The sequence below is a fragment of the Pseudomaricurvus sp. HS19 genome (genome assembly GCF_009857815.1).
GTDB lineage: Bacteria > Pseudomonadota > Gammaproteobacteria > Pseudomonadales > Cellvibrionaceae > Pseudomaricurvus.
Window position 1 is genome coordinate 1 of the sequence record NZ_WVVW01000003.1, and the last position, 113,537, is coordinate 113,537.

Sequence of the window (113,537 nt, forward strand, 5' to 3'; positions counted from 1 at the left end):
GCTGGTGACCTGTCGGGACCGGACCCACGGCAGATATGGGTAAATCCGGCTTGAGGTGTGCCACAGATGGATTGCTTCGTGGCTTAAGGCCCCTGCTTTTGGCGCGGCGCTCCTCGCAATGACGGGTTAGTGAGGGGGTAATGCTCCTCCTCGCCATGACGACTTGTCACGGGACAAAACCCCCACCCGTCGTCGCGAGCGCAGCGCGGCGACCCATGTCCGGCACATTACCGGCCACCTGTCGGAGTCGGGGCCACTCCCTTTTCTGATGGCAAAAAAAAAACGAAAGCCGGAGCTTTCGTCTTTTTATCCGATCCGTATCAGTGGCGGATCAGTTTACCGCATCCTTCAGCGCCTTGCCGGGCTTGAAGGCTACCGAGGTGCTGGCGGCAATCTGGATGGTTTCACCGGTTTTCGGGCTGCGGCCGGTGCGGGCAGAGCGGTGGCGCTGGGTAAAGGAGCCAAAGCCCACCAGGTTAACGCTGTCATTGTTGCCCAGGGCGGAGGTGATTTGGTCGAAGATGGCAGAGACCACTTCGCCGGCCTTTTCCTTGGTGAGATCCGCAGTATCGGCTACCGCGTCAATGAGATCGCTTTTATGCATAGTAACGTCCTTTCAACGTGTTTTTGTTATTATCGTCCCGCATTAAACCAATTGCCTTTACAGCGGTAAAGCCCCCTTGCGGGTTTGCCGCTGGTGGTGAGGCCAGCAGGCGACTGCAATTTCCGTTACAGACAACCGCAATACACCCACCGGACGACCGCTATTCGCCATGCCCACCACGTCAATCCCCGTTGATCTCGCTGCCGGACAGGCTCGCTGGTGCAGTGCCCGCACCCTGCACCTGAATCACACCGGCCCGCTCGCCTCCTGGCTGCAGCACCCCGGCTCGTTGACAGCGCGGCTGGTGGCCTGGAGCGGTGGAGCCTTTGATGTGCAGCTGTGCAGCCTGCGCTGGGGCCGGGCGCAGGCCGATGAAGCGCGGGCGCTGGGTATCGATCCGCGGGCGCGGGTACTGATCCGCGAGGTGATCCTGCGGGGGCACGGCCAGCCCTGGGTGTGGGCGCGCAGCATCCTGCCCTGGCGCTCACTGCAGGGCCCCATGCGCTGTCTCAGCAAACTGGATAACCAGCCCCTGGGTGGCTGGCTGTTCCGCCAGCCGGGCTTGGAGCGCGGGCCGTTGCAGGTGGCCCGTTTCAATACCCCCGGGGGGGAGTCGCCCGTTCTGTGGGGCAGGCGCTCGGTATTTCGCGCTTATCACAAACCGGTGTTGGTGGCTGAGGTGTTTTTACCAGAGTTTGTCGCCACTCTCAGGTAAACTGCCTGCCGTTTGTCCAACCCATCCAGCTCAACCCGGGAGACCCCAGTGACTCGCCATGACATCTGGCCAATCGTGAAAGAACGCCTGCCCCACTATATGCGGCTGACGCGCTTTGACCGTCCCATCGGTGCCCTGCTGCTGCTGTGGCCGACCCTGTGGGCACTGTGGCTGGCGGCTGAGGGGATTCCCGATATCGGGGTGCTGGTGATCTTTGTGCTGGGGGTGTTCTGCATGCGTGCCGCCGGCTGTGTCATCAATGACTTTGCCGATCGCAACTTCGACCGGCACGTGAAGCGCACTGCCCACCGCCCCCTTACCGCTGGCCATGTGTCGGTCCGGGAAGCCTGGGCACTGTTTATCGGCCTCTGCCTGGTCAGTTTTGTGCTGGTGCTGTTCACCAACCACCTGACTGTGTTGCTGTCACTGGGAGCACTGGTACTGGCCTCGTTCTACCCGTTTATGAAGCGCTACACCCACCTGCCACAACTGGTGCTGGGGGCCGCTTTCTCCTGGAGTATCCCCATGGCCTTCGCTGCCCAGACCGGCGAGGTACCCGCGCAAGCCTGGCTGCTGTATGTGGCCGCCGTGACCTGGACTGTGGTTTACGACACCTTCTATGCCATGGTGGATCGCGACGATGACCTCAAGATCGGCATCAAATCCACGGCGGTATTGTTTGCCGATATGGACCGGGTGATTACCGGCAGCCTGCAGGTCATGGTGATCCTGGCGCTGCTGCTGGTGGGCCAGCGCTACGAGCTGGGGGGCTTTTTCTACCTGGGACTGCTGGTGGCGGCGCTGCTGTTTGCCTACCAGCAATACCTGATCCGTGAGCGTCAGCGCGACCCCTGTTTCAAGGCATTTTTGAACAACAACTGGGTCGGTCTGGCGATATTTGCAGGAATATTGCTGGATTACCTGGTCTGAACTGGAAATGTCACAAAACCTTCACATAATCGTTATTTAATGTGCGCATGAAAATAGCGGCGAAGATGTGACCATGGCCCAGAAAACCATACTGATAGTTGATGACGAATCCTCCATCCGCGACATGCTGCGGGTGGCACTGGAGATGGCGGAGTACGACTGTCTGGAAGCATCGGACGCCCAAACCGCCCACAGCCTGATCATCGATCGCAAGCCCGACCTGGTGCTGCTGGACTGGATGATGCCCGGCACCAGCGGCATCGAGCTGGCCCGCCGGCTGAAGCGCGACGAGGTCACCTCCCAGACCCCCATCATTATGCTCACCGCCAAGGGCGAGGAGGATAACAAGGTGCAGGGGCTGGAAGTGGGTGCCGACGACTACATCACCAAGCCTTTCTCTCCCCGCGAGCTGGTGGCACGCCTGAAGGCGGTGCTGCGGCGAACCGATACCCTGGTGGACTCCGGCCCTATCACGGTCGAGGGATTGACCCTCGATCCGGTCAGTCACCGGGTCACCATCAATGACCAGCCGGTGCAGATGGGTCCCACCGAATACCGCCTGCTGGAGTTCTTCCTCACTCACCAGGAGCGGGTCTACAGCCGCAGCCAGCTGCTGGATCACGTCTGGGGTGGCAACGTCTACGTAGAGGAGCGGACCGTGGATGTGCACATCCGTCGCCTGCGCAAGGCATTACAGCTTGATGAGCACGACCGCTTTGTTCAGACTGTGCGTGGCGCCGGGTACCGCTTCTCCACCAAGGTGGTTGAAAGGACCGACTGAGTGCCTCCCGCCGCCCTTCCGGCAGCGCTGTAATATCCAACCGGAAACAGGACGTCATGTTGAACCGAGGCTTTAGCGCCGAGCTGCGGCGCGTGGTCACCTTTACCCTGCTGTGCGTGGTAGTGGGGCTGCTTAACGGTTACCTCACCTGGACCCTGATCATCGGCGGCGCCCTCTATATGGCGTGGATGATGTGGCAGATCCACCGGCTGGACGTGTGGCTGCAGAGCTCCCGCGACCAGAACCCGCCGGACGCAAGCGGTATCTGGGGCGATGTGTTCGACAACATCCACCGCCTGCAGAAGCGTCAGCAGCGGGAGAAAGATCGCCTCAAACAGGTGGTGCGCCGCGGTCAGGAGACCACCGCCGCCCTGCGCGAGGGCATCATCCTGCTGGACCGCTACGGCAATATCGACTGGTTCAACGGCTCTGCCGTGCAGCTGCTGCAGCTGCGCTCCCAGGACCAGGGCCACCCGCTGGTCAACTTCATCCGTCACCCGGCCTTCGTGCAGTACCTGGAGCGCAAGAACTTCGAACTGCCACTGGATCTCCCCTCCCCACACTCCGAGGCTGTACGCCTGCAGTATCAGGTCACCAATTTTGGTCTGGGTGAACACCTGGTGCTGGTGCGCGATGTCACCCGGGTGCACAAGCTGGAGCAGATGCGCAAAGACTTCGTCGCCAATGTCTCCCACGAGCTACGCACGCCGCTGACGGTGATTCTCGGTTATGTGGAGACCCTGTCCATGGCACCGGACGTGCCGGAGAAGTGGCGCAAGGCACTGGATCAGGTGGAGGCGCAGGGCAAGCGCATGAGCAGCCTGCTGAGCGATTTGATTGTGCTCTCCAAGCTGGAGACCGACGACAGCAAGACCGCCCACAAGCCGGTCATGCTCAAGCCCCTGCTGCTGCAGGTCAAAAGCGACGCCGAAGTGTTCTCCGGTGAGCGCGGCCACCAGATTTCACTCACCTGCCCCGACGACCTGCAGCTGCTGGGCAGTGACAAGGAGCTGCAGAGCGTCTTTTCCAACCTGGTACTGAATGCGGTGAAATACTCCGGTGACCACACCGCCATTCACATCAATGTGAGCCAGAGTTCACTGGGGGTGAATGTGGCGGTACGGGATGAGGGCGCCGGTATCGATCCGGTGCACCTGCCACGCCTGACCGAACGTTTCTACCGGGTCGACAACAGCCGTCACAGTGGCACCGGTGGTACCGGCCTGGGACTGGCCATCGTCAAACACGCCCTGCTGCGCCACGGCGCCAAACTGGATATCGAGAGCTATCCCGGCAAGGGCAGTACCTTTACCTGTATCTTCCCCATCCAGCGGGTGGTGGCTGCTGACGCGCCGTTGGCGTACAAAAGCCGCGCCATTCAGTCGGAGAGGTAATACTCCACCGTCGACACCACCCGGATCTTCTTGATGTGCGGGTTGTTGCGGTCCCGCTGGCTGATGCTGAACTGCCCCTGGGAGGCGCGCTTGATCTTGCCCAGCTGGCTCTGGGAATCCGAGGCAAACTTCTCCGCCACCACCCGCGCATTGCGGGTGGCCTCTTCGATCATTTCCGGCTTGATGTCGTTCAGGTGGGTAAACAGGTACTCGGTCTGGCTGCCATAGTCATTGCCGGTGAGGGCAATGCCCTGCTTGCCCAGCTGTGACAGTGAGGACATGACCGAGCGTACCGCGGCGATGTTGGCGGAGTAGACCGTCACCGTCTGCAGGGCGGTGTAGCGGAATTCGGCGCGACCGCTGTCGCCGTACTGCTGGGCCGACTTGTCGGTGATCACCGGTGCGGCAAAGGAGATCTCCTCGGCACCGATGCCGCTCTGGATCAGGAAGTCGCGAATCTTGCGGGTGTTCTGCTCGATATCGTCGTACAGCGCCGTGAGGTCATTGCTGGCAACGCTGAACTGCAGCGGCCAGATAACAATGTCCGCCGGCAGCTCCCGCTCCGCCAGCCCCTTGACCGTTACGGTGCGTTCGAACTGCCGGTAGTTGACGGCGGCGTTCCCCAGCAGATAGCCGAGCGCTGCCAGACCCAGGAATATAAACAGGCCCAGCACGAAGGCGCTGTCCTGCTCTCTCTTCCGTTTTTCCATAGTCTCCTCTCCCTGTTGCTGATTTGGCGCTGTCCGCTGCGGACCTACCGATCGGGTTCTGCGTCTGGTCGCGGTGGCAGGCTGCTGAAGAAATCCCATAACTCGCTGGCAATCTCCAGCTCGTAAGAGTTGTTACCCATCAGTTTACCCATGCGCACATGGGGGGTGGGAATGGTGTGGCCACCGCCGTTGATGCGATAGAGGCGTATCTCATCGGTGCCATTACCCCAGCGGCTGATGTCCACGCTGGTGCCGTCGTCCGCCACCTTGTCCAGGTGCGTGGTGATCACCGGCTGCTCCGCAATACCGTCCCGCTGGCGCCACCAGGCGGCGGTGGCGTCGGCACTCATCACCGTGCCGCGGGAGGCGTTGCCCATAATCTCTACCAGCCCGCCCTCATAGGGATTGATACCATCGTCGGTGCCGTTAAGGATCGCCATCGACACCGCTGGACCGGCGTTGGCGACGCAGTCGTTGTTGTCCGCTATGGGCATATTGGCCGCAATAGGGGCCACGGCGCGCACCAGGTCCGGCGTTTCCAGTGCCAGCCGGTAGGTCATGTGGCCGCCATTGGAGTGGCCGGTGACAAATACCCGCTGGCGGTCGATACCGTAGTGCTGGCTGAACCAGTCCACCATATCGCGGAAAAATTGCGGGTCGTCGATGTTCTGCACATTGGCCTGGTAATCGGCGCTCTTGCGGCAGTCGTTCCAGTGGTTGTCGAAACCCTGGGGATAGACCACCAGAAAGCCCTTCTGTTCGGCCAGTCGTTCAAAGCCGTAGCCGCTCTGCAGGCGGATATGTTCCGGGTTCCCCATGGAGCCGTGCAGGGCAAACAGCAGTGCCGGTTTGGCTGCGGGCTTCGCCGGCAGATACCAGGTGAACTGCCGCGTGATACCCGAGCTGGTCAGCGATTGTTGCAGTAACTGCCCGCTGGCCGGTGCCTCGGTGCGGGCGTAGGTATAGGCGAAGCGGTAGTGGAGTGAGGCGAGAGTGACGACCACCAGGACGGCGGCCAGCAGCAACCATTTGCGCATAATGTTCCTTGATTATCGTTATGGGCCACTCCCGGACCGGAATGGCGCCGGCTACTGTAACCCATGGCCCGGCAGCGCCCCAAGTTGTCAGCAGCGTCTTGTGCAAAGCAATGTTATTTCCGGCCCCGGGCGTGGGCAGCGGCCCATTAACTGGTACTATAGGCCGTTTTTACCCGGCACGACGGGGGCAAATGCCTGCCGACACGGGTAATTCTCCAGGACACCATTTACTGACGTTTGGTTGATAGCATGATCGATACCCGCGAATTCCGCGATGCGCTGGGCCAGTTTGCCACCGGTGTGTGCGTGGTCACCGTAACCGCCCCGGATGGCACACCCATTGGCATGACCGTAAACTCCTTTGCCTCCGTATCGCTGGAGCCGCCACTGGTGCTGTGGAGTATCCAGAACAACTCCGAGTGCCGGGAAGCTTTCAGCAACAGCGACAGCTTTGTGATCAACGTGCTGGCAGAAGACCAGCAGGCGCTCTCCAACCAGTACGCCACCCGTAATGAGCACGACCTCAAAGAGGGGCAATTCACGGTAAGCGAGCGCGGCAACGCCCTGCTCAACGACGCCCTGGTCAGCTTTGAGTGCAAGGTGTGGGCGCGATACCCCGGCGGCGATCACGAGATCCTGGTGGGTGAAGTGGTGGCACAGCAGCTGAACGCCAACGATCCCCTGCTCTTCTTTGGCGGCAAGTACGGTGCGCTGGCGCAGCAGTAAGTACCCATTGAGGCCGACAGACGGTTTGTGCCGGAAACTAAAAGGGGCTCTATAGAGCCCTTTTTACTGTTGACCCCGATGCATCCGCAGACGGGAATGTAATGTTGTTTGAGTTGCGGCCCTGCACCTGGCAGTCGTCATTCCCGTGTAGGCGGGAATCCATTGGTGATGCCGGGGGTGTTCATGGGCACCAGGAAGTCATTCCCGCGCAACCGTCACTCCCTCGCAATCGTCATTCCCTCGCAATCGTCATTCCCTCGCAATCGTCATTCCCTCGCAATCGTCATTCCCTCGCAGGCGGGAATCCAGGGCGGTATCTGGTTTTATGGATCCCCGCCTGCGCGGGGCTGACAGTAGGCGCGAGGATAACGGTTGCGCGGGGATGACAGTAGGCGCGAGGATAACGGTTGCGCGGGGATGACAGTAGGCGCGAGGATAACGGTTGCGCGGGAATGACAGTATTTTGGATATCTGTTCTGCGGCAGTGAACGCCAATGCGATCAGATCACCAGAATCCCGTCCGCTTCCACCATGGCACCCTTGGGCAGCTGCTTCACACCCACGGCAGCACGGGCGGGGTAGGGCTCGCTGAAGTACTGCGCCATCACTTCGTTCACCACCGGGAAGTTGCCCAGGTCTTCCATAAAGATGTTCAGCTTGACGATCTGCCCCAGGGAGCCACCGGCGGCCTCACACACGGCGCTGAGGTTCTTGAACATCTGGTGCGCCTGGGCGGCGAAGTCGCCTTCCACCAGCTCCATGGTTTTCGGGTCCAGGGGGATCTGGCCGGAGAGGTAAACGGTGTTGTTAACCTTTACGGCCTGGGAGTAGGTGCCGATGGCGGCAGGCGCGTTGTCGGTGCTGATGATGGCTTTGTTGGTCATGGTAAATCCTTGCTGTGTTGGTTTCTGGCCGGGCGATAGCCCTGCCATCGCCCAACCTTTTAATTCTTACTGCGGGTAATGCGGATCACCGCCGACAGGGTTTTCAGGCGGCGCATGATATTGGCCAGGTGCACACGGTTGTGCACACCGAGGCAGAAGGTGATTACCGAGTTGTGGGCATCGCGCTCGTCCACTTTTACCTGCTCGATATTGCCGCCTTGCTCGGCGATGCGGGTGGCCAGGCTGGCGATGATGCCGCGCTCGGATTCCACTTCCACCCGCACATCGGCGAGGAATTCGCCGGAGACGTTGGGGGCCCAGGCCACAGCGCTGATCTTGTCCGGGTTATCCCGCAGCTCACCGATATTGCGGCAGGTATCGCGGTGCACCACCAGCCCCTTGCCGGAGCTGACGTGGCCGATGATCGGGTCACCGGGGATCGGCCGGCAGCAGCGGGCGAAGTTGATCATCATGCCGTCGGTGGAGTCGATGGTGAGCGGCGAGTAGATGCTGGCGCTGCCGGGGGTGTCCTGCTCCTCGTGCACCAGCAGTCGCGCCACCGAATGGGCGATGCGGTTGCCGAGGCCGATGTCTTCCAGCAGCAGGTCGAGGGTGGCGCAGTTGGTGGCTTTCAGAAGCTCACCAATCTGGGCGTCGGTCAGCTCCGCCAGATTCAGTTTCAGGTCCTGCAGCGCACGGCTGAGCATACGTTTGCCCAGCTCAATGGACTCGTGGTGGCGCTGGTGCTTGAGGAAGTGACGGATACCACTGCGCGCCCGGCCGGAGGTGACGAAGTTGAGCCAGTTGGGGTTGGGTTGTGCCCCTTGCGAGGTGATGATCTGCACCTTCTGGCCGCTCTGCAGTGGCTGCGACAGCGGCGCCAGGCGATCGTTGATGCGGCAGGCCACGCAGTGGTTGCCCACATCGGTGTGTACGTAATAGGCAAAATCGACGGCGGTGGCGCCCGTGGGCAGCTCCACAATCTCGCCCTTGGGCGTAAAGACATAGACCTCGTCCGGGAACAGGTCGATCTTCACGTTCTCGATAAATTCCATGGAGTCGCCGGCGCGCTGCTGCATCTCCAGCAGCCCCTGGATCCACTGCCGCGCCCGGGCGCTGGTGCCACTGGGGATGTCAGTGCCGCCATCGGACTTATAGAGCCAGTGGGCGGCAATGCCGGAGTTGGCCATCTCGTCCATCTCGCGGGTACGGATCTGCACCTCGATGGGCACGCCGTGCATGCCCACCAGTACGGTGTGCAGCGACTGGTAGCCGTTGGCCTTGGGAATGGCGATGTAGTCCTTGAACTCGCTCACCACCGGCTTGTAGAGGTTGTGCATGGCACCGAGCACCCGGTAGCAGGTGTCCACCTTGTCGACGATGATGCGAAAGGCGTAGACGTCCATGATCTCCTTGAACGACTTCTTCTTCGCCTTCATTTTCTTGTAGATGCTGAACAGGTGCTTCTCGCGGCCGATCACCAGCGCGTCGATCTCCTCCCGTTCCAGTCGCAGCTCGATGGCGTTCTGGATCTTCTCCACCAGCTCCTTGCGGTTGCCCCGCGCCGCCTTGAGGGCCACCTGCAGGCGCTCGCTGCGCAGCGGGTGCATGGCGGCAAAGCCACGGTTCTCCAGTTCCAGACGAATGTTGTTCATGCCCAGACGCTGGGCGATGGGGGCGTAGATCTCCAGCGTCTCCTTGGCGATGCGACGCTTCTTGTCAGGTCTCAGGGCACCGAGGGTGCGCATGTTGTGCAGCCGGTCCGCCAGCTTCACCAGGATCACGCGGATATCCTTGGCCATGGCCAGCGCCATCTTCTGGAAGTTTTCCGCCTGCTTCTGGGCCTGGTTTTCGAACTCAAACTGGGTCAGCTTGCTTACGCCGTCCACCAGGTCGGCCACCGAGTCGCCGAACTGCTGCGACAGTGCATCGCGGGAGATGGTGGTGTCCTCGATCACATCGTGCAGCATGGCGGCCATCAGGCTCTGGTGATCCATGTGCATGCCGGCCAGGATATTGGCCACTTCGAGAGGATGGGTTACATAGGGTTCGCCGCTGCGTCGTTTCTGCCCGCGGTGGGCCTGCTCGGCGTAGAAATAGGCGCGCTTGACGCTGTTGATCTGCTGCGGATCGAGGTATGAGGAGAGCCGGTGGCTCAGGGACTCAAGTGTTTGCATCGGCGTCCTGTGGGTGGGGCTGACGGCGCACTGGCTGGTAGCTCAGTGCGCCCGGGATCTTCGAGCCCTCGCTGCTTACAGCTCTGGGGCAGAGTCGTCGATCACCAGTTCTTCGAAGTCATCGTGCTCTTCTTTCTGGGTGAGGATGCTGGCATCCACGTAGCCCTCTTCGATCTCGCGCAGGGCGATTACGGTGGGCTTGTCGTTCTCTTCCGGCACCATGGGGGACTTGCCACCCACAGCGATCTGGCGGGCGCGCTTGCTGCTGACCAGCACCAGTTCAAAACGGTTATCTACGTGATCGAGACAGTCTTCTACAGTAATACGTGCCATGGCGGTGATGTACCTTAATCTTCAGGGCCCCGCAGCAAGGGCCTTTGTCTACAGAGTGTTCAGAATCCGGATCTGCAACGGACACCGGGGCCGGTCCAACCGGTGCCGAAAAGGGGCGCTAGTGTACGCAAATTAACCAGTCAGGACAACAGCGAGGCCAGCAGTGCCGTGTGTCGCTGCTGCTGCTGAGCCAGCGTCAGCCGCTGGCTGCGCAGGATCGACTGGAAGTCCGCCAGCGCCACATCGAAGTTGTCGTTGATAATAACATAGTGCCCCTCGACGTAGTGGGACATTTCGCTGATGGCTTCCTGCATGCGGGCATCAATGATGCTGCTGTCGTCCTGGCCGCGACCGGTCAGGCGACGCGCCAGCTCCTCTCGTGACGGAGGCATAATAAAGACGCTGATGGTTTCCGGTAGCAGGCGGCGCACTTGCTGCGCGCCCTGCCAGTCGATCTCCAGGATCACGTCGGTGCCACTGTCCAGGGTCTCGTTCACCCAGCGGGTGGAAGTGCCGTAGAGGTTGCCGAACACCTCGGCGTGCTCCAGGAAATCACTCTCACCAATCATGGTGACGAAGGTATCGCGGTCCACAAAGTGGTAGTTGACCCCATTCTCCTCGCCGGGACGCATGGCGCGGGTGGTGTGGGAGACGGACACGCGCACATTGTCGGTGTTGTCGATCAGGGCTTTTACCAGACTGGTCTTGCCGGCGCCGGAGGGGGCAGACACCGTGTAGAGGGTACCGCGTGAGCTCATCGATCAGGGGCCTTTGGGCTGGGTCGGTGGGTGGAACATCAGGGAAAGCGAGATGATAGCAGTTTTCCCCTGCTTGGCCATCCGCCCTGCCCCCTACACCCGTCATCCCCGCGTAGACGAGGACCCATGACGCCCTACTCGTTCGTCATCCCCGCGAAAGCGGGGACCCATCGTCATCGGTTGCCGTCTGCCATGTGGTGGTTTCGTCATCCCCGCGCAGGCGGGGATCCATAGCCAGACCCACCTCACCCCCGCCGCAACCACTGCCTCAACGCCGGCCAGCGATTCACCAGCATGGCCGCAAAAATCAACCCGCAGCCCAGCATCTGCAACTGGCTCATACTCTCCCCCAGCCACACCACCGCCAGAATCGCCGTCCACACCGGCTCCAGCGTCATAATAATGGCGCTGTGGCTGGGGGGCGTCAGCCCCAGGGCATGGGTCATAATCACAAACCGCAGGCAGGTAGCGATCAGCAGGCTGGCCAAAAACCAGCCCCAGATCGCCGGTGGCTGCTGCAGATCCCAGGATTCAAACCCCAGCGCGGCCGCCCCGGTAATCAACCCGGTCAGTAGCAGCTGAATAGAAGTCAGTGGCATGGCCCCGATGTGGGTAGCCGCCTTGCTGGCGACAATGAACATAAAGCCAAGGATCAGCGCCGACAGCAGAAAGCACACCTCCGCCACGCCCAGGTGAAACTCCCCATCCAGCGACAGGCAGGCCAGCCCAACCACCGCAAACGGCAGTGCCGCATAGACATAACGCCCCGGCCGGTCGCCAAACAGCAGACTCAAAAACGGCACCATCACCACACCCAGGCAACTGAGAAACGCCCCCACACCCACGTGTTTGGTCAGCTTCAGCCCCAGCACCCAGAAGATCATCGCCACCCCAAAAATGACGCCCACCAACAGCGCTGCCCGCCACTGCACCCCGGTCAGCTGCCGCAGGGCGCCGGTACAGAAGGCCGCCAGGATCAGCCCGCCGGCGGTGAAGCGCAGTGCCATAAACACCAGCGGCGGCATGCTTGCGACCGCCTCGCGGGAGAAGATCCAGCCGCCGGCGGCTAGCAGGGTGACCAATAGAAGGAGGAGGTCGGCGCGGAGTGAGGTGTTGTGATTGGTCAATGGACGCTCATTTGGGGGGTTTGGATGTCAGGAGGTTATATAAAAGTATAACGTAGAATTTCTAAAAACTTTCAAATTATTGTTGCGTATATATGAAAAATATACGTTAATAATTTTGTTTGTATATAAACTTTTAGGTGACGAGAGAAAATGGCCAGAGAAGCTGATCGGAAAAAATTCGTAGAATTGGCAGAAAAGCGTGTCGCAAAAACCTTGAAGGATATAAGGTTAATTGGCAACTTATCTAATAAAAGCAACTATTCATACACAGACCAAGATGTTAAGAAAATATATGGGGCTCTTAAGAAGGCTCTTGATGAAATGAAAGCGCGTTTTGACAGTAAAGGCGCAAATGAGGAAGACGTGTTCAAGCTGTAGTTAGTGGATCGGAGAACAGGGAAAAGTTTATGAAATGGCATTTTTCACCCCAATTGGCGGATCAGGTCGAAACCGAGGTTACTCAGCGTGACCAGTTTAATAATGATGAAGTGGACTTAGCAGAAACCATTGTACGAGAGGCGGTACAAAATAGTCTCGATGCGGCTGTAGATGACCCTATGCGGGTAAAGGTCACTTTCCGATGGATAAGTCAAAATGAAGGGCTGGATCCCGATTTCTTTAAGGAGTTGTTTGATAAACAGCTCGATCATGCAAAAGCAGCAGATCTTGATGTTGACGACTTGGATTTTGGTCATCCTGAGGCGTTAGTTATTGAGGATTATGGAACTTCAGGATTAACGGGAAGCATTTCAGATAAAGACAATAATCATTTCAGCGATTTTTGGCGAAGGCATGGGAAATCCCATAAAACCGGGAAAAGTAGGGGTAGATGGGGACTAGGTAAATTGGTGTATTCGACCACCAGCCGTGTGGGCGTGTTTTTTGGGGTGACTGTAAGAGAAGGTGATCCGGGAAACCACTTGATGGGCCAAACGGTTCTTAATTTAAGAGTGGTTGATGGTGTTCAATACCCACCCCATGCTTTCTATTCAGATTTGGAGAATGAAGATGATCTGTATAGACGAATACCTGTACCAATAAAATCCGCAGATTTCGTTAGTAAGTTTGTTAAAAACTTCTCCCTAAGACGAGATGAGTCGCCTGGGCTTTCCGTAGTTATTCCTTTCCCCAATCAAAAATTTAATGTGGATCATATGATTGGCGTTGCCATAGGCAACTACTTTTATCCACTTATAACTGGACAGCTTGTGCTCCAGTTTAATGACATGGTCATTGACGGAAGTAATGTGCGAGAGTTTGCAAAAAAATATGCATCGAATCGTTTCCATCAAATAGATTTACTATTTGATTTTGTTGAAGAAGTTTATGCTGCAGAGCAAAGTTCCCTTCTAAAACTTAAACCAAGTTGGCTAGATGATAAGCGACTTGATCAGTATGATTTCGATCCTAATGATCTTGAAAATATAAGAGATCGATTTTCCAGTGGAAAGCTAGTAGGTGTTTCTCTCCCTGTAAAGATTAAAAGAAAAAATCCAAAAGAAGATGAAGATAGCTATTTCTCTGTTTACATAAAACGACCTGAGGAACTAACTAAAGGCCTTGATTTGTACGTCAGAGGTGGGTTGACTCTCCCTGGTGAAGCTAAGTTTAGAGACAGAAGAGCATTGGGAGCAATGATTGCAGAGCATGAACCTATATGTGCATTGCTGGGTGATGCAGAGAACGCTGCACATACTCAATGGACTACCAATACTGAAAAGTTGACAAAAAATTATAGGAATACCCAGCCTACAATTACTGTAATTAAAAAATCTGTCCAACATCTTTACGACTTGCTGGCGGAAGTTACCGAAGAAAAAGATGAAGATGCTTTGCAATCGTTCTTTTGGTTCGAAGAGCCAGATGATAAAAAAAATAAACGGAAGCGAAAAAAACCCAATCCACCAAGTCCCATTCCACCAATTCCTCCTAGCAGACCGGCATATACGATTTCTCAAATCGCAGGAGGGTTTTCTATTTCCAACGGTGAAGGGCTGACCGACACCAAGCTTCCCAAAGAGCTATCTGTAGAGGTTGCTTATGAAGTGGTTAAAGGTAATGCGTTCAAAAAGTATAACCCGCTCGATTTTAAAGTCGGGAAAGGCGGGAGTATAACGCTATCAGCAACTGAGGGGGTAAAGATTATAGTAGCACGGGAAAACACCTGGACTTTCGAGATTAGTAAGATCCCATTCAAGCTGAAGGCGCTTGGGTTTGATGAGACCCGTGATCTGAAAATTAAGACTAGTTGAGGGAGATAGTAAAGTGCAAAGGACTTTTAATTATACTGGTAGACGGCGGATAGAGCAGGATGAAGCGTTATTTAGCTTCTATGGCCCGGAAGACTTTCCTTCTTTTAATGTGGAGTTCCGTCTTAAGGAAAAGGAATTTCCTGATGAAGCAAAAATTTATGTAGAGGCATACTACAAAGAAACACGGCAAAGATACGATTTCGGAACCGTTGGCAGGATCTCTCCACCTAAGGACAGAGCACTTAGTGAAATTGATCTTTCTGGATCTACCCTTTTCAGAGTTTTGATCGTTGATGAGTCAGGTAGCAATGGCCTGCTGTTGGCAAGTGGGCACTCTTTCCGTGGGGATCAAGATCCTGACGATGATCAGAGCAGAGATAGTCTTCTTGCTGTTGTGAAAAAACCGTTAGGTCAGGTTGTTTGGCGGGTTGAGTTTGAAACTGGTGGGATGCCCGAGTTATGTCTCAACAACAACATACCAAACGCAATTGATAAGATGAAGTCAGACCCTTATTTTCAGACACTAATATTGCCAGCGGCTTTAAAGCAGATACTTATGTATTTCTTATGGAACGACGATGAAGACAGTGAAGCATCAGATAAGTGGTTAGGGTTTGCAAATTATTTTGGCGGAACTAAGCCTGAAACAAAAGATCCATCCGAGATCATGATTTGGGTTGATGAAATCGTATCCGAGTTTTCGAAAAAATTTGATCTCAATGATCGTCTTGTTGCGGTTATCAAGGAGGAGGAATGAAGGTAAGGAAACTGAACGACTACGGAGTTAGTGAGTTTTCTGGATTTATCGAAAAAAGTCGATCAGGGGTCTCACAAAACATACCCTCCTACCTATTGGAAGACGAGCGTTCCTCTGACCCATTGGATGTAACCCTTAATTTGGAAAGCATTAAGTTCAATTCTCGATATGATATGGGGGTCTATTTGAACAATGTCTTATCTGGGGTTGAGGTGAGACGATTTGTCAGTGATCCAGGATTCTGGAGTTGGCTGGCGTTATTTTGGTTTGATCAATTATGCCCGGTCGGAAAGGGTAACATTCGAAGCCCTAGCAAAGAGTACAACTATATATTGAGTAAAAATTACAATCACAGGCCACGACATGCACTATACATGACATGGCAGTTAGTAGACCGTTATGGGGAAGACGCAAAGTTCTTGTTATGCAAGGACCCATCTACGAGAGGAGAGCTTACTGAGCAAATGATGGCAAGGCAGGAGTTTCTAACCTCGGAAGGTGTAATAAGATTAGCCAGTTTTCTGTACTTTGATAACTCCACAGGAATGTTTAAAAAAGGTTCTGCGGCTAGAAAAAGCCCTGGTTGCGTTAGTCGATATGTAAACTGGCTTCAGCAATTACAAATCACTTACGACCTGTTTTCAATTTCTAAAGATGACCTGGAAAAATTGCTGCCAAGTGAGTTTGATAGATTCAGAAGTGCCTGAATAAGTTTAGTTAATAATTTTAGTAGTAGTTGAATGATGTATAACAAATTAGACCATGTTGGAGTAAGTTCTTTATCTGAACTTTCCGCTAAGCTTGAAAAATATGGTTGTGACCGAATTTTAATTAAGAAACTTGTAAAAAATAACAATGATAAAAATCAAGTTTACTTCCATCACGACGCCAGCCTATTGAATTCCATTTTTGATTTGACTTTTCATAATAGGGAGCCTAGTACCAGTAAAAAGAAGAAGGGACGGATAAAGGGTCGTTCAATTACAGAAGCGATTTTCAATAGTTATAGTTGGCTCTCTGTTGATGATGAACTTCATCAAGTGCCACACTGTAAGGGAATACTTTATCTGCAGTATCCGGAAGTGCGATTGTCTGGCTTCAGCGCTGAATCCGGATTAATGCCTGAGAGTATGAGCGTTGCATTCACAAAACAATATCCTGACAAACACCGATATCTGGCGATTGGAGCGACGCCTGAAGGGGCCGCAATAGCCGTTATATTGGCAGAACCATCAGAAGATTTTCATAAGGGCTTCGACAATCTTCCATATATGGAAAATTCGAAGATATGCAAGAAATATGAAATTAAGAAGAGCGATTCATCGCAAAAACTGAAGAGGTTGCTTCAGAAACGTATTTCGGGCAGAGATATTAAAGGTTGTCGCCTAAGTACAAGTGGCGAAACGTTACCATTTACCGGGACACAGGTTCATGGGTATACGCTTGAGCATGAGCTCGGTATAGCGACTAATGCTTCAAAAGATGGAGATATTTTTGGAATTGAATTGAAATGCTTCACGTCTCCTAAGCTTACATTGTTTACACCTGAGCCTGATGGTGGATTGTATGCAAAAAACTTTCCCGAATTTATGTGTAAATATGGCTATTTAAAGAATGAAGTGTACAGGCTTTCAGGTTTACATCGGGCGGGTCAGGTTTGCGAAAAGTCCAATTTAACATTGCAAGTAGTATGTACGCACAAAAGTGATGTCGATGAACGGCTGGGTTTCTATAACCCAAAGTTACCATTGAGTCATCAGATGAAAAACCTTCAGGTTGTTCTTTGCGATGATGATGGAGAAGTGGCTGCGAGCTGGTCGATGAATCGGCTACTTAATAATTGGGGTGTTAAACATAATGAAGCGGTTTATGTGCCGGCTAGGGTTTCCGACAATCACATTCAGGCTGAAGTTGAGGCTGGCTTTACAAGAAGAGTGTGGTTTGGAGATAAGGTTCTTTGGTGTAAAAAAACCAGCTTAGAGCTGATGATTAAGGCGATCGCCTCAGGAGTTATTTTTCTGGACCCCGCGCCGAAATATGACGCGGATAATCCAAGAAATAATAAAAGAAGGTCTCAATGGAGAATCAATAATATTTATCGGGATTCAAAGTTCCTCTATCGACAAGTTGAAGAGGTTGAACTCTGAGTTATTGTTTCAATAGTCGTGGCTTAATCAGTTTTGCTACAGCCTGGAATACGGGAACGACAACGGAGTTCCCGAATTGCTTGTAAGCCTGAGTGTCTGATACTGGAATTTTGAATTCATTTTTCTTTGGCTTGCTGAATCCCATCAGGCGAGCGCATTCTTCCGGAGTTAGCCGTCGTGGTCTGTTTTCCAGATTTCTTTTATTGCTGAAGCCTTTCTTAAAATCCCAGCCCCTGTCTACGAGGATTTCAGAGCCATCTTTATAGTAGCGAGCGGACAGTGTTCTGGCTGTATCGTTAGCACCTACAAGTCCAAATCCAAATCCATTGCCTTTTTCTTTGTGTTTGATGGCGTAGTCATGCAAGTATTGCCAAAGCTTGGGGGTAAGAATATAGCGGTCGTCCACTTCGGGAGAGAGTATGTCACCAATAGTCGGCTTTTTTCTTGGGTAATATTTTTTAATGTCTTTGAGAGTAAAGTCTTGGTGAATATTCAGGTCCTTCCTGAAGCCTACTAATACGATTCGCTCTCTGTGTTGAGGAACCCAGTGTTTGGCATCGATAATTTTGGGGTCTTGGGGGCCGGCATGATCAGCATCCGCTACCCAGTATCCAAGTTCATCCAGGGTTTCCATGATTACTTTAAAGGTTTTACCTTTGTCATGGCTTTTCAGGTTTTTAACATTCTCCAGTACAAAGGCCTTTGGCCTTTTGGCTTTAATTATTCGTGCAACATCAAAAAAGAGAGTGCCTTGGGTGTTGCACTCGAAGCCATGCGCCCTGCCTAGTGCATTTTTCTTTGATACCCCAGCAATTGAGAATGGCTGGCAAGGGAAGCCGGCTAAAAGTACGTCATGGTCAGGGATGACGTTATGGATGTGCTTATACGCCTCTGCTTCGGTTACCTCAGGATTTTCGGAAAGGGTTACGTCCCGGATGTCCTCGTTGAACGTATGGTAGTCGCCATGAGAGTAGAAGTTGGCTTTGTATGTGCGGGTGGCGAACTTGTTCCACTCGCTTGTGAAAACACACAAGCCGTTCTGATCTTCAAACCCTTTGCGGATACCGCCGATACCGGCAAACAGGTCAATAAACTTGAACTCACATGTTTCAGGGGTGACTTTTTCATCCGGAAGGAGATTGTTCAGCGCAGTGTATTCGCGGTAACTTAGCCGTGGCTCAAATTTACCTTTGGCCCACCGGTTAACAGTTTCTCTGCACCAGCTTCCTGGTGAAATATTGCTCAAGAGCTCAGCCAATGCTTTTTGATCGTATATTTCGAGAAGTCTCGAGATGAGCTCGGCATCTGTCAATTCAGCAAAACCTTCTGATGTCAGCGCCAGTTGTTCATTACTCATCTTGGTTCTCCAGGTCAATTGTGTGACATAATATCACTAAATTATTCCGTGTGGGAGCCGACATGGCCGATGTTCATAACCCTGAGGTGCGGAGCAGAAATATGTCTGCAATTCGGGGCAAGAACACCAAACCTGAGTTGCATATAAGACGCCTGCTACACTCAAAGGGGTTTAGGTTTCGCCTGAATCGCAGAGATCTTCCGGGTAAGCCAGATATTGTTTTGCCTCGATACAAAGCCGCGATAATGGTTCATGGTTGCTTTTGGCATGTCCATAAGTGTGCAGCCTTCCATTGGCCTGCATCACGGACTCAGTGGTGGAAAGAAAAACTTACTTCCAATCAAAAAAGGGACCTTCAAAATTCAGCAGCCTTAGCCGCCCAAGGTTGGCGAATCGCCGTAGTTTGGGAGTGCAGCATTAAGGGCAAATATCGGCTGTCCGATGAAGAGTTAACCTCGAAGCTTACCAGCTGGCTGACTTCCGGTACGCAAAGAATAGAGCTGCGTGGCCTACAATGAAGCAAGAGGTATTCAATCACTATAGCTGTATTTATATACAGTATGGTGGGTGGTGTCCAGTACTGATTTTGTGATTAGGACAAGATCGTTTCTGGGTGCAGAGACTCTTCTGTTTCGTGAATTCTCCCTGGCAGCAAGTCTTGCTTGCTCATGCTCTCCCCACCAACGCAGGCAAAACATACTCCCCCATCTCATCTATCACCGCCTCAGCCGACCGCCGTGATGGTTTCAGGTTCAACGCAAGGTGCTGCACGCCCAGCTCACGATGGTGGTGTAGCCGATCAATCAAAGCCTTGCGGCCAATTCGCACCACGTTATAGAAACGTTGATAGGGCGCGTCCGGGTTTGGGTCCAGATCGAAGAAGGTCGAGTAGCCGTAGGCTGGTGGAGTCTCGTCGCCGGCGGCGGCTTTAAGGGACGAGACGATATCCCGGATGGCGTTGTCTTCGTCTACCGCCCATATCCAGGCATCGACGTTACGGGCGATCCATTCAATTGGCTGGCGTGCGCGTCCTACCGCCATGAGCGGCAGTCGGCCGTTTACGGGTTTGGGGTGCAGGTCCAGGTTGCCGGTCAGGGAGCCGAAGCGTTGGGTTTCCCGATGGGGAAAGCTCTGCTCGGTGAGGGTACGAATCAGCTCCACTGCCTCGCGATAGCGTTCGCCCCGGTCTTCAAACTCAATATTGAAGGCCGGGTATTCCACTGGCCGGTCGCCGGTGGAGAGGCCGAGTACAAAGCGACCGTCGGTGAGATGGTCGGCTGAAACTGCCTGTTTGGCCACCGATATCGGTTCGCGCAACGGCAGGACGATACCGGTGGTACCGAGAGTGATGGTGCTGGTGGCAGCGGCCAGATAACCCGCGTAGACGAACGGGTCGAGCATCTGTGCTGCATCGCCAAAGTTGGGATCGAAGAAAGGTACGTCCCGCAACCAGATGCTGGCGAAGCCGGCCTGCTCTGCCAGCTGTGCCATGCGTCGGTGATCCTGCAGTGTGGGGAACGGGCTGTTGGGATAGGCCTCCAGCGGCGTGATCAGGCCGATGGTGAGTTGGTTGGGCGAAAAGACGCGGCTAAAGCTTTGTGGCGTCTGGGGGGTAGCGTTCATGCGCAGTATCTCTCGGTAATGGGTTCAGCCTTCATCGGGCCAGAGCACGTCAAGTTCGGAACGGGCGATGCGCCAGTTGCCGTTCACTCGGACATAAGTGTCGAGGTAGCGCCCGACCAACAGGAATGGGTGCTGAGATTCGGCACGGTCTGTGACAAAGTCCAGCAGGTAGCAGCTGCCTTCTGCCGTATCGGGGCCGGTAAGTGTGATCTCGTGGTTGGAGATCGCGTGGAAGAAGGGGAAGTGCCGCCGGTTGCGGCTGTCGAAGCTGGCATAGGCTTCTGCCAGATTGCGCTGGATCTCGTCCAAACCGCGCATGGCGCCAACCGTGACCTTTAACTCGGCGTCAGAGGTAAAGACTTCGTGCATGCAGCTGGTCTCGCCGCTGTCCAGCAGAGAGCTGTAACGCAGGCGCAGGGAGCGAATCTCCTCGCGATCCAGCAGTGCGGTAATGCGGTCGGTTTGGGACTGGGCAAGCATGGTTTAACTCCTGCGGCCGGGTTCAGGAAAGGGAATGTTGCCGGGTTTGCCGTGAGTGACAAATCAGGTTGATCGCCATTCTATTGCCTTGCAAAATGATGATATATCGCCATTAAATCCATTCATTCCGTCCTGTGATTCCATAATGAACGAAGGCACTGACCTGTTTGCCGGCGTGACCGAGTTTGTTGAGACGGTCCGCACCGGCTCCTTTACCGCTGCCGGACAACGCCTCGGGCTGACCGGTTCTGCGGTTGGCAAGAGCGTTACCCGACTGGAGGCCCGGCTGGGGACGAAGCTGCTGCATCGCACCACTCGGCGGCTGAGCCTGACACCGGAGGGGCAGACCTATTTTGACGGTTGGGTCTCCATCATGGGGGAAGTTCAGGGGTTGGAAGATGCGGTTGTCATGGGCAGTGGTCAGATTGCCGGGCGGCTGCACCTGCAACTGCCAGCGGCGTTCGGGCGTCGGCATGTGATGCCCATACTGCTGCAGCTGACCCGGGAACATCCGCGGCTGGATCTGTCAGTCAATTTTACCGAGCACCGTGTGAACCTGATTGAGGAAGGGATTGATCTGGCTGTGCGTATCGGGGAGCTGGCCAACGAGGCAGACCTGGTGGCGAAACGGCTCGGCCGGCAGCGGCTGGTGATTTGCGCCAGTCCGGACTATCTCGCCACGCACGGCGTACCGGTCAGCCCGGCTGAACTGATGCAACACGATTGCCTGATTGGCAGTCGCGCTGCCGGCCTAGCCAGTTGGCCGCTGCGGGGCGGCAAGGGTGAAACCCTGGCGCAGTTGATCCACGTAAGGCACGAGTTCAGCGATGGTGATGTGATGGTGTCGGCGGCCCTCGCCGGGGCGGGGCTGTCGCAGCTGCCCACTTGGCTGATTCACGAGCACCTGGCCACCGGCGCGCTGGTGCCGGTGCTGGAGGAGTATGTGGGTGTGGAGATGCCGATCCACGCTGTCTGGCCCCGCTCGCGCTACCTTAAGCCCGGGCAGCGGGTATTGATCGACGCCTTGGTGGCGGACGCCGCACAGGCGACCTCGATCTATCGGGTGTGATTATTATCTTCGGCGTGATGGGAGCCGGTGGGCGGCAACAACCATATGTTGTTGATCCCGTAAGGCCCCCTGACCTGGAGTGGGCAGCCCTGAGACATGGACATGGGTAGTCCGGTTCAGGGGCTACTCGATGTTCTGCACCTGTTCCCGCATCTGCTCAATCAACACCTTCAGCTCCACCGCTGCCTGCGTGGTCTCTGACACAATCGACTTAGATGACAAGGTATTGGCTTCGCGGTTGAGTTCCTGCATCAGGAAGTCCAGTCGGCGGCCGACGGCGCCCTTCTGCTTGAGGGTGCGGCGTACTTCGGTGACGTGGGTGTCGAGGCGGTCAAGCTCTTCGTCGACGTCGCTCTTCTGGGCCAGGTAGACCATCTCCTGTTCGAGACGATCCTGGTCCAGTTCGGCCTTGATGCTGGTGAGCTTGTCCAGCAGGCGCTGGCGCTGGCTCTGCAGGATGGTGGGTAGCATGGCGCGCACCTGTACCACCTGTTCGCTGATGCCGTCGAGGCGGGTTTCGATCAGCTGTTGCAGTTCGGCACCTTCGCGGGCGCGGTGGTCGATAAGGCCGGCGAGGGCTTTTTTGAACAGCTCCAGCGCCGCTTCCAGTACCGCTTCGCGATCAATCTTGTATTCACCGATCATGCCGGGCCAACGCAGTACGTCCAGTGGGCTCACCGGTGCAGGGTTGGGCAGTTGCTGGTCGACGTGCTGCAGTGCCTGGCTCAGCTGCTGCAACAGGGATTCGTTGACGGTGAGGGTCTGGCTGCTGTCGCCGCTCAGCTGGTAGGTGAAGGAGGCTTCCACCTTGCCGCGGGAGAGCTGTTTGCGCATCTCTTCGCGCACGGCGGGCTCCAGTTCACGCACCAGTTCCGGCAGGCGCAGGTGCGGCTCCAGATAGCGGTGGTTCACGCTGCGGACTTCCCAGACCAGGGTTCCCCAGGGGTAGTTGGCTTCCTGCCGGGCGAAGCCGGTCATACTGCAGGGCATACGACACTCCTCTTTACTTGTATCTTGCTTTTATCGTGGGCCCGGCGGGCGGTTGGCTGCCCCCGGCGGGTTCGGGCATCTTAGCACAGACCCGCAGCGGTCGGACTCTGCCCGGCCATCGGGTATAATGCCGCCCCACGTTGATCCCGCGCTGTCGGGGTCAGAGACAGTTCCCACATTTGAGGTTTGCCCATGCAACGACCCAGCGGCCGTGCGCCAGACTCACTGCGCGATATACGCTTCACCCGCAATTTCACCTGTCACGCCGAGGGCTCGGTACTGGTGGAGTTCGGTAATACCAAGGTGATCTGTACCGCTTCTGTGGAAGCCGGGGTGCCGCCGTTTATGCGTGGTGAGGGTCTGGGCTGGGTGACCGCAGAGTACGGCATGCTGCCCCGCTCCACCGGCACCCGCATGAAGCGGGAAGCGTCGTCCGGCAAACAGGGCGGTCGTACCGTGGAGATCCAGCGTCTGATCGGCCGCTCCCTGCGCGCGGCCATTGATATGTCGGCCCTGGGTGAGAACACCATCAAGATCGACTGCGATGTGATCCAGGCCGACGGCGGCACCCGCACGGCGTCTATCACCGGTGCCTGTGTGGCACTGGCGGATGCGCTGGCGCACATGAAGGAGCGCGGCATGCTCAAGGGCGAGCCGCTGGAGCGGATGATCGCGTCGGTATCAGTGGGTATCTATGACGGCGAGCCGGTGCTGGACCTGGACTATCCGGAGGACTCCAGTGCCGAGACCGATATGAACATCGTTATGGGCGATGACGGCGGTATTATCGAGATTCAGGGTACGGCGGAAGGGGCGCCTTTCTCCGAGGCTGAATTTGCGGCCATGCTGGCGCTGGCGAAGAAGGGTATTGCTGAATTGCACGATCTGCAGAAGCAGGTGTTGGAAGGCTGAGCCCTGAGCTTGGCATGGATTCCCGCCTTCGCGGGAATGACGGGTTTTTTGGGAGTGATGTGGGTGGATTCCCTCCCACCCAAGAGTGCCCACTCTTGTTATTGTGTGGCAAGAGGGGGGTATGTCTGCCGGGAGTCCTGAAAAGTGCCAAACATGGATTGCTTCGTAGCTGAAAAGCGCTCCTCGCAATGACGAGCTGGTAAAAACTTCACGTCGTTGCGAGCGTAGCGTGGCAACCTATGCTCACTCCGGGCCTGCATCTGTGCCAGGCATGGATTGCTTCGTCGCTGCACTCCTCGCAATGACGGGGGATGGATGGCCCAGGCCACCCTCTCTTGCCCTTGGGCAATTCACCCTGTTGCTTCGTGGCTTAAGGCCCCTTCTTTTGGCGCTGAAGGGCGCTCCTCGCGATGACGGGGTCTTGTTGGGTGTCACGCTGCCGGGGCGCAAGGCCCCGGTTGCTTATTTCTCTTCCAGCTTGCCGTTGACGTACTCTTTAATATCATCGGTGCTCTTGGTCATTTTGACGTCAGAGCCGGTACCGAAGACGGATTTGTCGATCTCGATGTACATCTCCTTGATTTGCCCACCCAGCGAGAAAAAGCTGTACTTGGGGGCTGCATCCACCATGACGGTAAAGTCGTAGCTCTGTCCGGGTTTCAGGTTGGCGGCGGCCGGTTTGATGGAGAGAATCTTGTACTCTTTGTCGGTATCGTCGCTCACCCGGAACAGTGATTTGTCCTTGAGCTTGATTGCCAGGTCGCTCTTGTTGACCTCGGATACCACTACCTTGAAGTCCAGCTGGGTTTTGCTCTCGACGCGGTAGTTGTTGCTGTTGGGGATTTTGTTTTTCTTGGAGTGGATGGTGACATCCTGCAACGCAAAGTTCAGGTTGCTGGCCACAAAGGTGCTTTTCGCAGCGACTGGCGCGCTGATGGCTTTGGGCACTGGCGCTACCTTGTTATCCACAAACTCCCAGCTGCCATTGTCTTTCAGGCGCACGCGGGAGCCGGACTCGCTGGTGCCGAAACGATCTTTCTCCTTGTACTCCCAGGTGCCATTGTCTTTCAGCAGGATTTCGCGGCCGTCATCGCCCATGGCGGTCTGGTCAGCGGCGGCGTTGAGGACGGTTGCGGCGGCAGCGGCGGCCAGCAAGCGGGTGATGTTCAGCAGGGAAAAGCGGGGAGTAGTCATAATCATCCGGAGGTCAGGGGTTACATCAGGGGTTACAAATGCAGTGGCCAGCATCTTGCGGAATATCGCTGGTGAGGTCAATTCACAGCACGGATGCCGGTGGCTGGCGCACTGACCGTGAGCGGGATCAGAGATCGTCGAACATGCTCAGCAGGTTGCCGAGGGTCTCCTTGCCGCGGGCGCGGTTCACCTCCGGGCTGTTATCGCCAAAGCCTTCACGGTCCACATCTTCCGGCGGCAGTTCGTCGAGGAAGCGGCTGGGCGTGGTGTCCCACACTTCACCAAACTGTTTGCGCTTGGCGGCCAGGGTCATGTGCAGCACCTTCTTGGCGCGGGTGATACCCACGTAGGCGAGGCGGCGCTCCTCCTCCACGTTGTCTTCTTCGATGCTGGATCGGTGCGGCAGGATGTCCTCCTCCACGCCCACCAGGAAGACGTAGGGGAATTCCAGACCCTTGCTGGCGTGCAGGGTCATCATCTGCACCTGGTCCGGCTCCTCTTCCGCTTCCGACTGCCGTTCCAGCATGTCCCGCAGCAGCAGTTTGCTGATGGCGCTCTCGAGGCTGCCGCTGCCGTCCTCGGCGTCATCCCGTTCGATGATGGTGCGGATGGAGTCCAGCAGATACCAGACGTTCTCCAGCCGCCGCTCCGCCACCTTGGGGCTGGAGGCGTTCTGGTGCAGCCAGGATTCGTAGTCGATGTCTTCCACCATCTCCCGTACGGCGCCCACCGGGTCGCTGCCGCGGCTGTTCTCACCCACCTGCAGCAGCCAGTGGGTAAAGCGCTCGATGCGCTCCAGGCTCTGTTTGGGGATCTGGCTCTGCACGCCCAGCTCCTGGCAGGCCGCAAACAGGCTGATCTCGCGCTCGGTGGCGTAGCGCCCCAGCGCCTCCAGGGTGTTGGGACCGATCTGCCGCCGCGGTGTGTTGATGATGCGCAGGAAGGCGTTGTCGTCGTCCGGGTTCACCACCAGCCGCAGGTAGGCGAGGATGTCCTTGATCTCGGTCTTGGAGAAAAACGAGGTGCCGCCGCTGATGGTGTAGGGAATCTGGTGCTGCTGCAGCTTCATCTCCAGCAGCCGCGCCTGGTGGTTGCCGCGGTAGAGGATGGCGAAGTCGCCATAGCGGGCACGGCGGTTCTGGCGCTGGGTAAAGATCTCGGCGGCCACCCGTTCGGCTTCGGCGTCTTCGTTGGCGCAGCGGATCACCCGCAGGTTCTCCCCCAACCCCATCTCACTCCACAGCGCCTTGTCGAACTCGTGGGGGTTGTGGGCGATGAGGTGGTTGGCGCAGCGCAGGATGCGGGAGGTGGAGCGGTAGTTCTGCTCCAGCTTGATCACCTTCAGGGCGGGGAAATCCTTGCGCAGCAGCGACAGGTTCTCCGGCCGCGCGCCGCGCCAGGCGTAGATGGACTGGTCGTCATCCCCCACCACCGTGAGTGAGCCGCGGTCACCGATCAGCAGCTTTACCAGCAGGTACTGGCTGGAGTTGGTGTCCTGGTACTCGTCCACCAGCAGGTAGCGGATCTTGCTCTGCCAGCGCTTGAGGATCTCGGGGTGATCCAGGAACAGCTGCGCCGGGATCAGGATCAGGTCATCGAAGTCCACCGCGTTGTAGGCCAGCAGGGCGGCGTTGTAGGCGCGGTAGATGTGGGCAATCTTCTCCTCACCGGGGCTCTGGGCCTTGCTCAGGGCCTGGCTCGGCGACCAGAGGTCGTTCTTCCAGTTGGAAATTTGGTTCTGCACCAGGTCCAGGTGGTCGCTGTCCAGGTCGCCATCCTTCAACATCAATTCTTTCAGTAACGAACGGGCGTCTTCGGCGTCGAAGATGGAGAAGCCCGGCTTGAAGCCCAGCGCCTTGTGCTCCTTGCGGATGATGTTGAGCCCCAGGTTGTGGAAGGTGGAGACTGTCAGCCCGCGGCTGGCGCTGCCTTTCACCAGCTGCCCGACCCGCTCTTTCATCTCGCGGGCGGCCTTGTTGGTAAAGGTCAGGGCGGCAATGTGGCGCGCCAGCAGGCCGCACTCCTCAATCAGGTAGGCGATCTTGCGGGTGATCACGCTGGTCTTGCCACTGCCGGCGCCCGCCAAAACGAGGGCGGGGCCGTCAATGTAGCGTACCGCTTCACGTTGACGGGGATTGAGGTTGGTCATCGACCCTGGATCTCCGCAGAATTGTGGGGAGCGGCATTGTAGCAAGCCGAGGGGGTGGGGATGAATGGCCACGGGAGTGTGGCGGCGGATTACTTATAGCAAAAGGGCGCAAAACTGGCGGGGTAGGAATATGTTTTTATATGCGGTGAACCGAGGTTTATTTGGCAACAACGGATGCTGTAGAGTCACCTCCCTTAGCATTTTTTGTGCAAATTGCGCAGTTCTGGACCACAAGGAAAGGTGACCAGTCTCCCATTATGGATATGCCAGTTACGATATTGGTGATCTGCCGCCCCAAAGCCGAGTTCCATCTGATTGGACGGCTGCTGGCGCAGGTACACCACACAGATTACCAGGTGATCTGGCTCAACCGTCTTGATGACGGGCTTGAGGCCATGGTGCGGGGCAACTGCGACGTTGTGCTGCTGGATTATCACTGGAACAACGGTTCTGCCATGCAGGCCGTGCGCACGGCCCGCTCCCGCGGCTGCACCCTGCCCATCGTGGTGATGACCGACGATGTGGAGTCCGAAGTGGATCGCACAGCCATCGCTGCCGGCGCCTCTGACTACCTGATCAAGGGACATATCGACAGCCGGTTGCTCGAACGTACCCTGCGCTACGCCATGGAGCGCAACGCCAGCGAGAAAAAGCTGGCGCAATTGGCCCATTTCGATCCGCTGGCCAATATCCCCAATCGCATCCTCTTTCGTGACCGCTTGGAACACGCGGTGGAGCTCTCCCGCCGGGAGGGCATCCCCTTTGCCCTGCTCTACCTCGACCTGGATGGCTTCAAGGAGATCAATGACCGCTGCGGCCACGACGCCGGCGACGAGGTGATTCGTCAGTGCGCCCGGCGCCTGAAGGAGTGCATTCGCAAGAGCGATTCGGTGGCCCGCATTGGCGGCGATGAATTCACTATCCTGCTGGAGCACACCAACGACCCTGGCCACATCGCCCATGTGGCGCAGAAGGTGATTGATACCCTCAGCCAGCCCATGAGTGTGGGTGCTGACGAGGTCAGTGTCGGGGTCAGTATTGGTATTGCGGTCTACCCGGAGGCCGGTGACGATGCGCAGAGCCTGCAGAAGCACGCCGATACCGCCATGTACCAGGCCAAGCAAATAGCCGGCAGCGCCTACTGTTTCTACACGGCCGATGTTGGCGAGCCTCATCCGCATTCGCTGCAGGAGTCGGAGCTGCGTCAGGCCCTGCGTGGCAACCAGCTGGAGGCGCGCTACCGGCGGCGTCTGGATGCAGCCAGTGGCCGCCTGATTGAGCTGGGGTTGGAACTCTGCTGGCACCATCCAGAGCGTGGCGAGTTGGGCGGCGAGCATTGTCGCGATGTGGCACAACAGGCGGGACTCACTGCAGAACTCAATAACTGGTCACTGCAGCAGGGGTTGCAGGATCTGGCGCAGTTGCAGAAGGCGGGCTGGAAGCAGCTCTGCCTGATGGTGCCGGTGACGGCGGCGCAGCTGACCGAGCCTAATATGAGGGAACGGCTGCAGCGGCTGTTGGTGGAGCACGGCGTGCGAGGTGAGAGCCTGGGCCTCGAGATGACCGAAGCGGACCTGGCCGAACACCGGCAAGCGGTGCTATCCCCCATGGTGGAGCTGGTGCAACTGGGCTGCCATTTTTCGCTGGCGGAGTTCGGTTGCGGCAGCGCCTCTCTGGGGTTGTTGCAGCGCCTGCCGGTGACCAGTGTGCGTATCGCCGAGCCCCTGCTGGTGGATGCCGGGCAGACCGAAGCCGGGCGCCGCCTGCTGGAAGGGCTGGTGCAGTTTGCCCACCATCTGGGCAAGGCGGTGGTGGCGGGCGGTTATTGTGATCAGGAGCAGTACCAGTCGCTGTGCCAGCTGGGGTGCGACCTGGTCAATGCCGCCGATGAGCCAGAGCCGTTGACCCCGTCGATCATCAAGGGTGGCCCAGGCGCGACTTCGGTTACAGCAGTGGCTTATCCAGCCCACGGTAGCTGAATGCTTCCAGCAGGTGCCGGTCGGAGATCGCCTCCTGCGCCTCCAGATCCGCCAGGGTGCGGGCCACTTTCACAATGCGGTGCAGAACCCGGGTGGAAAAGCCGGTCTTCAGCATCGCCTGTTCCAGCAGTTGCTGCTGGCGGGGCTGCAGGGGGCAGTGGCGGTCCAGGGCGGCACCGCTGAGACTGGCGTTGGGGCAACCCTGACGCCGCAACTGCCGCTCATAAGCCTGCGTCACCCGCTGTTGCACCTGGTCGCTGCCTTCTCCCTGTGCCGGCGCATACAACTCCCCTGCCTGCAGCGGCAACACTGCCACCTGCAGGTCAATACGATCCAGTAACGGTCCGGAAATCCGCTGTCGGTAGCGACGCACCTGCTCCGTGCTGCACTGACAGCGGTGCCCGTGACCGTGGTAGCCACAGGGACAGGGATTCATGGCGGCTACCAACTGGAAACGGGCAGGAAATTCCACCTGAGCCGCGGCGCGGGAGATGCGGATGCTGCCACACTCCAGCGGCTCCCGCAGTACCTCCAGCACAGTGCGCTGAAACTCCGGCAGTTCATCCAGAAACAGTACCCCGTGGTGGGCCAGAGAGATTTCACCTGGCCTGGGGGTGCTGCCGCCTCCCACCAGGGCGGTGGCGGAAGCGGTGTGGTGGGGTGCGGCAAAGGGGCGTCGCGGGGTGTGAGTGCCGTTGTCGTTGACCAGCGATTGCACGCAGGCTACCTCAATGGCCTCGTCCCGGCTCAGGGGTGGCAGGATGCCGGGCAAGCGCGAGGCGAGCATGGATTTACCGGTGCCGGGTGGACCGTAAAACAGCAGGTGGTGGCGCCCGGCGGCGGCCACTTCCAGGGCCCGCCGGGCCTGTAACTGTCCGCGCACGTCTCGCAGGTCCGGGCGCTCCCCCGCTGGCGGGCTGCTCACCGGGGCTGGCGTCTGTGTCAGGGCGTCTTCCCCGGTCAGGTGTGCCACCACCTGCAACAGGCTGTCGGCACCGATCACGGTCGTGTCTTCACTGAGGGCCGCCTGTGGCGCATTGCTGCGGGGGCAGATCAGCACGCGCTGTTGGGCGGCGCAGGCGATGGCTGCCGGCAGGCAACCGGGCACAGGTCGCAGGCTGCCATCCAGTCCCAGCTCCCCCAGAAACTCCTTGCCGCGCAGCAGTGCGGGGTTCAGTTGTCCGGAGGCGGCGAGGATGCCGAGGGCGATGGGCAGGTCAAACTGGCTGCCATTCTTGGGCAGGTCGGCGGGGGCGAGGCTGACGGTGATGCGGCGGGCGGGGAACTGGAAGTGGCTGGTGAGCAGGGCGCTGCGCACCCGGTCGCGGGACTCCTTTACCGCGGTGGCAGCCATGCCCACCACCGACAGCGATGGCAGGCCATTGGACATGTGGACTTCCACCTCCACCGGGGCGGCGTGGATACCGATGTGGGCGCGGGTATTAACTCGGGCGAGGGACATGGAGCTGCATCCTTGCAGGGAAATTCGCCCAGACTACCCCGCTTGCTGGTGGTGACAATCCGCCGCACTGGTGATTGTACGGCCACGGCGCCCCATGTCGGGGCGCTCCTGGCACTAAGGTGCCAGCCCTGTGCAGATAGTGTCAGCTATTTTGCTGTTCCAGCTCCGCCACCAGCTTCTCCAGCGCTTCCAGTTTCTCCCGCGTGCGCAGAAGCACCGCACTCTGGGCATCAAACTCTTCACGGGTGACAAGGTTCATCTTGCGCAGCGCCGACTCCAGCAGCGCCCGTACTTCCCGCTCGGGGAGATCAGCGCTGGTCAGCGGCAGTACGGCCTGCAGTTCCTGCAATAGCCCTTTAGCCAGTTTGTCGAACATTGTGGTCTCGATTTCGCAGTAATTGAGGGTCGCCCAGTGTACCGCAGACCGTGCAATTCAGCGCAGTGATGTGGATCTCTTGACACCTGCACCAAAATGGTGCCTTGTAATGGTGCATGGTCGCGTTTTGTGCACAGTGTTCGGGCTTTGGCACATGTTTCTGCCGGCGATTTTTCTCTGGATTGGTGCAATTTGTTTGTAACATGCTGATTTAAAAGTAAAAAATTAAATTGGCAAGCAATGTGCTAATACAGGGCAAGTCGAAAGGCTCAACAATAAGCCCTGGTTCACAGGGCACGACTTGTTAACCAAGAACAACTTAATTGAACGTGAAACGAGAGGAAGACACATGAAAAAGTTGACTCAACTGGCTGCCGCTGTTGCCCTGACCGCCGGTGCTGTCGCCGCTACTCCTGCCATGGCTGAAGTATCTGCATCCGTAGGTGTTGCGAGTACTTACCTGTGGCGTGGTTACGACCTGGGTAGCGGTACTCCTGCTATCTCCGGTGACCTGTCTTACAGCGCTGCTGGCTTCTACACCGGTATCTGGGGTAGCTCCGGTGACACATCAGCGGGAACTGAATTCGATCTGTACGCCGGTTACGGTATGGAGTTCGAGAGTGGTTTCTTTTTCGACCTGAGCGTTTGGAACTACGTCTATCCTACTGGCGCTGGTTATACCATTGATGGCGAAACTGACATTGGTGACCTGACCGATGTGATTCTGTCTGTTGGCTTCGGCCCAGTTGCATTCTCCTACTACCAGCCTGTAGCTGGTGCGTGTGGCGGTGAGCCGAGCACTGGCTGTAGCAACAGTTACAACTACTACTCCGTAAGCGGTGAGCTGGGCTCTTTCTCAGCAACCCTGGGTATGCACGATGACGACGGTGATGATCCAATGCACCTGGACGTCTCTTACGCCTACAACGACAACCTGAGCTTCACCTTCAGCCAGTTCGTTTCTGACGAGCCAGAAGGCGATGACCTGAAGTTCGTTGTTTCTTACTCCATGCCAATCGAATAAGAAAAACCTCACTACTGAGATTAAGTGGGCCCGCCCGGGCCCACTTTTCTGGTGAACCTGTGTAACGTCGAAGGAGCACAACCATGAAACTCGTTACGGCTATTATTAAACCTTTCATGCTGGATGCAGTGCGTGAAAGTCTCTCCGAGATCGGTGTACAAGGTATCACCGTTACCGAAGTGAAGGGATTTGGTCGTCAGAAAGGTCACACTGAACTCTACCGTGGTGCGGAGTACGTGGTGGACTTTCTGCCCAAAACCAAACTGGAAGTTGCGGTAAGCGACAGCCAGGTTGACAGCGTGGTGGAATCCATCAGCAAAGCAGCGCACAGCGGTAAGATCGGCGATGGCAAGATCTTCGTTTCCCCGCTGGAGCAGGTGATTCGCATCCGTACCGGTGAAACCGGCGAAGATGCACTGTAAGCAATCAGGCGCAATTTAAAAGACGCTCGATACTGTTAAAACAAATTCTCCCGGAGAAATGCAATGGAAAGTCAAATTTTCGAATTGCAGTACGCCATGGACACCTTTTACTTCTTGGTGTGTGGCGCACTGGTAATGTGGATGGCGGCAGGCTTCGCCATGCTGGAGTCGGGTCTCGTCCGCTCCAAGAACACCACTGAAATCCTCACCAAGAACATCGCTCTGTACGCCATCGCCTGTACCATGTACCTGATCTGTGGTTACGAGCTGATGTACGGCGGCGGTTTCTTCCTTAGCGGTACTGACAGTGTTGCCAGCATGACTGACGACGCGGTTGCCGGTGTCCTGGCTGCCCAGGCGGACTTCCGCGGTGGCGTTGAAGATGCAGGCCTGCCTTACTCTGGCGCTTCCGACTTCTTCTTCCAGGTTGTGTTCGTTGCTACTGCAATGTCCATCGTTTCCGGTGCGGTTGCCGAGCGTATGAAGCTGTGGGCCTTCCTGGCTTTCGCCGTGGTAATGACCGGCTTCATCTACCCTGTTGAGGGTGGCTGGACCTGGGGCGGTAACGCTGTACCTTTCATCGGTGAACTGAGCTACAGCGACTACGCTGGCTCCGGTATCGTTCACATGGCCGGTGCTGCTGCTGCTCTGGCGGGTGTTATCCTGCTGGGTGCCCGTAAAGGCAAGTACGGCAAAAACGGTGAAGTTAACGCTATCCCTGGTGCGAACCTGCCACTGGCTACCCTGGGTACCTTCATCCTGTGGATGGGCTGGTTCGGTTTCAACGGCGGTTCTACCCTGCAGCTGTCCGGTATCGGCGTAGCCAACGAAGTAGCCAGCGTGTTTGTTAACACCAACGCTGCTGCTGCCGGTGGTCTGATCGGTGCCCTGATTGTTGCCCGCATCCTGTTCGGCAAAGCCGACCTGACCATGGCCTTGAACGGCGCCCTGGCTGGCCTGGTAGCAATCACTGCTGAACCTGCTGACCCATCTGCCCTGCAGGCCAGCCTGATCGGTGCTGTTGGTGGCGTGCTGGTAGTATTCTCCATCCTGACCCTGGACAAGCTGAAGATCGACGATCCTGTCGGTGCCATCTCTGTACACGGTGTTGTAGGTCTGTTCGGTGTACTGGTTGTACCTTTCACCGACGGCGACGCTACCATCGGTGGCCAGCTGCTGGGTGCCCTGGTGATCTTCGTCTGGGTATTCGTATGTAGCCTGATCGTTTGGGCCATCCTGAAAGCCGTCATGGGCATCCGCGTAACCGAAGAAGAAGAGTTCAACGGTGTGGATCTGTCCGAGTGCGGTATGGAAGCCTACCCAGAGTTCACTGCAGGTAAATAAGTTACCCTGACAGATAGAACCCGGAAAACCCGGCAGCGCAAGCTGCCGGGTTTTTTTGTGTCTGTACTATTTGTATCTGTAGTCCATAGGCGCTGGTCACACAGGGACCCGGCAGCAACGCTGGCCCGGGAGTTCCCCTGAGGCTTGCTGGCGTGCTAATGTATGGGTTTCGGACTGCTGCAGCGTCCTGCTTGCCTGCGTCGACTTGATTAACTCCGGGGATGTTCCACATCACCATTACTGCACTGGCCGGCGACTCGCCGGTGTTTTGCATTAAGGAAATTTGCAATGAAATTGATTACTGCTGTCATTAAACCGTTCAAACTCGACGATGTACGTGCGGCGCTGTCTGAAGTGGGTGTACAGGGCATGACCGTAACCGAGGTCAAGGGCTTTGGCCGTCAGAAGGGTCACACCGAACTCTATCGTGGTGCCGAGTACGTGGTGGACTTCCTGCCCAAGGTGAAGATGGAACTGGCGGTTGATGACGAACTGGTAGACCAGGCGGTAGAGGCCATCACCAAGGCTGCCCACACCGGCAAAATCGGCGATGGCAAGATCTTCATCTCCCCGCTGGAGCAGATTGTGCGTATCCGCACCGGCGAGACCGGCAGCGACGCTGTTTGATCCTGCAGCTTCGCAGAGATCCAAAAGGCCGGTTGTTACCGGCCTTTTTTGTGTCTGTTGAGCGCTGGAGCGCCTGATTGTTAACTATATAAAAGATCGCCCGGGGGAGCGGGCTCCTACATCAAAGCGCTGGCTTTGCAGGAGCCCGCTCCCCCGGGCGATCTGTTGGATTTCCATCCAAACTTCCAACGCCGCACCTCATTCACTGAGGTGGAGCAAGAGAGGCCATTTGCTTCCGCCACCAGGCGCGGCGCTCTTCGCCAGTGAGCGCCAGCAGCGAGGGTAACAGCACATCTGTTGCACCCTGCCACTGCCGCCACTGCAGCAGCCGGCACAGCCACAGGGCATCCGCCTCTGTCTCTACCGCCGACTCGTCGACGATCCACAGCTGCGGCCAGCGCCGCTTCAACTGCTGCACAAAAGCACCATCCATGGTGCCCTGCTGCTTGCCGGCCTCATTAAGCAGCGGCGTGGTGCCGTTGCCGCAGCTGGGTGAGCGGGCCTTCAGCAGCGCAGCCATTGGCGCCTCCCCCTGCCAGTTATCACACCAGTTGCGGCAGCCTGCCTGCAGCTGCTCCCGGGCACTGATGTCAGGGTTGTCCACTTGCAGCAACTGCCGTTCGCCACTGGCGAGCTCAACCCACTGCACCGGCGGTCGCGGTGTACCCATGCCGGCGTACACTTCGGGGCAGACACTGCGCAGCTGCAGTTCGCCCTGCAACACTTCACGCAGTGGTCCCAGTGACTTGTCACCGCCGTCATAGCGCACCGCTTCCCCCAGCAGGCAGCCGCTCACCAGTATCAGTGGCCGCCCGGGTGTGACGTGGCCCGGCAGAGGGAACAGTTGGTTGGTCGGGTGGGGTGAGGTGTGCACGCTGGCTCCCGGTAAGTAATAACCCTGTCGCCAAGTTATCGTAAAAAACTAGGCCAAAAAAGCCTAAAAAAACCGTGATTTTCCGCTGGCCGGATCTCGGCATCCTGATCTATATATAGTTCGCTCGGTCGACGAAAAGCGCTGCACCAGCCGCTGGGCGTCGACGGCTTATTGACGAAATTGGGTAACTTGGCAGAGTGGGTTATGGACGAAGATGACGACTTTGAAGTAGACGATGGCCTGGAGGAGGCCCAGGCACTACCGGAGGTGGACGAGCCCCTGGACGCCCGCCAGAAGCTGCGCGCTCAGCTGCAGTCGGAGGTGGAAGCCTTTCTTTCCCGCGGCGGCGTGATACAGCAGATTGACTCCAATGTGACGGGCGATCCGCCACAAAAACCGGGCAACAACTACGGCAGCCGTCCGATCTGAGCCACGGCGATCAGTCGCTGTCGTCGCTGCGGCGGCGGGCCCGGGGGTGGGCCTGGTCGTAGACCTTGGCCAGGTGCTGGAAATCGAGATGGGTGTAGACCTGCGTGGTGGAGAGGTTGGCGTGGCCCAGCAGCTCCTGCACGCCGCGCAGGTCGCCGCTGGATTCCAGCAGGTGACTGGCAAAGGAGTGGCGCAACATATGCGGGTGCAGGGGCTGGTCGAGTCCCTGGATGGCCCCCAGTTGCTGCAGGCGCTTCTGGATCGCCCGACTGCCGAGGCGGCGTCCGCTGAGGCCCGTAAAGATCGCCTCAACCCCGCTACCACACTGCTCCACCTGTAGCTTGCGCCACTGCTGCAGCGCGTCTGTCGCGTGCTGGCCAATGGGTAACTCCCGCGTTTTCCCCCCCTTGCCCGTGACCCGCAACTGGCGTCCGCGCAGGTCTACATTGCGCCAGTCCAGCGACAGCAGTTCGCTGAGACGCAGGCCCGAGGAGTAGAACAGCTCCACGCAGGCGCGGTCCCGGATCATCAGCACATCGTCTCCGCGAACCTCCATCAGGCTCAGGGCCTGATCCACATCCAGTGCCTTGGGCAGGGGCTTGTCCGCTTTGGGGGCCCGCAGGCCGCTGCTGGGATCGGCTTTAATGCGTTTATGGCGCAGGCAGAAGCGGAAGAAGCTGCGCAGGGCAGAGAGCCAGCGTTGCAGGCTGCGGGACTTCAGGCCGCGGCGATGCTGTGCGGCCAGGCACTGGCGCAGGTGGTGGTGGGAAATCTGCGACAGGGAGAGGGCTTGCTGGTTACAGAATTCGGCCAGGCTGCGCAGATCGCGCTGATAGTTGCTCAGGGTGTGGGGCGACACCTGCTTTTCGTACTGCAGATGGTGGAAGAAGTCGTCCAGCGCGGCTTGCAGGGCGGGATCGGTGGTCGCGTCCGCCATGAGGGCTGGCCTCAGTCTCGCAGGTATTTGGGCAGGGTGCGGTTGAGCACTTCGCCAATGTAGCTGAGGAACAGGGTTCCCATGCTGGAGCGGTAGTAGTGCGGGTCACGGTTGCCGATGGCAAGCACACCAAAGGTGGTGCCATAGACCAGTGGCGCCAGGGCCATGGAGCCCACATGCTCACTGTGATCGGGAAACAGGTATTGGGCCATGCCGGCGTCGGCTGGGCCGCAGATCGGCTTGCTGTTGCGAATCACATTACCAATGTGTTCACGGGCTTCCTCGATGGTCTCCAGCCGTGCTTTGTCGGCTTTGAGATCTTTGCTGTCGGTAAACAGGATCAGCGTTGTGTAGTGAATCTGGAAGTCGTTGTTGAAGCTGTAGAAGAGGGAGTTGATGGCATCGTTGAGGGAGCTGCTCTCCAGCAACGCCAGCACCAGGCGTTTGGTCTTGTCGAACAGGCGGTCATTATCGCGGGCGTTGTCCAGCAGCTTGCTGAGACGGTGGCGCATGTCCATGTTGCGCTCGCGCAGAATGGCCACTTGCCGCTCCACCAGGGAGATGGCCCCGCCACTGTCGTGCGGCAACCGCAGCTCGGCCAGCAGATTGGGCTGCTGGACGAAGAAATCCGGCTGTTGTTGCAGGTACTTGATCACCTGGTCTTCAGTGATTGCAGCGCTTTTCTCGCACGTCTTCGGTTCGTTCATTACAGCTTCACTTGTCCATGGAAGACTGTGGCCGCGGGCCCCGACATCAGTACCGGCTGCCCTTCCCCCTGCCACTCGATCGACAGACTGCCACCCGGCAGATTGACTTTGACGTTTGAGTCTAACAGGTTGCGCAAGCGCCCGGCCACTACAGCGGCGCAGGCACCGGTGCCGCAGGCGAGGGTTTCGCCGGCACCGCGCTCATAGACCCGCAGGTTGATCTCCTGCGGCGACACCACTTCCATAAAGCCTACATTTACCCGGCGCGGGAAGGCGGTATGACTTTCCAGCAGGGGCCCCAGCTGTTCCACCGGCGCGCTGGCGGTGTTCTCAACCAGCAGCACGGCGTGGGGGTTGCCCATGGAGACGGCGCTGACGTCGACGCTCTCCCCGGCCACATCCAGGGTGTAGGTGGCCTGCCGGGAGGTGGCCTCGAAGGGCACCTGCTCAGGCTCCAGTCGCGGTGCGCCCATGTCCACCCGTACATCGCCGTTGTTCAGCAGGTGCAGGGTCATAATACCGCCGGCGGTTTCCACGTCGATGACGCGCTTACCGGTCAGTTTGCGATCGCTTACAAACCGGGCAAAGCAGCGGGCGCCGTTGCCGCAGTTCTCCACTTCGGAGCCGTCGGCGTTGAAGATGCGATAGCGGAAATCCACATCGGGGTTCTGTGGCACTTCCACCAGCAGTATCTGGTCGCAGCCCACACCGAAGCGGCGGTCCGCCAGCTGGCGAATCCGTGTTTCGCTGAGGCGCACACGCTGACTGATGCCATCGATGACCACGAAGTCATTGCCGAGGCCGTGCATTTTGGTAAAACGCAGCTTCATCCTTTCTCTCTATATGGCAACTGGCTTATGAAAGCCGTCCCAGGGGCACTGTTCTATAGCCGCCGTGTTATGGCAACTGTTTTTATGGCAAAAGAGCTTCGCCCTGGGTCAGGCTGGCCAGCGTTTCACGGGCACGTACCAGGTGCACGTCGCTGCCGTCCACCATCACCTCGGCAGCCCGTGGCCGGCTGTTGTAGTTGGAACTCATGGTAAAACCATAGGCGCCGCTGGACATCAGTGCCAGCAGGTCACCGGGGCGCAGCGCCAGCTGGCGATCCTTGCCGAGGAAATCCCCGGTCTCGCACACCGGGCCCACCAGGTCCCAGCTCTTTACCTCACCATCGTGTGGCGCTACGGAGCGAATTTCCTGCCAGGCCTGATACAGGGACGGGCGGATGTTGTCGTTCATGGCGGCATCGATAATGGCGAAGTTGCGGTGCTCGGTAGGCTTCAGGTAGAGCACCCGGGTCAGCAGTACACCGGCGTTGGCGGCGATGGAGCGGCCCGGCTCAAAGGAGAGCGACAGGCGACGGTCACCGAGGCGGGCCTTGATGGCGGCCATGTAGTCGCTCACCGCAGGTGGCTGCTCATCGCGATAGGTGACGCCGAGGCCGCCGCCCAGGTCCAGGTGCTCAATGGTGATACCCTGCTCCGCCAGCTGGTCCACCAGTGCCAGTACCCGGTCGAGGGCATCGACGAAGGGTGACAGGGTGGTGAGCTGGGAGCCTATGTGGCAATCCACACCGAACACTTTCAGCGACGGCAGCTCGGCCGCGCGGGCGTAGACCACCGGTGCGCGGTTAATGTCGATACCGAACTTGTTCTCCTTGAGACCGGTGGAGATGTAGGGGTGGGTGTTGGCGTCCACGTCCGGGTTTACCCGCAGTGACACCGGTGCCACCTTGCCCATCTCCGCAGCAACCTGGGCCAGCACTTCCAGCTCGGCTTCCGATTCGACGTTAAAGCAGTGCACACCCACGTCCAGCGCGCGGCGCATTTCGGCCGGGGTTTTACCCACACCGGAGAAAACCACTTTTGACGGATCGCCACCGGCCAGCAGTACGCGCTCCAGCTCGCCCTCGGAGACGATATCGAAACCGGCACCCAGTCGCGCCAGTACGTTGAGCACGGCGATGTTGGAGTTCGCCTTGACCGCGTAGCAAACCATGCCGGGGTGGTCACCCAGGGCGTTGGCGTAGGCCTGGTAGTGTCGGGTCAGGGCGGCGCGGCTGTAGACGTACAGCGGTGTGCCGAACTGCTCGGCCAGTTGGGTCATGGCGACCTGTTCGGCGAACAGCTGGCCGTTGTTGCTGGTGAAATCGTGCATCGTTAACTCTCGGAGGCCAGCCGCAGCGGGACGGCTGCGGCTGGCGGTATTCAGTGTGGGCGGTGTCAGTCGCCGGACGGTTGGGTGGCCGGGGCCTGCTCACTGGGTTGTGGCAGGTAGAGCGGCCCCTTCTGGCCACAACCTGCCAAACCCAGCAGGCAGCTGATGGCTGCCAGTATTAGAAGTGTGTGGCGCATGGCGTCTCCCGAATCCGGCCAAGGTCAAGCCGGCTAGTATAGCGGCCCTCAAGGCGCGGGTTCCAGTCTCCTCCCCGGCGGCTCTCAGCTGCGTTTGCCAAGAGTCTCGCCGGCTGCCGCAGCGGCGCGGCGCACCTGCTCGGGAGCGGTACCGCCGATGTGGTTGCGGGCGGCCACGGAGCCTTCCAGGGTCAGCACCTTGAAGACGTCGTCGGTGATCTCGGTGGAGAACTGGCGCAGCTCGTCAAGGCTCATCTCGGACAGGTCCTTGCCGGTCTGGATGCCGTAGGCCACGGACTTGCCGACGATCTCATGGGAGTCGCGGAAGGGGATGCCCTTGCGCACCAGGTAGTCGGCCAGGTCGGTGGCGGTGGAGAAACCGCGCTTGGCGGATTCGTACATGCTCTCCTTGCGTGCCTCGATGGCGGGGATCATGTCGGCGAAGGCGCGCAGGCAGTCCTTGACCGTATCGACGGCGTCGAACAGCGGCTCCTTGTCTTCCTGATTGTCCTTGTTATAGGCCAGCGGCTGGGACTTCATCAGGGTCAGCAGGGCGATCAGGTGGCCGTTGACGCGACCGGTCTTGCCGCGCACCAGCTCCGGTACGTCCGGGTTTTTCTTCTGCGGCATGATGCTGGAACCGGTGCAGAAGCGGTCTGGCAGGTTGATGAAGTTGAACTGCGCCGAGGTCCACAGGATGAGCTCTTCCGACATGCGTGACAGGTGGGTCAGCAGCATGGCCGAGAAGGCGCAGAATTCGATGGCGAAGTCGCGATCGGAGACCGAGTCGAGGCTGTTGCGGGTGGGGTGGTCAAAGCCCAGCAGCGAGGCGGTCAGCTCGCGGTCAATGGGATAGGTGGTGCCGGCCAGGGCGGCGGCGCCCAGCGGCGACTGGTTGAGGCGCTTGCGGCAATCCAGCAGGCGGCTGTAGTCCCGCTCCAGCATCTCGTTCCAGGCCAGCAGGTGGTGGCCAAAGGTGACCGGCTGCGCGGTCTGCAGGTGGGTGAAGCCGGGCATGATGGTGTCGGACTCTTTTGCCGCCAGCTCTACCATGCCGCTCTGCAGGCGGGTCAGTTCGGCACTGATCAGGTCGATCTCGTCGCGCAGCCACAGGCGGATATCGGTGGCCACCTGGTCGTTGCGGGAGCGGCCGGTGTGCAGTTTCTTGCCGGTGATACCGATTTTGTCGGTAAGACGGGACTCCACATTCATGTGCACGTCTTCCAGCGGGATGGACCACTCCACCTGGCCGCTTTCGATCTCGTTCTGCACCTCGTTAAGGCCGTCGATAATGGCCTTGAGCTCATCCGCGCTGAGCACACCGGCCTTCTCCAGCATGGTGGCGTGGGCGATGGAGCCGCGGATATCGTGGCGATAGAGGCGCTGATCAAACTGAATGGAGGCGGTAAAGCGCTGCACAAAGGCGTCGACGGGCTCGCTGAAACGGCCGCCCCACTGCTGATTGGTTTTCGAATCCTGGCTCATGGTGTGGTATCGATGTCCGCTGGGTAGAAACTGAAGGAAGTGCGCTGTCAGGACGCCGCGCCGGCCCCGCTGGCATGCCATCTGTGACCAACTGTGATCTGTGGCTGCCCGGGGCTGTGGCACATGCGCTAACATCCGCGAATAAAGCTGGCTATTATAGCCCAGCGAGGTTGCCGGCAATAGGCCGCGCCACCGGCACCGACTGCCACTGTGGAGCTCTGTTCCCGGTGGCCCGTTGCCAGACTGTCCGGGGGGAGTCGTCCGACGCTATGCCACAGGCCGCAGACGCCAACAATAACAGACAACAGCCGCTGGCCTTCCTGCCCAATCTCTGCAGCGTGCAGGCCGTGTTCCTGCTGGTGCTGCTGGGGGAGCTGCTGGCGCTCGCCCTGTCGCTGGCCTCCGATCCCCAGCTGCGTATCCACTGGGGCAATCTCGGCACCCATTCCATGCTGATTCAATGGGTGGTGCTGTTGAGCGCCGCCCTGCTCTGCCCGCTGCGTTTCTGGCTCTACACCCAGCCCGGCTGGCTGGCGGGCACCCTGTGTTACCTGCTGGTGCTGGCCGTCACCCTGGTCTGTTCACTGCTGGGACAGTGGGCCATGGCCCAGTGGCAGGCCCCCAATCTGCTGGTGGTGGCCAACAACCTGCTGTTGGCCGCCATCTTTGCCGGCATCGTGCTGCGCTACCTCTATGTGCAGCAGCAGTGGCACAACCAGCAGCAGGCGGAGCTGCAGGCCCGTATCCAGGCGCTGCACTCCCGCATCCAGCCCCACTTTCTCTTTAACAGCATGAACAGCATCGCCAGCCTGATCGCCACGGCGCCGGACAAGGCGGAGCGGCTGGTGGAAGACCTCAGCTGCCTGTTTCGCGCCAGTCTGGCGGAGCCGGGGCTGGTGAGCCTGGAGGAGGAGCTGGAGCTGTGCCAGCAGTTCATGGACATTGAGCAGACCCGCCTCGGCGAGCGCCTGCGCACCCACTGGCGGCTGCCAGACCCTGCCCTGCAGCGTGCGGCCAGTATTCCGTGCCTGCTGCTGCAACCGCTGCTGGAAAACGCCATTGTGCATGGCATCAGTGGCCGCACCGAGGGTGGGGACGTCCATGTTGAGGTGCAGATTGAGGGTGAGCGGGTAAAGATTGCCATCCGCAACCCGCTGGCCGCCGCTGTTAACCCCAGGAACGGTAACCGCATGGCGCTGGATAACATCCGCAACCGTCTGGCAGTCTACTTTGGCAACGCCGCACACCTGGATACCCGTGAGGTGGAGGGTGAGTTCTGTGTGTGTCTGGAGTACCCGGGAGCGCGACGCCAGATCCGGCCCGCGGTGAAACCGGAACTTTCGGGAGTAAGTGAATAACCATGGACGTCATTATTGTCGATGATGAACCGCTGGCGCGGGAGCGCCTGCAGCGCCTGATGGGCGACAGCCAGGACTGCCGGGTGGTGGGCATGGCGGCCAACGGCGCCGAGGCCCTGCAGCTGGTGCAGGAGTGCGATCCGGACATGGTGCTGCTGGATATCGAGATGCCTGCCACTGACGGCCTCACCCTGGCCAATCAGCTGGCGACACTGGAAGACCCTCCCGCTGTAATCTTCTGCACCGCCCACGCCCAGCACGCGCTGGATGCCTTTGGGGTAAATGCGGTGGATTACCTGCTGAAGCCGGTGCGGCAGGAGAAGCTGCAGGCGGCCCTTAACAAGGCCCGCCGCCTCAGCCGTCCCCAACGCCTGTGGCTGGGCGATGTACCGCGACCGGCCCAGCGCGCCCACATTTCAGCCCGCAGCCGTGGCGGCGTGGAGCTGATTCCCCTGCCCCAGGTTTACTATTTCCTGGCCGACCAGAAGTACGTCACCGTCTTCCATGAGGGTGGCGAAACCCTGATTGATGACACGCTGAAAGAGCTGGAGACCCAGCTGGGCGACGGCTTTGTGCGGGTGCACCGCAACGCCCTGGTGCCCCTCACCCGTATCGAGGCTTTGGAGCGGGATGGCAGCGGGCAGTTCCTGCTGCGCCTGAGTGGCACTGACCTGCGTCCGGTGGTCAGTCGTCGCCACGTGGCCACGGTCAGGGAGCGCCTCGGGGAGCGTTAGACCAACGGCTTATGCCGGAGGGAGGCGACCAGGGTGCGCCTTTGTTATCATGCCGCCTTTATACGGCCGCGTCGGCCACCATTTACCGAGTCTTTTTTACAGACCCTTTTATTGACCCCAGAGAGTTCCCCATGACCCAACTGCTGCGCATAGCGACACGAGAGAGCGCACTGGCCCTGTGGCAGGCCGAATACGTCAAAGCCGAGTTGCAGCGCCACCACCCGGAGCTGACGGTGGAGCTGGTGCCCATGACCAGCCGTGGCGACAAGATCCTCGATGTGCCGCTGGCCAAGGTGGGTGGCAAGGGGCTGTTTGTGAAGGAGCTGGAACACGCCCTGCTCAACGATGAAGCGGATATTGCCGTGCACTCCATGAAGGACGTGCCCATGGAGTTTCCGGAGGGGCTGGGGCTGGCGGTGATCTGCCCCCGTGAAGATCCCCGTGATGCCTTTGTCTCCAACAACTTCGAGTCACTGGAAGCCCTGCCGGCCGGCAGCGTGGTGGGCACCTCCAGCCTGCGTCGCCAGTGCCAGCTGTTGGCCAAGCGCCCGGACCTGACGGTGAAATTCCTGCGCGGCAACGTCAACACCCGTCTGCGCAAGCTGGATGAGGGCGAATACGATGCGATTATCCTCGCTACCGCCGGCCTCGTGCGGCTGGAAATGGAGGATCGTATCCGCCAGCGTATTGCCCCCGAATTCTGCCTGCCGGCCGGTGGCCAGGGCGCCGTAGGCATCGAGACCCGTATGGCGGATCAGCAGATCCTGGACCTGTTGCAGCCCCTGCATTGTGCCCACACCGCTGAGCAGGTGCTGGCGGAGCGGGCCATGAATCGCCGCCTCGAGGGTGGTTGCCAGGTGCCTATCGGCTGCTTTGCGGTACACGAGGGCGATCAGCTGTGGCTGCGCGGTCTGGTGGGTAGTTCCGACGGTACGCAGATGCTGGAAGATGAGTTGCGCGGCCCGGTCAGTGATGCCGAGCAGCTGGGGGTGACCCTGGCGGAACGCCTGCTGGATGCGGGTGCGGGTGCTATATTACGTGCGGTGTATGGCGATGGTGAACGCTCACTCTGAGATTGACGGCCAGCAGCCCCTGCGGGGCTTGCGGGTGCTGCTGACCCGACCGCAACAACAGCTGCCCAAGTGGCAGTCACTGTTGCAATCCGGGGGTGCAGAGACCTGCCGCGTGCCGTTAATGGCCATCGAGCCCCTCAGCGAGCCGGCGGCGACGCAAGCCATAAGGGACCGCATCATGGCGCTGGCGGAGTACCGGCACGTGATCTTTGTCAGCCAGAATGCAGCTCACCATGGACTCGACTGGATCGACCAGTACTGGCCGCAGCTGCCGGTGGGGGTGCATTTCTACGCTGTCGGTGCTGCCACTGCCCGGGTCTTGCAGGCCTATGGTTGCAGCGTTACCGCGGCGGATAACACCATGAATTCCGAGGAGCTGCTGGCCCTGCCACAGTTGCAGCAGGTAGAGTTGCAGAAAGTGCTCATCTGTCGTGGTCGTGGCGGCCGGCCGCTGCTGGCGCAGGTGCTCAGCGAACGCGGCGCGCAGGTGGACTATTGTGAACTCTATGAGCGCGGCTTTCCCGTGGAGGAGGCGCTCACCAACCTGTTGCAGGCACAGTGTGGCCGGAACGGAGACCTGGTGGCGTTGCACAGCGGTGAAGCACTGGATAACTGGCACCAGCTGTTGCAGGCGCTGAAGCAGGAGCAGCCGCAACTGGCTGCTACTTGTGCGGTGCTGCCTCTGCTGGTACCCGGTGGGCGGGTGGGTCAGTTGGCCCGCGACAGGGGCTACCCGGAGGTGATCGTTGCCCGCAATGCATCCGATGAGGAGATGCTGGCGGCGTTACGGGATTGGCGCCTGTCCCGGAACCCATGAGCAGGCGCTGGCCTGCCGCTGTCGGAAAGGATTTGCCCCGAGGGCAATCGCATAAGGAAAAAGAACCACTGACATGACTAGCGATAAAAGCTCGACCCCGAAGGACGACAAGCAACCTGCGCCTACCCCGGTAGCCGGTACCAAAGTGGTTACTCCCCCGGGCGGGTCACCTGCCTCCGCTCCCACTGCCGCTCGTCGCGCATCCGCCCCCCTGTGGTTGCTGGCATTGATGTTTTTGCTGGCGGCGGGCACCGCCGGGCTTGGTTACCTGGTGTGGCTGGATTACCAGCGCTCGGCCCTGACCCAGCAGCAGTACTACGAGACCCAGCAACGGCTGGAGGCGCAGCAGCTGCAACTGCAGCAAAACCGCGGCGAGTGGCAGCAGGGGCAGCAGCAACAGCTGGCCCGTGAGCAGGTGTGGCAACAGCGCGTCGACAGCCTGGAGCAGCGGTTGCAGCAGCAGGGCGAACTGCTGCGCGGACTGACCTCCACCACCCGCGCCGACTGGCAGCTGGCTGAAGCGGAGTTCCTGCTGCGGGTCGCGCAGCAGCGCTTGATGCTGGATGGCTCGGCCACGGCCGCACTGGCGCTGCTGGAGAGTGCCGATGCCATTGTGCGGGAGCAGAACAACGATGACCTGTTCCCGGTGCGTGACCGCCTGCAGCGGGATATCACGGCACTCAAGCTGGTGCCGGAAGTAGACACCACCGGTTACTACCTGCGCCTGGCGGCGCTCTCCGACCAGATACAGGCGCTGCCGGTACTGCCACGCATGTTGGCTGATACCGATGCGGCAGACAGTGGCCAGCAGACCGCGGCGACTACCGCCGAAGGCGTCTGGGGCCGCATCGTCCAGAGTTTCCACGCCGCCCTGACGCAACTGGCGGACCAGGTGCGGATCCGCCACCACGACGAGCCCCTGCAGCCGCTGCTGCCCCCGGATGGCGTGGAGTACCTGCGCCAGAACCTGCGTTTCTATATGGAGCAGGCGCAGCTGGCCCTGTTGCGCCAGGAGACCGATGTCTACCAATCCAGCCTCGCCTCCGCCCTGCAGCTGGTACAGCGTTACTTCGGCGGTCAGGAGGCGGGTCGCAAGCTGGCGGCTGAGCTGATGCAGATGCAGCAGCTGGCCATCACCTCCGAACTGCCCAACATTCGCGGCTCCCTGCAGGCCCTGCAGGCCTATCTTGAGCGCCTGCACAAGCTGGATGAGCGCATGGGTGAGCCGCTGCAGTTGCCCGATTCCATGCCGGCGGCAGAGGCAGACAGTGCTGCGGAGCCGCAGCCATGAAGCGGCTGGTATTTATTTTTCTCGCCTGCCTGATTGCAGGAGCGGGACTGGTTTACTGGACCGCCCGACAGGACAGCTACGTGCTGGTTTCCATCGGCAACTGGACGCTGGAGACCAGTGTCTGGTTCGCCCTGGCACTGATCCTGGCCGGTTGGCTGCTGTGGCACTGGGCGCTGCTGCTGATTGGTGGCAGCGTGAAAAGTATCGGCAGTGGCGTGGGCCGGGTTTTCAGTGGCGGTGATGCCCGTGCGCAGAAACGCATGGTAAAGGGGTTGATCAGCTTTATCGAAGGTGACTGGCAGCCGGCCCTGCGGCAGCTGACCCGCGCTGCCGAGCGTTCGCCGGAGCCGCTGCTCAACTATCTGGCTGCGGCCCGCAGCGCCTACGAACTGGGTGACGAGAAAGAGGCCAATCGCCTGCTGGCCAAGGCCGAGGATGCCTACGCCGGTGCCGGTCTGGCGGTGGCTCTGACCCAGGCACGTATGCAGCTGGCAGGGAAAAAATACGAGGCCTGTGCCGCGACGCTGGAGCGGGCACGCAAGCTGGCGCCGCGCCACCCGGTGGTGCTGGATATGTTGCGCCAGGCCTATACCCACCTGCACGACTGGGACGCGCTGGAAGCGATCCTGCCGCTGTTGCAGCGCCACCGGGTTATCCCGGAGGCGGAGCTGCAGCAGATGAGCGGCCTGCTCTACAGCAAACTCCTGCAGCAGGCGGGTCAGTCGGACTTCAGTGCCGAACAGGTGCCGGCCTTATGGCGCAAAATGCCCCGCAACTGGCGCAGCGACCCCGACCTGCTGATCCAGTACAGTGACCTGCTGGAGGCCAACGGCCTGGCCGGCGATGCCGAGCTGGTGCTGCGCAAGGCGTTGCAGTCCAGCTGGGATGACCGCCTGGTCATCTGCTATGGCGTGCTGGACGCCGCCGATGCCGGCGGTCGCCAGTTGCTCTACGCCGAGGGCTGGCTGAAGGAGCGTCCGGCCAACGGCCCGCTGCTGCTCACCCTGGGGCGGCTGGCGCTGCGCAATGAGTTGTGGGGGAAGGCGCGGGATTACCTGGAGAGCAGTATCCGCACCCAGCCCAGCCCGGATGCCTGCGCCGAACTGGCGCGATTGCTGGCCAATCTGGGCGAGCACGAGGCCAGCACCGCCTACTACCAGAAGGGCCTGCTGCTCACTGCCAATGCCCTGCCGCAGTTACCGCAGCCGGAGCTGTCATCAGAACGTCACGACCATCGGATAAAAAGCGCCACTTGAGTTGTCTGAGGAGCTCAGCGGTGGGTGTACGCCCGTGCCGCCGGCCATATTCCGGCAAAGATAATCAGGAGTTGCCCTGTGGATGCGTCCGACCTTAAAGGCAAAACCGGCCTGCGCCGGGTAGTTAATGCCTTCACCTATTCCTGCAAGGGGTTGCGTGCCGCCTGGCGGCAGGAGGCAGCCTTCCGTCAGGAGATCACCCTGGCGGCGCTGATGATCCCCATTGCCTGCTGGCTGGACCTGACGGGAGTGGAGCGGGCCCTGTTGATTGCCAGCGTGGCGCTGGTGGTGATTGTGGAGCTGCTCAACAGTGCTATCGAAGCTGCCATCGACCGCATTGGTACGGAGCGTCACAAGCTCAGCGGCCAGGCCAAGGATCTGGGTTCGGCGGCGGTGCTGATGGCCTTACTGGTGGCGGGCAGTGTGTGGGCCATGATCCTGTGGGATGTCTACCGCGACGGGCGCCTGTTCTGACGCCCTGATCCTCGCCCTATTCGGCCACCATCTGGTCGCAGCGCCAGTTACCCTCGGCGCCGGCCAGCTGTTGCGCCAGCTTTGGCAACAGTCCCTGCATCTTTTCCATCAGTCCCCAGGTGGGGTTTATCACGATCATGCCGGAGGCGGTCATGCCGTATTCGGTGCTGTCCGGTGCCCAGCCCAGTTCAAAGCGCTGGATATTGCGGATCCCGGTTTTCAGCAGGTCCTTTTCCAGTTGCTCGATCTGGCGCCGTTGCACCACCGGATACCAGAGGGCATAGGTACCGGTGGCAAAGCGGCGCACTGCCTGTTGCAGGGTGTCCACCACCGCCCGGTAATCACTTTTCACCTCGTAGGACGGATCGATCAGCACCAGCGCCCGGCGACTGGCCGGTGGCAGCAGGCCGACCAGCCCTTTAAGGCCATCACTGTGTTCGATACGGACCTTGCTGTAGTTCTTGCAGCTCAGCTGCAGGCGCTGGTGATCCTTGGGGTGCAGCTCAAACAGCCAGGCGCGATCCTGCGGCCGCAGCAGCTCCAGCGCCAGCAGGGGCGACCCCGGGTAGCGCAGCTGTTTGCGCTGGTTGAAGCGCGCCACCAGTGATTTGTAGGTCTCCAGCTCCGGCCAGTCGCAGTCCAGGATGGCGCCATAACCGCTGTGGTATTCGCCGGTCTTCTGGCTGTCGTCGGAGTCCAGCTGATAGAGGCCGGCGCCGGCGTGGGTGTCGATGTACTCAAAGGCGGCGTCCTTGCGCTGCAGGTACTGCAGCAGCTCGATGAGCACCAGGTGTTTGAGCAGGTCGGCGGCGTTGCCGGCGTGGAAGCTGTGACGGTAACTGAGCACAAAGGTGGTCCCGGTAGTGGCCGGCGGTGTGCCGGCATCAGGTGGCGATCATAGTGTTTGCAGGCCGCCGCTGCAGTAAAAATCTGTCTCTTTTCCGGGCTTGCGAGCGGCTCGCTATTCAACAGTGATGTTGACTAAAAAGGGGGTCTCATAGTAGTCTACGGCGGCTAAGAATCTGAAGAATACGGTTGTTGCGACTAAACTTTGCAGCAGCCCTGAACCCTGGGGTTTGGTCAGGCGTAAGCTTACCGACGGGTTCGCACAAACGGTTCACATAACAACAGGGCAGCTCCAGCATCACCCTGCCGCCGCGGCAAATACCCCGACTGATGCTTCCCGGGTTGCCTGTCCACTACTTTCGGAGTCACCTCAACCATGAATTTTGAGCTTTCTGACGACCAGCGGATGATGCAGGAATCATTCGCCCGCTTCCTGGACGAACAAAGCAGCTCAGAGCGCGTACGCGCCGCTGCGGAAAAAGACGGTTTTGACGCAGACATGTGGGCCGGGCTCGGCGAGCTGGGTGCTTTCTGTCTGCGCATCCCTGAGGAACAGGGCGGTCTGGGTCTGGGCATCATGGACGCTGTGGTGCTGATGGAAGAAGTGGGCCGTACCATCGCTTCCGGTCCCGTGGCTGAGACCCTGATTTCCACCCGCCTGCTGGCCTGTCTGGCCGCCGAAGCCCAGGCTGAATTGCTGGAGCAGGTGATGATGGGCGGTGCAGTGGCAACCATTGCCCTGCACGACGTGGCCGAACAGCCCGTTCAGTGGGTCGCCGGTGGTGCCGTAGCCCAGGCCGTAATCGCCAAAAAAGGCGACCAGGTACTGCTGGTAACCCTGCCGGAAGGCGAGCGTTTTGAAGCTAACCTGGCCTCCACCCCGATTGCCGAGCTGAACCTGGACGCCGCCGATGCGGTGGTCATCGGTGAAGGCGCCGAGGCGGTGAAACTGTTTGACCAGGGCATCGAAGAGTGGAAACTGCTGATGGCCGCGGCCCTGGCCGGTCTCTCCCGCCGCTCCGTTGAGATGGCGGCCGAGTACGCCTGTGAGCGCGTTGCCTTCGACAAGCCCATCGGAACCTACCAGGCCATCTCCCACCCGCTGGCCGACCTGATCACCGAAGTGGATGGCGGCAAGTACTTTACCTGGAAAGCCATTCACGACGTGGCCAAGGGCATTGAAGATGCCGGCGCGCAGATCTCCATGGCCCTCTACTGGAATGCCGATGTGGCGGCCCGTGCCGTAACCCAGTCCCTGCACACCTTTGGCGGCTACGGTCTGGCCACTGAATACGACATTCACCTCTACAACCTGCGCGCCAAAGCCTGGCCGCTGGTGTGGGGCGATATCAACCTGTTGCTGGAAGAGGCCGGCCGTCGTCTCTACGCCGGTGAAGTGGTTGCCTTGCCAGAAGTGGGCGAAGTGGGCATCGACTTTGACCTGGGCGACGAAGCCCGCGCCATGGCCAAGGAGCTGGATGACCTGTTCAACGAGATCCTCACCCCTGAGCTGCGCGCCAAGGCGCACTACTCTTTCGACGGTTTCGATCGCGGCGTGCACAAGAAACTGGCCGAGCACAACTTCCTGTTCCCCGACTGGCGTGAAGAGCTGGGCGGTCGCAATGTGGAGCCTTACACCAAGTCTGCGCTGAGCGCTGTGTGGGAGAAGCACGGCTGGACCAGTCACCCGGTGGGCACCTCCATGCTGGTGGGCACCATGATCGACAAGTGCGGCACCCCCGAGCTGAAAGAAGAGGTGCTGACCAAGATCGTCTCCGGTGACGCTATCTGTAGCCTGGGTTACTCCGAGCCAGGCTGTGGTTCCGACGTGTTCGCGGCCAAGACCAAGGCCACCCAGCTGGAAGACGGCTCCTGGCGCATCGACGGCGCCAAGATGTGGACCTCTGGTGCCAACATCGCCGACTACGTGATCATGCTCACCCGTACCGACCCGAACGTGGCCAAGCACAAAGGCCTGACCATGTTCATCGTGCCGCTCAACACCCCCGGCATCGAAGTGCATCCGGTGTTCACCTTCCAGGACGAGCGCACCAACGCTACCTTCTACGATGGCGTGATCGTGCCGGATACTTACCGTCTGGGCGAAGTGAACGGTGGTCTGCGCGTGATGGCGGCGGCGCTGGAGCTGGAACACGGCGGTGGCTTTATGAAAGCCCAGCACACCCTGTACAAGGATGCGGAAGAGATGTGCCGTGAGATCACCTTTGCCGGCAAGCCGTTGATTGAGCGCGCCGATGCCCAGAAGCGCCTGGCCCGTGCCCGTATGAACACTTACGTGGCGGAAATGCTGGGTCACCGCTGCCTGTGGGTGGGAGTGACCGGTCGCGAGAGCAAGGCCTACGGCCCCATGACCAAGATGTTCTCCTCCGAGAAATTCCAGGAGAGCGCCCGCGACCTGCTGGATCTGACCGCGCCTTATTCCCTGTCCAAGCGCCACGGCCCTGCCGGCGAGCTCAACCTGGCCTACCGTCACGCCCACGGCACCACCATCTACGGTGGTACCAGTGAGGTACACCGCAGCATGATTGCCGAGCGCGCGCTTGGCCTGCCACGTACCCGCTAAGGAAGGAGTTGAGACATGAGTGAAGCTCCACACCTGTTGGTAGAAGAGAACGACGGCGTCATCATCTGCACCCTGAACCGTCCGGACAAGCTCAACGCGCTGACCGGCCAGACTATGAGCCTGTTCGAAGCGGCGCTGCACAAGTTCCGTGACACGCCTGAGCTGAAAGTGATGCTGATTCGCGCCACCGGCCGCTATTTCTGTGCCGGTGCTGATCTGCGTGATACCAGTGGCGAACCGGAAGTGCCAGCGAGAACGCCAACGGCAATCCGCGAGAAGCACCGCCTCAAGTTGCACGGCATGCACCGCATTTACGACGAGATGGAGCATATCGAAAAGCCCATCGTTGTCGCCCACCAGGGCACTTGTGTGGGTGGCGGTCTGGAACTGTCCCTCTCCTGCGATTTCCGCCTCGCTGCCAAGAGCGCCAGCTACGCCTTCCCGGAAGGCAAGTTCGGTGTGCTGCCGGCCTCCAATGGCGTCAGCCGCCTGACCCGCTACGTGGGCCCGCACTGGGCGCGCTACCTGATCATGGCAAACAAGCCGGCCGATGCCGACCGCGCTTTCACCATGGGTCTGGTGCACGAAGTGTTCGCAGATGAGACCTTTGAAGCCGACGTGATGGAGTTCTGCCGTCACCTCACCAAGCAGAACGCCGAGCAGATGGGCGCCGCCAAGATCTCCATCGAGATGTGCGCCGAGCTGGGCCGCGATCAGGCGCGTCACGTGGAGCGTATGGCCAACAGTGCCCTGATGCTGAACCCGGATTACCTGGCCATTATGGAAAAATACATTTCCAACATTGGCAGCGGTGGCAAGAAGTAAGCTTCTGCCTTCCGGCAGTAACGATTAAACAAACTCGGATTAACACCTGATGGATTTTAACTGGACTGAAGAGCAGGCGGCGTTCCGCGCGCAGATCCGCGAGGTTCTCGCCAGGACCCTGCCTGAAAACTGGGAACACATCGCTCACGGCCCGGCGTCGAAAGAGCAGACCGTGTTCGCCAAGAAAATCTGTGCGGACCTGGCCGAAGCCGGCCTGCTGGTACCGCACTGGCCTTCCGAGTGGGGCGGCCGCGACGCCGATCCGTGGGAAGCCTTTATCCTTGCCGAAGAGATGTGGATGGCCGGTGAGCCACGCGGCGGTCAGTACATGAACGTCAACTGGATCGGTCCGATCCTGATGCTGTTCGGTTCCGAGCTGCAGAAAGAGACTCACATCATGCCGATGGCCAAAGGCCAGACGCTGTGGTGTCAGGGCTTCTCCGAGCCTGAGTCAGGTTCCGACCTGGCATCCCTGCGCACCCGCGCGGTGAAGAATGGCGATACCTACACCATCAATGGCCAGAAAATCTGGACCTCCTACGCCGGCGACGCGGACACCTGCTTCCTGCTGGCGCGTACCTCCGATGGCAAGAACGGTATCTCCATCTTCCTGGTGCCCATGGACACCCCCGGCATCACCGTGCGCGATATTCCGTCCATCATCGGTGAAGGCGACATTCACGAAGTCTTCTTCGACGACGTACAGGTGCACGAGAAGTGGCGCCTCGGTGAAGAAGGCCAGGCGTGGGAGATCATCGGTCAGGTATTGTCGCTGGAGCGCGTGGGTATCCCCCGCTTCTCCCTGGCCTCCAAGACCCTGAAAGACGCTGTCAGCCTGCTGAAGAAAGAAGGTCGCTTTACCGGCGCTGCCATCGACCAGGCCGCCAAGGCACACGCTGCCTGTGAAGCTGCGCGCTGGTACAGCTACTTCATCATCGACAAGCGCGCCAAGAAAATCCAGGCCGGTCCGGAAGCCTCCGTGGGTCGCTTCTCCACCGTGATCTGTGAGCGCCTGGTGAGTGAATTCGTGGTTGAGCATGTGCCCGAAGCCATCAGCGGCGTACACCCCATGCTGCTGGCGCATCACCAGCGCGGCATTGTGGCCGGTGTTGCTTCCGGTGCGGCTGAAATCCAGCTCAACATCATTGCTACCCAATTCCTGGAACTGCCAAGGGAGCCACGCTGATGGATTTACAACTGAACGAAGATCAGCTCGCGGTTGCCGATGCCATCGACAAGCTGGCTGAAGACTTTTCTTCCTCGCCGGTAGATTTCCACGGCTTTGCCCTGGTCAGCCCGGAGCTGGATGCGGCGCTGGAAGAAGGTGGTTACTTCGAGATCGCGGCGGTGCCGGAAATGGGCGCGGTCTCTGCTGCTGCCTCGACTACCCGTCTGGCACAGCTGCCCTACACCGCCGAGGTGGCGCTCTCCATGCTGGTGCGTCCGCACCTGGACATCGAGCTGCCACGTCCGTTCGGTGTGATCGAAAACGGTCGTCCCGGACGCTTTGTGCCACAGGCCAAGACCCTGATCATTATCGATGGCGACAATGTAGGCATCGCTCACCCGCAAGAGGGTGATGTGGAAGCCCTGCCCGAGTCCCTGTTTGCCTACCCCATGGGCAAGCTGGTGGGTACGCCGGAGGTGAAGCAGCTGGATGCCGAAACTGCCAAGACCGTCAAAACCTGGATGCGCGTCGCGCTGGCGGCGGAAGTGGCGGGCCTGATGCAGGCGGCGCTGGACTCCACCGTTGAACACGTCAGTGTGCGCAAGCAGTTCGGTCGTCCCATCGGTACCTTCCAGGCCCTGCGTCATCGCCTGGCCGAGTGTGCGGTACTCACTGGTGGTGTGCGCTGGCTGGCTCTCAAGGCCGCCTTCAGTGGCGACGCCGGTGACGCAGCCCTGGCAGCCCTGCATGCCCAGGACAGTGCAACCCGCCTGATCTATGACATGCACCAGATGAGCGGCGCCATGGGTATGACCCTGGAGATGGATCTGCACCTGTGGACCTACCGCATGAAAGCCCTGCTCTCCGAGCTGGGTGGTCGCGGTGGTCAGTCGCAGGTGGTGGCCGACGAGTGTTTCGCTGACGCCTGATCGTCAGCAGCATTCTGAAAATGCGGAAGCGTTGTCGAGCCGGCTTCGATTGAGCGGCGACAACCCTCCGCATTTTTTATGCACGCAAGTTTAAGTGTGTGGCAGCAGTGTCTATCAAACCTGCCACCGCAACCGAGGTAATTATGTCCGACAAAGAGTACTCCCCTGCCGAACTGGAAACCTTCAGCAAGCTGGAAGCCGAAGGCTGGGAGCGTGTTAACGTCGCCGAGGGTTTTACCGGCCATGTCGGTCCTTACTGGTTGAAGTACAGTGACCACGGCGTGACCGTAGGCCTGGTGGTGGCCGCACGTCACACCAACAACCATCTTGGCACTATCCACGGTGGCATAGTGATGTCCTTTGCGGATATCGGCCTCGGCATGGGCGTGGTGCAGTCCATGGGCGAGAAGGCCAGGAATTGTGTCACCACCAGTCTGAACACCCAGTTTGTCTCCGTGGCTAAAGTGGGTGAGTTTATTACCATCGAGCCGGAAGTGGTGCGCAGTGGTCGCCATCTGGTATTTGTGCGGGGCCTGATAAAAACCCCCGAGAAAAGCATCGCCAGTGTCGAGGGTATCTGGAAATTGCTGGAAGGCGAACTGCGCGTTTCGTCGTGAAACTCCCGGATTTCCGCCTGAAAAAAATCCCGGCCAGTGCCGGGATTTTTATTGCCGAATATTTTGCCCCGGGCGACGGTGCCCCGTTCCGGTGATCAGAGTCCGTAGCGCAAACTGATGCTGCGGAAACGCGCCTGTAGTTGCTCAATGCGTTGTTGCGGAGACACGCGAACAGTGTCTGCGGGCAGCGCATCTGCCAGCTCGCCGGTTTTGACCAGTCGCGTTGTAAAGCGGGTGTTGTTGCTGCTGAGTAGATTGCGGTAGGTGATGTTGCCGCGCTCAAAGCCCTGGGTGTCGACCCAGTTGTGGTAGCCGGGATCCCGCCCACACAATATCAGTCGCACTTTGCCATCGCTGTCGACTGCTGTGCGGGCCGGTGTGTAGCTCACCGGCCGGTAACGGTAATCCATGCTGTTAAAAAACACCCCGTTGTTGCTTACCATCCAGAAGCCGTCGTGGTTGTCGAATTCAATAATCAGAGCCTCGTCCGGTTGCAGCTGCCAACACAGATGAGCAACAGCGCGGCCACGCTTCTGATCGTCGGCGCCTGCTGAAGCTGACGGATCCGGTGGGAACCGGTTGACGTTCAGCGGATCGACGAAGGGACTGTATTGATAGGGATGGTCGGGCCAGTCATTCATCACCCCATCCAGGAAATTACCGGCCCACTCCATGGCTTCGATCATGTCAGCAGCCAAAGGCAATGGCCTGGGTTCGTTCATGCCGATACGTTCGATATGCAGTTGGGCCGGTCGCTCATTCCAGTCATCAAAGCCCTGGCGCAGGAACAGTTTGCGGGTGTTCGGGGTGGTGGGCAGCCAATTAACGTTACGTTTTGGCCCGCCGATAAACAGTTCAAAAGCCCCTTCGCTGTCGGTCACCAGGTCGTGACCAAACAGGTTGCTTTCCGGTATATCACCAAACGGTTCATGCAGGCTGGGGATGTCGGTGCCGGGTTGGGTGGAGGGCCGTTGCCCCTGCAAGGTGAAATTAATAAAGCGGGCGCTGCCGCGATTGCCGTAGACGCGATAAGCGCTTTCGCCGTCGATCCACGCCTGGTGGTAGGTGAAGTCGGCGGCATCGCCTCCCAGTTTGCAGGTGGGGGTACAGAACGGGTGCAGTTGCGGGTAGCGGCTGTCGCGGGTCTCCAGCGCCAGGTCAAACGCCTGTCCCAGGTTCTGGGTCAGGAAGCGCAGTGCATCGACACGGTGTGCCGGCGTCGCGGGATTGAAATCCTTGAATGCTCTGCTGCCAGCGTGTTGCAGCTGTTCGCAAAACTGATTCCAGGCATCCTGCAGTGACTTGTCGCAAGGGCTGTCGCCAAAGGCCATAGGGTATCTCCAAAGGAAGCGTGCTGCCGGTATGGCGTGTCCGGTAAAAATCAGGCGCCCAGTGTAGGCAGCATCGTATTCAGCGCGTCGATACTGCGTTTGACCGCCAGCAGCGGTGTCTCCTGGTCAATGCGCGGGCCGATCAATTCGAGCTCGAAGGCTCCGCTGTAACCCGCGTCGATAATCCATTGCAGCAACCGGGTCAGCGGAATGGCTCCGTCGCCCACAACGGCCCGTGCCGGCAGGTTGCGATCGCCCAACACATAGTCGCTTACCTGCACCAGTCCGCAGCGGGGAATACAGCGTTCAATGGTGTGTTTCAGGTCGGCTTCCGCCCAGCAAAAAAACAGGTCAATGCAGACGCCGATATTGGCGAGCTCCGCCAGCGTAACCGTGTCGCGCAGGCTGTGGGCAATATGAATGTCTGCGTACTGTGCAGGCGCGTTCTCAATCATCAACTGCACACCAGCCTGTTGTGCATAAGCAACGCAGGGCTTGATGGCTTCCGCAAAAACCGCAGCAGCGTCTTCCCAGTCCATGTCACCGCGACCACCGGTGAGCATGTATATTGAGCGCGCGCCCAGTTGCCGGGCTTCGTCAATACGACGCTGCAGTTGCTCCCGTGGTTTATGCCAACTGGCGGGGTTGGGGTCCAGCGGTGCGCCGGCGACAAAGTTATGCACAATGGTTTCCACCTCGCAGTCGCAGGACTGCAGGGTCTGCTGTACTTTGCCCAGTTCGTGATTGTCGAGCTGCGGAGCAATCAGGCTCACGGTGTGGGCGTTGAGGATACGCCAGTATTCGGATTGCTGTTGCAGGGTGGCGGCAAAAAAGCAGACGCTGTTAACCGAGATGCGGGAATGTACAGGCTGGCTTGGCGATTTCATTTGCGTACTTCAACGTCGAGGCCAAAGCGTTGGCGATAGGGCGCAAACTCTTCGTTCAATGCATTGAGGTCCTCTTTGATCCAGTCGGTGGTGTAGTGAAACTTGCCGTAGCGATCGCCCTTGTTGTTGGCGAGATAATCGCGCATTGCCTGTTCCGCTGCGTCGGTCATGTCGATATCGCAGAACTCATAGAACTTGCGGATGGTGCCCACGGGATCACTGACAAAGTCGGTGTAACGCACGTGAAAAATTCGCGGGTCGTCGATTAAAGGATTGTTCATGGTGTCGGCGATGCCGGCACGGGTTGCCGCCAGGTGAATGGCGGCCTGCTGCTCCATATCCACTTCGCCTTTGGCAAAGGCTTTGGTGAGGGCGATGGCCATACCGATGCGTGACGCAGTCACCTGTACCGGGTCGCGGTGAGTCCAGATCAGGCGCGCGTCCGGGTAGGTATCAAAAAACGCCTTGAGGCGTGGACCGTGAAAACCTTTCAGTGCCCAGCGCTTCTTGCTCTCGCTACCGTACTGACAGTGCTGCAGCATCATTTTGTGAATACGGTACTGGGCGTGATCCTCGGTGGGCAGCCCGCCTACGTACATGCCGATGGGGGCACGCCACCAGGCAGTGGGGGTCATGACGCGAAAATCCATGGCCCAGGTGCGCTCACACTCCGGCAAGCCGTCGCCGAGCATGTCGTTGTAGGGGTGGATCTTCAGCCACTCCGGGGCCATGGCGTTGATCTCACGCCAGTCGGCATCGGCCCAGGCACGGCGGGGATCATCGGCTGCCGCCAGTCCCGGTGGTGGTGACGGGTACATCACTTCCCAGAAGCGCAGGGAGCGGGAGTCGGGATCCACCGAGAGCAGAGCGTGCAGCAGCGTGGTACCGGAGCGGGGTTCGCCGGTGGCAAACAGCGGTTGCTCGATGACTTCGTCCGCCAGTCCCGGTGTGATTTTGTGATCGTTAAAAAATTTGAGCCGCGAGGTGAGCAGCCACTGGCAGACATCCGCGGTGGCCTGACGGCCGACGTTATCCATGGCGATGGCATTGAGTTTGTCGATAGCCATGTCAAAGCGTTGCGGCAGTGAGTCATCGCCCCAGTCGCTGAGGCCGGTACTGGACTTCGCCGCTTGCAGGAGTTCATTGGCGTTTAACAATTCGCTCATGAAATCTCTCCGCACAGCCGCAGCAGTTCGTCTTCGGTTTCCCGCACTTTGGCCGCCGAGATGGCACCGTACTTGAGTCCGGCCATGCCGCCGTAGTCGAGAATCTTCGGCACGCGCAAACCGGCTTCCACGAAGCCCTTGATCTGTTTGGCCACCTGTTTCGGCGAGCCGTGGGGAATGATGGCGAGGATGGCTTCCGGCTCCACCTTATCCAGCATATCGAGAATGCGCTCGCGGGTGAGTACACCGGGGTTGATGTCCTGGTAGCCACGCCAGTTATCACCCATGGGATGTTTGAAGCCGTGTTCTCTCAGCACATCGGCAGAGACCTGCAGTACCCAGGCTTTTACCAGTGGCGCCTGCAGAATTTCCGCCAGTTCATCGTCGTCGCCGATTAAACAGGTCATGATAAACGCCGGCACAATGGCCATGGGGTCACGCCCTGCTTCTTCGGCCGCATCGCGCACCACCTTGAGCTTGGCGGCGTAGTCTTCCGGCGACCAGGCACCGGCGGGCCACCAGCCATCGGCGTAGCGACCGGTGATTTTCAGCATGCGCGGTCCACCGGCACCAATCCAGATGGGGGGGAACTTGCCCTCAAAGGGTTCGGTATCCAGGCGTGCGTGCTCCAGCTTGTAGAACTGACCTTCGAAATTGACCGGGCCTTCGCTCTCCCACAGCAGGCGAATTACTTGCAGCGCTTCTTCAAAACGGCCCACCGGTTTTTCAAAATCGAAACCGTAGGGCACGGTGTTTTCGGTTTCACCGCTGCCCAGTCCCAGCACAAAACGGCCCTTGGCCAGGTGGTCGATGGTCAGCGCACTCTGGGCCAGCAGCGAGGGGTGTCGACGTACGGTGTCTACCACGCTGGTGGCGATATTGACGCGGCTGGTCTGCACCGCGGTGGCGGCAGCCACGGCCATGGCATCGAGATGGCGATGGGGCGACGGTGACAGGGTGGCGAGATCGGTAAATTCCGGCGTCCAGATGGAGTCGGGCCAGAAGCTGACCATATGATCCGGCAGCCACACGGAGTGGTAGCGACCGCTGTCGTAGTCGTCCAGCTTGCTGAAGTCGAGGGGCAGTGTGGTGCGCAGAAATGCAGCGGGTTGGACTTTCATAGAAACCTCGGAGGTGTGAAAACCTCGCAGGCGATAGCCGTTCAGCCTGCAGCACCTCCCAAGGGGTTTTAGTGCGACGACTGCCGGTAAATCGCATCCATTATTATTGTTAAAAGTTATTGTTAAAAGTTTATTGTTCTGAGAAGTCCAGCCAGTTTAGGCAGCGGGCCGCGAGAGGGTCAAGTAAAGCAGTGTTAGTGGCCGGCTCTGCGGGGCACCCGCGACAGCGGCGATTGGCTTGTGTAGATTGGAGCAGCAGGTGCAACCCGGGCGGCTGCGGGAACCCCCTGCCTGGTCCATGAGTCTGGACTGTTTCTGGCTGACAGGAGTGATTGTGTTCCGCTACCACAAATACTGCGTTATCGAAATTTCCGGTCATCTGCAGCGACAGGCCGGCGACCAGTGGTATCTGCTGGATGGCTGCGCCGCTGCGGTGGATGCAGCGGGGAGCGGGAATCAGGCTGTCGCAATAGCGGACAGCGGACTGTTGGCTTTTCTCCGCAACCGGGTATTGCCTGAAGTGAGTGACAACAATGCGCTGATAGCTGCACGCATTACCGGTTCAGTGGGGATGGATGATGGTGTGGTGCAACTGGCTGGCGTCACCCAGGCGCAGTTGCAGTTGGCGGGGCAACACTTCGGCTACAGCACGATTGCCGCAACCCATGACTCCCGGCCCGGCAACCCGGACTCAGGCCGGTGAGAACAGCATCTGCAGATAGTGGCGATAGAGCAGAATCTGCTCCACCAGATGACGATTGGTCTGGAACAAGCGGCTGAGTACGATGCCGCCTTCCACTGTGGCGGTGAACATATTGGCCAGGTCCACGGGATTAAACTCAGATCTTGGCGCGTAGCGTGAGCAGATGCGCTCCAGCCGCTGCCGGATCATGGTTTCCCAGCTCTCCACCCCCTGCCGTACCAGCTCAACAATCTCCGGTTCTATGAGATGGCTTTCGTAGGTGAAGGTCACCACCAGGCAGCCGGGGTGGGTCTCCTCCAGGCTCTCCATCAGTTCGGAAAACAGTTTCAAAAAGATCAGCAGTTGCTGCAGCGGGTCATCGGTGAGGGAGTCGGCGCGCTCAAACAGGGCATCAAAGATATCGGCGTCTTTCTGCAGGAATCGCTGCACTAAAGCGCGGGCCAGATCGGTCTTGCCGGGGTAGTGGTAGAAGAAACCGCTTTTGGTAATGGCGGCGGCATCGACAATTTCGTCAATAGAGGTGTTGGCAAAGCCCTGACCGAGAATCAGTCTTTCGGCTTCGCTGAGTATGCGCTCCTGGGTAGAGGCGGCACGCTGGTTCATGGCTGACATCCCTGCATTACATGACTTTTTCCAGTCAAATACTGTACCACGGGTACAGTTAATTGCCCCGCGGCCTCTGATGCAGTGGCTATGTCTTGTGCTCCGGTTTTCCAACCGTCTGATTTTAATAAGAAAAATATAAAGCTTACTTTCCTACCTGTGGTGCTTATCTGCGTGGCGGCGGATTTCTACACTGACCCTGTGTTTGATAAAGCGCTACAACAAGGAGGAAACCATGAGCCGTTATCGTCACCAATTGCCACAACTGCAAGGCCACACCCTGATTACGGATGGGGGCCTGGAGACCACCCTGGTGTTTCACGAGGGGCTGGACCTGCCGGAGTTCGCTGCCTATACCCTGCTGGAGAGCGACAGTGGCCGGCACATACTGCAGGATTATTTTGATCGCTACACCGGGATTGCCCGCCACTACCAACGCGGTTTTGTGCTGGAATCTGTCACCTGGCGCGCCAATCCCGATTGGTGCGCCCGCATTGGCCACAGTCCTGAGGATATGCACCGCATCAACCGGGAGGCCATCGAGTTCCTGCAGCCACTGCGGGACAAATATGACAGCCCCGCCACCCCTTATGTGATCAGCGGCTGTATCGGCCCACGTCACGACGCTTACGCGCCGGAGCTGATCATGAGTGCGGCGGAGGCGGAGACTTACCACTGGCCGCAGATAAAAACCCTTGCCGGCACCGATGCCGATTGCGTTACCGCCATGACCCTCACCAACGTTAATGAAGCGACAGGCATCGCGCGGGCGGCACAGAAGGCAGGGATACCGGTGGTGATCTCTTTCACCGTGGAGACCGATGGCTGCCTGCCTACCGGTGAGACCCTGGATGAAGCCATCACCCAGGTGGACCAGGCGACCGGAGCTGGCCCGGCCTACTATATGATTAACTGTGCCCACCCCACCCACTTTGGAGAGCAGCTGGCGGCGTCCCGACAGCGTCATCGCATTCGCGGCCTGAGGGCCAACGCCTCCAAATGCAGTCACGCAGAGCTGGATGGCTGTGAGCAGCTGGATCAGGGCAATCCGCAAGAGCTGGGGCAGGAGTATCAACATTTGCTGGCGCTTCTGCCGCACATAAGTGTGCTGGGGGGTTGTTGCGGTACGGATCACAGGCACATCGAGCAGATCTGTTGCCAGAGCGCAGGCCTGCGCCAGGTCAGCTAGGAGCTGTGTACACCAAACCGGGTGACGCTGCCGGAGGTGACGATGGCCTTGAGTTGGCGGGTGGCCCTGGCAGGCGCCACCCGCCGTCGTGTGCAGGGCCCGGTACGGACTTTAAGGAGACGATCATGAAAGGGAATATGCCCGCCGTTGAAGAGATTGAGCGGCAGGAGTTGTGGGATCTGCAGCAAGCCGCGACGGCGGATCAGCGCCGGCTGCTGGGGCTCAAGTGCTTTCACCTGCAGGCGGAGGAGTCGCTGGTCTCCATCGCGGCGGCCCTGCCGGCAGCGGCAATTGTGATCAATCGCTGCTTCGGGCTGGAGTCCGGCCTGACCGAAGGTGACGGGTGTTGGGCCGGGAGTGAGTTTCACCAGCACCTGCAGGCCGTGCTCAGCAGTTATGGCGAGATGGGTGTGCAGCGCTATTTCCTGCAACTGCCCGCCGGGATGATAACCGCAGAGGTGAATGCCCTGTTGCAGCAGCATGGGCTGCAGCGGGCACGGGGCTGGCAGGAGTTTGCCCGCGGTGCTGAGCCCCTGCCCTCACTCCCGCAACCGCTGGCGGAGGGGATCGAGATTCGCCCCATCGGCCGGGAGTGGGCCGCCGACTTTGGGCGTATCGCCTGTGCCGCCTTTGACCTGGTAGTACCTGATCAGGACCCTGCCATAGCCCGGGTGACAGAGGGCTGGATCGCCCAGGTGGTTGGCCGCCCCGGCTGGACCATCTTTATGGCGTTCTGCGACGGCCAGCCGGCGGGCGTGGGATCTCTGTTTCGTTACGGCGACTGTGGCTGGACCAACTTTGGCGCCACCAGCCCACAGTTCCGGGGCCGTGGCATTCAGCAGGCGTTGTTGCGGGCGCGCATCGACTGGGGGCTGCAACAGGGCGTTCAGCAGTTTTATACCTGTACCGGCGTGTCAGTGCCGGGGGATCCCCAGCACTCATGGAACAATATTCTGAGAGTGGGCTTTCGCCCGACCACCATCCGGGAGAACTATCAGCCGCAAAAATAGTGGCACAGAATGATGGCTTTGCCATCGCTCCGCGATCTTGTTGACTATACTCAAGGCGGTCGGAGCTTGCTGCTGTTTGCAAGCGACACGTCCATTAGCTGCGCCTGCACCCGCGGGTGACTTTTTGATGCAACAGAGAGAATGATGACAAGGGATTCGTCCGCGGTCTGTCGCTGAGTTACAGGGAGAAACGTATGGAAAAGTATTTTGCGGAGTTTGTGGGTACCTTCTGGCTGGTGCTGGGTGGTTGTGGCAGTGCGGTGTTGGCGGCTGCATTTCCCGATGTGGGCATTGGCCTGCTGGGGGTATCGCTGGCGTTTGGTTTGACGGTACTCACCATGGCCTTCGCCATCGGCCATATCTCCGGCTGCCACCTCAACCCGGCGGTGTCGGTCGGGCTTTGGGTCGGTGGTCGTTTCCCGGCAAAAGAATTGGTGCCTTACATTGTTGCCCAGGTGCTTGGCGGCCTGGCAGCAGGGGGTATTCTCTACCTGATTGCCAGCGGTCAGCCGGGCTTTGACGTTACCGCCGGTTTCGCCACCAACGGCTTTGGCGAACACTCCCCCGGTGGCTACAACTTCATGTCGGCGCTGACCACTGAAATCGTCATGACCATGATCTTTATTGTGGTGATTCTCGGGGCCACCGACTCCCGCGCACCGGCAGGCTTTGCCCCTATCGCCATCGGTCTCTGCCTGACACTCATTCACCTGATCAGTATCCCGGTCACCAACACCTCAGTGAACCCCGCCCGCAGCACCGGTGTGGCGGTCTACGAAGGCGGACTGGCGCTGTCGCAGCTGTGGCTGTTCTGGGTGGCACCCATTGTGGGAGCGGTGATCGGTGCAGCCATTTACGGTGTGATCGGCAAGAGTAAAAGCTGATTCACCCAGTTTGAACCAAGGAGAGAGATTATGTGGCGACCCCTGTGGCTGGCGCCGCCAATGGTAGTGTTGTTGGTGGCCTGTGCGTCGGAAACGGCAATGGAAGCGGTAACGGATCCGGCGCCGATTGTTGAGTCGCAGCCAGCCCCTGCCCTCTGCACTGACGATTGGTACCGTGCGGTGGAGTCCACGATCATGAGCGGAGATGGCCAGGGGCACGGGCCGGATATTGGCTCGGATGAGTGGAAATCGGTGGTGGAGTTCAGACTCGGGGTGCGCGGTCAGCCGCAGGTTCCGGCGCGGGACGACCCGGCCTGGTGTGACTATATCGAGGGACAGCTGCAGGCCCGTAAGGGCGAGGCTGCAGCCGTACCGACCTATGCCTGTGACGCTGAGCTGCCTGCCATCCCGACTCTGATCTGTAGCACACCTGAGTTAGCTGTGCTGGATCAGCAGATGGCGGCGGTATATGGCGAGGCGCTGGCAAAACAGCCGCCTCCTCTCTTTAAAGCTGAGCAGCGGGGCTGGATCAAGGGGCGTGACGAGTGCTGGAAAGCGACCGATCACCAGGCCTGCGTCAAATACGAGTATCAGCATCGCATCGCCGAACTGCAGGCCCGCTTCCGGCTGGTGGAGGGGCGCGGGCCGGTGGTATTTGCCTGCGAGGGTGACCCGCGCAATGAGGTGGTAATCACCTTCTATCCAACAGAACCTCGCACCCTGGTGGCGGAGCGCGGAGACAGTGTGTCGCTGATGTTTGCTGACTCTGCGGCCAGCGGCAGCAAATACCTGGGGCCCAATGAGAGCTTCTGGGAGCATCAGGGCGAGGCGAAGATTGTCTGGGGCTATAACACCGAGCCCATGACCTGCCGCCCGGTCAGTTGAGCGGGTCTGCAAGGTTACTTCTTTATTATCAAAGACTACTGGCTTGATTCGCCAACAGGAGCTGTTATGGACAACAAACTCGTACTGATTCTGCTCGCCATCTTTCTCGCACCGGTGGCCGTGTTTCTCAAGAAAGGCGCAGGCAGGGATCTGCTGATCAATATCCTGCTCTGTTTCCTGATGTATCTGCCGGCCGTAGTGCACGCCCTTTGGTTGGTTACCCAGTAGGGGGCTGCCTCGCCTGGTGAGTGGCGCAGGGTCACAGACCGGCTCGTTGCCTGTGGCAAGGCACTGAAAATCTGCCAAAATCCGGGATCCTGCCTGTTGAGAGGGGTTTCCCCATGAGTTATGTCTGGCTGACCGTGGCCATTGTCGCCGAGGTGATTGCCACCACTGCGTTAAAAGCCTCTGCTGAATTTACCCGCCCGGGACCCAGCCTGATTGTGGTGGTGGGCTACGCCATCGCGTTCTATTGCCTTTCCGTCGTCCTCAAGACCATTCCCGTGGGCATCGCCTACGCCATCTGGTCGGGGTTGGGCATTGTGCTGATTACCGGGCTGGGCTACCTGCTCTACCAACAGACTTTGGACCTGCCGGCGCTGGTGGGGATGGGGCTGATTATTGCCGGTGTGGGGGTGATCAATCTTTTTTCCGGCAGCGTGGTGCACTGAGCACACACGGAGAAGGGGGTTGGCGGGGGCAGCCAGAGTGGCTGCCCCGCGAGTCAGCCCCGGCCAGAGACCGGGGCTGTGCATCAGGCACCGGGGCTATCAGGAAACCAGACGACCGCCGTTGACGTTGATGGTCTGACCGGTCACATAGCCGGCTTCATCAGACACCAGGTAGGCACAGGCGCCGGCGATGTCCTCAGGTACACCGGTGCGGCGTACTGGAATGGCACGGGCGATCTGCTCGGCACTGAAGTTGGCGTTGGCGTTGGCAGCGTCGGCCATAACAGTACCCATCACGGAACCGGGTGGGATGTTGTTAACGGTGATGCCGTACTGGCCCACAGCCTGGGCCAGTGAGCGGGTCATGGAGACCACGGCGCCCTTGGAGGCGGAGTAGGCCACCTGCTGGTAGCTGCCGCCGATGGCGCTGGAGGAAGAGATATTGACCACGCGGCCCCAGCCTGCGGCTTTCATATCCGGCAGTACGGTCTGGGTAACGATGAAAGTACCTTTGGTGTTGATCTCGAATACCTTGTCCCAGTCAGCGTCGGTCAGTTCTTCAAATGGGATGAAGGGGGCGATACCGGCGTTGTTCACCACGATGGTGACTGGGCCAAAGGCTTCGCGCAGCTGACCTACGGCCGCTTCGATGGACGCGCGGTCGGCAATGTTGCCACCCAGGCCTACCGCTTTACCGCCGGCGGCTACAATTTCGTCCGCCACAACCTGGGCTTTGGACTGGTCCAGATCCAGTACACCGATGTTGATGCCGTCTTTCGCCAGACGCAGGGCACAGGCGCGCCCAATACCGGCGGCAGCGCCGGTCACAAGTGCTGTTTTAGTAGTCATAATCTCTTGTCTCGTGATTTAGCTCTTCGGAATATACGGACAACACTGTTGTTCGATTGTGCTAGTTTAATGCAAGACGAGGCCTAAGGTGAAATTGCCGGGGGAGAGACTGTATTGAAAATAAGCCATTGGCTCGGTGTACAAACACCGGCGTCGAGGGTGGAGCAGCTGCTGTCGACATTGGGGGGCGTGATCAGCCTGGCGCTGATTACCGCCATTTGTTACCTCTCTCTGGGGGTACAGGGCACCCTGGCGGTGGTGCCATCCATGGGCGCGGCCACCGTGCTGCTGTTCGCCGTACCCCACGGCCCGCTCTCCCAGCCCTGGGCCCTGCTGGGGGGCAACCTGCTGTCAGCATTGGTGGGGGTGACCTGTGCCCTGCTGATCCCCAATGTGTTCCTCGCCGCCGGTCTGGCGGTGGGGCTGGCCATTGCTGCCATGCACCTGGGCCGCTGCATCCACCCGCCCGGGGGCGCTACGGCGCTGGCGGCGGTGATTGGCGGGGAGGCCGTGCGGGAGCTGGGTTACCTGTTTGTGATTGTCCCGGTGTTGCTCAACTGTGTGGTGATCCTGGTGGTGGCCCTGCTGTTCAACAACCTCTTCCCCTGGCGGCGCTACCCGCTGGCAGCGATGAAATACCGTCCCTCCCCGGTGGGCCCGGATTCGGTGATTCCCTCACGTCATTACATTGCTGAAGCTGTGCGCCAGATCGACAGTATGGTGGATATCACCGTGGAGGAGCTGCAGATCATCTTCGAGCGTGCCGAAGCCTTGCGGCAGAAGGATGTGCTGGCGAGCTTCGATTTTGAGCCGGGCGGCGTCTACAGCAACAACCGCCCCGGCGCCGACTGGTCGGTACGCAAGATTATCGACTACGCCTCCCACCCCGACCCCAACCGCGAGCTGATCATCTACCGGGTGCTGGAAGGCGCCGAGCGCAACCGCACCGGCAGTTGCTCGCGCATGGAATTCGCCCGCTGGGCGAAACAGAAGCTGCAACCGGCGGGGCGATCCTAAAGTGCTACAGGGTTGATCCGCGTCAGTTGCTGCCGCACCTCCTCAACCAGGTGCTCTGCTGCCGGTGACAGGGAGCCTCCGGTGCGCTGCACCACGCCGATGGGCACCATGGATTGCAGCGGGGAGTCGGAGAGTTTCAGGGCCTTCAGCTGACCGGCAGCAATCTCCCCCGGCACCAGTTGGGGTGACGACGCCCACACCGCATCGGTGTCGAGGGTCAGGTCGCGCAGGATATGATAGTTGTCACAGATAAAGCCCCCGGCCCCCGGGCGATCCATAATGCGTGAAATCTCGGTGCCTGACAGCGCGGGAAACGGGGCAATATCGTCATGGCTGACCTCGTCCCTGTCCGCCAGCGGGTGCTGTGCCCGGACCAGCAGTGCCAGGTCCAGATAACCCACGGTTTCACAGCTGATGGCCGGCAGGCCACTGAGTTGCCCCTCGGCGCAGAAAAACAGTTCGATACTCTCTTCCAGCAGCTCCTCGTAGAGCAGGGTGGCCGACTTGGTGACTGCGTGCAGCAGCACATTGGGCTGTGTCTGCAGTAGCTGCCGGCTCAGGTCCGGCAGCAGCAGGGCCGCGATCATCGGTCCCATGCCCAACGTCACCCGCCCGGCGCTGCCACGGCCAAACAGGTGCAGGTTGTGCTCCATGGCGCGGGCGCTCTGCAGCAGGGTCTCCGCCTGATCCAGTACCTGCCGTCCCACAGCCGTCACGCTGACCCCGGTGTGGCCGCGATCAAACAGGCGGATGCCGTAGCGCTCTTCCAGGGTGGCGATACTGCGGCTCAGGGCCGGCTGGGTGATGTGCAGCTCCTCTGCGGCCTGGGAAAAGCTGCCGCAGCGGGCGACCGTGAGAGCCTGTCGCCAGCGTTTGATGTCCAGGTCCATTGCGCGTCTCCGGGGGTATTACCTGTGTGCATACCCTGTCTGTTGAATCCGCATTGTACACAGCTGCGCAAAGCAACCACATTACCCACCCACAACAAGATTAATTGGTAGCGGGAGAGCGTGATGCAAACCTATTTCGTGTGGATGGCGGCGGCGTCGGTGGTGCTGCTGGTGATGGAGGTGCTGGCCGGGCGCCACAAGGGCGTCTATCGCAAGGGCGACTTCATCATTGTAGCCACCAGCTTCTTACTGGGCCGCAATGTCCTCGGCCCGCTGGCGGCGGCGCTGATTGCGTCCGTTTACGGCTTTATCCTGCCGCAAACCTGGGCCGGCACGTTTGGCGAGTTGCCCTTCTGGGTGGCGCTGCCACTGGTGATGCTGGTGGGGGAACTGGCGTTTTACTGGGTGCATCGCTGGGCGCACCAGCCGCGCCAGCATCCCATCCTGTGGAAGATTCACCGCACCCATCACTCCGGCCGGCACATGAACGTGCTGCTGAACTACCGCCTTAACCTGAGCTGGTATTTCATTATCCCGTCCGGCTGGGTGAACGGTTTGGCCCTGTTCCTCGGTATGTACGAGGCGGTGCTGGTGTACATCCTGCTGCTGCAGGGCTGGAACCTGGTGACCCACTCCAACTTCCGCTGGGATGACACTCTGCGTCGCCAGCGCGTTATTGGCCCGGCGTTCCGCGCCCTGGAGCATGTGTTCGTGTCACCCGGTATCCACCACACCCATCACGGCTATGGCCATGACGGCAAGAATTACCGCAACTTCTGCACCATCCTGTCGTTCTGGGATTGGGTGTTCGGCACCCTGCACATCCCCGAAGGACGCCCCGCCAAATACGGCCTGCCGGGTAAGGACGCCCACTGGCTGGAAGAGCTGGCCTATCCGCTGGTGCGCTTCAAGGAAGATGCGGGTGTTAAGGGCAAGGCCGCCGCGCCGCAGGCAGCGAGCGAGTAATCCCTGCGGGAAGTCTCAGTACTGCCCGTCTCTTTTGGCGACCCTGACGTTGCCCAGCATCATGTCCCCGGTAGGCCGGTCGATCATGTTGTGGGGGAAGCAGGGTTCCAACTCACTGACGGCGTTTAAGCGCTGTTTCTGATCTTCACTGAACTCCACGCTCAGCGCTGCCAGGTTGTCTTCGAACTGGGTAAAAGTGCGGGCGCCGATAATGGGCGAGGTGACCGCCGGGTTGAGCAGGGTCCAGGCCAGGGCGATCTGCGCCGGGGTGCGATCCTGCTCTTTGGCAATCTCCACCACCACGTCGGCTATGGCCAGCGAGCGCTCGGTGAGGCGGCCGGTGGCGAGGTTAATGTTCTTGCGCGCACTCATGTCGGCGCTGTTCTGGCTCTGGGGCTGCAGGTCGGCACTGCTGTATTTGCCCGACAGCACACCGCCAGCCAGCGGTGACCAGGGCAGCACACCCAGCCCCATCTCATGGGCCATGGGCATAAACTCCCGCTCCACCGTGCGCTCGGTGAGGTTGTAAGGCACCTGCAGGGCGATCAGCGGCGACCAGCCGCGCAGCTCGGCTATGGCCTGCATGCGGGAGACCTGCCAGGCCGGGGTATCGGAAATGCCCACATAGAGAATCTTGCCGGCCCGTACCAGGTCATCGAACGCCCGCAGTACCTCTTCCACAGGGGTGCGGTTGTCCCACAGGTGCAGGTAGAGCAGGTCGATGTAATCGGTACCCAGCCGCTGCAGGCTGGCTTCCACGGCCTGCACCATGTTCTTGCGGTGGTTGCCGGAGGCGTTCACCTTGCCGGGCTCCATGGTGAGGCTGTATTTGGTGGCCACCACCATGTCGGCACGGCAGCCCTTAACCAGCTGACCCACCATGCGCTCGGATTCACCATTGCTGTAGAAGTTGGCGGTATCAATAAAGTTGCCCCCGAGCTCCACGTAGCGATTCACCATGCGCTGGGCTTCCGCCAGGTCCGTACCCCAGCCGGCGGCGCCGAAGGTCATGGTGCCAAGTGACAGGGGCGATACCCGCAGGCCGGAGCGGCCCAGCAGGCGGTAGTGGTCGAGTTGTTGGGTCATGGTTTTGAATTCCGTGGTCGGTTCTTATGGAATGGGGGTCAGTATGGGCAGGTCTCGGGGGGAGCGCTATGGGGGTGTCGGTTTTGTCTTGTAAGCTGCCCATTCAGGCATGGGTTTTATGCTTTATTGGATTTTGGTTTCGCCCTGCTGGGCGAGTTACTTTTCTTTTGCACACCCAAAAGAAAAGTAACCAAAAGAAAACGGTGCTCCGGTTCGCTGGTCAGCTGGTAAAAAACACCAGCTGACTCCCCTCTCTCCGGACTGTCTGCGGGGGCCGGCCTGATGGGCCCTCCTGGCCCAACAGACCTGAAGCGCACGTCCATGTGCGCTTCTCCCCCACAGTCAGCCCTCCGTTCGGCAGCTCGCACGGGGTTCAAATCCGCACCATAGGAACTGAAAACAAAGCTTGTAAGGCACGTTTGAGACTGCAACAAAGTCCAAATCGTCATCGCGAGCGCAGCGTGGCGATCCATTGCTGCCAAAAAGTGAACTACAGAGTGCCACACCTGGATTGCCGCGGCGCTAAAAAAACGCGCCTCGCAATGACAGGGCAGGGGTTTGTTTTGTCTTTTCGTATCTGAATGTGGCACGGGCTCCGGGGCCCCTGCGTAGCGCCGAGCACCACAGTGCTGGAGGGGGAAGACGGCCATGGACGGCCGGCTTAGCCTTGTTGCGCCAGGGACGGCGCATCAAGGCGACCCCGGAAGCGCGAGGAGCGCAGGGAACCGGAAAGTGTTTTTTGCTTTCCGGCGCGGAGGTGGGGCTGGGCTTTCTTTTGGTTACTTTTCTTTGCCCAAACAAAGAAAAGTGACTCGCCCAGCAGGGCGAAACCCCCAGCTCAAATTCACTCCGGCAAACTCTGCAGGCACAAAACCCCAATCAGTCCGCGGAGTACCACCAAACCCGATTAACGCGCCAGCGTCTCCGGCGACACATACTTGGTAGTACTCCAGCCACCATCCAGCGCAATCACCTGACCATTCAGGTAACTGCCCTCATTGGAGGCCAGGAAGAAGACACAGTTGGCCACGTCGTCGGCGGTGCCCTCGCGGTTGAAAGGGGTGATCTCGTGGTTGGTGCGCTGGAAGTAGTCGCTCTCCCAGTAGGCGTCGGTCATCTCGGTCTTGATGACGCCGGGGGCGATCAGGTTGGAGCGGATGCCCTGCGGGCCGTAGTCGCAGGCGAGGCTGCGGGTCATGCCGATCAGGCCGGCCTTGACGGTGGAGTAGGCGCCGCCGGCGAGGCCGCTGGTGATACCGAAGACAGAGCCAATGTTGATAATGGAAGAGCCGGGCTGCATCACCGCCAGGGCCTCACGGGCAAAGCGGAACGGCGCTTTCAGGCTGATGTCGATTACTTCATCCAGAGTGTCATCGTCGGTGTCACCCACCCGGTTCCACTTGCCGGCGCCGGCGTTGTTCACCAGGGAGTCGAGGCGACCGAAGGTCTCCATGGCGGCCTGCACGGCTTTGGCTGGCACTTCGCGGTCCGCCACATCACCCACCACAATGGCGACTTCAGCGACACCGGCCAGTGACGCGGCCAGCTCTTCCAGGCGCTCCTTGCGGCGCGCCAGCGCGACAATGTTCCAGCCGGCGTTGGCGAAGCGTTTAACGGTAACGGCGCCGATACCGGAGCTTGCACCGGTAATCAGGACAACGGGTTTCTCGGATGGATTAGCCATGGTCTATCGCTCCAACTGTGGTTGCGTCTCTGAGTCTGCCGGTGGCGATTACGCGCAGTACCGGCGGCTCTGCTATTTATTAGTCTGTGGCTGATGGGCACATCAGGCGGATCATCTTACCGCAACTGCCGGCCGACGCACGGCAGGCCAGCCGGGATTGTGCAGTTGCAGGCATTTTGCCTGTCCGGCAGGGGCAAGTGGCGTGAAAATCACCCTCTTCTATCGGCAGGAGCTGCAGTCAGTAGCGGTATGACGGGGGTTATCTGCGCTAACTGTCGATAGCGCGACGCGATTGGTCGGGATTCCACAGAGGCCTTATGGTTTAGTAAGCCACCAACCCCGACTCCTGCTGCGGTGCCGGGAGGAGCCCTGTGGAGCCATCTTCAGGCAGGGGCTGAGAGACACCGACAGGGTTAAAGAGGAATGTCACTATGTCATTTGAGTTAAACAGAAAGCTGGCCGCCAAGCGCGACCCGCTGCCCACCAATGTGGACATCGATTCGGTGTCGGCGAGCATTATTCGCGGCGCCCTGGAAACCATCTGTTTTGAGTCCTGCGCCCACCTGGGTCGAGCGGCGTCGTCGCCGATTATCAACCAGTCCAACGAGCGCAACGCCTCCATTATCGACTCCAACGGTCGTCTGGTGGTGGGCTCTGTGGGCACGCCTCACCTGACCTTTGTGACCCAGCTGACCGTGCGCTACGGCCTGATGAACTTTGAGGAGTTCGACTGGGGCCCCGGTGACGTCTTCCTCGGCAACGACCCGGACTACGGCGGCGGTCACCTGCCGGACTACAACGTCTATGCACCGGTATTCGACGACAATGGCGAGCTGGTGATGATCCAGTGCCTGCAGGCGCACCAGGGTGATACCGGCGGCAAGGACCCGGGCGGCTTTACCCTGGAGGCCACGGACGTTTTTACCGAAGGCTTGGCCATCCCCTGTTTGAAGCTGGTGCACCGTGGCGAGAAGCGTCGCGATGTGATCAAACTGGTGGAGCGTAACAACCGTTTTGCCACCTTTGCCGGTGACCTGGCGGCCATGATCGGTGGTGTACAGTACGCCGCCCGCGAGATGCAGGCGCTGATCCGCAAGCATGGCACCGACGCGGTACGTGCCGCCCTCAACTACACCGTCGATTACACCGAGCGCCGTTTCCGCGAGGAAGTGGGCAAGTGGCCGGACGGCACTTACGAAGCCACCACCTGGGTGGACGCCGATACCCAGGGCACCCCTGACATTAAAGTCCAGGTGGCGGTCAAGGTGGACGGCGAGAACCTCAGTGTCGACCTGACCGGTACCGATGATCGCCAGCATCTGGTGGGCGTATGGAATACCTACGGTAACTCCCGCGGCTACATCATGACCCAGCTGGCGGGCATGATTGACCCCTCTATTCCCAAAAATGAAGGCCTCTTCAACGCCGTGGAGTTTGTGATCCCGGAGGGCACCATTGCTCATCCGCCTATTAACAAACCGGCGGCACTGGGCTCCTTCCACCCTGCTTGTGAAATCACCGAAGCAGTATGTGTGGCTCTGTCGGAAGTGGTGCCAGAGCGCGCCCAGCCACAGGTCTACAAAATCGGTATGCCCAACGCTGTGATCGGTTTTTACGACAACGGCCTGATGTGGGTGGACCAGGGTGTGGACTCCCGCTCCATGGATTCCTCGGCGGTGAAAGGCATTGACGGCTGGGGTTCCTGCCCGTCGTCTCTGGGTGGCCTGTTGCTGTCCATGGCGGAAGATTCCGAGCGTCGCTATCCGGTACTCAACATCAGCCGTGAGATGGTCACCGACGGCGGTGGTGCCGGTCAGTGGCGCGGTGCTCCCGGCAGCCTCAACGTCAAGAAGGTGCTGGAGCCGGTGTCGGCCATGGCGTGGATGGTGTCTGCCAAGCACCCGTTGCGTGGCATGTGCGGTGGTGACGATGCCATCCCCTACTCCAACCACTTCCTGGTGGGTACTGAAGACGAGTACAAGATCGAGCTGGTGGAGAGCACCATGCTGCCGCAGAACTCGGTCATGGCTTACCAGCACGGCGGCGGTGCCGGCTTCGGTCCGGCGCTGAATCGCGACCCGGAAGCGGTAAAAGAAGACGTACTGGACGAATACGTAAGCCTGCAGGCGGCCCGTGACAAATACGGCGTGGTGCTGACCGGCACCCTGGAAGAGTACGACCTGGAAGTAGATGTTGCCGCAACCGAAGCGCTGCGTGCCCAGATGAAAGCAGCAGCGGTGTAAGGAGCTGATAAAAATGACTTATCGTGTAGGTATTGATATTGGCGGCACCTTTACGGACTTCGCCATGTTGAAAGGTGAAGAGGTTATTCTTCACAAGAACCTGAGCACCCCGGAAGACCGCTCCATCGGTGTGATGACCGGTCTCTCCAAGCTGGCGGAAAAAGAGGGCCTGACTCTGTCGGACTTCCTCGGCCAGTGCGACGCTATCGTGCATGGCACCACCATCGCCGACAACACCCTGATCGAGATGAACGGCGCCGTTACCGGCCTCATTACCACCGAGGGATTCCGCGATGAGATGGAGTACCGCCGCGGCTTTAAGGAGAACATCTGGGATGCCACCCTCAAGCCCTTCAAGCAGATCACGCCCCGCCGTCGTCGCCTGACTGTGCCCGAGCGCATCATGGCCGACGGCAGTGTTTACAAGCCACTGGATGAAGACGCCGTGCGTGTACAGTGCGCCAAGCTGAAAAAGCAGGGTGTTGAGTCGGTGGCCATTTCCACCATCTTTTCCTTTGTGAACCCGGCCCACGAAAAACGCATTGCCGAAATTGTGCGTGAGGAACTGCCGGGTGTGCAGGTGTCGGTTTCCCACCAGGTGCTGCCTCGCGGTCCGGAATACGATCGCACCAGTACCACGGTAGTGGATGCCTACGTCGCGCCACGGGTTATCTCCTATCTGGAGAAATTGGTCAGCCGCCTGAAAGAAGGCGGATACCAGAAGCAGCTGATGGTGATGCAGGCCAGCGGCGGTGTGATGACCAAAGAGTACATCGACGGTTCCCCTATCCGTGTACTGGCCTCCGGTCCTGCCGGCGGTGTGATCGGCTCGGCGCACTCCGGTGTGGCCAAGGGCTCGCCGAATCTGCTGTGTGTGGATATGGGCGGAACCTCCTACGATATGTCCATGGTAATCAAGGGCGCCGCGCCGGCTGAATCCGGCTGGAACATTCACCACCGCTACCTGGTGGGCGTACCTATGGTGCAGGTGGAAACCCTGGGCGCCGGCGGTGGTTCTGTCTGTCACGTCAGTGGCGGCGAAGTGCAGGTGGGCCCGGAGTCTGCCGGTTCCGAGCCGGGTCCGATCTGCTACGGCCGCGGCGGTAAAAAGCCTACCGTCACCGATGCGCTGCTGATGCTGGGCATTCTCTCTGCCGAAGCCGAGTTTGCCGGTGGCAGTTTCTCCCTCACCCGCGAAGGTGTGGAAGAAGCCTTCCAGGCCATTGGTGACGAGATGGGTTACAGCGCCGAAAACGCCAGTGGCGGCAGTGTTGCTGAAATGGCCGCTTTCGACTGCTGGCGTATCGTGAACGCCAATATGATCCAGGCGGTGCGTCGTACCACCGCCGGTAAGGGTGTGGACTCCAAGGACATGGTGATGCTGGCATACGGCGGCAACGGCCCTGCCTTCGCGGCGGTACACGCCGATGCACTGGGTATCGAGAAGGTACTGGTGCCCAAAGCCTCACCGACCTTCTCTGCCCTGGGCACATTGGTAGCCAAGCCTACCATTGATGAGGAACGCTCCTGCAGCTTCCAGGTTGATGCTGCCGATTTGTCGCAAATGAAAGCCCTGTGGCAGGAGCTGGAAGGCCGCGCTGCAAAGTATTTCGCCGACGCTTCTTTCAACACACGCGACATTCATTTCAGCTATCAGGTAAATATGCGCTACGCCGGCCAGAACTTTGCCGGCAGTTTTGAGCTGTTCACCTGCCAGGGCGCCCAGGACTTCAGCTTCCTCAGTAAGAACTTTGGTGAGCAGGCGCTGGCGGCGTTCAACAAGCGCCACATGGAAGAGTTTGATCACATTCGTGAAGGCGAACTGCCGGAAATTATCGGCGTACGTCTGGTCTCTTCCGTGGACACACCATCGCCTATTGTTGGAGAAGGTTTCAACGCTCCCACGGTTGCTGCCACGCCTGCCAAGCGTCGTCGTGCCAACCTGGGCGAAGGCTATCAGGAGACCAACGTCTATCTGGACACGTCTCTGGTGCCAGGTAACGAAGTGATGGGGCCGGCCATTATCGAAACCACCTTCACCACCATCGTGGTCTACCCTGGCTGGAAAGCTCTGGTGGATGACGCTGGTGATTACGAACTGAGAAAGGTATACAGCCACTGAGTTAACACGCAGGGTTGTATGGCTGCTGCTTTGCAGCGCCACAGTTGCAGCTTCGGTGGCGGTTACCCGCCACCAGGTAGGGGCCTCTGGCCCCTTTTTTCGTTGTGGGTGATAAGCGGTGGGCGATCCGTTACCGGTAGTCGGGGGTGGCAACACGCTGTGACCGGTAGCGGAGGGCAGTGTCTGCCCTGCGTTACAGAAATGCGATTACTGTAGCGGCACCGGGGCAGGGTGCTGACGAAAAAACTCCCAGATGAAGTCGGTGGCCTGCAGGGTTGCGTTCGCAGGTTCGCCTAGCAGTCGCACCCGGTTACCGCCGGGCCAGGCGTGGCCCAGTGAATGCAACACATAGTGCTCCACCGCGATGCCCGCGGGACAGTTGAGGCGGGTTTCGGTAACGCCATTGGTGGATGTTTCAACACCGGGTTGCTGACAGCCATTGGTGGCAGCCCAATAGTCAGCCTGGTGCTTCGCTGGCGGCAGCAGTTTTGTACCCCAGGTATGGCGGAATCGACCGCCGGGAGCGCCGCCATTGACCGGTACGGACTCATCCTTGCTGCCATTGATTATCAGGACTGATAGTGGGCTGGCGGGACGTGCTTCCTCCTCAAACACAGTGGCCGCCACGGGCGCAATGGCCGCTATTTTATCGGCGAGGTGAATGCCGAGGCGATGGGTCATCATGCCGCCGTTGGACATGCCGGTGACATAGATTCGACGGTGATCGATAGCGTAGTCCTCAACCAACTTATCAATCAGTGCGTTGATAAAGCCCACGTCATCGACCCGCTGTTGCATGGCGTAGGCGCAGCAGAGGCCGGCGTTCCAGGTCAGGCGTCTGTTCTGCCGGTGACCGCTGCCCTGGGGGTACACAACCGTAAAGCCTTCCTCAATGGCTTTACCGGTAAAGCCGGTCATCTGCTCGGCGTTGTGTGCATTGCCTCCCCCTCCGTGCAGCACCAGCACCAGTGCACGTGGATTGTTGCCCGCTGCTGCAGCATTGCGGACCAGGTATGTGCGCTTGACTCCGTCGTGTTGTATTTGCTGCATGCCATCAGGCAGCGACCGGGACTCGCCTGCTCCGAAGCTGGAATACACCAGCAGCACAAGCACTACCGGTAACTGGCGAAATCGTGACTGTATTCGTTGTTTGGGCTCAATGGCCCGGTGGGGGCGGAGGATAGGTGCTCTACTGTGCGAGATTCTCCGCTGGTGTTGGCAATGGCCTCTGTCTGTATTCCTTGTCAGCCAAACAACGCTGATCGCGACAGCGATTCCGGTGAGGTAGCCAATGCCATAATCCATTGTGGTGTATCCCTGTATTCAAACCCCTTGCGGGCGCCGGTGTACGAGGCTGGTCAGCACACTGTCTGCGCGGCGCCGTTGGTCACAGCTTCTCAATATAGTGTTCCGAAAAGAACACCTCCAGTCCGAAATAGATTGCCCAGGTGTCGGAGAAGCCGCGGTCGCGGGGAAAGGTCACTTCCGGTGTAACCTTGAAGTAGAGCCAGTCCCTGTTCAGCTTGCGACGCCATGGCATGCGGAAGCCGTAACCGGTGACCCTGGGATTGGGTTCGCTGCTGCCGCTGACAGAAAAGCGATACTCCAACGAGCTTTTGGTAAAGCGCCGGTAGAAGGAGTAGCCGTGATAAAACTCCCACTCGTTGTCGGCGTCAATAAATTGCGCTTCGTTAATAATGCGGAAGGTATCGCGCTTGTCGAGGGGCATATAAACATCCCAGCGGCTGTCAGCACGCCAACCCCGGGAGTCAAAATAACTGCCTGAAAATTTAAGTCGCGAGCGCCACTGTTCACTCAACTGGTCGCTGCGCGAGATGCTGGCCTTGCTGTAGGGATCCAGTGGCCAGCGTACCCGTACACCGAAACGCAGGTCGCTGTCCCACTGTTCCTGAACTTTATTCAACAGTGACAGGCCCGCTACCATGTCTTCATCCCGGTTATCGACGGTGTCGCCCGTGACGTTGCGCTGCCGATCATCAATAGAGTCGAGTTCATCGGGGTCGGAGTCGAGGAACACGCTGAGTTTGTTTTTGCTGTTGGGCAGGTCCAGGCGGGTCTTGATGGTACCCCGGGTTTCGTTGGGCCGGCCTGATGATATCTCGTGGTTGAAGCGAATCTGCACGTAGCTCTTGCTGACCAGGTCGCTGTCGAAGCTGTCACGGGCAATGTACTGGTCCAGGCCCGAGGAGGCGCCGCTGACACCGCGGGAGAGTGTGGCCTGCTGGCGCTCAAGCCAGGAGAGGGTACCGGTGACCCAGGAGTCGCTGGTACTGTTTTCAACCGCATCGTCAGCGCCGGCATGGAGAACAGTGCACGCCAACAGGATGCAGAGAGCCGAACTGACTGTGTGTATTGCTTTCATTACTGCTATTGCCGATCAGTTACCGGTGGTGGCGGTTGGCAGCTCGTTGCTGCCGGTGTGCCACCGGCATCTGCTATTAGTGTAGTCCGGATTATTGTAATTCTCAGCGTATCGGTGGTCGCTTGATACCGGCTTCGGTAAAGAGTGTGGCCGCACGCAAGGTGATATCGCTCTGCAATGCTTTCTCGTACCTTACATCCAGCACGTAGGCTTTGGTGCGCAAACGGATCACAATCTGCTCGGCGAGGCAAATCTCTTCCAGGGTGAAGGTCACCGGCTTTTTCAGGTAGACGTAGCGGCTGGTGACGATCACTTCGCGCAGAATGCGCCTCGCCTCATCAACGTTGGCATCGAGTGCCAGGTGAAAATCGGTGACTACCATCATATCCATGGCTCCCATGTTGCCGGAAGCTACAGCCTCGGTAATAAAGCGCAGGTTAGGGATAGTAACGGTGTTGTCATCCAGGGTTTGCAGGCGCACGGAGCGCAGGGTGATGGCAACGATTTCGCCATAGATATCACCGAAGGTGACCCGGTCCCCGACCTGAAACGGGCGGTCAAACAGCAGCAACACCCCGGAGACCAGCGAGGCTGCCACATCCTTCAGCGCAAAGCCTAAAGCAACGGCGGCGGAACCGGCGAAGGCAATCAGCAGCTCCTTGGGTGGTTCCAGTACACCCACGATCAAAAACGCTGTGCCGCCGATGTAGAGGGAAAATGAGATCAGTGTGGCCAGCTGCAGGATAATAAAACGCTTGGCCGGGAACTGCCGCATGAGGCCATCGCAAAACTGCCGCAAAAACCAGTTCACGGCCCAGAGCAGGAAGAAACCGAGCAGCAACAGCAGCAGCGTGCCCGGATCAAACATGCCCATCAGCACTTCCAGCTGGCTGGGCCCCGGCGAAGCCAGTTCGGCGACCTTATCCATAGCGGCGTTACTCGTTCAAAAGGTTTTTGCGTGTGAGAAAGCGGATCATGGGCAGGTACCACAGTGGCACAATGTGATAGCGGCCGTTTTCCAGCCGCTCTACCAGTCCGCTATCCAGCGCCGACTTCAATGCGGATCGCACTGTGCGCTCCGGTTGCGTGGTAGCGCTGACCAACTCTTCCGACGTCATGTTTTCATGCAGCACCAGTGCGGCGTAGACGAAGTGAAACTCGTCGGCCAACTTGTCCAGCACCGACAGGGCTTTCTCTTCCGGCAGGCTGACAGTCACGGTCTTGTATTTGATAGAGATGGACGTCAGCCACAGGTGCTGCGCCTGCAACGGGTTGCCTTTGCAGGCATCCCACAACAGGTTGAAATAGAGCTGCTCGGCATTGCGCACATTGCCAGCCTGCGGCCCGCGGGTGGAGAGCAGGATGCTGTCGTATTGCAACCGGCGTTCGGTCTTGCGGTTGCGCGACAGGATCAGGGAGCGAATCTCGTTCTGGCTCCAGGGGCGCAGGCGCAGCAGCGCGCCGAACATACTGTCCTGGCCGAAGACGCGGCGCAGGTAGGCCCAGCTCTGGCTGTTGATAGAAATGATCCAGAAAACATTTTTCAGGCGTGCGTTGCAGAGGCTGAGCAGGGTTTCCCAGGCGGCAAACCCGCCCACCTGACGCAGGAAAAGGTTCTGTGCGTCATCGAACATAATCACGGTGGGGCGGCGATCTTCGTCGCTGCGGACCAGTGCCGAAGGCCCCGCTTCCAGGTCGACCGCCAGTGCTTCTTCCACCAGCTGGTTGAGGGCGTCAGTGCTGAGAGTTTTGGCTGGTATGGTAATCTGCCGCACATCCACCGCCTGCTCCCCTTCCTGCAGCCACTCTGCCAGTCGCTGCAGCAAGGTGGTCTTGCCGGAGCCGCGCTCACCGGAGAGCAGCAGGGAGTTCTCTTCGCTGTGGTGTTCCAGCCAGGGCGCGAGCTCTTTTTTGGCGTCTTCCAGTGCGCTGTTATTGATTAACGGTATTTCGCGTCCGCTGGCGAACTCACCGAACCAGCAGCGGTAATCCGGTAACTCAACGGACTCCGGTTCCGTGTTCTCCTCCGCCTCCTGTGGGCTGGCGCGCAACAGGAAACCGCGGGCACTCAGTCGCCGGTACCAGTCGAAATCAATCAGTGCCCGGCGGGCAAAGTCGATGCAGACTGGCAGCAGGGCAAACGGCGCGAACAGCGGGGCGAGAACGATAAATCCAGTTCCTGCGAGTAACTTTTCGGTGATCCGGTCCAGCAGCGGCGGGAAGATGGTCTGCAGGGTGAGGATGTATTCCCGGCGCCAGGGCTTCAGCAGCCAGCCGAGACCAAGCAGCAGGGCCAACAGTGTCAGCCAGTCAATCATCGTCAGCGTCAACGACTGACGGATGGAGACGGTCAACAGATCCCTGACCAGCCACGGCAGTATGACGATGGCGGCGGCTTGCCTGGCGCGTTTACCGATCTGCTTCAGCTGCTGATCGTTCAGGAAGGTGCCGCCCTGATGGGCAATACTGTGCAGGAACCACTCACCGATCAAACGTAGCAGTGCATAGATGATTAACAGGCGCGCCAGCGGTATCAGTGGTACCAGCATGGCCTTGTTGTAGTCGACAAACACCGCTTCCAGTAGCGACAACCCAACCCAGCCAACGATCAGGGGCAGCAGTACCGGTATTGCCGAGGTGATGCGACTGATCTGCACGTGAATACGGCTGCTGCGGAAACGGCGTGCATAAAAGCCCTGCAGGGCCAGTGCGGGATCGCGTAATTTACGGGCGACCACATAGAGTACCCAGATAGCCAGCACGCCCAGCAGATACTCAAACGCCTGCAACACCTGTTGCAGGATGGAGTGCTCCTCTTCGGAGGAGAGCCGGAACTCGACGATGGTGTCCAGGTAGAGCCACTGCAACAGATTAATGAGGGCCCGCCCCTCGTACTGCAACAGCTCGGTGTTGTCGAGCTGCAATTCTGCCCGCGCCTCATTGAATGCCGGTCTTTGCAGCTGCCAGAGTTGCGCACGAATCAGATTGATGGAGTGAGAGAGGTTACGCCTGTCCAGTTCCAGTAGCTGCAGGTGAGTCAACAGAATGCGCCGTGTGCTATCCGGAAGATCTTCAGGCAGGCCAGCCAGGTCGTCGTTGCCGAGTGAGGGCTGGTCCAGTGTGTCGGTCCACAGTCTCAACCACGCGGCTACCTCCACACCGTCCATATCGGGGTTGAGACTGCCAACCAGCCGGATAAAGGCCAGACGTGTGATTTGCAGGGGCTCATGCACCTGCCTGAGTAACGGCTTTAGCTCGACCGCCTGTTGTTCGGTCAGGGAATCACTCAGGTAGCGGTAGTGGTTCTTCAGCTGTTCGCGCAATTCCCAGGTCAGCAGCAGCCTTTTGCGGGTCAGCTCGCTGCGCGCGCCCCAATAGGCGTCGCGACGTTTGGCCAGGTGTCTGGCTTCCAGTCGCAGGGTGGACATGGTGTTGGTGTAGTCGTCAGCCAGAGCCTTGCAGGAGAGGGACTCCGGCAGGGTGTCCAGTTGCCGGGTGAGTGTGCCGGTATTATCGGTAAGCAGGGTCTCAAGATCGGATTCGCGGAATTCCGGGGGCAGCTCGCCACTGCCAAAAGCCTCCATCATGCGGGCTTGTTCGCGCAGGGCGAGCAACTGTTTGTGCAGCTCGGTCAGCAGTGTCTGCTCATCGTCGCAGACCAGCTGGTTGACTTCATCCGGTGACTCGTCCTGAGTGTTCTGCTCTGCCGCATAGGCGGGTGTAATGAGCAGCAACAGCAGGCAACAGAGCGTTAAAATCTTATCCATGAAAGCTCTTTATCTGGGTTGGTGAGTATTCCCTCTCCACTAGGCTATACCAAGTTCCGCTTTTCTGCCTACCGCAATTGCCGGGGTTGTGAGTGTCCTGTCTGCGACCGCTCAGACGCCCTGGAACTCATCCATAAACAGACCAAACAACTCCGCCTGGGAGTTGATCTGCAGTTTAGCGTAGAGGTGTTTGCGGTGGACCTTGATGGTGCTCTCGGTAATGCCCAGCAGGTTGGCGATTTCGGTGGTTTTGCAACCGCGCAACATCAGCTGCGCCACATCCTGTTCACGCTCCGTCAGCAGCTCTGCACCAAAGCTCCGCAGCCGCCCCTCCACCACCGCCTTGGTGGGCTCTTCCGTCATTTCCTGCAGGCGGCCGTGCAGGCTCACCAGCGATGCCAGTAAGGGGTAGAGAGCGCGGCATTGCTGCAGGCTGCTCTCCGGTGCCCTTTTCTCCACACCCACGGAGAACACCAGCTGTTGCTCGTCATCCAGTTTGAAGAAGAGCCCCACTTCGTCTGCTGTAACCACGTTCTTGTAATAGGTGCGGTAGTAGAGGCTGCGGTCAAAATCCCGCGGCGCCAGGTCGGTCATGCGGCTGACGCCGGTAAAGCCGCTGCGGGCGGCCTGGAAAAAGGGGTCCAGTCGATAGGCACCACGGTCGTAGACGGTGGTGTTGAGGTCAATCTGCTCTTGCTCTTCCATATCGTGGTAGAGGCTGCGTGCCGGCTGGTTGCCGTGATAGAGGGTGCAGACGATGGCGCTGCGGGGATAGATCAGCTTCAGCAGGCTGATAAAACTGGCGACAAAGGTCGGGGTGCCCGCTTGCTGCACCAGCCGGGTCAGGCTCTCCTGCCAGGGGCCGTTAAGTACGATGTCTGGGGTTGCCGCAGGGGTAGTCACGCCTCTGTACCTGTCCGATTTCGCTGGGGTCCATCCTATCACTCTCTGCGTCTACCACTAAAGGGGTAACTTCAGGGGAGAATGCCCGCCGCAATGGGGGGTTGCTAGCATGGGCTTATCGCTATTACGAAGAGGTTCAAACCCATGGTAGACAGCATTTACAGCGTAGTCGGGGACTGTATGGAAGCCGGTGATTCCGCGTTTCGTCGCCAGAATCCCTACGGCACCATCGCTGAGCCCACCTACTCAGGCGCTCTCAGCTTTATGCGTCGCCGCTACAGTCGCAACCTGGAAGGCGTGGATGTGGCGGTGTTTGGCCTGCCCTACGACCTGGCTGTCTCCAATCGCCCTGGCACCCGCTTTGGCCCGCGGGCGATTCGAGCTGCCTCTACCAACCTCTGCTTCGGTGAAGCCTGGCCCTGGTACTTCGATCCCTTTGACCGCCTGCATGTCGTGGATTACGGCGACTGTGTGTTTGACCATGGTCGCCCGGCGCAGATCCCGGAGCAGATCAAGGCTTTCGTACAGCCGATCCTGCAGGCCGGCGTTACCCCACTGGCCATGGGGGGGGATCACTTCATTACCTATCCGGTGCTACAGGCACTGCGTGAACACCACGGTACTCCCATTTCCCTGATCCACTTTGATGCCCACTGTGATACCTGGGCAGACGAAGATGGCCGTATTGATCATGGCACCATGTTCTATCACGCCGCCAAGCAGGGCGTTACGGCACCGGAACGCTCCATCCAGCTGGGCATGCGCACCACCAACCACGAGACCCATGGTTACGAGGTCAAGAGTGGTGAGTGGCTGCACCGCAACGGTATTCCTGCTGCCATCGAAGCCATCCGCTCCCGTGTCGGCGACCATCCCTGTTACATCACCTTCGATGTGGACTTCCTTGACCCATCAGTGGCGCCGGGTACCGGTACGCCGGTGTGTGGTGGTTTCAACATGTTCCAGGCTATTGAGCTGATGCAGGGCATGAAGGGACTCAACATCGTGGGCATGGATGTGGTGGAAGTCTCCCCCCCTTACGACCACGCCGAGATGACCGCGCTGGCTGGTGCCACGCTTGCGCACAACATGTTGTGCCTGTTTGCACACGACAAACCAGAGGTTTCTTCCGCTACCGACAAGGAGTAACACCCCATGGGATTTGGCAAGTTGTTCCCCGCTCTCACCCTCACCTGCGTCTCGGCTCTCGCTGTCGCCGAGGCGCCTGTGCTGCACCTGTACAACTGGAGCGACTATTTCGCACCGGAAACCATAGAAGAGTTTGAAAAGAAGACCGGTATCAAGGTTCAGTACGACACCTACGACAGCAACGAAGTGCTGGAGACCAAACTGCTCACCGGTAACAGCGGTTACGACCTGGTGTTTCCGGCGGCTTCCAATGCGGTGCGGGAATTTCAGGCCGGCGCGCTTTCCGCGGTAGAACACACTCGCCTGCAGAACCGTGGCAATCTGGAGGCTGTAGCGGTACAGCAATTGTCACAGTATGAAGGTGGTGATCGCTTCGGAGTGCCCTACACCTGGGGTACAACCGGAGTGGCTTACAACGTAGAGAAGATAGAGGCGCGTATGCCGGATGCGCCGGTTAACAGCCTTGATATTCTGTTCAAGCCGGAGCTGGTGAGCCGCTTCGCCGACTGCGGGGTGGCGTTGCTGGATTCTCCACTGGAAGTGACCAGTATCGCCCTCAACTATCTGGGCTTTGATCCCTACAGCAATAAGCGGGAAGAGATTGATCAGGCGGCCGAGCTGATCAGGAAAGTCCGGCCGCACATTCGCTATTTTGGTACCCAGCAGATGATCCAGGACCTGGCTGCCGGTGATATCTGTCTGGCCATGGTCTATAGCGGTGATGCGGGACTGGCGCAGATTTATGCTGATGAAGCGGAAAATGGTGTTCAGGTAGGCTACGCCATTCCGGTGGAGGGTACGGGCGTCTGGTACGATGTGATGGCCATTCCCGCCGATGCCCCCAACCCCGATTTGGCCTATGCCTTTATTGACTATGTGTTGCAGCCCGAGGTGATTGCCGGCATCACCAACTACACCTGGTTTGCCAATCCCAATAGGGAGGCGCTGGCGCTGGTGGATGAAGAGATCCGTACCGACCCCAACGTCTATCCATCCGAAGAGGTGCGCAGCAAACTGTTTGTAGACCTGCCGCTGGAGGCGAAAAACAATCGCTATCGTAATCGCCAGTGGACTGCCATGAAGAGTGGCCAGTAAGCGATTCTCCGATAGGTGATAGATACAAAAAAGCCGTGACCAACATCAGTGTTGGTAACGGCTTTTTTGTCATACACTTCCCCGCAAGACATCTGCCCCGAAAGACAGCTTCTCAGAAGGTCGCTGCTATGCCGATATAGGGGCCGGTCATATTGGTGTCAGCCTCCACCACATCCCTCTCGAACTCCAGATCAATGGAGAAGTTCACCCGCCGGTAGCCGCCCACGATATCCCACTTGATATCGTCGTCAGACAGCCGGTAACCCAGCTGCAGGTTGTAATCCGAGTAGTTGACGTGCACTCCGGTAAAGGTGGCGCTGATCGCGTTCACATTAAACCCGTACAAAAAATTCCGGTAGCGATTGGCCATATAGACACTGACAAACCCGAATGGCTGATGCCCTTCATAAATAATCGAGTTACCGATGCGGGGGATAATGTTCAGGTCTATCTGGGTCCGGCCGGCACCGACGCCCACCCCAAAGCGCGAACTGCTGGTCTGGATAAGGTCGTAGGTAAGGCTGGCCAGTACCATATCCACATTGATATCGGTGGCGAGTCGGGTTTTTTGCAGGACGCCGGTCTGGCTCCCGCCCAGGCTGACAATGGCATAGCCATCGCCGCTGTAGGAGGTGGGGAGGTAGTTGAGCCCCACCCGCCACTTGCCGTATTGCCCGGCCACGCTGTAGATAAACTCGTTGCTGTGATCCAGGTCCATGGAGTCGCCGGTAGCCATCAGGTCACCGAACACGCCGTTGGCAATTTCCGTCTTCCTGACAATGGTGCCGTCCAGGGTGCGGGAGCTGTAGAGGAGGCTGGCTTGCCAGACCCAGTCGGGAGTCTCGTTGGCGCTGGCGGTCATGGAAGCAAACGCGCTGAGCAATAGCAGGAGAGATTTACCGTTAAATATTGGCTGACGCATGATCATGACGTGCTTCCGTTCGGGCGTTTCAGGCGATGAGTGATGGGTTTTCCTTGCGACCCGGACAAGTGTACTACCACCTGATCCCGGGTACACGACCCAGGGCGATGAAAACTTAGTCGGCACTGGATTGGGTCACAACACCGCAGGAAATTCCTGATGCTGGCGACTATTCTTTAGTCGCAAGGTGAAAGCCCAAGTGAGCCGGGAGAAAGGTATGGTGGTCTCACCAGAAGAGATGGCGGAATTTCTATCTGCAGAGTTTCCGCAGAACACTTGCAAGGTCGAATCCATCGACACGGATGGCGCTACAGTTTCACAGGAGGTTGGTCCTCATCAGCTGCGGCCCGGTGGCACGGTATCGGGGCCGGTACTCATGGCTGTCGCGGATATCGCTCTGTATGTGGCAATCCTGGGAAGAATTGGTATTGTGCCTCTGGCGGTAACAACCAGCCTCACCATTAATTTTCTGCGCAAGCCATCTGCGCAGGCGCGAATCATCGGCAAGTGCACGCTGTTGAAAGTCGGTCGCGCCCTGGCAGTTGGGGAGGTATGGTTGTACTCGGATGGTTTGCAGGAACCCGTCGCCCACGCCGTGGGCACCTACTCAATTCCGCCGGTAAAATCATAAGCTGTCGCCAATACTGGAATCTGTGATGAGTGAGAACTTGCTGAAGCTGGGCCTCGTTCCTTTTTTCACCCAACAGCTGGAAGATCCTGACCTGCTGCAGGAACGGGTTGGACGTGTGACTTCTGTCCAGCGATCAAATCTTACAGTTGTGTGTGAATCCGCGGAGAGGGTTGTCGGTCTGTCGCCGGCCTTGCTGCAAGCGGCCGCCATGGATCGTCCGACCGTTGGTGATTGGGTTGTGCTGGATGAGTCGCTGTCATTAATCCGGCAGGTGCTGGAGAGGAAGAGCCTGTTTAAACGCCTGGGAGCCGGAGAGAGCAGTGAAGTCCAGCCAATTGCGGCCAATATTGATATTCTCTTTATCGTCACATCGTGTAACGACGAGTTTAAGGAGTCCCGCCTGGAGCGTTACCTCGCCCTGTGTGCAGAAGCGGGAGCGATACCGGTTATCGTGTTGACCAAAGCAGACCTGGTGGAGGATGTTGATGAATTTATCCGTCGTGCGCGAAGTGCCCAGGCTGGCGTAGCGGTGGAAACCATCAATGCCCTGGATCCGGAAACTGTTGAGGGCGTGCGCTCCTGGATCGGCAAGAGTAGTACCGTGGCCCTGGTGGGCTCTTCCGGCGTTGGCAAGTCGACGCTTCTGAACACCCTGGCGGAAAGGCAACTGGCCGCCACGGGTGGTATTCGTGAGCAGGACACGAAGGGGCGGCATACCACCACGCACCGTGAGTTACATGTCCTTCCCGCGGGTGGGCTCCTGATTGATGTTCCCGGTATGCGGGAGTTGAGAGTCGCCGAGATCGACCAATCGTTGGGAACGGTTTTCGAGGACATAGAACAACTGGCAGAGTCCTGCCGCTTCGCTGATTGCCAGCACGAAGCGGAGCCCGGGTGCGCAGTTCTGCAGGCGATAGAGGACAATACCCTGGATAGCCGCCGGCTGGCCAATTACAAAAAACTGCTGCGTGAAAATGCGCAAGCCACGGCTACCCTGGCAGAGAAACGATCACAAGGTCGGAGCTTTGCCAAAATGGTTAAGAATGTGAAGTTAATGAAACAGAAAAAGAATGATGGTGAATAAGTCCGTCAGGACTAGCGGAAAATTTCAGCTAACAGCTTTGAGGCAATAATCCTATGACGCGTTTTGGGTTACTGATTTTGGGCCTGCTCCCGGCACTAGCCTTCGCTGCCAATTGGAACACAGAAGGCACGGTAACGGCGGTATCCGGTGATGAGTATGGCATCTATCTGCAGTTGGACTCCGGCCGGGCCTCCGCGTGTTCCGGGGCGCCGGAGGAGACACTGGCGGTTAAGCCCAATTACGTGGGCGCGTTCCAGGTAGCGGCTGCCTCGCTGGGGCAAACAGTGAAAATCGAAGCCGATTATGTGCCTTTTCAACGCGAGTGTGTGGTCAAGGCCATTGCGCTGACCAATGGCAAGGCGACCGGTCCCAAGCGTCGGTGATCTCAGGTGGGATGGCTGCTTAGTGAGTCATCGTCCCGTTACTCTCTGTCACATGGCGTCGATACTGTTTCGGCGTCTGCCCGGTCCAGCGCTTGAAGGCGCGACCGAAACTGGACTGTTCGGAATACCCCAGGTTGGCTGCCACATCATCCAGTGACAGCTGCGACTGCTTCAGGTAAGTGCACGCCAGCTCGGCACGGTGTGCTTCCAGTATGTCGGAGAATTTGCGGCCGGCATCACTGAGGTGAGCCTGCAGGGTACGCACCGACATGCCCAGTTTTTCCGCGCAGCGCTCAATGGAGCAGTTGCGGGATGCCAGCGAGCCGCGCACATAATCCTCTACCCTCTCTACCGTTGATTTGCGTGCGGCGGCGCGGACCTTCTCCAGATAACCACCCAGCAATTTGTACAGCAGGCGGTTGGCGCTTGGCACCGGCTGTTTCAGCACCTCTGTGGCGAAGACAATGGCATTCTCGTCCTGGGTTTTGACCGCCGGGCAACCGAGGTGTTTTTCCAGTTCCGGCAGGTCGCGATCGGGCAGGTGAGTACGCAGGCGGGTGCGCAGCGGACGGAAGGCGGGACCGCCAATCTGCCGCAGCAGCTTCAGGTTGATAACCACGGCCTGATAGTTGGCCTGATAGTTATCGCCCAGGGTATCGGGTACATACCAGCGCAATTCTGTCTCTTCTGCGCCCACTACCAGTTGCATCTCGAAGTTGGGCGAATGCACTACCGGCATGTAGTTGATAAAGCTGTTGAGGGCTTCTTCCACATTGGGTGCGGCGCGGCAGAGGGCGGTAACACAGCCGTAGACGTCCGGCTCCTGCAGTTTGGCCAGGCGGGCGCCGAAAAAAGGATCGTTAAACAGCTGGCTGCAATACTCCAGCATGTCTACCAGGGACTTGCACTCGATGTAGTGATCCGGGTCCCGGGCCAGCCAGGGGTCTATACTGAAGCGTTCAAGGATTGCCCTGCTGTCGCCACCGCAGTTGTTCACCAGATAGGGAAAGCCGGACAGGTTGGCACTGCGCATCTGCCCCTCTACGGGCATGGAATCCAGGGGACCGCCCAGGCTGTAGAAGCTGTCGTTGGCCATGGAATGTCTCTCCTGCGCGGCACTGCTGGCGCAGTACTTCTAGGTGTGGAATACGGGTGGTTGAACAGGTATGGCGGGGTGCGTCGTTAATCTGCCCCAGCCCACCATTAGACACTATAGCGCCACCGGAGCGGCAGGGTAAAACGGCCAAACGACAGATTTTGCCACGGTCGCGGTGGGCGGGGAGCGTCAATCGTGTTTTTATTGCAGGCTGCTATTTTTACATCAGACTGATTTGTTACTGCCAAAGAGAGATCGCCATGTCCATGAAAGATATAAAACAGATGAAAGAGGAAGCGAAGCAGTACATCCGGTACGAGAAAAATCCGGAGACCCGCATCGCCACTATCACCTTTGACCGTCCGGACAGCCTCAACGCCGCCACCGCCGGCATGCGCCAGTACTATGCAGACCTGATCCTCAAGGCCAACGTTGACGACGAGGTGAAGGTGCTGGTGATCCGTGGCGAAGGCAAGCACTTCGGTACCGGTGGCGACCTGCCGGAGCAGGCCGACTTCTACGGCGACGAAGGCGCAGACCTCAACCTGGTGCACGAGTTTGGTATCGACGATCCGGATGTAAAGTATCCGCCACGCAACAGTTTCCGCTTCCTGCATGCCATGACCGATCACTACGCCAAGGCCCCGGCCGGCAACCGCCCGCTGCAGGAGTTCAAGAAGATCAGCATCGTCGAGACCAAGGGCTACTGCTACGGCTGGCACTTCTACCAGGCCGCCGACGCCGATCTGGTGATCAGCGCCGACGACACCCTGTTTGGCCACCCCTCGTTCCGCTACGTGGGCTGGGGCCCGCGCTTCTGGACCTGGATTGAGTCCATGGGGCTGCGCAAGTTCTCCGAGATGCTCTTTACCGGTCGTCCGTTTACCGCTGAGGAGATGGACAAGTGCAACTTCGTCAACAGCGTTGTAGCCCGCGATGGCCTGGAGGCGGAAACCAAAAAGTACGCTGAGGCCTGTGCCCGTACCCGCCCGACCGACGTGGTGCAGATCCAGAAAACCTTTATGGAGCTCTACAAGCAGTACCGTGGTGAGTACATGGGCAGCCTGCTGACCGGCTTTGTGGAGGGTATGTTGCCGGTGATCAGCAACGACCGCGCCTCGGATGTGGAGTTTGGTGCAGATACCTTCGATAAGGGGCTGAACAACGTCGTCAAAGACATCGATATGCAGTATCCGCCAGAGTGGCGCCTGCAGGGCTCCAACCGCAAAAAACCATAAAAGCTATCTGCGGAGGGTATTGCGGCGTCGCTTAAGGCGCCTGCTTTTGGTAAAAATCGGCTCAATTCGGTCATTTACTGGCTGTAAACCCCTTCATTTCGCCGATTTTTGCCTCGCGCTGCCCTTCCTCAATAACGCTTTTCACACGTCTGAATCAAACGAATTTAAGCACGGGAGACGTATTAGTGTCCGCACTACAGGGTATCCGGGTACTGGAACTGGCGGAGCAGGTCAGCGGTGAATACTGCGGCAAGCTGCTGTCGGATTTCGGTGCCGAAATCATCAAGATTGAGCGTCCGGATGGCGGCAGCCCGACCCGCTATCTGGGCCCCGTCGCTGAGGCTGGCGATGATGCCGAGCGCAGTGGTCTGTTTGCCTATCTGAACACCAACAAGCACTCGGTAACACTGGACCTGACCAGTGCCGATGGGGTGCAGACCCTGCACAAGCTGCTGGATAAAGTGGATGTGGTGGTGGCCGACCAGCGCCTCGACTGGTTGCAGGCGGCAGGCCTGGAGCCGGAAGCCGTGGCAGCCCGTTGGCCAGCGCTGGTGCTGTGCTGCATTACCCCCTTCGGGTTACAGGAGACGCCCGCTGAGCTGGCGGCAACCGACCTGACCGTCTTCCACAGCAGCGGTTGGGGCTTCCATACTCCCAGTGCGCCGGATCTGAGCCGCCCGCCCCTGAAGGGTGCCGGTCGCTTTATGGCCAGCTACGAAGCGGCGCTGGATGCCGCCCTCTGCGTGGTGGCAGCGCTGTGCGAACGCCAGACCTCACAACAGGGGCAGCTGATTGATATCTCCATGCAGGCGGTGCTGGTGACCCGCACCGACTATGTCATGGGGCAGATGGTAGCCGGTGATATGCCGGTGAGTGACGAGCGCACCGCGTTTGATCTGGCGGGACCGGCGGCTATTTACGCCACCGCCGACGGCTTCGTCTACATCTGGATGTCGGCGCCGGCCCACTGGCAGGCGCTGGGCACCCTGTTGGGCAATCCTGAGTGGATGAATGACTTCCCCGGCGACTGGCTGGAAAAGGGCTGTACCCCGGAGCGCGTGGAAGTGGTGCGCGGTCACCTGGCCACCTGGCTGGCGGGAGAGGAGAAAGCGGCGATTTCCGCCGCGGCGCAGAAGTTGGGGTTGATTATGGTGCCGGTCAATAACGCCGGTGACCTGCAGGCCTGTGAGCAGTTTATCTACCGCCAGTACTTTGCCGAAGTGGAGCACCCGCGGCTGGGCAAGCTGGTGCACCCCACCGTGCCCTACCGCATGAGCGAGACACCGGCGTCCATTCACAGCCCGGCGCCGTTGCTGGGTCAGCATACCGCGACAACGCTGGCGGCACTGGCAGGAGGGGAGCAATGAGCGCTATCAAGAAACGTGGTGGCCCGCTGGAAGGCGTGCGCGTAGTGGAGCTGACCAAGGTATGGGCCGGTCCCTACACCGGCAAGCTACTCTCCTACCTGGGTGCCGAAGTGATCCGGGTGGAGAGTCTGGGCTCCATGGACGTCACCCGTACCTATGGCGTGGAAGACATCAATAACGCACCCGGCTGGAAGGCGGTGAACCCGCAGAAGCTGAGCGTGCAGATCAACATGAAGTCCGAAGAGGGGCTCAGCCGCCTCAAGGATCTGCTGGCCACCGCCGATGTACTGGTGGAAAACCTGCGCCCGGGTGCCATGGAGCGTCTGGGCCTGGGTTATGAGGCGGTGAAGGCGGCCAAGCCGGACATTATTTACGTCTCCATGGGTATGTATGGTGCTGAGGGCCCGCTGGCCTACCAGACCGGTTACGCTCCCTGCTTTGCCGCACTGGGTGGCCTGAGTGCCCTGGTGGGTTACGAGGGCGAGGCGCCCACGGGCATGAATGTGCGCTATGCCGATTCCACTTTCGGGACTGCTGCTGCCTACGCCGCCGTGGTAGCCCTCTTCCACCGCGGTCGCACAGGTGTGGGCCAGTTTATTGATGTCTCCGCCGTGGAGACCATGAGCAGCATGATCGGCGATGCGCTGATCAACTACTCCCTCAATGGGGTGGTGGAGCAGTGCAACGGCAACCGCCGCGCCGAGATGGCCCCTCATGGCGTCTACCCCTGTGCCGGTGGTGACTGGGTTGCCATCGCCGCCCACAGTGAACCGGCCTGGCAGGCCCTGGCGGGATTGCTGGGGCTGGCAGGGGATGGCCGTTTCGCCACCCTGGCTGACCGCAAGGCCAACGAAGCCGAGCTGGATAAGTTGCTGGGTGAATGGAGCTGCAGTCAGGAGGTGACCGGACTGGTGGAGCAGCTGCAGGCCGCCGGCGTGGCAGCGGCCAAGAGCGAGAACAGCCTGGACCTGATTGCGGATGGCAACCTGTGGGCGCGGGAGTTTTACCCTAACGTCACAGACGCCCAGGCCGGCAGCCGCATGACCGTGGGGCCGTCGTGGAAAATGACCCGCATGGCAGAAATCACCGATGGTGCACCAGCTCTGGGTGAGCATAACGCCTACGTCTATGGGGAGATCCTCGGTCTCAGCCAGGACGAACAGGATGAGCTTGTAAACAAAGGTGTATGCCGTTAGTGAGTAGTTACACCAAGGGTGTGTTCGGGCGCCGGGGACGAGCGCCCGGGGCTTCGGCAGTGATTAGGTCCTGTACAGGGAATGGCAAAAATAGCCGGCACAATGCGTGGATACTGCCAGCCGGCGGGTACTACAATACTGTTGAATAAAAGCTGACCTATTCTGGTTGTGCGCGAAGGAAGCCCCTGGTGTGAGAAGGACGTGACTCGCAACTCAATGACGGAGACGTGAAGGTGGCGGAAACACTTTTTGCATTCGATAAGAATAACTATCAGGACTGCCAGACCGGTTATCGTGGCGACAAAAACCAGGAGTACTACCTGGGTGATTACGCCATCGATTCCGGTTCGGTAATTGACGTGCGTGCCGACAAGAAGGCGGTGGGCTCCTGTTCCATCATCCGCCTCAAGGCGCGAACCCGTCAGACCTTCAAGCGCTCCTGGTACCACATTCGCAAAGACGCCACCGACGTGGTGGTACTCTGGTTTGTAAAGCGTGGCAGCCTGCACATCAACCACTCCGGTGGCAGCAGCGTCGCCCGTGCCGGCGATTTCGCCCTCACCAAATCCATGACCCCGTTCAGCATTGAGTGCCGCACCGACGAAGAGTCGCTGCATGAGGCGCTGCACGTGCTGGTACCGGCCCACCTGTTGCGCCGCTTTATCCCCCACGAAGTCAGTACCGGATTTTCCATCGCCGCCGGCGGGCGTGCCTTTGCCGTGGCGGAGCACATCTTTACCAACCTGCTGGAAGACGACGGTGAGTTGAGTGAAAGCATTGCGCAAACCCTCGCCGAAAGCGCACTGATGGCGCTCACCGATACCATCAAGGATTGCGACAAGCTGGCACCGGAGCGGCAGGCCATTACCGATCAGCGGCTGCAGGAGGTCATGCGCTACATCGACATCCACCTGACCGACCCAAAGCTCAGCACCACCATGGTGGCCGAGGCCTGTGGTATTTCGCCCCGTTACCTGTCGCTGTTGCTGAAACAACGAGGTGTTTCCTTCTCGGAACATATCTGGAGTGAGCGCCTGAAAATCGCCGGTCGTTGGCTCGCCTCCACCCGGCCCGGAGAGATCTCCATTGCAGAAGTGGCTTTTAAAGTGGGCTTCAAAAGTCCTGCTCACTTCAGTCGTATGTTCAAACGTGTTTACCAGAAAGGCCCGCGGGAATTTCGTTCCGAACAGCTGGCATCCAGCAGGCATAACAATAGCCAGCAGCAGGATTCCTTTGTGGGCGTAAACGAGACCCTGCAGTAGGCAGGGCAGAAACAATAACATCCCGCCAACGCGGGAAATCAATCAGCGGAAGTTCGGTGATCATGGGCTTCCGCTTTGCTGTATTCAGAGTGATATATCCCGGAGGAAGAAGTGCCGAACGAACTGCAAGGTAAGGTTGCTGTTATTACTGGTGGTGCCAGTGGTATTGGCCGTGCAACGGTAGAGTTGTTTGTCGAAGAGGGCGCAAAAGTCGTCTTCGCCGATGTGAACGAAGAGGTTGGCCAGAAGCTGGCGGATGAACTGGGTGAAAATGCCATCTTCAAACGCACCGATGTCTCCAATCCCGAGGAAGTTCAGGCATTGGTGGATACTGCCATTAACAGCTTTGGTGGTTTGCACATCATGTTTAACAACGCCGGTATTTCCGGTGCCCAGTACGACCGTTTCCTCGATGATCCGTTTGATGATTTTGACAAGGTGGTGGGTGTTAACTGGTTGGGCGTCATCAAGGGTGCCCAGTGCGCCGGTCGTCACATGGCCAAAAACGGTGGCGGTGTGATCCTCAACAACGCCTCCATTGCCGGTGTGTTGCCGGGCCACGCGCTGATGACCTACCGCTCCACCAAGGCGGCCGTCATCATGGCCAGCAAATCCATGGCTATTGACCTGGCAGAGTATGGCATTCGCGTTAACTGCCTGGTGCCCGGCCATATCCGCACACCACTGAACGCCTACACCGAACCAGGTATGACCGAAGAGCAGAGCCAGCAGGTTCGCAACGCGCTGGCGCCGGTGTGGGATTCCAACCAGCCATTGAAGCGTCACGGTACCCCACCGGATGTGGCGCAGGCGGCCCTGTTCCTGTGCAGTGATCGTGCCTCACAGATTACCGGTATTACCATGCCCATTGACGGTGGTATTACCGCCGGCGATCCGGTGAACCACCTGCGTGAGATCTGGGATGCCCGTGCGGCCGCACTGGCAGAGTTCAGCTGATGTGCGGGGTCGCAGCCGTGAGCTGCGACCAGCCTGTTAATGAAGAACAGGCAATAAAAAACAGAATAACAAACAAAGAATAACAACAGATCTGCAGCGCTTCGCCGCTGCAGTTTATAAGGGAGAGTAACAATGACAGAGCAAGTACTACGCACACCTGCAACGCTTAAGTTGTCTGGTTTGGCGCTGGCGGTAATGACTGCCTGGACGCCGGGCCTGGCGCTGGCGCAATCCGACGCCCCTGCGGCGGCTATCGAAGAAGTCACGGTCACGGCCCGTCGCCGCGATGAAAGTCTGGCGCGCGTACCTATCGCCGTATCGGCTATCGGTGCCGAAGGGCTCAGCGAGCGTCAGGTGCAGACGGATTCCGACCTGCAGTTTGCGGTTCCGGGTCTTACCATTCGCCAGACGCAGGGTAACAACTCCCTGACCTACTCCATTCGCGGCCAGTCGGCGGATACCTTTAGTGGTTCGCCGTCTGCGGTAGTGGCTTATATCAACGAAGTGCCGCTGACCATCAGTGGCGCGTCTACCTTCTATGATCTGGAATCGGTCCAGGTGCTGAAAGGTCCACAGGGTACCCTGTTTGGCCGTAACACCACCGGTGGTGCTGTGCTCTATACGGCGGCCAAACCAACGGAAGAGACAGAAGGTAAACTGACGCTGCGTGGCGGTAATCTGGGCCTGCGCGAAGCCGAAGGTATGTTCAACGCCCCGCTGACCGACACAGTGCTGTTCCGGGTGGCCTTTAACACACTCGATAAAGACGGTTACATCGACAATGTCTTTAATGGCATTGAGCATGGTGAAATTCATCGCGACAGTGGCCGTGTATCGCTTACCCTGCGTCCAAGTGATCGGCTGGAAAATACCTCCATGTACGCCTACTCGCGTATCGAGGGAACCAACACCGGCGCCACCTACGCCTGGAGTATTTATGGCGCAGGCGAAACCCATAACGGTTATGCACTGAATACCGCCTCCTCGTTTCTGGATGGCTACGAGCAGGTTCAGAAAGATCTCGGTCCTTATAAGACCCAGCACCCCTATGGCGCTGATCATGTGGGTGAGGACGAAGTATTTACCAACACCACCACATTTGATTTCAGCGATAGCCTGCGGCTGAAAAATATCTTTGGCTATACCGCCGGTGACACCGACTCCGAGCAACCGGCCCTGGGTGCACCGTTCGCTACCTTCGCCACCCGCAACCTGGCAACCGGCAAGGTGGGCAACGAGTTTGAAATTGAATCTTTCTCCGACGAGATCCAGCTGTCCGGCGAATCTTTCGAAGGTGCACTGACCTGGTTGGCTGGTCTCTATTTCCAGCAGAGCCAAACCGAAACCCTGTGGCCGCAAACCTATTTTGGCGGTGCCGTTAACGCCACCAGCCACTTCGGTATAGAAACCGATACCGCGGCCATCTATTCCCAGGGTACTTACAGCCTCACCGACGCGCTGCGTATTACCGCCGGTCTGCGTTATACCGAGGAAGATGTCAGTATCGAGCAGCTGCCCGGTGCGGATTTCTATAACGCCCCCGGCTTCTCCAACAAACAGGACGAGACCTTTACCGGTACCTCCTGGGAGTTGGGCATGGAATACGACGTAAGCGACGAGTTGTTTGCCTACGCCAAAGCCCGCTCCAGTTTCCGCAGCGGTGGCTTTAATGGCTCTGCGCCTCCGTTTGATGCCAACGCTACCGGTGGTGGTAACAAGTTCGACAAGGAGACGGTGGAAGACATCGAACTGGGTATGAAATTCCAGGGCATGGTGCTGAATCGTCCGGCGCGTATGAACCTGGCGGTCTATCAGCAGTGGGTTGAAGACGTACAGCGTATCGAATTCCCGGATCCGGATCCTTACCCCAACGGTCTGGACCTGGCGTCCATCGCCGTGACGGCTAACATCCCGGAGATGGAAGTTAAGGGTATCGAGCTGGAAGGCTCCATGATGGTGACCGACTTTGTGGAACTGGGCTTTATGTACGCCTACACCGATGCCGAGTTTACCGATGGTGAGACCACCCTGTTCGGTGTTGACTACAGCTACAGCCCGGTTGCCAATACACCAGAGAACACCTGGTCGGTATGGACCAAGCTGGACATCCCTGTAGACGCCTCCCTGGGTGAGATGAGCGTGTATGCCGAAGTGTATGGTCAGGACGAGATGTACTTCTCCAATACCGCTGACTCTATTGCGCCGGATACCAAGCTGCCTTCCTACGAGCTGGTTAATGCACGCTTGAGCTGGACCGGCATTATGGGTACAGACTTCTCCGGTGCGCTGTTCGGCAAGAATCTGACCGATGAAGAGTACTTTGTGGGCGGTATGGCGCTGGGGGCTTCGTTGGGCCATAACGCCGCCGCAGTCGGCGAACCGCGCACTTACGGTGTTGAAGTCTCCTACGACTTTTAATTAATCCAATCTGGTGGAGCCCCGCGGGGCTCCTTTGTTTTTCTGTAGTAAAGAAGTTCAGCTGTCGCATGCGGGTCATGAACTTCCGGAGATAATGCATGAGTGAAACAGAATCCTACGATGTCGTGGTGGTGGGCTCCGGTTCTGCCGCCGCCTCCGCTGCACTGCGGGCGGCCGACCTCGGCCTGTCTGTGTTGATGGTAGAGAAAGCGCACAAATATGGTGGTACCTCCGCCACCTCCGGTGGTGTGATGTGGCTGCCCTGTCACGGACTGGAGCAAAACGACGACAGCCGTGAAGAGGTGATGGAATACCTCAACGGTTTGATTCGCAGTGACATTCAGCCTGAACGCCTGGAAGCATTTCTTGACGCCGCGCCGGAGTTGGCGGGTTACCTGAAGTCCACCGGCATTCCGTTGATGCAGGCGGCCTGGCCTGACTATTTTGCCGGCAGCCCGGGCTCCCGCGCCGATCGCTCTGTGATCTGCGATACCTTTGATGGCCGTGAGCTGGGTGATCACTTCCTGTTTATGCGTGAGCAGTACTCCCGCTTTAAAGTATTCAACCGCTACGCCATGGATGTGATGGAGTTCTTTGCGCTCTCCATGCGTACGCCCGGCTGGATCAAAACGTTCCTGAAAATGTTCTGGCGCTACTGGTCCGATGTCAGCACCCGCATGCTGGGCAAGCGCGATCGCCGTTTCACCCAGGGCGGTGCACTCATGGGGCACGTTTTCAAACAGGTTTTTGCCCGTGGTGTGGAAGTACGTCTCGCCACCAAACTGGAAGACCTGATTATCACCGACGACAAGGTGACCGGTATTACGGTCAGCAACTACGGTCGCCGTTACACCATTGAAGCGAAACATGGCGTGGTGCTGGGTGCCGGTGGTTTCGAGTGGAACCAGGAGCTGCGCGACCGTTACCTGAAGGTGCCCGGCTCTATCCGCTGGAGCAGTTCACCGGAAGATGCCAATCGCGGCGAGGCGCTGCTGGCGGGGATCAATGCCGGTGCCGATATTGAGCACACCGGCTCCTGCTGGTGGATTCCTACCATGCACCTGCCAATGCCAAAAGCTTCCAACTTTGAAGAGATTCATCAGGCCGCGTTCGATGTGGGTCGTCCCCACAGTGTGTGTGTTAACCGCAATGGCGACCGCTTTGTGGATGAAGCCTGCAGTTACGATGAGTTCGGCGAAGCCATGGCCAATGATCACCTGGCCACCGGCGCCAACGCCCCTTGCTGGCTGGTGTTCGACGCCCAGTTCCGTGACAAGTTTACCGCGGGCGGTGTGATGCCAAACCTCATCACGCCTGACTGGCGTATGCCAAAAGATTTCTGGGACCACTATATTTTCAAGGCTGACAGCATCGAAGCCCTGGCCGGAAAAATTCACGTGCCGGCTGATAAGTTGAAACAGGTGGTGGGTAACATGAACCAGTACGCCCTCAAGGGTGAGGATCCGGAATTCGGTCGCGGCAGCAACTCCTACGACCAGATGTTTGGTCATCCGGACTGCACACCGAACCCCTGTCTGGGTCCGATTAACAAAGCGCCTTACTACGCGGTACCCATCAACCTCGGTGACCTGGGCACCAAGGGTGGTCTTAAGGCTGATGCCAAAGGTCGTGTGCTGGATGCTTCCGGTCAACCCATTGAGGGACTCTATGCAGCCGGAAATAACAGCGGCAGTCCCTTTGGTAATCTCTATCCCGGCGCGGGCGCGACTATTGGCCCGGCGATGGTGTTTGGTTACCTGGCAGCGAATGATATTGCAGAGCGCGCCGGTAAGTTGGGCGCGTCCTGATTTGACCTTACAGAGGCAATCATCGCGCTTGCGAGTGCCCGGGATTTGTTTGGTTTGGTAACTCCGCGCGGGGCGCAATGAGAGAGGTGACGCCCCGTGGTGATTTTCAGACAAATGATATGAATTAACTGCGTCGCATGCGGGGTTGGTTTCCGTTCAAAACTAAACTGGAAGCATGTTTGATTCTGCTCAAATTTATCCGGACTTTGGACGGTTAAGGTGAGTGTGTTTTTAACAAAAGTGCTTGTGATGCTGGGTGCTTTACGAGCGGGATATGTGCTCATGGCAAAGGACCGCTTCATCACAGGATAGATAACCGTATTGTGTGCCGATGCCGGCACTGACGGGAAATTTTCTACAGAGATTTACAGCAGGATAACTGGATATGAAGTCTTTAGCCGAAATGACAATAACTGATCCCGGGATTACCCGGAATCCCTATGAGTTCTACGAGCGTCTGCGTAACGAAGACCCGGTCCACTTTGATGAGAAGTTGGGCGCATGGCTGGTTACCCGCCATAAAGACATCATTGAAGCGGCACGCAACACCACGGTTTTTTCCGATGAGATGCGGGTCGCCGAATCCGTTCGCTCTCCCTACCAGGATGAAGCCAACGAATACATTAAGGAAAAGGGCTTCTACCTGCTGGATCCGTCCGATAGCTTCAAAGTGGATGGTGAACTGCACGCCCGCCGTCGCAAACTGGTTTCCCATGCGTTTACCGCGCACGCGGTTGCCGCCATGGCCGACCGTGTAGCCGAGCTTTGTAAGGATCAGTTCGAGACCTTCAAGGGCAAGAGCGAAGTGGACCTGTTCAAGGAATATGCGGTTCCGGTACCGATTAAAGTCATCTGCGATGCCCTGGGCTTGCCCCTCGACAGAATTGAAGATGTCAGACGCGCCGCTGACTCACTTGTAGCCCGCGCCGGTAAGGGTGCCAGCCGCGAAGAGGCTTTCCAGCACGCCGATAACGTCATGCAGCTGCAACAGTTTGCGCGGGATGCCATCAACCAGCGCCGCGAGGCGCCCACCAGTGACCTGATCTCCCAGCTGGTGAATTCGGGTGCAGACAATCCGGAAGACGACCAGTTGACCGAGCAGGAACTGATCTCCATTGTTTCAGTGTCCATCGCCGGTGGTGTGGACACCACCCGCAACACCATTGCCTATGCCCTCTACACCCTGGCGACCCGGCCGGACCTGCTGAAGCGCCTGCAGGAGTCCGATGATCAGGATAAGCTGCTGTCGGCGTTCTGTGAGGAGACCTTGCGCTTCTATGCTCCGGTACCGGCACTGCCACGGGTTGTGACCGAGGATACCGAGCTGGGTGGCAAGAAGATTCCCAAGGATGCGCTGGTGTTCCTGTGCTGGGCGTCCGGTAACCGCGACCCCGAGCGTTTCGAGAATCCGGATGAGTTCAGCATCGATCGCAAAGCCTCCAGCCAGCACCTGTCGTTTGGTACCGGTGTGCACGTCTGTCTGGGTGCCATGCTGGCGCGCAACGAGGTCAAGGCGGCTCTGAAACAATTCATCAACTCCGTAGAGTCATTCGAACTGGCGGTTAGTCCGGAAGACCTGGATTACAGCGACAGCCTGGTGATCCTGCGTGGGGTCAACAGCTTGCCGGTGCGTCTGAAGGCGAAAGCCGGCTAGGGCTGTACGGCGGGTGTGGCACCGGCTCCAGCGGGCTGGCGCTAATGACATCACGGCATGGGCTGGTAAACTAGGCAGCCTTGAATTGACTGCCTGACTCAGCCGGAGCTGAGTACCAACCTGAAAAAATCGGCCTTAGGGCCGATTTTGTTATGCGAGAGAGTTATCTATGTCCAGCCTGCCCATCTACGAGACCCTGCAATTGACCCGCGATGGTCGTGTTTTGACCATCACCATGAATCGCCCGGACCAGCTCAATGCGGTGAACCTGAAGCTGCACGAAGAGCTGGCTGAGGTGTTTATCGCGGCAGCTAAGGATGACGAGTCTGATGTGGTGGTACTCACCGGTGCCGGCCGTGCCTTCTCCGCCGGAGGTGACCTGGACCATATCCTCTCCAATGCCAACAACCCTGACCTGTTCGACGAGGAAGTGCGTCTGGCCAAGCGCATCGTCTTCTCCATGCTGGACCTGGACAAGCCGTTGATCTGCCGTATGAACGGCCACGCCGTCGGCTTGGGGGCTACTATCGCACTCTTCTGTGACGTGGTGTTTGCCTCCGAGAAAGCCCGCATTGGCGACCCCCACGTGGCCGTGGGTCTGGTGGCCGGTGATGGCGGTGCCATTATCTGGCCACAGCTGGTGGGCCTGAACCGTACCAAGGAGTTCCTGCTGGGTGGTGACCTGCTCACCGCGCAACAGGCCGCCGACATCGGTTTGATCAACCACTGTGTTGCTCCGGACGAGCTGGATGGCGCCGTTAAGGCCTACTGCGACAAGTTGCTGGGCAACTCCCGCAACGCCGTGCGCTGGACCAAGGTGCTGCTCAACCAGGAGCTGAAGCGTGTGACCCACAGCCTGCTGGATACCGGTCTGGCTTACGAGGCCGTTAGCATGCGTCAGGAAGATCACCGCAAGGCGGTTCAGGCCATGCTGGAGAAGGCCAAGTAAGGCTCCTCCCTTTGCGGTCGCCGGTCTTGCACAAGGGCTGGCGACCCCTCTCATGGTTTGCGCAAAAACATAACAACGGGAAGCGCCATGAAGCAATACAAGATGGTTGTGCTCAGTAATCCCCACCCCGGCCGCGAGCAGGAGTGCGACGACTGGTACCGCCACAAGCACCTGCAGGATGTGGTGCAGCTGCCGGGCTTTATCGCTGCCCAGCGATTTCATTTGGCCCATCCTATCCAGGAGGCCGCCCCCTATCGATTTATGGCGGTGTATGACATCGAAACCGACGACCTGATTGCCACCCTGGGCGGGCTGGTGACGGCGGCCGAGACCGGTGATCTGGAAGTGTCCGATGCACTGGATACCGAGGGCTCCTACGCGGTTATCTACGCAGCCAGCGGGGCGTTGATCAGCGCGGTCTAGTACGGACTGGAGACCCGGTGCGGGAGATGGCCATGGCTCACCGGCCCGGGCCTTTCGCCGAAAGGCGAATTGACTCGATCCTTCCGGCTATCTACGGTGGGGCCAGTGTGATGATCCACGGGGTTCGCACCCTGTAGCGGGGTCATTATTCATACCCTCAGGAGTTCAGGAGCGAGAATGAGCAGTCCCACGATATTGTTTCTCTCCCATGGTGGCGGTCCCATGCCGCTGCTGGGTGACCCTTCCCATGCCGAAATGGTGACCTGCCTGCAGGCCATTGCTGCGGATATCCCGAAGCCGTCTGCCATTGTGGTGATCAGTGCTCACTGGGAGACCCGGGCACCGTGCGTCACCAGTGGGGCCACGCCGGAGCTGATCTACGACTACTACAACTTCCCGGAAGAGTCCTACAGCATCCAGTACCCCTGCCCCGGCGAGCCGGCACTGGCGACGGCGGTGCAGCAGGCGCTGACGGAGCAGGGTATTCCCTGTGATGCCGACGCCCGGCGCGGCTTTGACCACGGCCTGTTCGTGCCTCTCAAGATCATGTACCCGCAAGCGAATATTCCCTGCGTGCAGTTGTCCCTGTCGAACTCCCTGGACCCGGAGTTGCATCTAGGGATCGGAGAGGCGCTGCAAACCCTGGCGCAGGAGAATGTGCTGGTGATCGGTTCGGGCTTCTCCTTCCACAACATGAAAGCGTTTTTTGCCGGTAATGATCCCGATGTGGTTGCCCGCAACCAGGCGTTTGAGGATTGGTTGCACAGCACCTGTACCGATACGACGCTGGATGAAGGCGAGCGCCGTCAGCGGCTGCACGACTGGGAGGACGCACCGCAAGCCCGTTTCTGCCACCCCCGGGAGGAGCACCTGCTGCCACTGCATATCTGCTATGGTCTGGCGGCGCGAGCGGCTGACAGCAGTTACCGCCTGACCATTCTCAATCGCCAGTCCAGTATGTATCTCTGGCGCAGTTGACGGGTTTTCACCTGGCCGTGTTGGGGCTCCATGCGCCCCACCGGCCGGGGACCAATAACAATAACCATAAAACAAAAGGAGCTGGTGAACATGGCCAGAAAAGTCGCCGATATTGCCGGGGAGCTGGCAGACCGTGAAGCCATCCGCGATACCCTGATGCGTTACTGTCGCGGTACCGATCGCTGCGACGAGGAGCTGATCCGCAGTACCTACTGGCCGGATGCCCACGACGATCACCTGGAGTTTTCCGGCAGTCGCGACGAGTTTATTGCCTACGCCAGCCCCAATCTGCAGGCCATGCGCTATAACATGCACACACTGGGTAACGTCCTCATTTCCCTGCACGGGGAGCAGGCAGAGGTGGAGTCCTATTACCAGGGCTATCACTCTGTACCGGATGCGGAAGGTAACCGTCGCGATGTCTTCGCTGCCGGGCGCTACCTGGACCTGTTCGAGAAACGGGAAGACGAGTGGCGTATCCTGAAGCGCTTTGTCATGGTGGACTGGTTCCGCGAATGTAACGACAGCGGTGACTGGGAGGCCGGGCCCTTTGGCATGGGGGACAAGGTCACTCGCGGAGACCTGGCGCCGGCAGATGACAGCTACCAACGCTTGCGCCGTCTGGATCTCTGACAGCGGCAGGCATCACATCGGATTCTATTTGCGCTGGCGCATTGTCATTACGGCCCCGACTTCCTAAGCTGAAAGTAGCGTAGTAACGAGGGAGCGTGACATGGGCCTTGCCATTGCCAGTGAGCAGTTCACCGCGCAGGACTACACCCGCTTTTCCGCCCGCCTGGGGGAGTGCCTCTCCACACTGGAGGAGATGCTGCGGGATCCACAGTTTGGTGGCGATGTCTGTTCCTTCGGCGCCGAGCTGGAGCTCTACCTTGTCGATCCCCACGGGGCTGTGGTGGATTGTAACGAAGAGGTGCTGGCGCTGGCCGCGGACCCGCACTTCACTCCGGAGCTCAACCGTTTCAACCTGGAATACAATTCAGATCCAGTCATCGGCTCCTCCACACCCTTCTCTGTACTGCAGCAGGATTTTGACGTTGCGCTGGCGCAGTTGCGTACCCTGACCCAAAACTTTGGTGCCCTGCCACTGGCCGTTGGTATTCTGCCCACGTTGCAGCGGGAGAATTTCGGCGCGGCACACATGACCGACCAGCCCCGCTACCGTGCCCTGGCGGCCGGTTTGCAGCGTATCGGTTCCGGTGATTTCTGCATTCATATCAACGGCGAACCACCACTGAAATTCCGCGCTGACGATGTTACCTATGAGGGGGCCAATACCTCTTTCCAGTTGCATTACCGGGTCAAGCCCTCGCGCTTTGCCGATCTCTACAATGGGTTGCTGCTGGCAACGCCCTTTGCGTTGGGGTTGGCTGCCAACTCTCCCACCCTGTTTGGCCATCGTCTGTGGCATGAGACCCGTATTCCGCTTTTCAAGCACAGCGTCGATAGCCGACCGGCTGCCGGTCACTGGCGCCACCCGGCACGGGTGAGCCTGGGCCAGGGTTTCCTACGTCGATCTGCCTATGAACTGTTTGCCGAGTCGGTTTCCACGCACCCGCCGGTATTGCCGGTGTGTGGCAGTGAGGATCACCTCAGTCTATGGCGCGCCGGTGTGGCGCCGGGCCTTGATGAGTTGCGCATGCACCAGAACAGCGTCTGGTCCTGGCTGCGCCCGGTCTATGACAGTGCCGATGGTGGTCACCTGCGCATCGAGCTGCGGGTGTTACCGGCGGGTCCCACAGTAATTGATATGTTGGCCAGTGCGGCTTTCTATATCGGGCTGGCGGAGGCGTTTGCCGACCGCGCCGAGCGCCTGTTACCGGCCCTGCCGTTCAATTACGCCAAATACAACTTCTATCGTGCGGCCCAGTTTGGCACCGGAGCGCGTCTGGTGTGGCCCAACCGTGCCCGTCATTGCCTGGAGGAGCAACCGTTGTTGAAACTGGCTCAGCTGCTGATCCCGTTGGCCCGGGAAGGCTTGCAGAGCATCGGCCTTGCTGAAGCGGAAATCGACCGCCTGCTAACGGTTATTGAAGAGCGCATACAGTCGGCACAAACCGGAGCTGTCTGGCAGTTACGTCAATTAAAGAAACTGGACCCGGGCTCGCCATTTTCCCGTGAGGCGGCACGCACCATGTTGTTGGGGTATCTGCACAACCAGCAAACCGGCACACCGGTGGCGCAATGGAGGGACTTATGAGCCTGCTCCCATTGATTCCGGCACCCGAGCCGTTGGGCAACAATGTGGTGGAGTTTCTGCAGCAGCTGCCGGGCCCCTGTTGTATGTACCTCCCCGGGCGTGACAGCTCCCGCTGTCGCTTTGTGGTGACACTGCTGCACGGCAATGAGCCCTCTGGTAGTGAGGCCATCTTTCGCCTGCTGCAACAACCGCAACAACCGGTGTGTGATCTCTATCTGGCGATTATGAATGTGCGTGCTGCACTGACAGAGCCGCTGTTTACGTACCGGCAGTTGCCGGGCATGCGCGATCTAAACCGCTGTTTCCGGCCACCCCACGCTGACCCCGAAGGTCAGCTGGCCAACGCATTGATGACGTTGATTCACGAGACCCGCCCTGAAGCCCTTATTGATCTGCATAACACTTCCGGCAACGGCCCGGCGTTTGGTGTGGCGGTGCATCTGGACAGCCGCCACGACGCATTGGTGTCGTTGTTTACGGAGCGCCTGATCATCACCGACCTGCGGTTGGGGGCGTTGATGGAGATGAGTGAACGGGATGTGCCTACGGTGACGGTGGAGTGTGGTGGTGCCCAGGAAGAGGAGTCCCACCAGATAGCGTTTGATGGCCTGCAACGCTTTTTTACTCAGGAGAATCTGTTTGACCTGAGTGAGGCGCCCTGGCCCATCGAAGTGTTGCACAATCCTGTGCGACTGGAGCTCACTGAAGATCTGCGCTTCAGTTACTCAGCAGCACGTCGCAGCAGCGATCAACTGACCCTCAGGGTTGATATTGAGCACTTCAATTTTGGGGTGGTGACCCCGGACACAGTGTTGGGCTGGTGTGATGAAGAGGCAGCAACACAATTACGAATTCGCAACGCCGGTGCGGATGTGCCATTGGCAGAGTGGTTTTCCACAGATGGTGGCGAACTGCGTCCGGTGCGACCACTGAAATTGTTTATGATCACCGCACGTCCTGACATCGCCCGCAGTGATTGCCTGCTCTATGCGGTGCGTTGCCGGTTGTAAGATACTGAATTGGTAGCCGGGGGATATCGAAAAAGCTCGCGCACGGGAGTGCGCTCCTACGTTAAGGCCCTCATTTCCGTAGGAGCGCACTCCCGTGCGCGATCTTTTGACATTACTGAACGAAAAACCACAAAAAAGCCCCCAACAGTTCACACTGTGGGGGCAACGAGAGCACCGAACAAATCAGAAGTTGTAGCGCACCCTTGCACCGTACATACGGGGAACACCAACGCGACCCGCTTCAAGGCCGGTTGACCAGTTACCGGTAATATTGGTGCGATACTCCTCATCAAACAGGTTGGTGACGAACATGCTCACATCCACCGGGCTGCTCATCACGTTGCGCCAGTTGAGGTTCAGGTTAACCAGCTCGTAGGAAGGCAGGGTCGCATACGGGGAAGTATCTTTCGAAACTGCCTGCATATCGTCTGTGTAGACATAGGTGAGCGACGTGGCTATCTCTCCCAGTGCTTCATCTACCGGAATGCGGTAATTAAGCCCGATCACTACCGAGTTTTCAGGGGCGTAGGAAAGTGGCTCATCTTCTGCTGTCGACGTACCGGAGAAAATACCAACGCCGGCGGGGTAAGGCGCCTGTGGAATATTGATTTCATCCACATTGGTATTCAGGTACGCGTAGCTATAGTTAACGCTGAAGTTATCGGTCAGCAGTAACGCACCGTCGATTTCCACACCCCAGATTGTCGATGCACCGGCGTTGAGAATGGAGGTGGTACCCACCCCGTCACTGTTGAGGTAACCGAACTGCACCTGCTGGTTGGTAAAGTCGTTGTAGAAGGTCGCGACGTTAAAGGTACCGGCGATTGCGCCTTCAAAGCTGGTTTTCAGGCCGAGTTCGTAGGTATCCACTTTCTCCGGCTCGTGGATGGCCCACTCCTCAATAGAGGCCAGGTTGACGCTGCCCTGACGATAGCCACGTGAGTACTTGGCGTAAACCATCATGTCGTCAGTGGGTTTGTATTCGACGCCCAGCAGCCAAGTCGGCTCTTCACTACTGGTTTCTGGTGTACGGTAGTTATTGATGGTGGCCGCCGGAGCGTAATAACCGCCGGCAATGGTACCGGGATAGAAGTAGATGGTTTCATCTACCCAGCCACTGGTTTCGTCATTGGTGTAACGAATACCTGCGGTGGTACTCCACTGGTCATTAAACTGATAGGTCCCCTGCAGGTAGACCGCTTTGTTGGTGTAGGTAACCCCGCCAGGCGTATTCTGCACGCTGCCGAACGAGAAGGGAGGAAGACCGGTGGGGTTGGTCCAGCCACCACTAAACAGTGCTCCGAAGAAATCATTACAGCGATAGTCCAGGGGGTCGGACGACTGAACGGAGTTCTGGTCGCAGCTTATTGAAGACGGTGCCTGTGAGCCATAGGGCTCGATAGGTTCGCTGCGTTCATAGTACAAGCCCGCCTGCCAGGTGAGAGATTCATCGAATGCGGTACCCTGCAGTTGCAGTTCTTCTACCCATGTTTTCTGGCTGGTGGTGGGTGTCGCCTGGGCATTTATCTGCGCAAAGGAGACGTGTTGCCCGGCGAAGTCCCGCCAGTCGGTGCCATAAAGTGCAAAGGCCTGGGTAGATTCAAATTCGGCGTAGGAGACAATATTTTTCAGCGTCAGGTCGTCATTGATTTCCCAGGTTGTAGTGTTAATAACCTGCCACTGTTCCAGCTCGCTCTCGGAGTCGGGAACAAAGTTGTAAACATCGTATTCGCCGTTGTTGCCACTGGCGATGCGACGATCCAGGTCGGCCTGACAAAAGCTGCCAAAGGGCTGGCCTGCCGGGTTACAGTCCAGCAGCGAGTAAGGGCTGCCATTGTTGGAAGACTCTACCCACTTGGCAATGGTGTAGTTTTCCAGACTGTCGGTAATATCCCAAAGCACGCTGAGGCGTGCGGCGGTGTAGTCCTGATCGGCAAAATCATCAGGTCCGATATCCGAGATATTGTTCAGGTAACCGTCACGTTGCTGGTGGTCTACACCCAGGCGTACACGCAAGGTTTCACCCAGCGGAATATTCACCACACCCTGGGCTCTCTTCAGGTCGTAATTACCCGCGGATACCTCGGCGTAGCCTTCCAGTTCGTCAGTCGGGCGTTTGGGCGTTAACAGCACGGCACCGCCTGTGGTGTTACGGCCAAAGAGCGTACCCTGTGGACCTTTCAGAACCTGTACGTTTTCCAGGTCGAAGAAATCACCCGGGCCGGCACCGTCACCGGACTGTGTGGTATTGGCGCCGCGGGGAGCGACAACTTCCGCAAAGTAGACTGCAACCGATGAGGTCGTCCGCAATTCCTGGGAGAAACCGCGAATGGCAAAATTGGTGGAGTCCGAGCCAAAGCGCGTGTTGGTCATCAGGGATGGTGTATAGGTGGCGAGGTCACCGGCTTCCGTGATGTTGGCGTTTGACAGGCTTTCCTGTGTCAGCACTGTCATGGAGACAGGGACTTCCTGCAGGTTTTCCTCGCGCCGGCGGGCGTTAACGATGATCTCTTCCATCACCCGGGACGAGGCTTGTGACTTGGGTTGGGGGGCTTCCTGCTGGGCGTTGGCGTGACTGGCCAATCCGGCGCTGACGGCCGCCGCTGCCAACATGGACACGGAGTAATACCACTGCTTCATGAGACTTCCTCTTCATCATTTTTTTTATTTAAGAAGCGAAACGATCTGTATGGTGCGCGTGAATATTTCTATTTGTTATTTTTATTTTTACGCTGACAACATTGGGGAATGATGTGCGTAACACCACTCTAATGCTTTGATGTGCGGGGGGTAAAGTCTTTCTATCAAATCTTTACGGTCCATATATGTGGACTTTTTTGGGGTGGGCAAATCATAACCCCGGATAGTAAAAGGGTTGTCCCTATGGCTGGAGCCAGAACGGCAATCAATCGCGGTGTCGTGGGTCCGGCTCTGTGCATCAGCCAGCCTGATAACCCGGGCATAGCCATTTCGGGCGGGGTATAAAGAAAAAAGCCCCCGGTGAACCGTCAGCACCGGGGGCAAGAGTGGAGCACCGAATAAATCAGAAGTTGTAACGCAGGCGAGCGCCGTACATGCGAGGTACCCCGCGACGCCCCGCTTCGAGACCGTTCACCCAGGTACCCGTGACGTTGCTCAGGTACTCTTCGTCCAGCAGGTTGGTGCCGAACAGTGAAAAGTCCATGGGGCTGCCAAGGATGCCTTTCCAGTTGAAGCTGGCGTTTACCAGTTCGTAAGACGGCAGTACCGCGTAGTCGGAAGTGGCTTTGGAAACCGCCTGTTGTTCGTCGTTATAGACGTAGGTGATGGTAGCAATCATATCCCCAAGGCTTTCATCCACCGGCAGGAAGTAGCTGGCATTGAGCACCAGGCTGTGTTCCGGTGTATAGGGCAGTGGCTCGCCTTCCGCGGTGGTGGTGCCGGAGAAGCGGGCTACGGATGGGGGAATAACAGTGGGAACTTCCATCTCGTCCACGTTGGTATTCAGGTAGGAGTAACTGGCGCTGATCATCAAACTGTCGGTCAGCTGAATACTTCCATCCATTTCCACACCCCAGATGGTCGAGGCACCGGCATTGAGGACAGAGGTGGTGCCAACACCGTTAGCCCGGAAATAGCCGAACTGAACCTGCTGATCCTGGAAGTCGTTGTAGAACGCCGCAATGTTAAAGGTGGCGGGGAAGCGACCGGCAAAGCTGGACTTGGCGCCAATCTCGTACGTGTCTACCTGTTCAGGATCGTGTACCGCCCACTCGGGAATACTGGCCAGGTTAACGCTGCCCTGACGATAGCCGCGGGCGTATTTGGCGAATAGCATCAGGTCGTCGGTGGGCTTGTACTCCACACCCAACAGCCAGGTGGGCTCCTCACTGGTGGTTTCAGGCTTCATCACTTCCGTGGCAGAGAAAGAGGCCGGGAAATAGCCGCCAGCGAGGTCGCCCTGGTAGTAGTAAACCGTAGTTTCCGTTTCGCCCGCGGTTTTATCTTTCGTGTAGCGCAGGCCGGTGGTGAGGCTCCATTGGTCTGTCAGCTCGTAGGTGCTCTGGAAATAGATCGCCTGGTTTTCGTAGGTGACGCCACCCGGAGAGCTGACCACACTGCCGAGGGAAAAGACGCTGGGATCGCTGGTGGTGACAAATCCGCCGGACGCCTGGGCCGCAAAAGCCGCGGCCAGCAGGTCATTACAGCGCCAGGTGCTGGGGTCGGGGGAGTCGATGGTGGACATGTCACAGCTGATCTGGGAGGGGTTCAGCGCCCCGTAGTCGCCGATGGGTTTGCTCTTCTCGTAATAGACGCCGGCCTGCCAGGTCAGCCGCTCATCAAAAGCGGTGCCCTGAAACTGCAACTCCTCCACAAAAGTGCGCTGGTCGGTGGTGGGGAAGTCGTTGGATCCCACCACCTGGAACATCAGCAGTTGGCCCGCGGGGTCTGTGCCTGTAGGTATCCGCCAGTTGGTGCCGTAGAGTGCGACATTCATACGGGACTCAAATTCGGCGTAGGAGGCAATATTCTTGACCGTCAGGTTGTCATTGATCTCCCAGGTGGTGGTGTTGATGATCTGGGCTTGCTCCATCTCGCTCTTGGAGTCCTCAAGAAAGCTGTAGACATCGTACTCACCGTTGTTGCCGGCGGCTTCGCGGCCAGCCAGGTCAGCCTGACAGAAAGCAGCAAAGCCCCCCGTCGTGTTGCAGTCCAGAATCTGGTAGGGGCTGGCGTTATTCTCAGACTCTGAATATTTGATGATGGTGTAGTTTTCCAGGTTTTCGGTGATGTCCCAGAGCAGACTGACCCGGAAAGAGCTGTAATCCAGGTCTGCAAACTCATCCGGGCCTATGCCGGAAATATTATCCAGGTAGCCGTCGCGTTGCTGGGAGTCGACACCCAGGCGCACCTTGAAGGATTCGGTCAGCGGCAGGTTGGCGACGCCCTGAACCCGTTTCATGTCGTAGTTGCCGGCGGAGCCCTCGAGGTAGCCTTCGTATTCGTCCGTAGGTTTTTTCGGGGTCAGCAGTACGGCACCACCTGTGGTGTTGCGGCCGAACAGGGTGCCCTGCGGGCCTTTCAGTACCTGTACGTTCTCCAGATCAAAGAAATCACCGGGACCGGCACCGTCTCCTGATTGGGTGGTGTTTGCCCCGCGGGGAGCGACCACCTCTGCAAAATAGACGCCCACTGATGATGTGGTACGCAGCTCCTGCGAGAAGCCGCGAATGGCAAAGTTGGTAGAGTCTGAACCGAAGCGATTATTCACCACCAGTGACGGTGTGTACGTGGCGACGTCCTCGGCATTGGTAATGTTGGAGTTGTTGATCATGTCGCTGGAGATAACTGTCATGGAGATGGGTACATCCTGCGCCCGCTCCTCCCGACGCCGGGCGTTTACCACGATCTCTTCCATGGTCATGGACTTGCCTTCCTGTGCACTGGCATAGGGGGACAGAATCGAGGCCGAAGAGAGGGACGCAAGCGCGATGGCCTGCAGCAGAGGGTTTCTTTTCATGTGTGGTTCCTTGTCGTTTCTTATGCTTATAGGTATTTGCAAGGAGCAATCGATGCCCGCGTCTTGCACAACAATAAAACACTTACCATGTACCGAAGGTCACACCGGGACGGTGTGTTACTTTGATCTTGTTCATTATTTTTATAGTTATGGTGTTGCCGTTTAACTTTAACGGGGGAACCCCGCAAGTAAATATGGCTACCCCATGAAAGCAGCAGAAATATCAGGATAGCGAAAAATATATCAGTTTTTTATAAGTGAAAAATTTCCTCGTTTTTTCAGCCGGGTGAACCCGAAAAATTATCGGCTGTATCTTTGGTGGTCTTATGCCGATAGCTGGGGCTGGGAAGCTTACAGCTGCATGTCCTTGATCACTGGCCACAACCGTTGTTCCGCCAGCAGGGTGCAGAAGTATTCGTTGACCTGACATATCCTGCCGTCACGCATCCGGAACACCATGCAGTACTCATTACCGTAAGGCTCACCGTTGTAAAGAATACCGTTGCCCTCAAACTCCACCACCACTTTATCGCCTTCGGCAATCACGCTGACGATCTCCGGCTTCATGCCGGCGGGCATCAACTGATGAAAAGCACCGATGGTGGCGAGAATGGTGTCGTGCTCGCGTACACCGGCAAAGCTGCCAAAGCCCTTGGCCAGGGTGTAGGCATCTTCGGTAATACAGGGGGCTGCGGCTTCCGGATCGCCGTTACCCATCGCTTCAATAAATGCCAGTACCAC

104 protein-coding genes (1 of these 104 running past the window's edge) are annotated in these 113,537 nt (G+C 58.7%); 61 read left to right on the forward strand and 43 right to left on the reverse strand.

Going from position 1 to position 113,537, the window contains the following annotated elements:
- Positions 1–331 precede the first annotated feature (331 nt).
- On the reverse strand, positions 332–604 hold the full coding sequence (locus GSF27_RS10635; protein WP_160968797.1) for an HU family DNA-binding protein: 273 nt from the start codon (positions 602–604) through the stop codon (positions 332–334).
- A 169-nt stretch (positions 605–773) separates the two neighbouring features.
- On the opposite strand from GSF27_RS10635, the gene GSF27_RS10640 reads away from it, so the two are divergent.
- The 4 genes from GSF27_RS10640 (at position 774) to phoR (ending at position 4,424) form a co-directional block, all read left to right on the forward strand.
- Positions 774–1,319 carry a chorismate lyase gene (locus tag GSF27_RS10640; RefSeq protein WP_160968799.1) on the forward strand — a complete coding sequence of 182 codons (546 nt, stop codon included), beginning with the start codon at positions 774–776 and terminating at the stop codon, positions 1,317–1,319.
- A gap of 99 nt (positions 1,320–1,418) precedes the next feature.
- Positions 1,419–2,249, forward strand: a complete 831-nt coding sequence (gene ubiA, locus GSF27_RS10645; RefSeq protein ID WP_160969267.1) for a 4-hydroxybenzoate octaprenyltransferase — start codon at positions 1,419–1,421, stop codon at positions 2,247–2,249.
- Between the two features lie 73 nt (positions 2,250–2,322).
- Positions 2,323–3,030, forward strand: coding sequence for a phosphate regulon transcriptional regulator PhoB (phoB, locus tag GSF27_RS10650; RefSeq protein WP_160968801.1), 708 nt, complete (start codon positions 2,323–2,325; stop codon positions 3,028–3,030).
- A 56-nt stretch (positions 3,031–3,086) separates the two neighbouring features.
- Positions 3,087–4,424 (forward strand): phosphate regulon sensor histidine kinase PhoR, encoded by a 1,338-nt coding sequence (gene phoR / locus GSF27_RS10655; RefSeq protein WP_160968803.1) that lies wholly within the window; start codon positions 3,087–3,089, stop codon positions 4,422–4,424.
- On the opposite strand, the gene GSF27_RS10660 is transcribed toward phoR, so the two are convergent.
- Positions 4,409–5,134: an SIMPL domain-containing protein gene (locus GSF27_RS10660; protein WP_160968805.1), complete on the reverse strand. Its 726-nt coding sequence runs from the start codon at positions 5,132–5,134 to the stop codon at positions 4,409–4,411. The genes phoR and GSF27_RS10660 overlap by 16 nt on opposite strands.
- A 44-nt stretch (positions 5,135–5,178) precedes the next feature.
- Positions 5,179–6,171, reverse strand: coding sequence for a PHB depolymerase family esterase (locus GSF27_RS10665; RefSeq protein WP_160968807.1), 993 nt, complete (start codon positions 6,169–6,171; stop codon positions 5,179–5,181).
- A gap of 249 nt (positions 6,172–6,420) precedes the next feature.
- Between GSF27_RS10665 and GSF27_RS10670 the strand changes: the two genes are divergently transcribed.
- Positions 6,421–6,897 carry a flavin reductase family protein gene (locus GSF27_RS10670; RefSeq protein WP_160968809.1) on the forward strand — a complete coding sequence of 159 codons (477 nt, stop codon included), beginning with the start codon at positions 6,421–6,423 and terminating at the stop codon, positions 6,895–6,897.
- A gap of 500 nt (positions 6,898–7,397) precedes the next feature.
- Here the strand turns inward: GSF27_RS10670 and GSF27_RS10675 are convergent, their stop codons facing one another.
- The 5 genes from GSF27_RS10675 to GSF27_RS10695 form a co-directional block, all read right to left on the reverse strand.
- Complete coding sequence (locus GSF27_RS10675; RefSeq protein WP_160968811.1) at positions 7,398–7,781, reverse strand: RidA family protein; 384 nt, start codon at positions 7,779–7,781, stop codon at positions 7,398–7,400.
- A gap of 59 nt (positions 7,782–7,840) precedes the next feature.
- Positions 7,841–9,958 (reverse strand): bifunctional GTP diphosphokinase/guanosine-3',5'-bis pyrophosphate 3'-pyrophosphohydrolase, encoded by a 2,118-nt coding sequence (gene spoT, locus GSF27_RS10680; RefSeq protein WP_160968813.1) that lies wholly within the window; start codon positions 9,956–9,958, stop codon positions 7,841–7,843.
- 75 nt (positions 9,959–10,033) lie between these two features.
- On the reverse strand, positions 10,034–10,291 hold the full coding sequence (rpoZ, locus tag GSF27_RS10685) for a DNA-directed RNA polymerase subunit omega (protein WP_160968815.1): 258 nt from the start codon (positions 10,289–10,291) through the stop codon (positions 10,034–10,036).
- A gap of 140 nt (positions 10,292–10,431) precedes the next feature.
- On the reverse strand, positions 10,432–11,049 hold the full coding sequence (gene gmk / locus GSF27_RS10690; protein ID WP_160968817.1) for a guanylate kinase: 618 nt from the start codon (positions 11,047–11,049) through the stop codon (positions 10,432–10,434).
- Positions 11,050–11,294: 245 nt separating this feature from the next.
- Positions 11,295–12,176, reverse strand: a complete 882-nt coding sequence (locus tag GSF27_RS10695; RefSeq protein ID WP_202410404.1) for a DMT family transporter — start codon at positions 12,174–12,176, stop codon at positions 11,295–11,297.
- A 150-nt stretch (positions 12,177–12,326) separates the two neighbouring features.
- Here GSF27_RS10695 and GSF27_RS10700 point away from each other — a divergent pair, with 150 nt between their 5' ends.
- The 5 genes from GSF27_RS10700 to GSF27_RS10720 are packed head-to-tail and all read left to right on the forward strand — an operon-like array spanning position 12,327 to position 17,332.
- On the forward strand, positions 12,327–12,554 hold the full coding sequence (locus tag GSF27_RS10700) for a hypothetical protein (RefSeq protein ID WP_160968819.1): 228 nt from the start codon (positions 12,327–12,329) through the stop codon (positions 12,552–12,554).
- A 29-nt stretch (positions 12,555–12,583) separates the two neighbouring features.
- Entirely contained in the window at positions 12,584–14,428 is a 1,845-nt protein-coding gene (locus GSF27_RS10705) for a hypothetical protein (protein WP_160968821.1), read from the forward strand.
- Between the two features lie 13 nt (positions 14,429–14,441).
- The gene (locus GSF27_RS10710; protein ID WP_160968823.1) at positions 14,442–15,185 is read left to right on the forward strand and encodes a hypothetical protein; all 744 of its coding nucleotides are present in this window, start codon (positions 14,442–14,444) and stop codon (positions 15,183–15,185) included.
- Positions 15,182–15,892: a hypothetical protein gene (locus GSF27_RS10715; protein WP_160968825.1), complete on the forward strand. Its 711-nt coding sequence runs from the start codon at positions 15,182–15,184 to the stop codon at positions 15,890–15,892. Before GSF27_RS10710 ends, GSF27_RS10715 begins: the two co-directional genes overlap by 4 nt.
- 33 nt (positions 15,893–15,925) lie before the next feature.
- Positions 15,926–17,332, forward strand: a complete 1,407-nt coding sequence (locus GSF27_RS10720; protein WP_202410405.1) for an MvaI/BcnI family restriction endonuclease — start codon at positions 15,926–15,928, stop codon at positions 17,330–17,332.
- Between the two features lies 1 nt (position 17,333).
- Here the strand turns inward: GSF27_RS10720 and dcm are convergent, their stop codons facing one another.
- Positions 17,334–18,689 carry a DNA (cytosine-5-)-methyltransferase gene (gene dcm, locus GSF27_RS10725; RefSeq protein WP_160968827.1) on the reverse strand — a complete coding sequence of 452 codons (1,356 nt, stop codon included), beginning with the start codon at positions 18,687–18,689 and terminating at the stop codon, positions 17,334–17,336.
- 62 nt (positions 18,690–18,751) lie between these two features.
- Here dcm and GSF27_RS18095 point away from each other — a divergent pair, with 62 nt between their 5' ends.
- Complete coding sequence (locus tag GSF27_RS18095; RefSeq protein WP_160968829.1) at positions 18,752–19,207, forward strand: DNA mismatch endonuclease Vsr; 456 nt, start codon at positions 18,752–18,754, stop codon at positions 19,205–19,207.
- 148 nt (positions 19,208–19,355) lie between these two features.
- Here the strand turns inward: GSF27_RS18095 and GSF27_RS10735 are convergent, their stop codons facing one another.
- Positions 19,356–20,312, reverse strand: a complete 957-nt coding sequence (locus GSF27_RS10735) for an LLM class oxidoreductase (RefSeq protein ID WP_160968831.1) — start codon at positions 20,310–20,312, stop codon at positions 19,356–19,358.
- A 24-nt stretch (positions 20,313–20,336) separates the two neighbouring features.
- Positions 20,337–20,792: a nuclear transport factor 2 family protein gene (locus tag GSF27_RS10740; protein ID WP_160968833.1), complete on the reverse strand. Its 456-nt coding sequence runs from the start codon at positions 20,790–20,792 to the stop codon at positions 20,337–20,339.
- 145 nt (positions 20,793–20,937) lie between these two features.
- Here GSF27_RS10740 and GSF27_RS10745 point away from each other — a divergent pair, with 145 nt between their 5' ends.
- Positions 20,938–21,861, forward strand: coding sequence for a LysR family transcriptional regulator (locus GSF27_RS10745; protein WP_160968835.1), 924 nt, complete (start codon positions 20,938–20,940; stop codon positions 21,859–21,861).
- Between the two features lie 123 nt (positions 21,862–21,984).
- Here GSF27_RS10745 and GSF27_RS10750 read toward each other — a convergent pair whose 3' ends face one another.
- Positions 21,985–22,851, reverse strand: coding sequence for a YicC/YloC family endoribonuclease (locus tag GSF27_RS10750; protein WP_160968837.1), 867 nt, complete (start codon positions 22,849–22,851; stop codon positions 21,985–21,987).
- A gap of 192 nt (positions 22,852–23,043) precedes the next feature.
- Between GSF27_RS10750 and rph the strand changes: the two genes are divergently transcribed.
- The gene (rph, locus tag GSF27_RS10755; protein WP_160968839.1) at positions 23,044–23,763 is read left to right on the forward strand and encodes a ribonuclease PH; all 720 of its coding nucleotides are present in this window, start codon (positions 23,044–23,046) and stop codon (positions 23,761–23,763) included.
- Positions 23,764–24,225: 462 nt separating this feature from the next.
- Here rph and GSF27_RS10760 read toward each other — a convergent pair whose 3' ends face one another.
- Both GSF27_RS10760 and rep read right to left on the reverse strand, forming a co-directional pair.
- Positions 24,226–24,957, reverse strand: coding sequence for a hypothetical protein (locus tag GSF27_RS10760; RefSeq protein ID WP_160968841.1), 732 nt, complete (start codon positions 24,955–24,957; stop codon positions 24,226–24,228).
- A gap of 127 nt (positions 24,958–25,084) precedes the next feature.
- Positions 25,085–27,106 (reverse strand): DNA helicase Rep, encoded by a 2,022-nt coding sequence (gene rep / locus GSF27_RS10765; protein WP_160968843.1) that lies wholly within the window; start codon positions 27,104–27,106, stop codon positions 25,085–25,087.
- A 257-nt stretch (positions 27,107–27,363) separates the two neighbouring features.
- Here rep and GSF27_RS10770 point away from each other — a divergent pair, with 257 nt between their 5' ends.
- Entirely contained in the window at positions 27,364–29,085 is a 1,722-nt protein-coding gene (locus GSF27_RS10770) for a diguanylate cyclase domain-containing protein (RefSeq protein WP_160968852.1), read from the forward strand.
- Here the strand turns inward: GSF27_RS10770 and GSF27_RS10775 are convergent.
- Positions 29,051–30,547: a YifB family Mg chelatase-like AAA ATPase gene (locus tag GSF27_RS10775; RefSeq protein WP_160968854.1), complete on the reverse strand. Its 1,497-nt coding sequence runs from the start codon at positions 30,545–30,547 to the stop codon at positions 29,051–29,053. The genes GSF27_RS10770 and GSF27_RS10775 overlap by 35 nt on opposite strands.
- 142 nt (positions 30,548–30,689) lie before the next feature.
- Complete coding sequence (locus GSF27_RS10780) at positions 30,690–30,923, reverse strand: accessory factor UbiK family protein (protein WP_160968856.1); 234 nt, start codon at positions 30,921–30,923, stop codon at positions 30,690–30,692.
- A gap of 349 nt (positions 30,924–31,272) precedes the next feature.
- Here GSF27_RS10780 and GSF27_RS10785 point away from each other — a divergent pair, with 349 nt between their 5' ends.
- The 4 genes from GSF27_RS10785 (at position 31,273) to glnK (GSF27_RS10800) (ending at position 34,340) form a co-directional block, all read left to right on the forward strand.
- Entirely contained in the window at positions 31,273–31,947 is a 675-nt protein-coding gene (locus GSF27_RS10785) for a TorF family putative porin (RefSeq protein ID WP_160968858.1), read from the forward strand.
- Positions 31,948–32,030: 83 nt separating this feature from the next.
- The gene (glnK, locus tag GSF27_RS10790) at positions 32,031–32,369 is read left to right on the forward strand and encodes a P-II family nitrogen regulator (RefSeq protein ID WP_160968860.1); all 339 of its coding nucleotides are present in this window, start codon (positions 32,031–32,033) and stop codon (positions 32,367–32,369) included.
- A 63-nt stretch (positions 32,370–32,432) separates the two neighbouring features.
- Positions 32,433–33,713 (forward strand): ammonium transporter, encoded by a 1,281-nt coding sequence (locus GSF27_RS10795; protein ID WP_160968862.1) that lies wholly within the window; start codon positions 32,433–32,435, stop codon positions 33,711–33,713.
- A gap of 288 nt (positions 33,714–34,001) precedes the next feature.
- The gene (gene glnK, locus GSF27_RS10800; protein WP_160968864.1) at positions 34,002–34,340 is read left to right on the forward strand and encodes a P-II family nitrogen regulator; all 339 of its coding nucleotides are present in this window, start codon (positions 34,002–34,004) and stop codon (positions 34,338–34,340) included.
- 202 nt (positions 34,341–34,542) lie between these two features.
- On the opposite strand, the gene GSF27_RS10805 is transcribed toward glnK (GSF27_RS10800), so the two are convergent.
- The gene (locus GSF27_RS10805) at positions 34,543–35,214 is read right to left on the reverse strand and encodes a DUF523 domain-containing protein (protein ID WP_160968866.1); all 672 of its coding nucleotides are present in this window, start codon (positions 35,212–35,214) and stop codon (positions 34,543–34,545) included.
- Positions 35,215–35,418: 204 nt separating this feature from the next.
- On the opposite strand from GSF27_RS10805, the gene GSF27_RS10810 reads away from it, so the two are divergent.
- Entirely contained in the window at positions 35,419–35,643 is a 225-nt protein-coding gene (locus tag GSF27_RS10810) for a hypothetical protein (protein WP_237457514.1), read from the forward strand.
- Positions 35,644–35,653: 10 nt separating this feature from the next.
- On the opposite strand, the gene xerC is transcribed toward GSF27_RS10810, so the two are convergent.
- From xerC to argH, 6 genes are all read right to left on the reverse strand, one after another.
- Entirely contained in the window at positions 35,654–36,553 is a 900-nt protein-coding gene (gene xerC, locus GSF27_RS10815) for a tyrosine recombinase XerC (protein ID WP_304627210.1), read from the reverse strand.
- Positions 36,554–36,591: 38 nt separating this feature from the next.
- Positions 36,592–37,287, reverse strand: a complete 696-nt coding sequence (locus GSF27_RS10820) for a DUF484 family protein (RefSeq protein WP_160968872.1) — start codon at positions 37,285–37,287, stop codon at positions 36,592–36,594.
- Positions 37,287–38,117, reverse strand: coding sequence for a diaminopimelate epimerase (gene dapF / locus GSF27_RS10825; RefSeq protein ID WP_160968874.1), 831 nt, complete (start codon positions 38,115–38,117; stop codon positions 37,287–37,289). Before dapF ends, GSF27_RS10820 begins: the two co-directional genes overlap by 1 nt.
- An 82-nt stretch (positions 38,118–38,199) precedes the next feature.
- Positions 38,200–39,444, reverse strand: a complete 1,245-nt coding sequence (lysA, locus tag GSF27_RS10830; RefSeq protein ID WP_160968876.1) for a diaminopimelate decarboxylase — start codon at positions 39,442–39,444, stop codon at positions 38,200–38,202.
- 65 nt (positions 39,445–39,509) lie between these two features.
- A complete protein-coding gene (locus GSF27_RS10835) occupies positions 39,510–39,641 on the reverse strand; it encodes a lipoprotein (RefSeq protein WP_160968878.1) in 132 nt (43 codons plus the stop codon).
- A gap of 84 nt (positions 39,642–39,725) precedes the next feature.
- A complete protein-coding gene (argH, locus tag GSF27_RS10840) occupies positions 39,726–41,126 on the reverse strand; it encodes an argininosuccinate lyase (protein WP_160968880.1) in 1,401 nt (466 codons plus the stop codon).
- Positions 41,127–41,395: 269 nt separating this feature from the next.
- Between argH and GSF27_RS10845 the strand changes: the two genes are divergently transcribed.
- The 7 genes from GSF27_RS10845 to GSF27_RS10875 all read left to right on the forward strand — a co-directional run bounded on the left by GSF27_RS10845 (position 41,396) and on the right by GSF27_RS10875 (position 48,129).
- Entirely contained in the window at positions 41,396–42,484 is a 1,089-nt protein-coding gene (locus GSF27_RS10845) for a sensor histidine kinase (RefSeq protein WP_160968882.1), read from the forward strand.
- A gap of 2 nt (positions 42,485–42,486) precedes the next feature.
- Entirely contained in the window at positions 42,487–43,218 is a 732-nt protein-coding gene (locus GSF27_RS10850; protein WP_160968884.1) for a LytTR family DNA-binding domain-containing protein, read from the forward strand.
- A 131-nt stretch (positions 43,219–43,349) separates the two neighbouring features.
- Positions 43,350–44,291, forward strand: a complete 942-nt coding sequence (gene hemC / locus GSF27_RS10855) for a hydroxymethylbilane synthase (protein ID WP_160968886.1) — start codon at positions 43,350–43,352, stop codon at positions 44,289–44,291.
- Positions 44,272–45,108 (forward strand): uroporphyrinogen-III synthase, encoded by an 837-nt coding sequence (locus tag GSF27_RS10860; RefSeq protein WP_160968888.1) that lies wholly within the window; start codon positions 44,272–44,274, stop codon positions 45,106–45,108. Before hemC ends, GSF27_RS10860 begins: the two co-directional genes overlap by 20 nt.
- A gap of 73 nt (positions 45,109–45,181) precedes the next feature.
- Complete coding sequence (locus GSF27_RS10865) at positions 45,182–46,399, forward strand: uroporphyrinogen-III C-methyltransferase (RefSeq protein ID WP_160968890.1); 1,218 nt, start codon at positions 45,182–45,184, stop codon at positions 46,397–46,399.
- Entirely contained in the window at positions 46,396–47,655 is a 1,260-nt protein-coding gene (locus GSF27_RS10870) for a heme biosynthesis HemY N-terminal domain-containing protein (protein ID WP_160968892.1), read from the forward strand. The genes GSF27_RS10865 and GSF27_RS10870 overlap by 4 nt, the downstream gene beginning before the upstream one ends.
- A 78-nt stretch (positions 47,656–47,733) precedes the next feature.
- On the forward strand, positions 47,734–48,129 hold the full coding sequence (locus tag GSF27_RS10875) for a diacylglycerol kinase (protein WP_370462595.1): 396 nt from the start codon (positions 47,734–47,736) through the stop codon (positions 48,127–48,129).
- 16 nt (positions 48,130–48,145) lie between these two features.
- On the opposite strand, the gene GSF27_RS10880 is transcribed toward GSF27_RS10875, so the two are convergent.
- Positions 48,146–48,976, reverse strand: a complete 831-nt coding sequence (locus GSF27_RS10880) for a 23S rRNA (adenine(2030)-N(6))-methyltransferase RlmJ (protein ID WP_160968894.1) — start codon at positions 48,974–48,976, stop codon at positions 48,146–48,148.
- A 375-nt stretch (positions 48,977–49,351) separates the two neighbouring features.
- Between GSF27_RS10880 and GSF27_RS10885 the strand changes: the two genes are divergently transcribed.
- From GSF27_RS10885 to GSF27_RS10905, 5 genes are all read left to right on the forward strand, one after another.
- On the forward strand, positions 49,352–51,559 hold the full coding sequence (locus tag GSF27_RS10885) for an acyl-CoA dehydrogenase family protein (protein WP_160968896.1): 2,208 nt from the start codon (positions 49,352–49,354) through the stop codon (positions 51,557–51,559).
- A gap of 15 nt (positions 51,560–51,574) precedes the next feature.
- Positions 51,575–52,384 carry an enoyl-CoA hydratase/isomerase family protein gene (locus GSF27_RS10890; protein ID WP_160968898.1) on the forward strand — a complete coding sequence of 270 codons (810 nt, stop codon included), beginning with the start codon at positions 51,575–51,577 and terminating at the stop codon, positions 52,382–52,384.
- Between the two features lie 49 nt (positions 52,385–52,433).
- The gene (locus tag GSF27_RS10895; protein WP_160968900.1) at positions 52,434–53,570 is read left to right on the forward strand and encodes an acyl-CoA dehydrogenase family protein; all 1,137 of its coding nucleotides are present in this window, start codon (positions 52,434–52,436) and stop codon (positions 53,568–53,570) included.
- Positions 53,570–54,481, forward strand: coding sequence for an acyl-CoA dehydrogenase family protein (locus GSF27_RS10900; protein WP_160968902.1), 912 nt, complete (start codon positions 53,570–53,572; stop codon positions 54,479–54,481). Before GSF27_RS10895 ends, GSF27_RS10900 begins: the two co-directional genes overlap by 1 nt.
- A 143-nt stretch (positions 54,482–54,624) precedes the next feature.
- The gene (locus GSF27_RS10905) at positions 54,625–55,098 is read left to right on the forward strand and encodes a PaaI family thioesterase (RefSeq protein WP_160968904.1); all 474 of its coding nucleotides are present in this window, start codon (positions 54,625–54,627) and stop codon (positions 55,096–55,098) included.
- A gap of 95 nt (positions 55,099–55,193) precedes the next feature.
- On the opposite strand, the gene GSF27_RS10910 is transcribed toward GSF27_RS10905, so the two are convergent.
- The 4 genes from GSF27_RS10910 to GSF27_RS10925 are packed head-to-tail and all read right to left on the reverse strand — an operon-like array spanning position 55,194 to position 59,603.
- A complete protein-coding gene (locus GSF27_RS10910) occupies positions 55,194–56,429 on the reverse strand; it encodes a hypothetical protein (protein ID WP_160968906.1) in 1,236 nt (411 codons plus the stop codon).
- Between the two features lie 50 nt (positions 56,430–56,479).
- On the reverse strand, positions 56,480–57,316 hold the full coding sequence (locus GSF27_RS10915) for a sugar phosphate isomerase/epimerase (protein WP_160968908.1): 837 nt from the start codon (positions 57,314–57,316) through the stop codon (positions 56,480–56,482).
- Positions 57,313–58,482 carry a sulfotransferase gene (locus tag GSF27_RS10920; protein WP_160968910.1) on the reverse strand — a complete coding sequence of 390 codons (1,170 nt, stop codon included), beginning with the start codon at positions 58,480–58,482 and terminating at the stop codon, positions 57,313–57,315. The genes GSF27_RS10915 and GSF27_RS10920 overlap by 4 nt, the downstream gene beginning before the upstream one ends.
- Positions 58,479–59,603 (reverse strand): LLM class flavin-dependent oxidoreductase, encoded by a 1,125-nt coding sequence (locus GSF27_RS10925; RefSeq protein WP_160968912.1) that lies wholly within the window; start codon positions 59,601–59,603, stop codon positions 58,479–58,481. Before GSF27_RS10925 ends, GSF27_RS10920 begins: the two co-directional genes overlap by 4 nt.
- 298 nt (positions 59,604–59,901) lie before the next feature.
- On the opposite strand from GSF27_RS10925, the gene GSF27_RS10930 reads away from it, so the two are divergent.
- Positions 59,902–60,306, forward strand: a complete 405-nt coding sequence (locus GSF27_RS10930) for a hypothetical protein (protein ID WP_160968914.1) — start codon at positions 59,902–59,904, stop codon at positions 60,304–60,306.
- Here the strand turns inward: GSF27_RS10930 and GSF27_RS10935 are convergent.
- Positions 60,295–60,909: a TetR/AcrR family transcriptional regulator gene (locus GSF27_RS10935; protein ID WP_160968916.1), complete on the reverse strand. Its 615-nt coding sequence runs from the start codon at positions 60,907–60,909 to the stop codon at positions 60,295–60,297. The two genes, GSF27_RS10930 and GSF27_RS10935, sit on opposite strands and share 12 nt — an antisense overlap.
- 235 nt (positions 60,910–61,144) lie before the next feature.
- Here GSF27_RS10935 and GSF27_RS10940 point away from each other — a divergent pair, with 235 nt between their 5' ends.
- From GSF27_RS10940 to GSF27_RS10965, 6 genes are all read left to right on the forward strand, one after another.
- Positions 61,145–62,098, forward strand: coding sequence for a homocysteine S-methyltransferase family protein (locus GSF27_RS10940; protein ID WP_160968918.1), 954 nt, complete (start codon positions 61,145–61,147; stop codon positions 62,096–62,098).
- Between the two features lie 125 nt (positions 62,099–62,223).
- The gene (locus GSF27_RS10945) at positions 62,224–63,108 is read left to right on the forward strand and encodes a GNAT family N-acetyltransferase (RefSeq protein ID WP_160968920.1); all 885 of its coding nucleotides are present in this window, start codon (positions 62,224–62,226) and stop codon (positions 63,106–63,108) included.
- 194 nt (positions 63,109–63,302) lie between these two features.
- Entirely contained in the window at positions 63,303–63,992 is a 690-nt protein-coding gene (gene aqpZ, locus GSF27_RS10950; RefSeq protein WP_160968922.1) for an aquaporin Z, read from the forward strand.
- 30 nt (positions 63,993–64,022) lie between these two features.
- Positions 64,023–64,877 (forward strand): MliC family protein, encoded by an 855-nt coding sequence (locus tag GSF27_RS10955; RefSeq protein WP_237457515.1) that lies wholly within the window; start codon positions 64,023–64,025, stop codon positions 64,875–64,877.
- Positions 64,878–64,943: 66 nt separating this feature from the next.
- Positions 64,944–65,105, forward strand: a complete 162-nt coding sequence (locus GSF27_RS10960; protein ID WP_160968924.1) for a YqaE/Pmp3 family membrane protein — start codon at positions 64,944–64,946, stop codon at positions 65,103–65,105.
- A 113-nt stretch (positions 65,106–65,218) separates the two neighbouring features.
- Entirely contained in the window at positions 65,219–65,548 is a 330-nt protein-coding gene (locus tag GSF27_RS10965; protein ID WP_160968926.1) for a multidrug efflux SMR transporter, read from the forward strand.
- A gap of 99 nt (positions 65,549–65,647) precedes the next feature.
- Here GSF27_RS10965 and GSF27_RS10970 read toward each other — a convergent pair whose 3' ends face one another.
- On the reverse strand, positions 65,648–66,397 hold the full coding sequence (locus GSF27_RS10970; RefSeq protein WP_160968928.1) for an SDR family NAD(P)-dependent oxidoreductase: 750 nt from the start codon (positions 66,395–66,397) through the stop codon (positions 65,648–65,650).
- Positions 66,398–66,511: 114 nt separating this feature from the next.
- Here GSF27_RS10970 and GSF27_RS10975 point away from each other — a divergent pair, with 114 nt between their 5' ends.
- Positions 66,512–67,414 carry an HPP family protein gene (locus GSF27_RS10975; protein ID WP_160968930.1) on the forward strand — a complete coding sequence of 301 codons (903 nt, stop codon included), beginning with the start codon at positions 66,512–66,514 and terminating at the stop codon, positions 67,412–67,414.
- Here the strand turns inward: GSF27_RS10975 and GSF27_RS10980 are convergent.
- Positions 67,411–68,304 carry a LysR family transcriptional regulator gene (locus tag GSF27_RS10980; protein WP_160968932.1) on the reverse strand — a complete coding sequence of 298 codons (894 nt, stop codon included), beginning with the start codon at positions 68,302–68,304 and terminating at the stop codon, positions 67,411–67,413. The genes GSF27_RS10975 and GSF27_RS10980 overlap by 4 nt on opposite strands.
- 123 nt (positions 68,305–68,427) lie before the next feature.
- Here GSF27_RS10980 and GSF27_RS10985 point away from each other — a divergent pair, with 123 nt between their 5' ends.
- A complete protein-coding gene (locus tag GSF27_RS10985; protein WP_160968934.1) occupies positions 68,428–69,270 on the forward strand; it encodes a sterol desaturase family protein in 843 nt (280 codons plus the stop codon).
- 15 nt (positions 69,271–69,285) lie between these two features.
- Here GSF27_RS10985 and GSF27_RS10990 read toward each other — a convergent pair whose 3' ends face one another.
- Positions 69,286–70,356: an aldo/keto reductase gene (locus tag GSF27_RS10990; protein WP_160968936.1), complete on the reverse strand. Its 1,071-nt coding sequence runs from the start codon at positions 70,354–70,356 to the stop codon at positions 69,286–69,288.
- 907 nt (positions 70,357–71,263) lie between these two features.
- Complete coding sequence (locus GSF27_RS10995) at positions 71,264–72,040, reverse strand: SDR family NAD(P)-dependent oxidoreductase (protein WP_160968938.1); 777 nt, start codon at positions 72,038–72,040, stop codon at positions 71,264–71,266.
- 431 nt (positions 72,041–72,471) lie between these two features.
- Here GSF27_RS10995 and GSF27_RS11000 point away from each other — a divergent pair, with 431 nt between their 5' ends.
- Together GSF27_RS11000 and GSF27_RS11005 are read left to right on the forward strand one after the other, a co-directional pair.
- Entirely contained in the window at positions 72,472–74,283 is a 1,812-nt protein-coding gene (locus GSF27_RS11000; protein ID WP_160968940.1) for a hydantoinase B/oxoprolinase family protein, read from the forward strand.
- A 13-nt stretch (positions 74,284–74,296) separates the two neighbouring features.
- On the forward strand, positions 74,297–76,405 hold the full coding sequence (locus tag GSF27_RS11005; protein ID WP_160968942.1) for a hydantoinase/oxoprolinase family protein: 2,109 nt from the start codon (positions 74,297–74,299) through the stop codon (positions 76,403–76,405).
- 207 nt (positions 76,406–76,612) lie between these two features.
- Here GSF27_RS11005 and GSF27_RS11010 read toward each other — a convergent pair whose 3' ends face one another.
- The 5 genes from GSF27_RS11010 to GSF27_RS18100 form a co-directional block, all read right to left on the reverse strand.
- Entirely contained in the window at positions 76,613–77,455 is an 843-nt protein-coding gene (locus GSF27_RS11010) for a PHB depolymerase family esterase (protein WP_160968944.1), read from the reverse strand.
- Between the two features lie 337 nt (positions 77,456–77,792).
- Complete coding sequence (locus tag GSF27_RS11015) at positions 77,793–78,788, reverse strand: hypothetical protein (RefSeq protein ID WP_160968946.1); 996 nt, start codon at positions 78,786–78,788, stop codon at positions 77,793–77,795.
- 103 nt (positions 78,789–78,891) lie between these two features.
- Positions 78,892–79,716: a mechanosensitive ion channel family protein gene (locus GSF27_RS11020; RefSeq protein ID WP_160968948.1), complete on the reverse strand. Its 825-nt coding sequence runs from the start codon at positions 79,714–79,716 to the stop codon at positions 78,892–78,894.
- A gap of 7 nt (positions 79,717–79,723) precedes the next feature.
- Complete coding sequence (locus tag GSF27_RS11025; protein ID WP_160968950.1) at positions 79,724–82,555, reverse strand: AAA family ATPase; 2,832 nt, start codon at positions 82,553–82,555, stop codon at positions 79,724–79,726.
- Positions 82,556–82,666: 111 nt separating this feature from the next.
- Entirely contained in the window at positions 82,667–83,458 is a 792-nt protein-coding gene (locus GSF27_RS18100) for a LuxR C-terminal-related transcriptional regulator (protein WP_160968952.1), read from the reverse strand.
- A 144-nt stretch (positions 83,459–83,602) separates the two neighbouring features.
- Here GSF27_RS18100 and speB point away from each other — a divergent pair, with 144 nt between their 5' ends.
- Together speB and GSF27_RS11040 are read left to right on the forward strand one after the other, a co-directional pair.
- Positions 83,603–84,607: an agmatinase gene (gene speB / locus GSF27_RS11035; protein ID WP_237457516.1), complete on the forward strand. Its 1,005-nt coding sequence runs from the start codon at positions 83,603–83,605 to the stop codon at positions 84,605–84,607.
- Positions 84,608–84,613: 6 nt separating this feature from the next.
- Positions 84,614–85,702: a polyamine ABC transporter substrate-binding protein gene (locus tag GSF27_RS11040; protein WP_160968954.1), complete on the forward strand. Its 1,089-nt coding sequence runs from the start codon at positions 84,614–84,616 to the stop codon at positions 85,700–85,702.
- A 112-nt stretch (positions 85,703–85,814) separates the two neighbouring features.
- On the opposite strand, the gene GSF27_RS11045 is transcribed toward GSF27_RS11040, so the two are convergent.
- Positions 85,815–86,624 (reverse strand): hypothetical protein, encoded by an 810-nt coding sequence (locus tag GSF27_RS11045; protein ID WP_160968956.1) that lies wholly within the window; start codon positions 86,622–86,624, stop codon positions 85,815–85,817.
- Positions 86,625–86,841: 217 nt separating this feature from the next.
- Between GSF27_RS11045 and GSF27_RS11050 the strand changes: the two genes are divergently transcribed.
- From GSF27_RS11050 to GSF27_RS11060, 3 genes are read left to right on the forward strand one after another with little or no spacing between them, the layout of a single operon-like run.
- Positions 86,842–87,255, forward strand: coding sequence for a PaaI family thioesterase (locus tag GSF27_RS11050; RefSeq protein ID WP_160968958.1), 414 nt, complete (start codon positions 86,842–86,844; stop codon positions 87,253–87,255).
- 25 nt (positions 87,256–87,280) lie between these two features.
- Complete coding sequence (gene rsgA / locus GSF27_RS11055; protein ID WP_160968960.1) at positions 87,281–88,339, forward strand: ribosome small subunit-dependent GTPase A; 1,059 nt, start codon at positions 87,281–87,283, stop codon at positions 88,337–88,339.
- 53 nt (positions 88,340–88,392) lie between these two features.
- On the forward strand, positions 88,393–88,722 hold the full coding sequence (locus GSF27_RS11060) for a hypothetical protein (protein WP_160968962.1): 330 nt from the start codon (positions 88,393–88,395) through the stop codon (positions 88,720–88,722).
- Between the two features lie 19 nt (positions 88,723–88,741).
- On the opposite strand, the gene GSF27_RS11065 is transcribed toward GSF27_RS11060, so the two are convergent.
- Positions 88,742–89,818: an AraC family transcriptional regulator gene (locus GSF27_RS11065; RefSeq protein WP_160968964.1), complete on the reverse strand. Its 1,077-nt coding sequence runs from the start codon at positions 89,816–89,818 to the stop codon at positions 88,742–88,744.
- A gap of 266 nt (positions 89,819–90,084) precedes the next feature.
- Between GSF27_RS11065 and GSF27_RS11070 the strand changes: the two genes are divergently transcribed.
- The 14 genes from GSF27_RS11070 to GSF27_RS11135 all read left to right on the forward strand — a co-directional run bounded on the left by GSF27_RS11070 (position 90,085) and on the right by GSF27_RS11135 (position 107,296).
- Entirely contained in the window at positions 90,085–91,056 is a 972-nt protein-coding gene (locus tag GSF27_RS11070; protein WP_202410406.1) for an enoyl-CoA hydratase/isomerase family protein, read from the forward strand.
- Positions 91,057–91,241: 185 nt separating this feature from the next.
- Positions 91,242–92,423, forward strand: coding sequence for a CoA transferase (locus GSF27_RS11075; protein WP_160968968.1), 1,182 nt, complete (start codon positions 91,242–91,244; stop codon positions 92,421–92,423).
- Positions 92,420–93,619 (forward strand): CaiB/BaiF CoA-transferase family protein, encoded by a 1,200-nt coding sequence (locus GSF27_RS11080; protein WP_160968970.1) that lies wholly within the window; start codon positions 92,420–92,422, stop codon positions 93,617–93,619. Before GSF27_RS11075 ends, GSF27_RS11080 begins: the two co-directional genes overlap by 4 nt.
- Before the next feature lie 233 nt (positions 93,620–93,852).
- Entirely contained in the window at positions 93,853–94,881 is a 1,029-nt protein-coding gene (locus GSF27_RS11085) for an AraC family transcriptional regulator (RefSeq protein ID WP_160968972.1), read from the forward strand.
- A gap of 111 nt (positions 94,882–94,992) precedes the next feature.
- Positions 94,993–95,838, forward strand: a complete 846-nt coding sequence (locus tag GSF27_RS11090) for an SDR family oxidoreductase (protein WP_160968974.1) — start codon at positions 94,993–94,995, stop codon at positions 95,836–95,838.
- A 132-nt stretch (positions 95,839–95,970) separates the two neighbouring features.
- On the forward strand, positions 95,971–98,256 hold the full coding sequence (locus tag GSF27_RS11095; protein WP_160968976.1) for a TonB-dependent receptor: 2,286 nt from the start codon (positions 95,971–95,973) through the stop codon (positions 98,254–98,256).
- A 98-nt stretch (positions 98,257–98,354) separates the two neighbouring features.
- Complete coding sequence (locus GSF27_RS11100) at positions 98,355–100,064, forward strand: FAD-dependent oxidoreductase (protein ID WP_160968978.1); 1,710 nt, start codon at positions 98,355–98,357, stop codon at positions 100,062–100,064.
- Positions 100,065–100,449: 385 nt separating this feature from the next.
- Positions 100,450–101,718 carry a cytochrome P450 gene (locus GSF27_RS11105; protein ID WP_160968980.1) on the forward strand — a complete coding sequence of 423 codons (1,269 nt, stop codon included), beginning with the start codon at positions 100,450–100,452 and terminating at the stop codon, positions 101,716–101,718.
- 169 nt (positions 101,719–101,887) lie between these two features.
- Positions 101,888–102,667 carry an enoyl-CoA hydratase/isomerase family protein gene (locus GSF27_RS11110; protein ID WP_160968982.1) on the forward strand — a complete coding sequence of 260 codons (780 nt, stop codon included), beginning with the start codon at positions 101,888–101,890 and terminating at the stop codon, positions 102,665–102,667.
- An 87-nt stretch (positions 102,668–102,754) separates the two neighbouring features.
- On the forward strand, positions 102,755–103,090 hold the full coding sequence (locus GSF27_RS11115; protein ID WP_160968984.1) for a DUF4286 family protein: 336 nt from the start codon (positions 102,755–102,757) through the stop codon (positions 103,088–103,090).
- 177 nt (positions 103,091–103,267) lie between these two features.
- Positions 103,268–104,068: a class III extradiol ring-cleavage dioxygenase gene (locus tag GSF27_RS11120; protein WP_160968986.1), complete on the forward strand. Its 801-nt coding sequence runs from the start codon at positions 103,268–103,270 to the stop codon at positions 104,066–104,068.
- 90 nt (positions 104,069–104,158) lie between these two features.
- Positions 104,159–104,701: a nuclear transport factor 2 family protein gene (locus GSF27_RS11125; protein ID WP_160968988.1), complete on the forward strand. Its 543-nt coding sequence runs from the start codon at positions 104,159–104,161 to the stop codon at positions 104,699–104,701.
- A gap of 100 nt (positions 104,702–104,801) precedes the next feature.
- Positions 104,802–106,286 (forward strand): glutamate--cysteine ligase, encoded by a 1,485-nt coding sequence (locus GSF27_RS11130; protein WP_160968990.1) that lies wholly within the window; start codon positions 104,802–104,804, stop codon positions 106,284–106,286.
- Positions 106,283–107,296 carry a succinylglutamate desuccinylase/aspartoacylase family protein gene (locus GSF27_RS11135; RefSeq protein WP_237457517.1) on the forward strand — a complete coding sequence of 338 codons (1,014 nt, stop codon included), beginning with the start codon at positions 106,283–106,285 and terminating at the stop codon, positions 107,294–107,296. Before GSF27_RS11130 ends, GSF27_RS11135 begins: the two co-directional genes overlap by 4 nt.
- Positions 107,297–107,479: 183 nt before the next feature.
- Here the strand turns inward: GSF27_RS11135 and GSF27_RS11140 are convergent, their stop codons facing one another.
- From GSF27_RS11140 to GSF27_RS11150, 3 genes are all read right to left on the reverse strand, one after another.
- Positions 107,480–109,936, reverse strand: a complete 2,457-nt coding sequence (locus GSF27_RS11140; protein ID WP_160968994.1) for a TonB-dependent siderophore receptor — start codon at positions 109,934–109,936, stop codon at positions 107,480–107,482.
- Positions 109,937–110,339: 403 nt separating this feature from the next.
- Positions 110,340–112,796 (reverse strand): TonB-dependent receptor, encoded by a 2,457-nt coding sequence (locus GSF27_RS11145; protein ID WP_160968996.1) that lies wholly within the window; start codon positions 112,794–112,796, stop codon positions 110,340–110,342.
- Between the two features lie 351 nt (positions 112,797–113,147).
- On the reverse strand, positions 113,148–113,537 hold the 3' portion of the coding sequence (locus tag GSF27_RS11150; protein WP_160968998.1) for a nuclear transport factor 2 family protein. The gene runs 21 nt beyond the window's last position; 390 of the gene's 411 nt are visible here — the last part of the coding sequence; its start codon lies off the right edge, out of view; its stop codon occupies positions 113,148–113,150.

Excerpts from the sequence above, each read along its gene's own strand:
- GSF27_RS10635 (WP_160968797.1), bottom strand. The coding sequence starts at position 604 with ATGCATAAAAGCGATCTCATTGACGCGGTAGCCGATACTGCGGATCTC.
- GSF27_RS10640 (WP_160968799.1), top strand. The coding sequence starts at position 774 with ATGCCCACCACGTCAATCCCCGTTGATCTCGCTGCCGGACAGGCTCGC.
- ubiA (WP_160969267.1), top strand. The coding sequence starts at position 1,419 with ATGCGGCTGACGCGCTTTGACCGTCCCATCGGTGCCCTGCTGCTGCTG.
- phoB (WP_160968801.1), top strand. The coding sequence starts at position 2,323 with ATGGCCCAGAAAACCATACTGATAGTTGATGACGAATCCTCCATCCGC.
- phoR (WP_160968803.1), top strand. The coding sequence starts at position 3,087 with ATGTTGAACCGAGGCTTTAGCGCCGAGCTGCGGCGCGTGGTCACCTTT.
- GSF27_RS10660 (WP_160968805.1), bottom strand. The coding sequence starts at position 5,134 with ATGGAAAAACGGAAGAGAGAGCAGGACAGCGCCTTCGTGCTGGGCCTG.
- GSF27_RS10665 (WP_160968807.1), bottom strand. The coding sequence starts at position 6,171 with ATGCGCAAATGGTTGCTGCTGGCCGCCGTCCTGGTGGTCGTCACTCTC.
- GSF27_RS10670 (WP_160968809.1), top strand. The coding sequence starts at position 6,421 with ATGATCGATACCCGCGAATTCCGCGATGCGCTGGGCCAGTTTGCCACC.
- GSF27_RS10675 (WP_160968811.1), bottom strand. The coding sequence starts at position 7,781 with ATGACCAACAAAGCCATCATCAGCACCGACAACGCGCCTGCCGCCATC.
- spoT (WP_160968813.1), bottom strand. The coding sequence starts at position 9,958 with ATGCAAACACTTGAGTCCCTGAGCCACCGGCTCTCCTCATACCTCGAT.
- rpoZ (WP_160968815.1), bottom strand. The coding sequence starts at position 10,291 with ATGGCACGTATTACTGTAGAAGACTGTCTCGATCACGTAGATAACCGT.
- gmk (WP_160968817.1), bottom strand. The coding sequence starts at position 11,049 with ATGAGCTCACGCGGTACCCTCTACACGGTGTCTGCCCCCTCCGGCGCC.
- GSF27_RS10700 (WP_160968819.1), top strand. The coding sequence starts at position 12,327 with ATGGCCAGAGAAGCTGATCGGAAAAAATTCGTAGAATTGGCAGAAAAG.
- GSF27_RS10705 (WP_160968821.1), top strand. The coding sequence starts at position 12,584 with ATGAAATGGCATTTTTCACCCCAATTGGCGGATCAGGTCGAAACCGAG.
- GSF27_RS10715 (WP_160968825.1), top strand. The coding sequence starts at position 15,182 with ATGAAGGTAAGGAAACTGAACGACTACGGAGTTAGTGAGTTTTCTGGA.
- GSF27_RS10720 (WP_202410405.1), top strand. The coding sequence starts at position 15,926 with ATGATGTATAACAAATTAGACCATGTTGGAGTAAGTTCTTTATCTGAA.
- dcm (WP_160968827.1), bottom strand. The coding sequence starts at position 18,689 with ATGAGTAATGAACAACTGGCGCTGACATCAGAAGGTTTTGCTGAATTG.
- GSF27_RS18095 (WP_160968829.1), top strand. The coding sequence starts at position 18,752 with ATGGCCGATGTTCATAACCCTGAGGTGCGGAGCAGAAATATGTCTGCA.
- GSF27_RS10735 (WP_160968831.1), bottom strand. The coding sequence starts at position 20,312 with ATGAACGCTACCCCCCAGACGCCACAAAGCTTTAGCCGCGTCTTTTCG.
- GSF27_RS10740 (WP_160968833.1), bottom strand. The coding sequence starts at position 20,792 with ATGCTTGCCCAGTCCCAAACCGACCGCATTACCGCACTGCTGGATCGC.
- GSF27_RS10745 (WP_160968835.1), top strand. The coding sequence starts at position 20,938 with ATGAACGAAGGCACTGACCTGTTTGCCGGCGTGACCGAGTTTGTTGAG.
- GSF27_RS10750 (WP_160968837.1), bottom strand. The coding sequence starts at position 22,851 with ATGCCCTGCAGTATGACCGGCTTCGCCCGGCAGGAAGCCAACTACCCC.
- rph (WP_160968839.1), top strand. The coding sequence starts at position 23,044 with ATGCAACGACCCAGCGGCCGTGCGCCAGACTCACTGCGCGATATACGC.
- GSF27_RS10760 (WP_160968841.1), bottom strand. The coding sequence starts at position 24,957 with ATGACTACTCCCCGCTTTTCCCTGCTGAACATCACCCGCTTGCTGGCC.
- rep (WP_160968843.1), bottom strand. The coding sequence starts at position 27,106 with ATGACCAACCTCAATCCCCGTCAACGTGAAGCGGTACGCTACATTGAC.
- GSF27_RS10770 (WP_160968852.1), top strand. The coding sequence starts at position 27,364 with ATGGATATGCCAGTTACGATATTGGTGATCTGCCGCCCCAAAGCCGAG.
- GSF27_RS10775 (WP_160968854.1), bottom strand. The coding sequence starts at position 30,547 with ATGTCCCTCGCCCGAGTTAATACCCGCGCCCACATCGGTATCCACGCC.
- GSF27_RS10780 (WP_160968856.1), bottom strand. The coding sequence starts at position 30,923 with ATGTTCGACAAACTGGCTAAAGGGCTATTGCAGGAACTGCAGGCCGTA.
- GSF27_RS10785 (WP_160968858.1), top strand. The coding sequence starts at position 31,273 with ATGAAAAAGTTGACTCAACTGGCTGCCGCTGTTGCCCTGACCGCCGGT.
- glnK (WP_160968860.1), top strand. The coding sequence starts at position 32,031 with ATGAAACTCGTTACGGCTATTATTAAACCTTTCATGCTGGATGCAGTG.
- GSF27_RS10795 (WP_160968862.1), top strand. The coding sequence starts at position 32,433 with ATGGAAAGTCAAATTTTCGAATTGCAGTACGCCATGGACACCTTTTAC.
- glnK (WP_160968864.1), top strand. The coding sequence starts at position 34,002 with ATGAAATTGATTACTGCTGTCATTAAACCGTTCAAACTCGACGATGTA.
- GSF27_RS10810 (WP_237457514.1), top strand. The coding sequence starts at position 35,419 with ATGGACGAAGATGACGACTTTGAAGTAGACGATGGCCTGGAGGAGGCC.
- GSF27_RS10820 (WP_160968872.1), bottom strand. The coding sequence starts at position 37,287 with ATGAACGAACCGAAGACGTGCGAGAAAAGCGCTGCAATCACTGAAGAC.
- dapF (WP_160968874.1), bottom strand. The coding sequence starts at position 38,117 with ATGAAGCTGCGTTTTACCAAAATGCACGGCCTCGGCAATGACTTCGTG.
- lysA (WP_160968876.1), bottom strand. The coding sequence starts at position 39,444 with ATGCACGATTTCACCAGCAACAACGGCCAGCTGTTCGCCGAACAGGTC.
- GSF27_RS10835 (WP_160968878.1), bottom strand. The coding sequence starts at position 39,641 with ATGCGCCACACACTTCTAATACTGGCAGCCATCAGCTGCCTGCTGGGT.
- argH (WP_160968880.1), bottom strand. The coding sequence starts at position 41,126 with ATGAGCCAGGATTCGAAAACCAATCAGCAGTGGGGCGGCCGTTTCAGC.
- GSF27_RS10845 (WP_160968882.1), top strand. The coding sequence starts at position 41,396 with ATGCCACAGGCCGCAGACGCCAACAATAACAGACAACAGCCGCTGGCC.
- GSF27_RS10850 (WP_160968884.1), top strand. The coding sequence starts at position 42,487 with ATGGACGTCATTATTGTCGATGATGAACCGCTGGCGCGGGAGCGCCTG.
- hemC (WP_160968886.1), top strand. The coding sequence starts at position 43,350 with ATGACCCAACTGCTGCGCATAGCGACACGAGAGAGCGCACTGGCCCTG.
- GSF27_RS10860 (WP_160968888.1), top strand. The coding sequence starts at position 44,272 with ATGGTGAACGCTCACTCTGAGATTGACGGCCAGCAGCCCCTGCGGGGC.
- GSF27_RS10865 (WP_160968890.1), top strand. The coding sequence starts at position 45,182 with ATGACTAGCGATAAAAGCTCGACCCCGAAGGACGACAAGCAACCTGCG.
- GSF27_RS10870 (WP_160968892.1), top strand. The coding sequence starts at position 46,396 with ATGAAGCGGCTGGTATTTATTTTTCTCGCCTGCCTGATTGCAGGAGCG.
- GSF27_RS10885 (WP_160968896.1), top strand. The coding sequence starts at position 49,352 with ATGAATTTTGAGCTTTCTGACGACCAGCGGATGATGCAGGAATCATTC.
- GSF27_RS10890 (WP_160968898.1), top strand. The coding sequence starts at position 51,575 with ATGAGTGAAGCTCCACACCTGTTGGTAGAAGAGAACGACGGCGTCATC.
- GSF27_RS10895 (WP_160968900.1), top strand. The coding sequence starts at position 52,434 with ATGGATTTTAACTGGACTGAAGAGCAGGCGGCGTTCCGCGCGCAGATC.
- GSF27_RS10900 (WP_160968902.1), top strand. The coding sequence starts at position 53,570 with ATGGATTTACAACTGAACGAAGATCAGCTCGCGGTTGCCGATGCCATC.
- GSF27_RS10905 (WP_160968904.1), top strand. The coding sequence starts at position 54,625 with ATGTCCGACAAAGAGTACTCCCCTGCCGAACTGGAAACCTTCAGCAAG.
- GSF27_RS10910 (WP_160968906.1), bottom strand. The coding sequence starts at position 56,429 with ATGGCCTTTGGCGACAGCCCTTGCGACAAGTCACTGCAGGATGCCTGG.
- GSF27_RS10915 (WP_160968908.1), bottom strand. The coding sequence starts at position 57,316 with ATGAAATCGCCAAGCCAGCCTGTACATTCCCGCATCTCGGTTAACAGC.
- GSF27_RS10920 (WP_160968910.1), bottom strand. The coding sequence starts at position 58,482 with ATGAGCGAATTGTTAAACGCCAATGAACTCCTGCAAGCGGCGAAGTCC.
- GSF27_RS10925 (WP_160968912.1), bottom strand. The coding sequence starts at position 59,603 with ATGAAAGTCCAACCCGCTGCATTTCTGCGCACCACACTGCCCCTCGAC.
- GSF27_RS10930 (WP_160968914.1), top strand. The coding sequence starts at position 59,902 with ATGAGTCTGGACTGTTTCTGGCTGACAGGAGTGATTGTGTTCCGCTAC.
- GSF27_RS10935 (WP_160968916.1), bottom strand. The coding sequence starts at position 60,909 with ATGAACCAGCGTGCCGCCTCTACCCAGGAGCGCATACTCAGCGAAGCC.
- GSF27_RS10940 (WP_160968918.1), top strand. The coding sequence starts at position 61,145 with ATGAGCCGTTATCGTCACCAATTGCCACAACTGCAAGGCCACACCCTG.
- GSF27_RS10945 (WP_160968920.1), top strand. The coding sequence starts at position 62,224 with ATGAAAGGGAATATGCCCGCCGTTGAAGAGATTGAGCGGCAGGAGTTG.
- aqpZ (WP_160968922.1), top strand. The coding sequence starts at position 63,303 with ATGGAAAAGTATTTTGCGGAGTTTGTGGGTACCTTCTGGCTGGTGCTG.
- GSF27_RS10955 (WP_237457515.1), top strand. The coding sequence starts at position 64,023 with ATGTGGCGACCCCTGTGGCTGGCGCCGCCAATGGTAGTGTTGTTGGTG.
- GSF27_RS10960 (WP_160968924.1), top strand. The coding sequence starts at position 64,944 with ATGGACAACAAACTCGTACTGATTCTGCTCGCCATCTTTCTCGCACCG.
- GSF27_RS10965 (WP_160968926.1), top strand. The coding sequence starts at position 65,219 with ATGAGTTATGTCTGGCTGACCGTGGCCATTGTCGCCGAGGTGATTGCC.
- GSF27_RS10970 (WP_160968928.1), bottom strand. The coding sequence starts at position 66,397 with ATGACTACTAAAACAGCACTTGTGACCGGCGCTGCCGCCGGTATTGGG.
- GSF27_RS10980 (WP_160968932.1), bottom strand. The coding sequence starts at position 68,304 with ATGGACCTGGACATCAAACGCTGGCGACAGGCTCTCACGGTCGCCCGC.
- GSF27_RS10985 (WP_160968934.1), top strand. The coding sequence starts at position 68,428 with ATGCAAACCTATTTCGTGTGGATGGCGGCGGCGTCGGTGGTGCTGCTG.
- GSF27_RS10990 (WP_160968936.1), bottom strand. The coding sequence starts at position 70,356 with ATGACCCAACAACTCGACCACTACCGCCTGCTGGGCCGCTCCGGCCTG.
- GSF27_RS10995 (WP_160968938.1), bottom strand. The coding sequence starts at position 72,040 with ATGGCTAATCCATCCGAGAAACCCGTTGTCCTGATTACCGGTGCAAGC.
- GSF27_RS11000 (WP_160968940.1), top strand. The coding sequence starts at position 72,472 with ATGTCATTTGAGTTAAACAGAAAGCTGGCCGCCAAGCGCGACCCGCTG.
- GSF27_RS11005 (WP_160968942.1), top strand. The coding sequence starts at position 74,297 with ATGACTTATCGTGTAGGTATTGATATTGGCGGCACCTTTACGGACTTC.
- GSF27_RS11010 (WP_160968944.1), bottom strand. The coding sequence starts at position 77,455 with ATGCAGCAAATACAACACGACGGAGTCAAGCGCACATACCTGGTCCGC.
- GSF27_RS11015 (WP_160968946.1), bottom strand. The coding sequence starts at position 78,788 with ATGAAAGCAATACACACAGTCAGTTCGGCTCTCTGCATCCTGTTGGCG.
- GSF27_RS11020 (WP_160968948.1), bottom strand. The coding sequence starts at position 79,716 with ATGGATAAGGTCGCCGAACTGGCTTCGCCGGGGCCCAGCCAGCTGGAA.
- GSF27_RS11025 (WP_160968950.1), bottom strand. The coding sequence starts at position 82,555 with ATGGATAAGATTTTAACGCTCTGTTGCCTGCTGTTGCTGCTCATTACA.
- speB (WP_237457516.1), top strand. The coding sequence starts at position 83,603 with ATGGTAGACAGCATTTACAGCGTAGTCGGGGACTGTATGGAAGCCGGT.
- GSF27_RS11040 (WP_160968954.1), top strand. The coding sequence starts at position 84,614 with ATGGGATTTGGCAAGTTGTTCCCCGCTCTCACCCTCACCTGCGTCTCG.
- GSF27_RS11045 (WP_160968956.1), bottom strand. The coding sequence starts at position 86,624 with ATGCGTCAGCCAATATTTAACGGTAAATCTCTCCTGCTATTGCTCAGC.
- GSF27_RS11050 (WP_160968958.1), top strand. The coding sequence starts at position 86,842 with ATGGTGGTCTCACCAGAAGAGATGGCGGAATTTCTATCTGCAGAGTTT.
- rsgA (WP_160968960.1), top strand. The coding sequence starts at position 87,281 with ATGAGTGAGAACTTGCTGAAGCTGGGCCTCGTTCCTTTTTTCACCCAA.
- GSF27_RS11060 (WP_160968962.1), top strand. The coding sequence starts at position 88,393 with ATGACGCGTTTTGGGTTACTGATTTTGGGCCTGCTCCCGGCACTAGCC.
- GSF27_RS11065 (WP_160968964.1), bottom strand. The coding sequence starts at position 89,818 with ATGGCCAACGACAGCTTCTACAGCCTGGGCGGTCCCCTGGATTCCATG.
- GSF27_RS11070 (WP_202410406.1), top strand. The coding sequence starts at position 90,085 with ATGAAAGATATAAAACAGATGAAAGAGGAAGCGAAGCAGTACATCCGG.
- GSF27_RS11080 (WP_160968970.1), top strand. The coding sequence starts at position 92,420 with ATGAGCGCTATCAAGAAACGTGGTGGCCCGCTGGAAGGCGTGCGCGTA.
- GSF27_RS11095 (WP_160968976.1), top strand. The coding sequence starts at position 95,971 with ATGACAGAGCAAGTACTACGCACACCTGCAACGCTTAAGTTGTCTGGT.
- GSF27_RS11100 (WP_160968978.1), top strand. The coding sequence starts at position 98,355 with ATGAGTGAAACAGAATCCTACGATGTCGTGGTGGTGGGCTCCGGTTCT.
- GSF27_RS11105 (WP_160968980.1), top strand. The coding sequence starts at position 100,450 with ATGAAGTCTTTAGCCGAAATGACAATAACTGATCCCGGGATTACCCGG.
- GSF27_RS11110 (WP_160968982.1), top strand. The coding sequence starts at position 101,888 with ATGTCCAGCCTGCCCATCTACGAGACCCTGCAATTGACCCGCGATGGT.
- GSF27_RS11115 (WP_160968984.1), top strand. The coding sequence starts at position 102,755 with ATGAAGCAATACAAGATGGTTGTGCTCAGTAATCCCCACCCCGGCCGC.
- GSF27_RS11120 (WP_160968986.1), top strand. The coding sequence starts at position 103,268 with ATGAGCAGTCCCACGATATTGTTTCTCTCCCATGGTGGCGGTCCCATG.
- GSF27_RS11125 (WP_160968988.1), top strand. The coding sequence starts at position 104,159 with ATGGCCAGAAAAGTCGCCGATATTGCCGGGGAGCTGGCAGACCGTGAA.
- GSF27_RS11130 (WP_160968990.1), top strand. The coding sequence starts at position 104,802 with ATGGGCCTTGCCATTGCCAGTGAGCAGTTCACCGCGCAGGACTACACC.
- GSF27_RS11135 (WP_237457517.1), top strand. The coding sequence starts at position 106,283 with ATGAGCCTGCTCCCATTGATTCCGGCACCCGAGCCGTTGGGCAACAAT.
- GSF27_RS11140 (WP_160968994.1), bottom strand. The coding sequence starts at position 109,936 with ATGAAGCAGTGGTATTACTCCGTGTCCATGTTGGCAGCGGCGGCCGTC.
- GSF27_RS11145 (WP_160968996.1), bottom strand. The coding sequence starts at position 112,796 with ATGAAAAGAAACCCTCTGCTGCAGGCCATCGCGCTTGCGTCCCTCTCT.